The 115343-nt window shown below is 59.7% G+C and carries 99 protein-coding genes and 2 pseudogenes (1 of these 101 running past the window's edge); 41 read left to right on the top strand and 60 right to left on the bottom strand.

The annotated features are described in order from the left end of the window. The 15 genes and pseudogenes from urtB to cbiE form a co-directional block, all read right to left on the bottom strand. On the bottom strand, positions 1-573 hold the 5' portion of the coding sequence (urtB, locus tag AC1RKH_RS05365) for an urea ABC transporter permease subunit UrtB (RefSeq protein ID WP_493062164.1). The gene continues 930 nt to the left of window position 1, outside the view; 573 of the gene's 1503 nt are visible here — the first part of the coding sequence; its start codon is at positions 571-573; the stop codon falls past the left edge of the window. Between the two features lie 161 nt (positions 574-734). Continuing rightward, complete coding sequence (gene urtA / locus AC1RKH_RS05360) at positions 735-2000, bottom strand: urea ABC transporter substrate-binding protein (RefSeq protein ID WP_493062165.1); 1266 nt, start codon at positions 1998-2000, stop codon at positions 735-737. 328 nt (positions 2001-2328) lie between these two features. Beyond that, positions 2329-3339: a FecCD family ABC transporter permease gene (locus AC1RKH_RS05355; protein ID WP_493062166.1), complete on the bottom strand. Its 1011-nt coding sequence runs from the start codon at positions 3337-3339 to the stop codon at positions 2329-2331. Further along, positions 3336-4295, bottom strand: coding sequence for an ABC transporter substrate-binding protein (locus AC1RKH_RS05350; protein WP_493062167.1), 960 nt, complete (start codon positions 4293-4295; stop codon positions 3336-3338). Before AC1RKH_RS05350 ends, AC1RKH_RS05355 begins: the two co-directional genes overlap by 4 nt. A gap of 1 nt (position 4296) precedes the next feature. Then, positions 4297-5079: pseudogene (locus AC1RKH_RS05345) on the bottom strand (ABC transporter ATP-binding protein); the annotation flags it as partial. A 78-nt stretch (positions 5080-5157) separates the two neighbouring features. Then, positions 5158-6540: a PepSY-associated TM helix domain-containing protein gene (locus AC1RKH_RS05340; protein WP_493062168.1), complete on the bottom strand. Its 1383-nt coding sequence runs from the start codon at positions 6538-6540 to the stop codon at positions 5158-5160. A 124-nt stretch (positions 6541-6664) separates the two neighbouring features. Further along, on the bottom strand, positions 6665-8782 hold the full coding sequence (locus AC1RKH_RS05335) for a TonB-dependent copper receptor (RefSeq protein ID WP_493062169.1): 2118 nt from the start codon (positions 8780-8782) through the stop codon (positions 6665-6667). Between the two features lie 91 nt (positions 8783-8873). Further along, entirely contained in the window at positions 8874-9293 is a 420-nt protein-coding gene (locus AC1RKH_RS05330) for a DUF2946 domain-containing protein (protein WP_493062170.1), read from the bottom strand. Between the two features lie 54 nt (positions 9294-9347). Continuing rightward, entirely contained in the window at positions 9348-9827 is a 480-nt protein-coding gene (locus tag AC1RKH_RS05325) for a copper chaperone PCu(A)C (RefSeq protein ID WP_493062171.1), read from the bottom strand. 47 nt (positions 9828-9874) lie between these two features. Continuing rightward, entirely contained in the window at positions 9875-10276 is a 402-nt protein-coding gene (locus AC1RKH_RS05320; protein ID WP_493062172.1) for a DUF2946 domain-containing protein, read from the bottom strand. A gap of 112 nt (positions 10277-10388) precedes the next feature. Then, the gene (locus AC1RKH_RS05315; protein WP_123423706.1) at positions 10389-10712 is read right to left on the bottom strand and encodes a helix-turn-helix domain-containing transcriptional regulator; all 324 of its coding nucleotides are present in this window, start codon (positions 10710-10712) and stop codon (positions 10389-10391) included. Positions 10713-10716: 4 nt separating this feature from the next. Beyond that, positions 10717-11052 carry a type II toxin-antitoxin system RelE/ParE family toxin gene (locus AC1RKH_RS05310; protein ID WP_123423705.1) on the bottom strand — a complete coding sequence of 112 codons (336 nt, stop codon included), beginning with the start codon at positions 11050-11052 and terminating at the stop codon, positions 10717-10719. A gap of 56 nt (positions 11053-11108) precedes the next feature. Then, entirely contained in the window at positions 11109-11834 is a 726-nt protein-coding gene (locus AC1RKH_RS05305; protein WP_493062173.1) for a cobalt-precorrin-6A reductase, read from the bottom strand. Then, positions 11831-12928, bottom strand: a complete 1098-nt coding sequence (locus AC1RKH_RS05300; protein ID WP_493062174.1) for a cobalt-precorrin-5B (C(1))-methyltransferase — start codon at positions 12926-12928, stop codon at positions 11831-11833. The genes AC1RKH_RS05305 and AC1RKH_RS05300 overlap by 4 nt, the downstream gene beginning before the upstream one ends. Further along, entirely contained in the window at positions 12921-14132 is a 1212-nt protein-coding gene (cbiE, locus tag AC1RKH_RS05295; RefSeq protein ID WP_493062175.1) for a precorrin-6y C5,15-methyltransferase (decarboxylating) subunit CbiE, read from the bottom strand. Before cbiE ends, AC1RKH_RS05300 begins: the two co-directional genes overlap by 8 nt. A 274-nt stretch (positions 14133-14406) precedes the next feature. Between cbiE and AC1RKH_RS05290 the strand changes: the two genes are divergently transcribed. The 7 genes from AC1RKH_RS05290 (at position 14407) to AC1RKH_RS05260 (ending at position 21577) form a co-directional block, all read left to right on the top strand. After that, positions 14407-15060 carry a hypothetical protein gene (locus AC1RKH_RS05290; protein ID WP_493062176.1) on the top strand — a complete coding sequence of 218 codons (654 nt, stop codon included), beginning with the start codon at positions 14407-14409 and terminating at the stop codon, positions 15058-15060. A 60-nt stretch (positions 15061-15120) separates the two neighbouring features. Next, the gene (gene cobG, locus AC1RKH_RS05285; RefSeq protein WP_493062177.1) at positions 15121-16500 is read left to right on the top strand and encodes a precorrin-3B synthase; all 1380 of its coding nucleotides are present in this window, start codon (positions 15121-15123) and stop codon (positions 16498-16500) included. Next, entirely contained in the window at positions 16493-17119 is a 627-nt protein-coding gene (locus AC1RKH_RS05280; RefSeq protein WP_123423700.1) for a precorrin-8X methylmutase, read from the top strand. The genes cobG and AC1RKH_RS05280 overlap by 8 nt, the downstream gene beginning before the upstream one ends. Continuing rightward, positions 17119-17850, top strand: a complete 732-nt coding sequence (locus AC1RKH_RS05275; RefSeq protein WP_145017347.1) for a precorrin-2 C(20)-methyltransferase — start codon at positions 17119-17121, stop codon at positions 17848-17850. Before AC1RKH_RS05280 ends, AC1RKH_RS05275 begins: the two co-directional genes overlap by 1 nt. Further along, positions 17850-19550, top strand: coding sequence for a precorrin-3B C(17)-methyltransferase (gene cobJ / locus AC1RKH_RS05270; RefSeq protein ID WP_493062178.1), 1701 nt, complete (start codon positions 17850-17852; stop codon positions 19548-19550). Before AC1RKH_RS05275 ends, cobJ begins: the two co-directional genes overlap by 1 nt. A 437-nt stretch (positions 19551-19987) precedes the next feature. Continuing rightward, positions 19988-20800 (top strand): hypothetical protein, encoded by an 813-nt coding sequence (locus tag AC1RKH_RS05265; protein WP_493062179.1) that lies wholly within the window; start codon positions 19988-19990, stop codon positions 20798-20800. A gap of 63 nt (positions 20801-20863) precedes the next feature. Continuing rightward, positions 20864-21577 (top strand): hypothetical protein, encoded by a 714-nt coding sequence (locus AC1RKH_RS05260; RefSeq protein ID WP_493062180.1) that lies wholly within the window; start codon positions 20864-20866, stop codon positions 21575-21577. Positions 21578-21632: 55 nt separating this feature from the next. On the opposite strand, the gene AC1RKH_RS05255 is transcribed toward AC1RKH_RS05260, so the two are convergent. The 15 genes from AC1RKH_RS05255 to gcbA all read right to left on the bottom strand — a co-directional run bounded on the left by AC1RKH_RS05255 (position 21633) and on the right by gcbA (position 42251). Beyond that, complete coding sequence (locus AC1RKH_RS05255) at positions 21633-22229, bottom strand: MarC family protein (RefSeq protein ID WP_123423697.1); 597 nt, start codon at positions 22227-22229, stop codon at positions 21633-21635. 64 nt (positions 22230-22293) lie between these two features. After that, positions 22294-25071: a hybrid sensor histidine kinase/response regulator gene (locus tag AC1RKH_RS05250; protein ID WP_493062181.1), complete on the bottom strand. Its 2778-nt coding sequence runs from the start codon at positions 25069-25071 to the stop codon at positions 22294-22296. 99 nt (positions 25072-25170) lie between these two features. Beyond that, a complete protein-coding gene (gene purD / locus AC1RKH_RS05245) occupies positions 25171-26466 on the bottom strand; it encodes a phosphoribosylamine--glycine ligase (protein WP_493062182.1) in 1296 nt (431 codons plus the stop codon). Positions 26467-26655: 189 nt separating this feature from the next. Further along, the gene (purH, locus tag AC1RKH_RS05240) at positions 26656-28263 is read right to left on the bottom strand and encodes a bifunctional phosphoribosylaminoimidazolecarboxamide formyltransferase/IMP cyclohydrolase (RefSeq protein WP_493062183.1); all 1608 of its coding nucleotides are present in this window, start codon (positions 28261-28263) and stop codon (positions 26656-26658) included. Positions 28264-28345: 82 nt separating this feature from the next. Continuing rightward, positions 28346-28666 carry a DNA-binding transcriptional regulator Fis gene (gene fis / locus AC1RKH_RS05235; protein ID WP_007921650.1) on the bottom strand — a complete coding sequence of 107 codons (321 nt, stop codon included), beginning with the start codon at positions 28664-28666 and terminating at the stop codon, positions 28346-28348. Continuing rightward, positions 28663-29673: a tRNA dihydrouridine synthase DusB gene (gene dusB, locus AC1RKH_RS05230; RefSeq protein WP_493062184.1), complete on the bottom strand. Its 1011-nt coding sequence runs from the start codon at positions 29671-29673 to the stop codon at positions 28663-28665. The genes fis and dusB overlap by 4 nt, the downstream gene beginning before the upstream one ends. 197 nt (positions 29674-29870) lie before the next feature. Beyond that, entirely contained in the window at positions 29871-31130 is a 1260-nt protein-coding gene (locus AC1RKH_RS05225; RefSeq protein ID WP_493062185.1) for a DUF3426 domain-containing protein, read from the bottom strand. Positions 31131-31160: 30 nt separating this feature from the next. Beyond that, entirely contained in the window at positions 31161-32039 is an 879-nt protein-coding gene (gene prmA / locus AC1RKH_RS05220; protein ID WP_493062186.1) for a 50S ribosomal protein L11 methyltransferase, read from the bottom strand. 237 nt (positions 32040-32276) lie between these two features. Then, on the bottom strand, positions 32277-33827 hold the full coding sequence (locus tag AC1RKH_RS05215) for an RNA/DNA-binding domain-containing protein (RefSeq protein ID WP_493062187.1): 1551 nt from the start codon (positions 33825-33827) through the stop codon (positions 32277-32279). Between the two features lie 336 nt (positions 33828-34163). Then, positions 34164-35528: an acetyl-CoA carboxylase biotin carboxylase subunit gene (gene accC / locus AC1RKH_RS05210; RefSeq protein ID WP_123423689.1), complete on the bottom strand. Its 1365-nt coding sequence runs from the start codon at positions 35526-35528 to the stop codon at positions 34164-34166. Positions 35529-35545: 17 nt separating this feature from the next. Further along, complete coding sequence (gene accB / locus AC1RKH_RS05205) at positions 35546-36010, bottom strand: acetyl-CoA carboxylase biotin carboxyl carrier protein (protein ID WP_123423688.1); 465 nt, start codon at positions 36008-36010, stop codon at positions 35546-35548. A 24-nt stretch (positions 36011-36034) separates the two neighbouring features. After that, a complete protein-coding gene (gene aroQ, locus AC1RKH_RS05200; RefSeq protein WP_401120647.1) occupies positions 36035-36490 on the bottom strand; it encodes a type II 3-dehydroquinate dehydratase in 456 nt (151 codons plus the stop codon). Between the two features lie 131 nt (positions 36491-36621). Then, positions 36622-38385: a protein-disulfide reductase DsbD gene (locus tag AC1RKH_RS05195; protein WP_493062188.1), complete on the bottom strand. Its 1764-nt coding sequence runs from the start codon at positions 38383-38385 to the stop codon at positions 36622-36624. Positions 38386-38566: 181 nt separating this feature from the next. Further along, on the bottom strand, positions 38567-39610 hold the full coding sequence (locus AC1RKH_RS05190) for a methyl-accepting chemotaxis protein (protein WP_404942508.1): 1044 nt from the start codon (positions 39608-39610) through the stop codon (positions 38567-38569). A gap of 970 nt (positions 39611-40580) precedes the next feature. Next, positions 40581-42251 (bottom strand): diguanylate cyclase GcbA, encoded by a 1671-nt coding sequence (gene gcbA / locus AC1RKH_RS05185; protein WP_493062190.1) that lies wholly within the window; start codon positions 42249-42251, stop codon positions 40581-40583. A 290-nt stretch (positions 42252-42541) separates the two neighbouring features. Here gcbA and AC1RKH_RS05180 point away from each other — a divergent pair, with 290 nt between their 5' ends. The 6 genes from AC1RKH_RS05180 to AC1RKH_RS05155 all read left to right on the top strand — a co-directional run bounded on the left by AC1RKH_RS05180 (position 42542) and on the right by AC1RKH_RS05155 (position 49322). After that, positions 42542-43609, top strand: coding sequence for a DUF2333 family protein (locus AC1RKH_RS05180; protein ID WP_493062191.1), 1068 nt, complete (start codon positions 42542-42544; stop codon positions 43607-43609). A 3-nt stretch (positions 43610-43612) separates the two neighbouring features. Further along, a complete protein-coding gene (locus tag AC1RKH_RS05175) occupies positions 43613-44182 on the top strand; it encodes an NUDIX hydrolase (protein ID WP_493062192.1) in 570 nt (189 codons plus the stop codon). Between the two features lie 178 nt (positions 44183-44360). Beyond that, positions 44361-44732 (top strand): translation initiation factor Sui1, encoded by a 372-nt coding sequence (locus tag AC1RKH_RS05170; protein WP_493062193.1) that lies wholly within the window; start codon positions 44361-44363, stop codon positions 44730-44732. Between the two features lie 221 nt (positions 44733-44953). After that, complete coding sequence (gene speA, locus AC1RKH_RS05165) at positions 44954-46867, top strand: arginine decarboxylase (protein ID WP_493062194.1); 1914 nt, start codon at positions 44954-44956, stop codon at positions 46865-46867. Between the two features lie 233 nt (positions 46868-47100). Then, on the top strand, positions 47101-48540 hold the full coding sequence (locus tag AC1RKH_RS05160) for a contractile injection system protein, VgrG/Pvc8 family (protein WP_493062195.1): 1440 nt from the start codon (positions 47101-47103) through the stop codon (positions 48538-48540). After that, positions 48537-49322, top strand: a complete 786-nt coding sequence (locus AC1RKH_RS05155) for a DUF4123 domain-containing protein (RefSeq protein WP_493062196.1) — start codon at positions 48537-48539, stop codon at positions 49320-49322. Before AC1RKH_RS05160 ends, AC1RKH_RS05155 begins: the two co-directional genes overlap by 4 nt. A gap of 19 nt (positions 49323-49341) precedes the next feature. Here the strand turns inward: AC1RKH_RS05155 and AC1RKH_RS05150 are convergent, their stop codons facing one another. Further along, complete coding sequence (locus tag AC1RKH_RS05150; protein WP_493062197.1) at positions 49342-50682, bottom strand: MATE family efflux transporter; 1341 nt, start codon at positions 50680-50682, stop codon at positions 49342-49344. Positions 50683-50878: 196 nt separating this feature from the next. Beyond that, positions 50879-51757, bottom strand: coding sequence for a hypothetical protein (locus AC1RKH_RS05145; protein WP_493062198.1), 879 nt, complete (start codon positions 51755-51757; stop codon positions 50879-50881). Between the two features lie 251 nt (positions 51758-52008). Here AC1RKH_RS05145 and AC1RKH_RS05140 point away from each other — a divergent pair, with 251 nt between their 5' ends. Next, positions 52009-56907 carry an alpha-2-macroglobulin family protein gene (locus AC1RKH_RS05140; protein ID WP_493062199.1) on the top strand — a complete coding sequence of 1633 codons (4899 nt, stop codon included), beginning with the start codon at positions 52009-52011 and terminating at the stop codon, positions 56905-56907. 137 nt (positions 56908-57044) lie between these two features. Here AC1RKH_RS05140 and AC1RKH_RS05135 read toward each other — a convergent pair whose 3' ends face one another. After that, positions 57045-57338, bottom strand: coding sequence for a hypothetical protein (locus AC1RKH_RS05135; RefSeq protein WP_123423674.1), 294 nt, complete (start codon positions 57336-57338; stop codon positions 57045-57047). 142 nt (positions 57339-57480) lie between these two features. Between AC1RKH_RS05135 and pbpC the strand changes: the two genes are divergently transcribed. From pbpC to AC1RKH_RS05105, 6 genes are all read left to right on the top strand, one after another. Then, positions 57481-59793, top strand: coding sequence for a peptidoglycan glycosyltransferase PbpC (gene pbpC, locus AC1RKH_RS05130; protein WP_493062254.1), 2313 nt, complete (start codon positions 57481-57483; stop codon positions 59791-59793). Positions 59794-59961: 168 nt separating this feature from the next. Further along, positions 59962-60264, top strand: a complete 303-nt coding sequence (locus AC1RKH_RS05125) for a MazG-like family protein (RefSeq protein ID WP_477770257.1) — start codon at positions 59962-59964, stop codon at positions 60262-60264. Next, positions 60264-61013: a methyltransferase domain-containing protein gene (locus AC1RKH_RS05120; protein ID WP_493062200.1), complete on the top strand. Its 750-nt coding sequence runs from the start codon at positions 60264-60266 to the stop codon at positions 61011-61013. Before AC1RKH_RS05125 ends, AC1RKH_RS05120 begins: the two co-directional genes overlap by 1 nt. A gap of 24 nt (positions 61014-61037) precedes the next feature. Further along, entirely contained in the window at positions 61038-61646 is a 609-nt protein-coding gene (locus tag AC1RKH_RS05115; RefSeq protein WP_123423671.1) for a DUF4136 domain-containing protein, read from the top strand. A gap of 28 nt (positions 61647-61674) precedes the next feature. Next, complete coding sequence (locus tag AC1RKH_RS05110) at positions 61675-62232, top strand: DUF4136 domain-containing protein (RefSeq protein ID WP_493062201.1); 558 nt, start codon at positions 61675-61677, stop codon at positions 62230-62232. Positions 62233-62344: 112 nt separating this feature from the next. After that, positions 62345-64273, top strand: a complete 1929-nt coding sequence (locus AC1RKH_RS05105; RefSeq protein ID WP_493062202.1) for a pilus assembly protein TadG-related protein — start codon at positions 62345-62347, stop codon at positions 64271-64273. On the opposite strand, the gene AC1RKH_RS05100 is transcribed toward AC1RKH_RS05105, so the two are convergent. Both AC1RKH_RS05100 and AC1RKH_RS05095 read right to left on the bottom strand, forming a co-directional pair. Continuing rightward, a complete protein-coding gene (locus AC1RKH_RS05100; protein WP_493062203.1) occupies positions 64270-67023 on the bottom strand; it encodes a PAS domain-containing sensor histidine kinase in 2754 nt (917 codons plus the stop codon). The two genes, AC1RKH_RS05105 and AC1RKH_RS05100, sit on opposite strands and share 4 nt — an antisense overlap. Beyond that, positions 67020-67469, bottom strand: a complete 450-nt coding sequence (locus AC1RKH_RS05095) for a TadE/TadG family type IV pilus assembly protein (RefSeq protein ID WP_493062204.1) — start codon at positions 67467-67469, stop codon at positions 67020-67022. The genes AC1RKH_RS05100 and AC1RKH_RS05095 overlap by 4 nt, the downstream gene beginning before the upstream one ends. A gap of 75 nt (positions 67470-67544) precedes the next feature. Here AC1RKH_RS05095 and AC1RKH_RS05090 point away from each other — a divergent pair, with 75 nt between their 5' ends. The 4 genes from AC1RKH_RS05090 to AC1RKH_RS05075 all read left to right on the top strand — a co-directional run bounded on the left by AC1RKH_RS05090 (position 67545) and on the right by AC1RKH_RS05075 (position 70723). After that, a complete protein-coding gene (locus AC1RKH_RS05090; protein WP_493062205.1) occupies positions 67545-68015 on the top strand; it encodes a prepilin peptidase in 471 nt (156 codons plus the stop codon). Positions 68016-68140: 125 nt separating this feature from the next. Continuing rightward, complete coding sequence (locus tag AC1RKH_RS05085; RefSeq protein ID WP_493062206.1) at positions 68141-68920, top strand: response regulator transcription factor; 780 nt, start codon at positions 68141-68143, stop codon at positions 68918-68920. 612 nt (positions 68921-69532) lie between these two features. Next, positions 69533-69922 (top strand): DUF6124 family protein, encoded by a 390-nt coding sequence (locus AC1RKH_RS05080; protein ID WP_493062207.1) that lies wholly within the window; start codon positions 69533-69535, stop codon positions 69920-69922. A 474-nt stretch (positions 69923-70396) separates the two neighbouring features. Further along, on the top strand, positions 70397-70723 hold the full coding sequence (locus AC1RKH_RS05075) for a hypothetical protein (RefSeq protein WP_493062208.1): 327 nt from the start codon (positions 70397-70399) through the stop codon (positions 70721-70723). Between the two features lie 237 nt (positions 70724-70960). Here the strand turns inward: AC1RKH_RS05075 and AC1RKH_RS05070 are convergent, their stop codons facing one another. From AC1RKH_RS05070 to cpaB, 5 genes are read right to left on the bottom strand one after another with little or no spacing between them, the layout of a single operon-like run. Beyond that, complete coding sequence (locus tag AC1RKH_RS05070) at positions 70961-71845, bottom strand: type II secretion system F family protein (protein ID WP_493062209.1); 885 nt, start codon at positions 71843-71845, stop codon at positions 70961-70963. 1 nt (position 71846) lies between these two features. Further along, a complete protein-coding gene (locus AC1RKH_RS05065) occupies positions 71847-72731 on the bottom strand; it encodes a type II secretion system F family protein (RefSeq protein WP_493062210.1) in 885 nt (294 codons plus the stop codon). Positions 72732-72749: 18 nt separating this feature from the next. Next, positions 72750-74024, bottom strand: coding sequence for a TadA family conjugal transfer-associated ATPase (locus AC1RKH_RS05060; RefSeq protein WP_493062211.1), 1275 nt, complete (start codon positions 74022-74024; stop codon positions 72750-72752). Then, positions 74021-75211, bottom strand: coding sequence for a CpaE/TadZ family protein (locus tag AC1RKH_RS05055; RefSeq protein ID WP_493062212.1), 1191 nt, complete (start codon positions 75209-75211; stop codon positions 74021-74023). The genes AC1RKH_RS05060 and AC1RKH_RS05055 overlap by 4 nt, the downstream gene beginning before the upstream one ends. Positions 75212-75271: 60 nt before the next feature. Continuing rightward, positions 75272-76216, bottom strand: coding sequence for a Flp pilus assembly protein CpaB (gene cpaB, locus AC1RKH_RS05050; protein ID WP_493062213.1), 945 nt, complete (start codon positions 76214-76216; stop codon positions 75272-75274). Positions 76217-76548: 332 nt separating this feature from the next. On the opposite strand from cpaB, the gene AC1RKH_RS05045 reads away from it, so the two are divergent. The 4 genes from AC1RKH_RS05045 to AC1RKH_RS05030 all read left to right on the top strand — a co-directional run bounded on the left by AC1RKH_RS05045 (position 76549) and on the right by AC1RKH_RS05030 (position 79712). After that, positions 76549-76752: a Flp family type IVb pilin gene (locus tag AC1RKH_RS05045; RefSeq protein ID WP_493062214.1), complete on the top strand. Its 204-nt coding sequence runs from the start codon at positions 76549-76551 to the stop codon at positions 76750-76752. A 51-nt stretch (positions 76753-76803) separates the two neighbouring features. Beyond that, complete coding sequence (locus tag AC1RKH_RS05040) at positions 76804-77217, top strand: response regulator (protein WP_493062215.1); 414 nt, start codon at positions 76804-76806, stop codon at positions 77215-77217. Between the two features lie 38 nt (positions 77218-77255). Beyond that, a complete protein-coding gene (locus AC1RKH_RS05035; protein WP_493062216.1) occupies positions 77256-77459 on the top strand; it encodes a Flp family type IVb pilin in 204 nt (67 codons plus the stop codon). A gap of 177 nt (positions 77460-77636) precedes the next feature. After that, the gene (locus AC1RKH_RS05030; protein ID WP_493062217.1) at positions 77637-79712 is read left to right on the top strand and encodes an autotransporter family protein; all 2076 of its coding nucleotides are present in this window, start codon (positions 77637-77639) and stop codon (positions 79710-79712) included. A gap of 84 nt (positions 79713-79796) precedes the next feature. On the opposite strand, the gene AC1RKH_RS05025 is transcribed toward AC1RKH_RS05030, so the two are convergent. The 4 genes from AC1RKH_RS05025 to AC1RKH_RS05010 all read right to left on the bottom strand — a co-directional run bounded on the left by AC1RKH_RS05025 (position 79797) and on the right by AC1RKH_RS05010 (position 83643). Beyond that, complete coding sequence (locus AC1RKH_RS05025; protein ID WP_493062218.1) at positions 79797-80567, bottom strand: SDR family NAD(P)-dependent oxidoreductase; 771 nt, start codon at positions 80565-80567, stop codon at positions 79797-79799. 11 nt (positions 80568-80578) lie between these two features. Then, entirely contained in the window at positions 80579-81727 is a 1149-nt protein-coding gene (locus tag AC1RKH_RS05020; protein WP_493062219.1) for an oxidoreductase, read from the bottom strand. Beyond that, the gene (locus AC1RKH_RS05015; protein ID WP_493062220.1) at positions 81724-82971 is read right to left on the bottom strand and encodes an AfsA-related hotdog domain-containing protein; all 1248 of its coding nucleotides are present in this window, start codon (positions 82969-82971) and stop codon (positions 81724-81726) included. The genes AC1RKH_RS05020 and AC1RKH_RS05015 overlap by 4 nt, the downstream gene beginning before the upstream one ends. A gap of 120 nt (positions 82972-83091) precedes the next feature. Then, a complete protein-coding gene (locus tag AC1RKH_RS05010; RefSeq protein ID WP_493062221.1) occupies positions 83092-83643 on the bottom strand; it encodes an acyl-homoserine-lactone synthase in 552 nt (183 codons plus the stop codon). Between the two features lie 154 nt (positions 83644-83797). Here AC1RKH_RS05010 and AC1RKH_RS05005 point away from each other — a divergent pair, with 154 nt between their 5' ends. Then, positions 83798-84517, top strand: coding sequence for an autoinducer binding domain-containing protein (locus AC1RKH_RS05005; RefSeq protein ID WP_493062222.1), 720 nt, complete (start codon positions 83798-83800; stop codon positions 84515-84517). A gap of 364 nt (positions 84518-84881) precedes the next feature. Beyond that, positions 84882-85331: a DMT family transporter gene (locus tag AC1RKH_RS05000; protein WP_123427567.1), complete on the top strand. Its 450-nt coding sequence runs from the start codon at positions 84882-84884 to the stop codon at positions 85329-85331. A gap of 5 nt (positions 85332-85336) precedes the next feature. On the opposite strand, the gene AC1RKH_RS04995 is transcribed toward AC1RKH_RS05000, so the two are convergent. After that, a complete protein-coding gene (locus AC1RKH_RS04995; protein WP_493062223.1) occupies positions 85337-86191 on the bottom strand; it encodes a MaoC family dehydratase in 855 nt (284 codons plus the stop codon). Between the two features lie 2 nt (positions 86192-86193). Beyond that, entirely contained in the window at positions 86194-87546 is a 1353-nt protein-coding gene (locus AC1RKH_RS04990; RefSeq protein WP_493062224.1) for a 3-oxoacyl-ACP reductase, read from the bottom strand. A gap of 293 nt (positions 87547-87839) precedes the next feature. Here AC1RKH_RS04990 and AC1RKH_RS04985 point away from each other — a divergent pair, with 293 nt between their 5' ends. Continuing rightward, positions 87840-89117 (top strand): acetyl-CoA C-acetyltransferase, encoded by a 1278-nt coding sequence (locus AC1RKH_RS04985; RefSeq protein ID WP_493062225.1) that lies wholly within the window; start codon positions 87840-87842, stop codon positions 89115-89117. On the opposite strand, the gene AC1RKH_RS04980 is transcribed toward AC1RKH_RS04985, so the two are convergent. Next, positions 89104-90132 carry a bile acid:sodium symporter family protein gene (locus tag AC1RKH_RS04980; protein ID WP_493062226.1) on the bottom strand — a complete coding sequence of 343 codons (1029 nt, stop codon included), beginning with the start codon at positions 90130-90132 and terminating at the stop codon, positions 89104-89106. The two genes, AC1RKH_RS04985 and AC1RKH_RS04980, sit on opposite strands and share 14 nt — an antisense overlap. Before the next feature lie 83 nt (positions 90133-90215). Here AC1RKH_RS04980 and AC1RKH_RS04975 point away from each other — a divergent pair, with 83 nt between their 5' ends. Continuing rightward, complete coding sequence (locus AC1RKH_RS04975) at positions 90216-91007, top strand: AraC family transcriptional regulator (RefSeq protein WP_493062227.1); 792 nt, start codon at positions 90216-90218, stop codon at positions 91005-91007. A gap of 103 nt (positions 91008-91110) precedes the next feature. On the opposite strand, the gene AC1RKH_RS04970 is transcribed toward AC1RKH_RS04975, so the two are convergent. Then, positions 91111-91839 carry a methyl-accepting chemotaxis protein gene (locus AC1RKH_RS04970; RefSeq protein ID WP_401124617.1) on the bottom strand — a complete coding sequence of 243 codons (729 nt, stop codon included), beginning with the start codon at positions 91837-91839 and terminating at the stop codon, positions 91111-91113. A 129-nt stretch (positions 91840-91968) separates the two neighbouring features. Then, positions 91969-92901: pseudogene (locus AC1RKH_RS04965) on the bottom strand (cache domain-containing protein); the annotation flags it as partial. Positions 92902-93424: 523 nt separating this feature from the next. On the opposite strand from AC1RKH_RS04965, the gene AC1RKH_RS04960 reads away from it, so the two are divergent. Continuing rightward, complete coding sequence (locus AC1RKH_RS04960) at positions 93425-94318, top strand: PA4780 family RIO1-like protein kinase (protein ID WP_123427552.1); 894 nt, start codon at positions 93425-93427, stop codon at positions 94316-94318. 238 nt (positions 94319-94556) lie between these two features. Beyond that, positions 94557-95792: an MFS transporter gene (locus tag AC1RKH_RS04955; protein WP_493062228.1), complete on the top strand. Its 1236-nt coding sequence runs from the start codon at positions 94557-94559 to the stop codon at positions 95790-95792. Here the strand turns inward: AC1RKH_RS04955 and cueR are convergent. The 3 genes from cueR to AC1RKH_RS04940 form a co-directional block, all read right to left on the bottom strand. Then, on the bottom strand, positions 95746-96159 hold the full coding sequence (gene cueR / locus AC1RKH_RS04950) for a Cu(I)-responsive transcriptional regulator (protein ID WP_123427548.1): 414 nt from the start codon (positions 96157-96159) through the stop codon (positions 95746-95748). The two genes, AC1RKH_RS04955 and cueR, sit on opposite strands and share 47 nt — an antisense overlap. After that, complete coding sequence (locus tag AC1RKH_RS04945) at positions 96156-98552, bottom strand: heavy metal translocating P-type ATPase (RefSeq protein ID WP_493062229.1); 2397 nt, start codon at positions 98550-98552, stop codon at positions 96156-96158. Before AC1RKH_RS04945 ends, cueR begins: the two co-directional genes overlap by 4 nt. Before the next feature lie 141 nt (positions 98553-98693). Beyond that, positions 98694-99071: a hypothetical protein gene (locus AC1RKH_RS04940; RefSeq protein WP_493062230.1), complete on the bottom strand. Its 378-nt coding sequence runs from the start codon at positions 99069-99071 to the stop codon at positions 98694-98696. A gap of 146 nt (positions 99072-99217) precedes the next feature. On the opposite strand from AC1RKH_RS04940, the gene AC1RKH_RS04935 reads away from it, so the two are divergent. Continuing rightward, a complete protein-coding gene (locus tag AC1RKH_RS04935) occupies positions 99218-99418 on the top strand; it encodes a heavy-metal-associated domain-containing protein (protein WP_493062231.1) in 201 nt (66 codons plus the stop codon). Positions 99419-99512: 94 nt separating this feature from the next. Next, positions 99513-100706 carry a multidrug effflux MFS transporter gene (locus AC1RKH_RS04930; RefSeq protein ID WP_493062232.1) on the top strand — a complete coding sequence of 398 codons (1194 nt, stop codon included), beginning with the start codon at positions 99513-99515 and terminating at the stop codon, positions 100704-100706. Between the two features lies 1 nt (position 100707). Here the strand turns inward: AC1RKH_RS04930 and AC1RKH_RS04925 are convergent, their stop codons facing one another. After that, a complete protein-coding gene (locus AC1RKH_RS04925) occupies positions 100708-100878 on the bottom strand; it encodes a hypothetical protein (protein ID WP_185015458.1) in 171 nt (56 codons plus the stop codon). A gap of 146 nt (positions 100879-101024) precedes the next feature. Continuing rightward, positions 101025-102038 (bottom strand): zinc-binding alcohol dehydrogenase family protein, encoded by a 1014-nt coding sequence (locus AC1RKH_RS04920; protein WP_493062233.1) that lies wholly within the window; start codon positions 102036-102038, stop codon positions 101025-101027. A gap of 116 nt (positions 102039-102154) precedes the next feature. On the opposite strand from AC1RKH_RS04920, the gene vimR reads away from it, so the two are divergent. The 3 genes from vimR to AC1RKH_RS04905 all read left to right on the top strand — a co-directional run bounded on the left by vimR (position 102155) and on the right by AC1RKH_RS04905 (position 105652). Beyond that, entirely contained in the window at positions 102155-103084 is a 930-nt protein-coding gene (gene vimR, locus AC1RKH_RS04915; RefSeq protein ID WP_493062234.1) for a transcription regulator VimR, read from the top strand. Between the two features lie 316 nt (positions 103085-103400). After that, positions 103401-104135 (top strand): ArsR/SmtB family transcription factor, encoded by a 735-nt coding sequence (locus tag AC1RKH_RS04910; protein ID WP_493062235.1) that lies wholly within the window; start codon positions 103401-103403, stop codon positions 104133-104135. A gap of 134 nt (positions 104136-104269) precedes the next feature. Next, positions 104270-105652, top strand: a complete 1383-nt coding sequence (locus AC1RKH_RS04905; RefSeq protein ID WP_493062236.1) for an MFS transporter — start codon at positions 104270-104272, stop codon at positions 105650-105652. 134 nt (positions 105653-105786) lie between these two features. On the opposite strand, the gene AC1RKH_RS04900 is transcribed toward AC1RKH_RS04905, so the two are convergent. The 6 genes from AC1RKH_RS04900 to AC1RKH_RS04875 all read right to left on the bottom strand — a co-directional run bounded on the left by AC1RKH_RS04900 (position 105787) and on the right by AC1RKH_RS04875 (position 112089). Then, positions 105787-106740, bottom strand: coding sequence for an adenosine deaminase (locus tag AC1RKH_RS04900; protein ID WP_493062237.1), 954 nt, complete (start codon positions 106738-106740; stop codon positions 105787-105789). A 169-nt stretch (positions 106741-106909) separates the two neighbouring features. Next, positions 106910-108268: an 8-oxoguanine deaminase gene (locus AC1RKH_RS04895; protein ID WP_493062238.1), complete on the bottom strand. Its 1359-nt coding sequence runs from the start codon at positions 108266-108268 to the stop codon at positions 106910-106912. A 248-nt stretch (positions 108269-108516) separates the two neighbouring features. Then, positions 108517-109203 carry an SDR family oxidoreductase gene (locus tag AC1RKH_RS04890; RefSeq protein ID WP_493062239.1) on the bottom strand — a complete coding sequence of 229 codons (687 nt, stop codon included), beginning with the start codon at positions 109201-109203 and terminating at the stop codon, positions 108517-108519. 612 nt (positions 109204-109815) lie between these two features. Then, a complete protein-coding gene (locus AC1RKH_RS04885) occupies positions 109816-110397 on the bottom strand; it encodes an IMPACT family protein (RefSeq protein ID WP_493062240.1) in 582 nt (193 codons plus the stop codon). An 11-nt stretch (positions 110398-110408) separates the two neighbouring features. After that, positions 110409-111059, bottom strand: a complete 651-nt coding sequence (locus tag AC1RKH_RS04880; protein ID WP_493062241.1) for a TetR/AcrR family transcriptional regulator — start codon at positions 111057-111059, stop codon at positions 110409-110411. A 109-nt stretch (positions 111060-111168) separates the two neighbouring features. After that, positions 111169-112089, bottom strand: coding sequence for a LysR family transcriptional regulator (locus AC1RKH_RS04875; protein WP_019693711.1), 921 nt, complete (start codon positions 112087-112089; stop codon positions 111169-111171). 138 nt (positions 112090-112227) lie between these two features. On the opposite strand from AC1RKH_RS04875, the gene aptA reads away from it, so the two are divergent. Together aptA and AC1RKH_RS04865 are read left to right on the top strand one after the other, a co-directional pair. Then, positions 112228-113577: an omega-aminotransferase AptA gene (gene aptA / locus AC1RKH_RS04870; RefSeq protein ID WP_493062242.1), complete on the top strand. Its 1350-nt coding sequence runs from the start codon at positions 112228-112230 to the stop codon at positions 113575-113577. Positions 113578-113652: 75 nt separating this feature from the next. Further along, on the top strand, positions 113653-115146 hold the full coding sequence (locus AC1RKH_RS04865) for a CoA-acylating methylmalonate-semialdehyde dehydrogenase (RefSeq protein ID WP_129438724.1): 1494 nt from the start codon (positions 113653-113655) through the stop codon (positions 115144-115146). Positions 115147-115343: the final 197 nt, after the last annotated feature.

Below are 115343 nucleotides of genomic sequence, written 5' to 3'. Positions count from 1 at the left end.
ACTGGTTTCAGCCGCTGTGCGCACCGTGGTATCGGCTTCGCCGCCGGGTTGGAGCAAGCCTTCGAGGCGGGTGCGGGCCAGTGGGTCGCCGGTTTCGCCGAGCAAGCGCACGGCCGCCAGGCGTACGGCCGGGTCACTGTCGACCAGTTGCAGGTTGGCCAGCGCCAAGCTCAGGGCGTCGTGAACGCTTGGGTCTTTTTCGCCCGCCAGTTGCTTATCGAGGAATGCAAGCTGCGCCGGTTTGGCGCTTTTTTGCAGTTGCTGCGTGGCGCTCAAGCGCACTTTGGCGTCAGCGGCGAGCAGTTGGTGGCTGGCCAGCGCGGTATCGATCAAGCCCCGCAGGCGGTTGTTCAGGCGCAGGGTTTTGGCTTCGCCGTCGACGGTCAATTGGCCCTGCTGCAAGGCGTTGATCAGTTCGATGCGCGCCGGATCGGGCTGCGCGGCCCAGGCTTCCAACAGCTTGGCTTGCTGCAGGGGATTGGCCGCGACGAAATCTTCGGCGTCCCCGGCGTGGGCGGCCATCGGCAACAGCAGTGCGATGGCGAGGATGAAGCGGTAAAGGGCAGTGGGCATGTCATTGGCCTTGCGCGGACAATGTGGGAGCGAGCTTGCTCGCGATAGCGGTGGGTCAGGCAACATTGATGTTGATTGATAAACCGTAATCGCGAGCAAGCTCGCTCCCACAGGAGTTGTGTCGGGCCCGGGCGTGGTGCTCGGGCCTGGCATCCAGTGGCTCAGTTGCTCTTCACCGCATACTCCGGCTTCTTGTCGTTACCCGGTATGAACGGGCTCCATGGCTGAGCGCGGATCGGCCCTTCGGTCTGCCATACCACATTGAACTGACCGTCGGCCTGGATCTCGCCGATCATCACTGGCTTGTGCAGGTGGTGGTTGGTCTTGTCCATGGTCAGCGTGTAGCCGGACGGCGCAGCGAAGGTCTGGCCAGCCAAGGCTTCGCGGACCTTGTCGACATCGGTGGATTTGGCTTTTTCTGCAGCCTGCGCCCACATGTGGATGCCGACGTAAGTGGCTTCCATCGGGTCGTTGGTCACGGCTTTATCGGCGCCCGGCAGGTTGTGTTTCTTGGCGTAGGCTTTCCAGTCGGCGACGAACTTCTGGTTCACCGGGTTCTCCACCGATTCGAAGTAGTTCCACGCGGCCAGGTTGCCCACCAGCGGTTTGGTGTCGATGCCGCGCAGTTCCTCTTCGCCCACCGAGAAGGCCACGACCGGTACGTCGGTGGCTTTCAGGCCCTGGTTGGCCAATTCTTTATAGAACGGCACGTTGGAGTCGCCGTTGACTGTGGAAATGACCGCCGTCTTGCCGCCGGCCGAGAATTTTTTGATGTTGGCGACGATGGTTTGATAGTCGCTGTGACCGAACGGCGTGTAGACCTCTTCGATGTCCTTGTCGGCCACGCCTTTGGAGTGCAGGAATGAGCGCAGGATCTTGTTGGTGGTGCGCGGATAGACATAGTCGGTGCCGAGCAGGAAGTAACGCTTGGCGCTGCCGCCTTCTTCACTCATCAGGTATTCCACCGCCGGGATCGCCTGTTGGTTCGGCGCAGCGCCGGTGTAGAAGACGTTCGGCGACATCTCTTCGCCTTCATACTGCACCGGATAGAACAGCAGGCCGTTGAGCTCTTCGAACACCGGCAATACCGATTTACGCGACACCGAGGTCCAGCAGCCGAACACTACCGCGACTTTGTCCTGGGTCAGCAACTGTCGGCCCTTTTCCGCGAACAGCGGCCAGTTCGACGCCGGGTCGACCACCACCGGTTCGAGCATCTTGCCGTTGACCCCGCCCTTGGCGTTGATCTCGTCGATGGTCATCAGCGCCATGTCTTTAAGCGAGGTTTCGGAGATCGCCATGGTCCCGGACAACGAATGCAGGATCCCGACCTTGATGGTCTCGGCGGCCTGGATACTCCAGGTCATGCCCATCGCGGCAATCGATGCCGATAGTGTGAAAGCCTTGATCAAACTGCGACGCTTCATTGTGCGATCTCCATGAACTTATGAGTTTTCTTGGTTGGCAGATGCGGACTACTGAAGGGTCTTTAGCAAGGGCTGTGCCCGGTCGGGGAAAGGTAAGGAAATGTCGTGTTAGAGCGGTTGCGCCGTTTGGTGGCGCACCATGAAGGGACGTGTCTGGCGTGCTGGTGCGAGGAGGTGCGCCACATTAGGGCGCTGAGTAGTTCGGGGTTACCCCAATCAACTGTGGGAGCGAGCTTGCTCGCGATAGCGGCGGTACATTCAACATCGATGTTGCCTGCCCCACCGTCATCGCGAGCAAGCTCGCTCCCACATTTGATAGTGGTGGGTTTTAGCGGCGGCGCATCAGGCCGATGAAGAACAATCCACCGATGGCGGCGGTGGCGACTCCGATTGGCAAGTCCTCCGGGGCGATCAAGGTTCGTGCTGCTACGTCGACCCAAACGAGGAAAACACTGCCCAGTAACACGCACACTGGCAGCAGTCTTCGGTGTTCGGCCCCGACTAACCTACGCGCGATGTGCGGCACCATCAGCCCGACAAAACCGATCGATCCGCTGATGGACACCAAAACCCCGGTCATCAGCGAGGCAATCAAAAACACCCGCAGCCGCACCGTTCGGGCGTTCAGCCCCAGCGTCACGGCAGTCTGCTCGCCAGCCATCAACGCATTCAGCGGCCGGGCCATGCCCAGCAGCAACACCAGCCCGAGCAGTACGCTGATAGCGGGAATCGCCAGCAGTTCCCAGCGCGCCAGACCGAGGCCGCCGAGCATCCAGAACATCACCGCGGAACTGGCGCGGTGATCGCCAAGAAACAGCAGCAGGTTGGCGATCGCCATCATCACGAAGGACACCGCCACGCCGCACAGCAGCAGCCGATCACTGTCCAGCCGACCGTTGCGGTTGGCGATCGCCAGGACGATCAGCATGCTCAGCAACGCACCGATAAACGCGGCGATGGGCAGGGTCAGCAGGCCGACGATTTCACCGACATGCAACACCACGATCACCGCGCCAAGGGTCGCGCCAGAGGTGACGCCCAGCAGATGGGGATCGGCCAGCGGGTTGCGCGTCACCGCTTGCAGTACTGCACCTATCAGCGCCAGCCCCGCACCGACCAAAGCGCCGAGCAACATGCGCGGTACGCGGATCAGCCAGACGATATGTTCCTGTCCGGCGCTCCAGTTCACTTCGCCAGCACCGAATGCCTTGTGCAGCAGAATCCGCCAGACCACGTCCACCGGCACCCGTGCCGAGCCAAAGCCCAGCGATACCACACACGACACCAGCAGCAGCGCGCCGAGGGCAATCAGCAACAAGGCATAGCGACGATTGATCATTCGCCGTGGAAACCCTTGGCCAGGGTTTCAACCGCCAGCACGTTGTCGATCCCTGGCGTGGCTTGCACGTAAGGGATGACGATGAAGCGCTGGTTCTTGATCGCGTCCACCGATTGCAGGGCCTTGTTGTTCAGCAGAAATTGCTCCTTTTGCTCGGCGCTGACTTCGCCGTAGTCGACGATCACGATCACCTGCGGGTTGCGCTCGACGACGTTCTCCCAGTTGACCCGGGTCCAGCTCGCCTCGACATCGTCGAGAATATTGCGCCCGCCGGCGGCATCGATCAGTGCTTGCGGCATACCCAGGCGACCCGAAGTCATGGCCCGGTCTTCGCCGCTGTCGTAGAGGAACACGCGCGGTTTTTCCGTTGGCAGGTCTTTGCGAACTTCGGCCACTTGCGCCTGCATGTCGCCGATCAACCGGTTGGCGCGATCCTGCACGTCGAAGATCTTGCCGAGGTTGCGCAGGTCGTTGTAGGTGTCATCGAGGCTGGCCGCCGGGCGCTTCATCACGAAGGCGCACGACTCGCTCAGTTCATAGACGTTGATCCCCAGTGGCCCGAGAGTTTGTGGCGTCAGGTCGCCGCCAATGCGCATACCGTAATCCCAACCGGCGAAGAAAAAATCGACGTTGGCGTTGAGCAAGGTTTCCACCGACGGGTACTTGGCTGCGAGTTCCGGCAGGCCGTCGAGAATGCTCCGCATCTCGGGAGTCACGGCTTTCCAGCCACTGATGCCGCTGTAGCCGACCATCCGTGGTTTGAGGCCGAGGGCGAGCATCATCTGGGTCATGTTGATGTCGTGACTGAGGGCGTGTTTCGGCGCCTCCTTGAAGGTCACTTCACGGTTGCAGCTCTGAATCTTCAACGGGTAACGGGTCGCTTCGGCGAAGGCCTCGGCGCTGCCCAGCAGCAGGGCGATGGACAGGCTGGAGCGGAGCAGGGTGCGCAAGGTCATGTTGGGTTATCCAGGTAATTCGGGGGTAGCCGGACAGCGGGTGTTCATCGATCAGCGCTTCGACGCCGAACACTTCACGCAGCAGCGTGGTGGTCAGCACTTCTTTTGGCGTGCCGCTGGCGACGATGCGTCCGTGGTTGATCACGTACAGCCGATCGCAGAACGCAGCGGCCAGGTTGAGGTCGTGGATGCTTGCCAGGGTACCGATCTGCAAGCGCTTGACCAATTGCAGCAGTTCAAGCTGATAGCGTGGGTCGAGGTGGTTGGTCGGCTCATCGAGGATCAGCAATTGCGGTTGCTGAGTCAGGGCTCGGGCGAGAATGACGCGTTGTTTTTCGCCGCCCGACAACGTCGCAAAGGCGTGATTTTCAAAGCCTTTGAGGCCCACCGATTCCAGTGCCTGCCCGGCGATCCGACGGTCTTCCAGGGTATCGCCATCGAACAGGCCTTTGTGCGGAGTGCGGCCCATGGCGACCACTTCGTCGACCGTCAGGCCGAAGGCGTCGGGAAACTCCTGCAGCACCACCGCAATGCGTTGCGCACACCAGCGCGACGACTGCTTCCAGACGTTGTGATGGGCAAGATGCACCTCGCCGGATTCCGGTTTGCTGAACCGATAGGCACAGCGCAGCAGGCTGGTCTTGCCGCTGCCGTTGGGCCCGATCAAACCGACGAACTCACCGGCCGCCACGTGCAGACTGGCCTCACGCAGTTGGAACTGATGATGACAGTGGCCATGGCCCAGTGGTGTCCAGGCGAGATGAGTGAGGTTCAGCGAGGTCATTGCGTGCTCGTTCGACGGGTGTTTGCAGCGGGCCGACATTGTAAGGTCAACCGCGCTGCCGTAGGCATCTCGCTGTATTCAGGATGAAGATGAGGCCGATTCAGGCTGGCGGTTCAAGCGCGACAGCAGCACGCGGTCCAGCAGCCACACCGCGATCAGCGAAGCACCCACCAACGGGAATACCACCGCCAAAGCGAGGATGATCACCACCCCGGTTTTCCAGGTCGGCAGGTCGTGACGCAATGGCGGAACACCGAGCTTGCCTTGCGGGCGGCGCTTCCACCAGATCACCACACCACTGACGGCGCTGAGCAGGATCATCAGGCAGATCAGCAACACGACGATCTGGTTGAACGGCCCGAACAACTTGCCTTCGTGCAGCATCACCCCCATTTCCGTGGCGCGGGCGACGTTGCCGTAATGCTGCCAGCGCACGTCGGCCAGCACTTCGCCGCTGTACTGGTCGACATGCAGGGTGGCGTCGTTGCGCGGATCGTCGGCGAACACGGCGATGGTGAACACGCCGCTGGCGGTGGTCGGAAAGGTGATGCTGTAACCCGGTTTGACCTTGTGTTGAACGGCGATGTCCTGCACGTCTTGCAGGCTAATGGTCGGCGCGGCCGGGGCGCTGCTGCCGCCGTTGTGAGCCATGTGTTCGGCGTGGTCACCGGACATTGGCATCGGGGTGTTTTCCATAGCCCAGGGCACGGTCTGATGGGTAGCGGTGTTGAGGCTGCGGGCTTGCTGATCGGATGTGGGCACGTTGTCCCACATGGCCGCTGGGAAGCGGTTCCAGACTTCAGCGTATTGCTTACCCCAGAAACCGGTCCAGGTCATGCCGCTGAGCAGCATCACCAGCAGAAACGCCGCGCCCCAGAACCCGGTCACCGCGTGCAGATCACGCCAGAGCACACGTCCGCGACTGCTGAATCGTGGCCACACGATCCCCGCGCCGGTTCGCCCGCGTGGCCACCAGAGAAATACTCCGGAAACCACCAGCACGATGCCCCAGCCGGCAGCCAGTTCCACCAATCGATCACCGACGGTGCCGATCATCAACTCGCCGTGAATCGCCCGGGCGATGGCTTGCAGGTTGTTCTTCGCGTCCTGCTCGCCGAGGATGTCGGCGTGATACGGGTCGATGAAGACGTTGAGCTCGCTGCCGGCATTTTTAACGACAAACTGCGCACTGCGCTCGGCATTGACCGGTGGCAGGTACTGCTTGATCTGGCCCTGTGGATAAGCCTCTTTGACACGCCGCAGCAACTCGTCGGCACTGACGGGGTGATGGCCGGCCGGCACATTGAGCAGGCTGCCGTACATCAGCGGATCGAGTTGCGGTTTGAACAGGTAAACGATGCCGGTCAAGGCCAGCATCACCATGAACGGCGCAACGAACAGCCCGGCATAAAAATGCCAGCGCCAGGCCAGGTTGTAGAAATTCGGTTTGGGTTGTTTCATCAGGTGCTCCGCTTGGCGTGGATCTTTGTTGTTTGTTTGCGGTCGCTGCGCAACCGATCGCGAGCAGGCTCGCTCCCACAGGTTCAGCACCGATCCTGTGGGAGCGAGCCTGCTCGCGATGTCTTTAGAAGCTCATATCGACCTTGGTCCAGAACGTGCGCCCTGGTTCGTTGATCGCTTGCGGGTCATTGGCCGGGTAGCCGAACCCGGCGTTGCCGGCCAGGTTCAAGTGCTCGGCGTAAGCCTTGCCAAACAGGTTGTCGACGCCCGTGCTGACCTTCCAGTGCTTGTCGATGCGGTAGGCGCCGTTCAGTGAGAACACACCAAAACCAGGGCTCGTGCCGTAGTCCTTGCCGACCACGTTGCCCTTGTTCTGCTCGATGCGGTTCTGCGCCGCGACCACTCGCCACAAGGCGCCTGCGCTCCAGTTGTCTTCGCTGTAGGTCAGGCCGAAACGTGCCTCCAGCGGTGGCATTTGCGGCAGTGCCGTGTCGTGGGTGGTGTCTTTGCCCCAGGCGTAGGCCAGGGTCGCATCGGCTTTCCAGTTGGAGGTGAGGTTGTAGGCTGCGCCGAGTTCGCCACCCATGATTCGCGCATTGATGTTCTCGGCCCGTGAGGTCATGCCCATCATGCCGGGGGTGTAATCGAACAGGATGTAGTCGTGCACTTCGCCGACATAACCCGAGACCCAGGCTTCGAGGTCCTGGGTTTTGTATTGCAGGCCGACATCGAGCTGAGTGGTTTTCTCAGGCTTGATCGAATCGAAGGCGTTGAGCGAACCGGCAGGGCCGGATTTCGGCGAGAACAGCTCCCAGTAATCCGGGAAGCGTTCAGCGTGGCCGAGACCTGCGTAGAGCGTGGTCGGGCTGTCCGCCAGGTCATGCTCGTAGCGCACGAAACCGCTTGGCAAGGTATCGGCACGGGTCTCGTCGGCAGTCGGGTTCTTCCCGGAGCCGATAGTCTGGCGAAAATCCCTGGCCGAGGCGCGGTCCAGTCGCGCTCCGCTGATCAGGCGATCACGGTCGGCGGCGTACCAGGTCAGCTCACCGAAAACTCCGTAATTGTGGAAGTCCGCATCCTTTTCGCGTGGCACGTCCTTGTAAGTATCGATGCCCATGGCGGCACGCTTACGGTGTTCGTTGGTTTGCGCATCGATGCCGCTGATCAACTGCACATCGGCCCAGCGCCAGGTGGCCTTGATCCGCGCACCGAGGGTGCGGCGGTCGACGTTGGAGGCCATCGGGCCGGACATCATCCCGGTGCCGGACGGCGTGCGCAGGGTGAAGTTGTCCATCACGTGGTCGGCGTAGTTGTAGTAGACCTGCGCTTCGAGCTTATCCAGCACCTCGCCGAGGTTCGACTTCTCGAAACGCAGGCCCAGGCTTTCGCGCTTGAACTGCGAACCGTCCATGCCGCGACCGGCAGAACGTGCCTCGCCGTCGCCCTTGCCGGCAGTCAGTTCCAGCAGTGTATCGGCGTCGGGCGTCCAGCCCAGGGCGACATCGCCGTTCCATTTGTCGTAGCGCGACGGCACGGTGTCGTTGTTGCCGTCACGGTAATCGTCGGCGTGAGCGGTGTTACCAATCACCCGTATGTAGCCCTGTGGGCCACCGGCAGCGGCGTCGACGAGTTTGTCGAAACGCCCGTTGGAGCCGGCCAGCAGGCTGGCGTTCACCCGAGTGCCCAGCTCGCCGAAGCTTTCCGGCTCGCGGTCGAACAGGATGGTGCCGGCAGAAGCTCCAGGTCCCCAGAGTACGGTTTGCGGGCCTTTGATGACGGTCAGCTTGTCGTAGGTTTCCGGTGAGATGTAGGAGGTCGGGGCGTCCATGCGGCCAGGGCAGGCACCGAGGATCATGCCGCCGTTGGTGAGGATGTTCAGCCTTGAGCCAAACATGCCGCGCAGCACGGGATCGCCGTTGGTGCCGCCATTGCGAACCAGCGCGAAGCCGGGAATGGTCTTCAGATAGTCGCCACCGTCGCTGGCCGGCACCGGTTGGCGCGGATCTTTGGGGTTGGTGACGATGGTCAGCGGTGAGCTTGGGGCTATGGCAGTGATGACCGTCGGGCTCAGCTCTTCGGTGTGCTGGCTGTGGTCTATCGGTTGTTCGGCCGCGCTGGCCAACGGGGAAAGCAGGGCACCGCACAGAACGGCAGTGGCCTGTTTGAAATGGGCGCGCGGCGCGTTCGGGGCGAAAAATGCCTGAGCAGCGCTCAAGCGTGTGTCAGCAGAAAACCTGGACATAAAAGTTCCATCAAACAATCGTCAACAACACGGCCAGCAGCCTGCGGCTGTCGTTCTCTACAGTCGGCCGTATGAGTAGTGGTGTGGGTGTTTACGAGAGGATGGGCGGGGCACGGGTACGGGCGCCGGGGAAGACCGTTTGCCGGGCATGGCCCAGGCGGGGGGAGGGACTGATGAAGTTGTTGGCGGAAGGTGTGTCGAAGACAGCGAACGACAGGCTGCCGGGCAGCGCGGGGCAGTTGAAGAGCAGGCTGCAATAGCCGCATTTCTCCCAGAGCGCGTGGTGATCGGGTTTTGGTGCGCAGTGTTCGGCAGCCGCTTGCGCGCCATGCTCGGCATGAGCGTTCGCCGACATGTCCATGTCCATCGACATGCTCATGTTTACAGGCATCGGCATGCGTTGATCCATCGGCATCGACTGAGAGATCAGTGGGCCGATAAAGATCATCAACATGGCGAACAGGCTGATCCAGCTACCGCGCGCAACCTTCAACGAGGTATTACGCAGCACTGGTCGCCTGACGCTGAGCGAGCGCCGTGTATTCACAGGTTTTTCAGGCTGTGATTACTGGGCGTGCATGTGCGCTTCGGTGCCAGCGGGCGGTTGTTTCTGTACCGCGACCTCAACGGTCACGTCGCCGGATTTTTCGAAATGCAGGGTCAGCGGGAAGCGCTTGCCGTCGTGGAGCAGGCTGCGGTCTTTGAGCTCCAGCAGCATCACGTGATAAGCCATCGGCGCGAACGAGATGTCGCCGCCCGCCGGAATCTCGACGCTTGGCACTTGCTGCATCTTCATCAGATCATTTTGCTTCACATGCTCGTGCAACTCGGCAATGCCTGCAATCGGTGAGGCGACACTGAGCAAGCGGTCAGCGGTTTTACCGTTGTTGTGAATCACGAAATAGGCTGCAACCGTTGGCGCGTTGGGCGGTAGCTCTTGCGACCAAGGGTGGGCGATTTCCAGTTCGCCGGCTTTGTATTCGTGGGCATTGGCAAAGCACGCGGGCAGCAACAAGGCGGCCAGAACGATGAGTTTCTTCAACATGGCAGTTCTCCAGAACGATTAAACACGCAGATCAATTGCGACGGTAATCAGACTAGAGGAGACGCTCGGGGATTGAGGCTGGGCCATTGCTGGCGTGGTGTGGGCAGGTCAAGGGTCGGCGCAGGTCGGTTTCGATTGGCCTCGAAACGCGCAAAATACAGCTGCGGAACATGGCCTGGCAACGCCACCAGAGGCGCCGAGCCTGAGCAGCACCAGCAATGCTGCATGTTCGAGTGATCGTCGCTCGAAGGGGCTTTTTGCTCAAGCTTGCCCAGAGAAATCGCCACCAGCTTCGTCCCGCTGGACGAGCAGAAACTGCCCCACAACAATTGCTCGGCCGGCGACTGACTGGCTGCCTTGGCCATCGCGCCGGACATCGGCATGGCAAGCATGTTGAACAGCACTGCGAAGCAGGCGATCCAGGCAAATGCTAGCCGTTGTCGGGACATGGGTCATATCCGGTTGGGTGGGTGATCAAGCCGGGTATTTAGCCTGATCGGGGGCGATAAGTAAAAAACCGCCGTGCGGTGTGGTGTCGCAGCGGCCTTCGATTCATTCCTGTCAGTGAGCAGGTACGGCATGCACTTGTATATCTACGCCGAGTGTCGTTCGAATGACTGCAAATATCGCCGCCAGGTTATCCATGCTTGGGTTGCCCTTGGCAGACAACATTCTATGTAAGCTCTTGCTGGGTTTTGACGTTTCCTTTGCCAACTCTTCGAAACCTACGGTGGCATTGACCAGGTCGCGAAGAATGATCCGGGCGATTTCCGGTTCTCCATTGAGGAACAGAGTAGCAGCCTCATCCAATAACGCCTGGGCGAACTCAGGGTCACGCTGGGCGCGTTCGGCAATCGTATGTTTGTAACTTCGGGTGAGAGCCATTGCGTTACCTCATGTTCCTTTCAGCTTTTTTCCGGGTCCGAAATTCGGCAACGAGTGTTTTTGCCTGTTTGATATCCTTTTTCTGGGTGGACTTATCGCCTCCTCCAAACAGGATGATGAGACGCTTACCCTCTTGCACCAAATAGATTCTGTATCCCGGACCCCAATTGATGCGGTATTCGCCGAGACCGTCGAACCATTTGATGTTGGATGTATTGCCGATTTCCAGTCGCACCAGAGCGTTGGACACCTTGCGTGCCGCCTGCGCGTCCAAGGTGGAGAACCAGCGCCCGAACGGGCTTGTATCGTTGTCCTGAAGGTATTCTTCGAGTGTGATCACAGGCGGCCCTGAAGGTAACAAATAGGTTACTGTTCATGCAAGCAAGTGATCCTGCCTCATCGACTGAAGGCTGCCAACGCCTCAAGTGTTTCCTCGAGCGTCAAGAACTCCCGCTCAACCCCCGGCAACACCGGCCGCTTGAGGATCAACACCGGCACCCCGCGTTCGCGGGCCACTTCAAGCTTGGGTTCGGTGGCGCTGCTGCCGCTGTTTTTGCTGATCAACACATCGATCTGCCGACGTTCGAACAGCGCACGTTCGTCTTCGATGAAAAACGGTCCGCGTGCACCGATCACTTCACAACGCTCGTTGCCGGGATAAACCTCCAGCGCGCGCAAGGTCCAGAACTGCTCGGGCGGGATTTCATCCAGGTGCTGCAACGGCTCGCGGCCCAAGGTAAACAGTGGACGCTTGAACGGTTTCAGCATTTTGATCAGTTCGGCCCAGTCGCTGACTTCGCGCCAGTCATCTCCAGCCTGCGCTTGCCACGCCGGGCGACGCAGCGCCCAGCACGGGATGCCGCTTTGTCGCGCGGCGATGGCGGCGTTCTGGCTGATTTGCGCGGCGTAGGGGTGGGTGGCGTCGAGCAACAGCTCAATGCCTTGATCCTTGATGAACTGCGTCAGGCCTTCAGCGCCGCCATAGCCACCGACGCGCACCTGGCAGTTCAGATCGGTCGGCACCCGACCCACGCCCGCCAGGCTATAGAAATGTTGCGGACCGAGGGTTCGAGCAATCGCCAGGGCTTCGGTGACGCCGCCGAGCAGCAGCAGACGTTTCATTGAAATCCCCCGGCGTGGCCGACGATGCCGCCCTGGCGATCGATGGCAAATACCTCGACCTGAACCTGCTTGGGCACCACGCTACGGGCGAAATCCAGCGCGTGCCGGCACACCGCATCACCGAGGGCGATACCGGCGGCGCTGGCCATCGCCAGGGCTTGCTGGCTGGTATTGGCCTCGCGAATGCCTTGCTGCAATGTCGGGGCTGCGCCAACGTCCGCCGCCCATTCGGCCAGTTGCGGCAGGTCGATGCTGGAGTGGCGACTGTGCAGGTCCATATGTCCGGCGGCGAGTTTGCTGATCTTGCCGAAGCCGCCGCAAATGCTCAGTTTATCCACAGGCACTTTGCGTAGATGTTTGAGCACCGCACCGACGAAGTCGCCCATTTCGATCAGGGCGATTTCCGGCAGGTCGTAGACCCGGCGCATGGTGTCTTCGCTGGCGTTGCCGGTACAGGCGGCGATGTGCAGGTAACCGTTGGTTTTGGCGACGTCGATGCCCTGGTGGATTGAGGCGATATACGCCGCGCAGGAAAATGGCCGGACGATGCCGCTGGTGCCGAGGATCGACAGCCCGCCAAGAATGCCCAATCGCGGGTTCATGGTTTTCAGCGCCAGGGCCTCGCCGTCCTCGACGTTGACCGTTACTTCAAAACCGCCGTCGTAGCTGAACTCTTGCGCGAGCAGTAGCAGGTGGTCGGTGATCATCTTGCGCGGCACCGGATTGATCGCCGGTTCGCCGACACTCAATACCAGCCCTGGGCGCGTGACAGTGCCAACCCCTTTGCCGGCACTGAAGCGAATGCCGGGTTCGCTGGTCAAACGCACCTGACTGTAGAGCAATGCACCGTGGGTCACGTCCGGGTCGTCGCCGGCATCCTTGAGGGTGCCGGCTTCGGCACCATCACCCGTGAGGCGACAAAACTCCAGGCGCATCTGCACCTGTTTGCCTTTGGGCAGGATGATTTCTACCGCATCGCTAGTCACCGCACCGAGCAGCAGGCGTGCGGCGGCGAGGCTGGTCGCGGTGGCGCAGCTGCCGGTGGTCAGGCCACTGCGCAGGGGCGCGGGTTGTTCGGCGGTTTCGTCACGCATCAAAGGGTTTAACCACGTCCAGCAAGGTAATCGGCAACGCCTGACGCCAGGTGTCGAACTCTCCCAGCGGCTGCGCCTGGGCGATATGAATCCGCGTCAGCTCGCCACCGTGTTGTTCGCGCCAGGCCATCAAGGTCATTTCGCTTTGCAGGGTGACTGCGTTGGCGATCAACCGGCCACCGGGTTTGAGCTGCGCCCAACAGGTATCGAGCACACCGTCACGGGTCACGCCGCCACCGATGAAGATCGCATCGGGCCGCTCAAGGCCGGCCAGCGCTTGCGGTGCACTGCCACGAATCAGTTGCAGGCCGGGCACGCCGAGGGCGTCGCGATTGTGTTCGATCAACTGCTGGCGGCCAGCATCGGCCTCGATCGCCTGCGTGCGGCAACTCGGATGAGCACGCATCCACTCGATACCAATCGAGCCGCTGCCGGCGCCGACGTCCCACAACAGTTCACCAGGCACCGGCGCCAGGCGGGCAAGAGTGATGGCGCGCACGTCGCGCTTGGTTAGTTGACCGTCGTGCTTGAAGGCTGCGTCTGGCAGGCCGGCCAGTCGCGACAGGCGCGGCGTGTCGGGTTCGGCAATGCATTCAATGGCGATCAGGTTCAAGTCGGCGATAGCCGGGTCGGTCCAGTCGCTGGCGATGCCATCGACACGTCGTTCGCTCTCGCTGCCCAGGTGTTCCAGCACGCTCATCCGGCTCGGCCCGAAACCGCGCTCGCGCAACAGCGCGGCAATTGCGGCAGGGCTGTGTCCGTCGTTGCTGAGTACCAGCAGACGAACACCGCTGAACAACTGAGCGTTCAGCGCTGCAATTGGCCGGGCAACCACCGACAGCGTAACGACTTCTTGCAGCGGCCAGCCCATTCGCGCGGCCGCCAATGAACAAGAAGAGGGGGCCGGGATAATCAGCATCTCGTTGCTCGGCACTTGCCGTGTCAGGCTGGCGCCCACACCGAACAGCATCGGATCGCCGCTGGCCAGTACACAGATCGGCTCACCGCGTTGCGCCAGTACCGGCTCAAGGGAAAATGGACTCGGCCAGAGCTGCCGTTCGCCACGGATGCACACGGGCAGCAGGTCCAGTTGCCGTTGGCCACCGACAATCCGCGAAGCACCCAGCAGCGCGCGTCGAGCGTTCTTGCCCAGGCCTTTGAAGCCGTCTTCACCGATGCCTACCACTGTCAGCCAGGGGGTCATGCCGTTCCTCTGCTCAAAAAAGCGGTCAATAAGGGCGAGATGATAACGCAGTGAGGTGAGGCGGGTCAGTTCGTCCTGTACATCCAGTGATGTCTATGGGCGTACCGATAATAGAAGTAGTGCGTTGTTTGGAGGATGTCGCGTTGATATATATTGTTGAAATTGCAGGGTGGCGTGGAGGGTGGAGGTCGTTTAGTTTTGAAAGTTCAAATAAGGTCTGTGTTTGTAATTCAGATGGTCGAATAGATATTTAATAACTCAAGGATGAATTTAAATGAATGAGTTGGACAATAAAGAACCCGGTGCGGCGATTGTTGGCAACGGTCTGATTACCTGCGTGGCAGGGTTGTCCCGGGAGGAAAAGCGCGATGTCAGATATAGCGTACGACTGGCACGCTGGGCTGCTGACGATAAGTACGACAGCGTCACCCAGCTTGACGCCTGGTTTTTACACTTTGCCGCCACCCTGAAGTTTCTGGGATGGGTCCCCGCCGGCGACGCCATTACCGAAATACATCACCCGAATTTTTACGGCAGTGTTGCTCAAGTCTATTTGACTTCCCTTATCATGGAGGGCAACGCGGCGCAGGCCAATGTTACAGGTGCAGCCTTCGATGCATTGAGTGCAGACAAATCGGCCAGCAAGGTGTTTTACTCGGCCAGTTCCGAGGCGGGTGACTTTCAAATACTCCCGGTAGAGCGCGATAGCCAGCAACGTTTGAAAATGACCGTCAACAATTTCAGCTTGCGTTCGCGTTCAGTGCCTGAGGAATTTCTTTTCTTTAAATGGTCGGAGCAGACGACGAAGTTGTTGCAGCATTATGGCCGCTTTCTTCTTGATCGTTCGGTGTTCGAACAACACAGGGCGTTCCTGGAAAGACGGATCAAGGAAATAGCCATCTCGGAATTCGAACTCAAACTCCAGTAGATCAATCGTCATAGGCGTCAGGGGGGCGTTCATTCGTCGACTCCGTGGGCAGGCATTTTCATGCCTTCGAACAAAGCAGGCATAATACCGCGCCTCTACCTAGCCGCCGGTCGCCCAGTGACACAATCCCCGACTCCCATTGCCATACGCCCCTCGGCCTGCCCGGGGTTGCTGCGTATTGTCCAGGCATCGGACGGCGGGATCTGCCGGATCAAGTTGAATGGCGGGTCGATCAGCACTGCCCAGGCGGTGGCCGTGGCCGAGGCCGCCGAGCGTTATGCCGGCGGAGTGATCGAAGCGACCAACCGCGCCAATCTGCAGATTCGCGGGATCGGCAGCGAACACCGGCTATTGATCGACAGCCTGCTGGCGGCCGGGTTGGGACCAAAGACTGCGGCCGGTGATGATGTACGCAACCTGATGCTCAGCCCTGGTGCCGGCATCGATCGGCATATGCTGTTCGACACTCGCCCGCTGGCCGAGCAGATACTCGCCACCTTGCAAAACCATGAGCGTTTTCACCAGCTGTCGGCCAAGTTTGCCGTGCAGCTGGACGGCGGCGAGGCGCTGGCGATGCTCGAACATCCTCACGACCTTTGGTTGAGCGCCGTTGAATGCAACGGTGAGCCAGTGCTGGCCTTCGGACTGGCGGGTTGCCCCACGGACACGCCGACAGGGGCGGTGTTGCGTAATGACGGTCATGCCTTGGTTGTGGCGGTGCTGGAGCTGTTTCTCGATCTGGCACGGCCGGATCAGACCCGCATGCGGCATGTGCTGGCCGAGCGTTCGCTGGAGTCGGTGGTGCAGACCTTGGCCGAGCGCGTGCCGTTGGCCCCGATCAGTGGCTGGCAACGTCCCGGGTCGCGGCCAGGGTTGCACATAGGCACTTATCCACAGCGCCAGGAAGGCCGGGTCTATGTCGGCGCCGTCCCGCCCCTGGGGCGACTGGATTCTTCGATGCTTAAAGGCGCGGCGCGTCTGGCCGAGGCGTTCGGTGACGGCAGCCTGCGTCTGACGCCTTGGCAAAGCCTGTTGCTGCCGAACATTCGCCATCAGGATGCCCCGGCGCTCAGTGAGCGATTGCAGGCCCTGGGTTTTCTGCTGGGTGCCGATCAAACATTGGCCCATCTGGTGGCCTGCACCGGTTCCGCCGGGTGCGGCAAAGGTCTGGCAGATACAAAGAGTGATGCCTTGCAACTGTCCACACAGCTGCAAGGTCATGGCGACCGGGTTCAAGTTCACCTGTCCGGCTGCTCGCGATCCTGCGCTGCCGCGCACGTCGCACCGGTCACTTTGCTGGCGGTCAGCCCCGGTCATTACGACCTCTATTTTCGCGATGCGGGGCAGCCGGGTTTCGGCGCCCTGCAAGCACGCAACCTCACTATTGAAGCGGCCGGCGCATTGCTCGATGCCCGCCCACGGAGCCCCCTTGATGCTTGATTACATCCGCGACGGTCAGGAGATCTATCGCAACTCCTTCGCGATCATTCGTGCCGAGGCCAACCTCGACCGGATCCCGGCTGATCTGGAAAAACTCGCAGTGCGGGTGATCCACGCCTGCGGCATGGTCGATGCCATCGATGGCCTGCAATTTTCCGAAGGCGCGGGCAAGGCCGGGCGCGATGCGCTGGCTGCCGGTGCAGCGATTCTGTGTGATGCGCGAATGGTCTCCGAAGGCGTGACCCGCGCGCGCTTGCCGGCGAACAATCCGGTGATTTGCACCTTGCGCGACGAGAGCGTTCCGGACCTGGCCCGTGAACTGGGCAACACCCGTTCGGCCGCTGCGCTGGAGCTTTGGCGTCCACACCTGGAAGGCAGCGTGGTGGTGATCGGCAACGCCCCGACCGCACTGTTCTACTTGCTGGAAATGCTCGATGCCGGTGCGCCAAAACCGGCGCTGATTCTCGGCTTTCCGGTGGGCTTCGTCGGTGCCGCCGAATCCAAGGCGATGCTTGCGGCGGACAGCCGTGGCGTGCCGTTTGTGATCATGCAAGGTCGGCTGGGCGGCAGCGCCATGGCTGCCGCAGCGGTCAATGCCCTCGCCACGGAGATTGAATGATGCAGCAGCCTGGACGTTTGATCGGCCTCGGCGTTGGTCCTGGTGATCCTGAACTGATCACCGTCAAAGCCTTGCGCCTGTTGCGTGAGTCTCCGGTGGTGGCGTACTTCGTCGCCAAGGGTAAAAAGGGCAACGCGTTCGGCATCATCGAAGCGCATTTGCAGGACGCGCAGACTCTGCTGCCGCTGGTTTACCCGGTGACCACCGAGGCCTTGGCGCCGCCGCTGTCCTACGAGCAAGTGATCAGCGACTTCTATGATGCTGCTGGCGAGCAGCTCGCCGCGCATCTGGATGCCGGCCGCGATGTGGCGGTGATCTGCGAAGGTGATCCGTTCTTCTACGGTTCCTACATGTATTTACATGATCGCCTCGCTGAGCGCTACGAGGCTGAAGTGGTGCCGGGCGTCTGCTCGATGCTCGGCGGCGCCTCGGTGCTCGGTGCGCCACTGGTGTATCGCAATCAAAGCCTGTCGGTGCTGTCCGGCGTGTTGCCCCACGAAGAACTCAAACGTCGTTTGGCCGATGCCGACGCGGCGGTGGTGATGAAGCTGGGGCGTAACTTTCCCAAGGTCCGTCAGGTGCTGGAAGAACTCGGTCTGGCCGAGCGCGCGCTGTACGTTGAGCGCGCAACCATGGCCAATCAGAAAATCGTGCCGCTGGATCAGGTCGAGCCGATGTCCTCGCCGTACTTTTCGTTGATCATCGTTCCCGGCGAAAGGTGGCAAGGCTGATGACCCGTCCAGTTCCGGCGATTGTCATTCTTGGCAATGGCGGCCTCGCCACCGCGCGCAAGATCCAACAGCTGTACCCGGGCGCCTTGATCCACGGTCTGGCCGAGCGGGTCGACGGGGCGGATCACGTTTATCACGAGTTCGGCACGACCCTGCGTCAGCTCTATCAACACGACACGCCGATCATTGCCTTGTGCGCCGCTGGCATTGTCATTCGTACCCTGGCGCCATTGCTCCTGGAAAAAGGCGCAGAACCGCCGGTGCTGGCCGTCGCTGAAGATGGCAGCGCGGTCGTGCCGTTGCTCGGTGGTCTGGGCGGAGTGAATGTGCTGGCCCGCGAGATTGCGGATGGGCTGGGTGCGGCGGCTGCCATTACCACCAGCGGTGAGTTGCGCTTTGGCACATGCTTGCTCAGCCCGCCGAGTGGCTATGCGCTGGGTGATCTGGAACTGGGCAAGCGCTTTGTTTCGGACTTGCTGGCTGGTGAGAGCGTGCGTATCGAAGGCGCCGCCCCATGGTTGGATCAAGCGCAGTTGCCGCAGGATCCACAGGCGCATTTGGCTATTCATGTCGGCAATTCCGAACGTGAGCCGGCGGCCAATGAATTGCTGATTTATCCGCAAAACGTTCTGGTCGCGGTGAGCGCCGACGTTGCAGAGTTGCCAAACGCGATACGCGATGCCTTGCACCAGGCAAAAATCGCCGTGCAATCGCTGGCATGCCTGTTGGCCAGTGATCAGCAAATGGCCAGTCCAGCACTGCGCGAAGCGGCGCTGGAATTGGGTGTGCCGCTGCGTTTTGCGACGGCTGGCTCCGTGGCTGAACTGGCGGAAAACGCTGTTGGGCAATCCGTGTCTATCCATGCAAACAACGGGATTGCCATCGTCGTTGCCAACCGGCCGCTGGACCCATTACTGATCGGTCGCCCTCGTGGGCGCTTGGCAGTGATCGGTCTGGGCCCCGGTGCTGCGGAACTGATGGTACCGGCGGTCAAGGCGGAACTGGCTCGTGCCAACGACGTACTCGGCTATGAAACCTACGTGCGCATGGCCGGCCCATTCCGCGCTGATCAGGTGCTGCACTGCACCGATAACCGCGAAGAAATGCAGCGCGCGCGTCACGCGTTCGAACTGGCGGCCCAAGGGCGTTCGGTGGTGGTGGTGTCATCCGGAGACCCAGGCGTGTTCGCCATGGCGGCGGCGGTGCTCGAAGCGCTGCACGAATCCAGCGATGCGAACTGGCACAACGTTGATCTGGAAATCCTTCCCGGCGTTTCCGCATCTCTGGCCACTGCCGCTCAGGCCGGTGCGCCGCTGGGGCACGACTTCTGTGTGATGTCTCTGTCGGACAACCTCAAGCCTTGGGCAATTATCGAGAAGCGTCTGGATCTGGCGGCAGAGGCCGATCTCGCTCTGGCCTTTTACAACCCGATCTCGCGATCACGGCCATGGCAATTGGGTCGTGCGCTGGAAATCGTTGCTCAGCACCGCACGCCGGAAACGCCTGTGGTGCTGGGGCGGGATATTGGGCGTCCGGGACAGACGCTGCGGGTCACGACCCTCGGCGCATTAACGCCTGATCAGGTGGACATGCGCACCATGGTGCTGATTGGCTCGTCCACCACCTGCGTATTCCCGCGCGCTGAAGGTGGGGACTGGGTGTATACGCCGCGCTGGTACGGCGAAAAACCGGCCAGTTGAGCAACGGAGGTCGGATCTGCTGGCCGCCATTCTTCCCCTGACCGCACTTGCTTGGCAGTCAGGGTGTTGAGTTGTCTGGCAATCGTGCGCTCTTAGCTCCCTTGAGTGCGTAAGATTTTTCACTGGAAAGTACCGGAAACGAGATCAAACGGTAGTTGTAAATCGACGCAACACTCTTCGAATAGCTGCGCCATCATGTAGTCCCGTTGGCTCGGTTGTTTTCACAATTAGAAAAAGTGATCTAGGGAGCTTGTGTTTGTTGGAGAAGTGCAAGTAATAAGTATGTGTTGGGGGTTGCTGTAAAAGGTTGCATTGGTTTGTTTGAATTAAGTGTAATTAATTAATGGGTCGAGTGCGTGCTTGAAAGTGCAGTTCTCATCCTTTAAGGTTTTTCAAGCCCTGTGAGGGCCTGCCACTAACTTAAAAGGATTTGAATAATGATTGAGCAAGTACTTCCAAAAATTACCACCGCCGAGCGTATTGCTTTTATTGAAGCATTGAATCGGGATGTTCCCGTTGTTCATCCAACAGCGCGTGCGGCATTGGTCTCTTTCGCCAGCACACCCGTGGATACCGACGAACTGAATGCTGCCATTATGGGGTCGGGTATTGCTGGCTTTCTCGACGGGATGTCCAAGCGCAACAAGCGCATTGTGAAAAATACTTTCATGTACGCCGATATCAAGGCGTTACTGAAGTATCCGGGGGAAAGTCAAAAAGAGGAGCGTTACAAACTCTTTATGCAAACCATGCGTCATATCGGCTGGATGGTCAGTAAAGATGCGTATACCCGCCATGTGTCGAGCGAGATGCGACTGACGATGGCAAACATTGCTGCGCAAATCATTGGTACGGTTGTTTCCGGAACGATCGGTGGTACTCCGATTGGCGCTGCCCTGACCGCAATGACCGGTTCCACCCTTGAGGCTCTGAAAAAAGAGCCGGAAGCCTTGAAGCTGTTCGAGAAAAACGCAAAAAAACCCGAGGGTGGTTCCTTTGCGCTGGCGTCCTGCACTCAGGATGCAGATGGCGAAATTCTGATGGCCATCGGTGCTATCCAGTACCACGCCATTCAACAAGCCACCAGTGTGCTGTTTGGTGAGTGGTTCACCACTGATGTCAGCATCTACAAAGGCATGTCGATCATGATGATGGACGAAGAGGACTACGTAATGACCGAAGCGCTGGTCGTCAAGGAACTTGCCAACCTGCGCGAAATGGCGCTTACCCTGGAATTCGGCGTCAAGTAATTGCTGGAAGGCTGAAGACCTGGGTCTTCAGCCTTTTCTGTTGTCTGGATGCAGGGAGTACACGTGGAAAATCATCATTTGATTACCTGTGTTTGCGCGGGAAATGTGCTGTTGTTTTCAGGCGCAATGTCAGCAGTTGAACGTCAGGATGTCCTGGATTCATCGCTTTACACCCAAGTTGTAACATCGCGAAAATTTCCTGCCATGAGCGATTTTGATCAGTGGCAGGGTGCCTGGCGTATCGCTGTACGGTTGTCCGGCTGGATGGTTTCGAAGGACAGCGACGAAGCTTTTTCAGCGTTCGAGCAGGAACGGTTCTCGGTCAAGGAATTGATTGAGACGGGTCTGGCAAAACACCTGGGGCCTCTGCCAGAGCATGACATCACGGCAAGCCTGGACGCGGTTTCATTGTCGCCACAGGCAATGGATCTGTGGCGCGTGCACACGCTGGGTCATGGCGTCATCACGCCGGAGGGAGAAGAACTCCACGACGCTGATAGTCGCAGCCCAACAGATCAGACGACCTGGGTTCGGGTTCAGGTGGGTGTAGTGAATCCCGGCGCATTATTGACACAAGTCACCGTGTGTTTTGAAACCCACGAAACGGTGGATGCTGACTTCCTGCGACAAGCGTTCAGCGTTCATGAGGTTGTCGGGAAAGTAAGAGTCAATTGCAGCGTCGCGTTGCTGGAAGAGGCGGATCATGAGCCACTTCGTGAGCTTTTCATCTCCCGGTTGGGAGGACTGAGAGAGGAAAAGATCTTGATGTTGAGCTGAATTCAATTCGGACTGCGGTGCCATCGCTGGATGGTTTTGGCACCGTCACCAGGCTTTACGGCACCAAATACCCTTTCACCCCGGTAAAGATAATCTGCGCCGCCAACGCACACACGAACAACCCCATCAACCGGCTGACAATCTGCAAACCCTGGTCGCCGAGGATCCGTTCGATGCGGTTGGACAGGTACAGCACCACGCCGACGGTCAGGCTGGCCATGGCAATACTGAGGATGGCGGTGAGTTTGTCGTCCCAGTGCGGCTGGCTGACGCCCATCACCAGCAAGGCCCCGATGGTGCCGGGGCCGACCGTGAGCGGAATGGTCAGCGGGACGATGGTCACGTCCTGCTGCACGTTGTCGGTCTGGATCGCCGACTTGCCCTGCGCCATGCCCAATGCCGAGATGAACAGCACGCTGCCGGCGCCAATGCGGAAGGCGTCTACGGTAATGCCGAACACGCTGAAAATCACTCGCCCGAACAAATACAAGAGGACGCTGGAGACCAGGGTCGCGAGGGCGACATTCCAGGCCAGTCGTCGCCGTTCCTTGTTGGAGTAGCCACGGGTCAGGCTGATGAAGCAGGACAACACGAAGAATGGGCTGTAGAGCACCAGCATCTTCAGGTAAACACTGAACAACACGTGGAGCATGGTGCAAGCTCACTGGCGAGGGAAGTCGACGGGGAGTCTATCAGGGGTTGCGCGGTCTGTCGGCTCAGGAAGGTTGAGCCGTTGTCCGATTGAGTTGATCACGCTGGTCGACCCAATGCTCAATCAGTTCACGCAGTTGCGACAGTTCGACGGGCTTGGCCATGTGCCCATCCATGCCGGCCTGGCGCGCGCGCTCTTTGTGTTCGGCGAGGATGTGTGCGGTGAGTGCCACTACCGGTGTGCGAATTCGCTGATTGCCGACTTCCCAGGCACGCAATTGCTGGGTGGCGGAGAAACCATCGAGGATGGGCATTTCGCAGTCCATCAACACCAGGTCGTAGCGCTGGGCCTTCATCGCTTTCAAGGCTTCTTCGCCGTTGCTGGCGGTGTCGGGTTCCAGGTTGAGCTTGCCGAGCATGCCGCGAATCACTTTGGTCGAAATGCTGTTGTCTTCGGCCACCAGAATGCGGAAATCGCTCGGCACCTTGACCACCGCAGGTATGCCGGTTGGCAGCAGCTGCGAGACAGCCAGGCCTTTGTTGCGCTGGCTCAGTTCGTCCGCCAGCGTGGTCTTGAGGGTGTAGCCGGCCACGGGTTTGGCCAGGATGCGTTTGATCCCGGCATTGCGTGCGATGACCTTGCTCGGTGCGTTGCTGATGCCGGTGAGCATGATCAGCAGAATGTCGTGATTCAGGCTCGGGTCTTCCTTGATCTTCGCCGCCAGCTGCATGCCGGTCATGCCGGGCATGTTCTGGTCGAGCAGGACCACGTCGAAGTAATCACGCAGGTGCGCCTTGGTGCGCAGCAGGGCGAGGGCTTCCTTGCCGGAAGGTACGGCGCTGACGTTCAGACCCCAGGCGCTGCATTGCTGCACCAGGACTTTGCGGCAGGTGTCGTTGTCGTCGACCACCAACACGCGGGCACCTTGCAGCGGGCCATCGAGATCGCAGGTCGGGTGTTCGAGGCGCTCAGGGTCCAGCGGCAAGGTCAGCCACAGTGTGCTGCCCTGATTGCTGCCGCTCTTGATGCCGAACTCGCCGTGCATCAGCAGAATCAATTGGCGGGCGATCACCAGCCCCAGGTTGCCGCCCAGGCGTGTGGCGGAAAGGAAGTTCTTGCTGTGCAGTTCGGCGTGCAGCAGGGCTTCTCGTTCTTCGGCATCCATGGGTTGCCCGCTGTCTTGCACGGCAATGCGCAGACGCGGTTTGTGGCTGCGCTCGTCGAGTGCGACGACGATCAGGATCTCGCCTTCGTCGGTTTTCTTCAGGGCGTTTTCCAGCAGGCTCAGCAGCGTCTGGCGCAGACGTGTCGGGTCACCGCTGATGACCCGGGGCACTTGTGGCTGGATGAAGCTGATCAGCTCGACGTTCTGCTGTTCGGCCTTGGCGCGGAAGATGCTCAGGCAGTCTTCGATCAGTGCGTTGAGGTCGAACTGCACGTCATCGAGTTCGATTTGTCCGGACTCGAGCTTGGAGATGTCGAGGATTTCATTGATCAACGTCAGCAGTTCATTGCCGGCGCTGTGGATGGTTTGCACGTAGTCGCGCTGTTTGACCGACAGCGGGGTGCCCAGCAACAGTTCGGTCATGCCCAGCACGCCATTCATCGGAGTACGGATTTCGTGGCTGATTTTTGCCAGGAACTCGGCCTTGGCATTGATCTCGGCGTTGCTCGCCGCCAGGTCGCGGCTGACGCTGAAGCGGTCTTCGGTGATGCTGCGCTGGCGTTCGCTCAGGGCGACGCTCATCAGCACGCCGCTGATGCAGATGAAGGCCATCAAGGTCATGATCAGGCCTTGCGGCGCAACCAGGGTCAGCCCCAGCAGCGCTGGCAGGATGATCAGCGTGCCGACGTTGAACACCACCATCGCTGACACGAACAAGCGTGCCGGTCGGTAACCCTTTTGCCAGTGGTAGGCGCTGACGAAGAGCATGCTCAGGCCCGCCAGGGCCACCAGCGCATAGGTGATGATGTTCAGCGGCAAGGTGTCGACGAACAGCAACAGCAGGCTGCACAGGACAATGAACAGGATGTCCCCCAGCAGCAGCTTGTTCAGTGGATGCGGGCCAAGCGGGGCGAAGAAGCGGTAGGCGAACATCAGGCCGCAAGGGGCCGTCAGCAGCAGCGACAGGTAGGCGCCGGGTGTTTGCGCGGCATGCCAGTCAGGTAGCCATGGGCCTGCCAGGTTCAGCAGCAGCACCAGGCTCAGCAGCAACAAGCCCTCGCACGCGGCCAGCCAGAGACTGCTTCGCGAGCGGCTATAGCCGTAGCGCGTGAGGTTATACAGGATCAGCATCGCGATGCAGCCAAAAAACAGGCCGTAGATCAGCGTCTGGTTCTGGTTCGCCGCCACCGTCACCGCTGATTGCAGGGTGATATAGGGCCGCAACTCGTGTTCGGAAACCAGTCGCAGATAGACGTCGAGGGGTTTGTCGCTTTGTGGCAGCGGCAACATGAAGTCGCTGCTGGGGAGCGGTCGTTCGCTCTGGGGCTGCTCATTGCCGCTGGTCCGTTGCTCGATCAGCGTGTCGCCGTCCAGAACGTAGAGGTTCAGGTGCGACAAATCGGGGGCGAAGATGCGCAGCAGTTGTTCGTGTTTGCCGGGACTGAGTTTGAAACGCAGCCACAATGCGCCACTGGGTTCGGCGGCGGTGATCCGGTCGAGTTCAATCGGGCTGAATTGATTGGTGTAGCGAGCCGAGCGGATGTCGCTCAGTTCCAGGATGCCCTGTTCGTCGAGCAATACCGCCCAGCCACTGCCTTGCGCGGCCTGGGCCGGGAGCATGCAGAGCAGGGTCAGCAGAGTGACGGTGAAGCCTATGGCAATCCTGAGCCAGCGCACGGCGAAATCCCTTCGTAGGTTGATGCCAGATTATAACTATGCGCGGCGCCGGAATAGTACGGCAAGGGCCATAGGCCCCTGCCTAGCCGAATGGATAGCTTATTCCTGATTTTCGCCACGCTCACGGGCAATGGCGCGGTAGCCAATGTCCTTGCGGTAGAAGCAGCCTTCCCAGTTGATTTTGGCGGCCAGCTTGTAAGCCTGCTGCTGGGCGGCATCGACGCTCGCGCCCATGGCGGTGGCGCAGAGCACCCGACCACCGGCGGTCACAACCTTGCCGTCCTTGAGCGCGGTACCGGCGTGGAAGACTTTGCCCTCCAGCGCAGCGGCGGCATCCAGACCTTCGATGGCCGCGCCCTTGGCGTAATCACCCGGGTAGCCGCCAGCAGCCAGTACGATACCGACGCTTGGGCGCGGGTCCCACTGAGCTTCGACCTTGTCCAGCGCCTGTGCCAGCGCCGCTTCAACCAGCAATACCAGGCTCGACTGCAGGCGCAGCATCACCGGTTGGGTCTCGGGGTCGCCGAAACGGCAGTTGAATTCGATGACTTTCGGGTTGCCGGCTTTGTCGATCATCAGGCCTGCATAGAGGAAGCCGGTGTAGACGTTGCCTTCTTCGGCCATGCCACGCACGGTTGGCCAGATCACCAGATCCATGACGCGCTGGTGCACTTCGCTGGTGACCACCGGGGCAGGGGAGTAGGCACCCATGCCACCCGTGTTCGGGCCGGTGTCGGCGTCGCCAACGCGTTTGTGGTCCTGGCTGGTAGCCATCGGCAGCACGTTCTTGCCGTCGACCATGACGATGAAGCTGGCTTCTTCGCCATCGAGGAACTCTTCGATGACCACGCGCGAGCCGGCGTCGCCGAATGCATTGCCGGCGAGCATGTCGCGTACGGCGTCTTCGGCTTCGGTCAGGGTCATGGCGACGATCACGCCTTTACCGGCAGCCAGGCCGTCGGCCTTGATCACGATCGGCGCACCTTTTTCACGCAGATAAGCCAGGGCTGGCTCGATCTCGGTGAAGTTCTGGTAGTCGGCAGTCGGGATCTTGTGGCGAGCCAGGAAATCCTTGGTGAATGCCTTGGAGCCTTCCAGCTGAGCAGCGCCAGCGGTTGGGCCGAAGCAGTCCAGGCCGCGTTTGCGGAACAGATCGACCACGCCCGCCACCAGCGGAACTTCCGGACCGACGATGGTCAGGGAGACATTTTTCTCGGCAAAATCTGCCAGTTGCTCAAGGGCCAGCACGTCGATAGCGACGTTCTCGCACTTGGCTTCAATGGCAGTGCCGGCGTTGCCCGGAGCAACGAAGACTTTCTGTACGCGCGGATCCTGAGCGACTTTCCAGGCCAGGGCGTGTTCACGGCCACCGCTGCCAATGATCAAAACATTCATTTCAAAAACCTCGGATGACGCTAATTCTGTTTTAGAACCTAAAGCGTTTCACGCCGTAGGAGGTTGCAATGACGTCGGTAGATGCAAGGCGGAGCCCACCTCGATGAGCGGAGTTGCCTCTAGGCAATGAGCATCATCGAGGTGGGCTCCAACGCAGCAGATGCCGGCGTCAGTGCGACCGTTGTCGTATTAGTGACGGAAGTGGCGCATGCCGGTGAATACCATGGCAATGCCGGCTTCGTCGGCAGCAGCAATCACTTCGTTGTCACGCATCGAGCCACCCGGTTGAATCACCGCAGTGATGCCGACCTTGGCGGCGTTGTCGATGCCGTCACGGAACGGGAAGAACGCGTCCGAGGCCATGACCGCGCCCTGCACTTGCAGGCCAGCGTGTTCAGCTTTGATGGCGGCGATGCGCGCAGAGTTCACGCGGCTCATCTGGCCAGCGCCGACACCGATGGTCTGGCGGTTCTTGGCGTAGACGATAGCGTTGGATTTGACGTACTTGGCGACTTTCCAGGCGAAGATCAAATCGTTGATCTCTTGCTCGGTCGGTGCGCGCTTGGTCACCACTTTCAGGTCTTCGCTGCCGATCATGCCGATGTCGCGGCTCTGTACCAGCAAACCGCCATTGACGCGTTTGTAGTCCCAGGCAGCGGCACGATCCGCCGACCATTGGCCGCAGGCCAGCAGGCGAACGTTGGCCTTGGCGGCGACAATGGCGCGGGCTTCGTCGCTGACCGATGGGGCGATGATCACTTCGACGAACTGACGCTCGACGATGGCTTTGGCGGTTTCAGCGTCCAGTTCGCGGTTGAACGCGATGATGCCGCCGAAGGCCGACTCGGTGTCGGTGGCGTAAGCCAGTTCGTACGCCTGGCGGATGCCGCCTTCAGCGTCCGGGCTCACGGCAACGCCGCACGGGTTGGCGTGCTTGACGATCACGCAGGCTGGCTTGACGAAGCTCTTCACGCATTCCAGCGCGGCGTCGGTGTCGGCCACGTTGTTGTACGACAGTTCTTTGCCTTGCAGCTGGGTCGCGGTGGCGATGCCAACTTCGGCGGGTTTGGCTTCAACGTAGAACGCCGCGCTCTGGTGCGGGTTCTCGCCGTAGCGCATTTCCTGGGCCTTGATGAACTGGCTGTTGAAGGTGCGCGGGAATTCGCTGCGACCTTCGGTGGTGAGGGTTTCAGCGGCCTGGTTCACGGTGCCCATGTAGTTGGCGATCATGCCGTCGTAGGCGGCGGTGTGTTCGAAAGCCTTGAGCATCAGGTCGAAACGCTGAGCGTAGGTCAGGCCACCGGCCTTGAGGTTTTCCAGTACGCTGGCGTAATCGCTGGCGTTGACCACGATGGCCACGTCTTTGTGGTTCTTGGCGGCCGAGCGAACCATGGTCGGGCCGCCGATATCGATGTTCTCGATGGCGGTCGGCAGGTCGCAGCCTGGCTTGTTGATGGTGGCTTCGAACGGGTAGAGGTTAACGGCGACCAGATCGATCGGCTTGATGCCGTGCTCGTTCATGATGGCGTCGTCGATGCCGCGACGACCGAGGATCCCGCCGTGGATTTTCGGGTGCAGGGTTTTCACCCGACCGTCCATCATTTCTGCGAAACCGGTGTAATCCGCGACTTCCACAGCGGCTACGCCATTGTCCTGCAGCAACTTGAACGTCCCGCCGGTGGAGAGGATCTCAACGCCGAGCGCTTCGAGCTCCTTGGCGAATTCGAGGATCCCGGTCTTGTCGGAAACGCTGATCAAGGCGCGGCGGATCGGCAGGCGGGTGGTCTGGTCGGTCATCTCAATTTCCATCAAAAGCAAAGGAAGTCAGCAAAAAAGGCGACCGGTTTTAAGCGGGCGCCTTTCTGGTTTGATTGAATGCTTACAGCAAATCGTACTGCTTGAGTTTCTTGCGCAAGGTGCCGCGGTTCAGTCCCAGCAGCTCACTGGCCTTGGTCTGATTGCCCTTGACGTAGTTCATCACGCTTTCGAGCAGGGGAGCCTCGACTTCGGAGAGCACCAGGTTGTACACATCCGTGACGGCAGCGCCTTCAAGGTGGGCGAAATAATTGTGCAGCGCCTTCTCGACACTCCCGCGAAGGGTCTGGCCTTCTTCGCTCGGTGTATTGAGGTGCTGTTTCAAATTTACGTTGTCGCTCACGGGTGCTGTTCCACTCACTAAAGTCTCGGTCATCATCGTCATGCGGCCACCCCTTCTCCGTCCCCTGTCAGGCTCTTGTAGCGCTCGGCAAAAAACTCCCGAACGTTGGCGCATTGTGTTTCCGTACCATCCAAACGATTGAAGTGGGCGCGAAACTCCCTGGCGCCCGGCAGGGTTGCGAGATACCAGCCCACATGCTTGCGAGCGATGCGTACGCCCATGACATCTCCATAGAAGGCATGTAGCGCGGCCAGATGCTCAAGCAGAATACGTTCCACCTCGATCAACTCTGGTGCCGGGAGTTTTTCGCCGGTACGCAGAAAATGCTCGATCTCACGAAAAATCCATGGCCGCCCTTGGGCAGCCCGGCCTATCAGCAGGCCATCGGCACCGGTCGCGTCAAGCACGTACCGGGCCTTCTCGGGCGAGTCGATATCGCCATTGGCGAAGACCGGAATCGACACTGCCTGCTTGATCGCGGCAATGGTGTCGTACTCGGCTTCGCCGGTGTACAGATCGGCACGGGTCCGGCCATGCACCGCCAGCGCCGTGATACCTGCCTGTTCGGCGATCTTCGCCACCGTCAGGCCGTTCTTGTTCGCCCGGTCCCAGCCCGTGCGGATCTTCAGGGTGACCGGCACATCAACCGCCGCCACGACGGCGTGCAGGATCTCGGTCACCAGGTCTTCATCTTTCAGTAACGCGGAGCCGGCGGCCTTGTTGCAGACCTTCTTTGCCGGACAACCCATGTTGATATCAATAATCTGCGCACCCAGCTCGACGTTGGCGCGTGCGGCCTCCGCCAGCATCTGTGCATCACCACCAGCGATCTGTACCGAGCGTGGCTCGGGATCACCTTCGTGGACCATGCGCAGACGCGATTTGCGGGTGTTCCACAAACTCATGTCGCTGGTGACCATTTCCGAGACTACAAGCCCTGCGCCCAATCGTTTGCACAGCTGACGAAAGGGTTGGTCGGTGACCCCCGCCATCGGGGCGAGAATCAAGCCGTTGTGCAATGTATATGGGCCGATGCGTACCGCCGACATAGGACTTCCCTGTTGTGGGGTCGGATCATGAGAGTTCGAAAAAGGGTTGGCATGATACCCGCTCTCGATGACTGGATAAAGGCTGAATTGGATAAAATCTGAACAGTTATTCTGTTATTGCCAGCAGTTTGGTTCGCTGCGCCGGGAGTCAGAAAATTGCCGTCAATTGCGCGAGACTCAGCGCCGAGTGAGGTAATTCACTCGGGCGAGTGGAAGCTCAGGCTGTAATTCACGGCTTTTGGGCCAGGATCGAGGATGTCCAGGGCAATATGAATGGGCGTTTGTGGTGGCATTTCTGCGAGGTCCGCAAGGTCGCCATTGAGGTATTCGCCCGGTTTGAAGCGGCGGCTGGCGATCAGGTGGCCGTTGAGGTCGGCAAAGCGCAGTTCCAGCAACGGGAACGGCTGTGAGAACGGTGCGCGGTTGTAGATGATCGCGTCGACCACCAGTGCGCCGCTGAAGTCCGGGTGGCTACGCACCACCAGGTTGCTGCTTTTGATTTTCGCGATATCGACCTTGGACGGCACGCTGCAGCCAATCTGCGGGCACAATCGCTGGAACCACGGGCGGTACTGGTCCTGGCGGGCCAATTCGTCGAAGTGATAGGTAATGTACTGGCCGGCAAGGGCGGCGGCGCCCAGCAGAACCATCAGGCCCCAGAAGAGCCGGCGGCCCCAGGGTGAACGGCGTTTTTGCCAGTCGAGCTGCAGCGGGTCGTCGACCAGGTCCTGAAGCACCTCGTCATGCACGGCCGGCTCGTTGCGCGTGCGCTTTTTGCGTACAGGCTCGGGCTCATGGGCTTCGTCGTCGATATCCTCATCGGTCGCGGACAGGCGTTCGTGTTGCGTTGGATGCACCGGTGTTTCGAGTGGCTGGTCGAAGCGCAGTTGCGGTGCCTCGGGTTCATCGTCGAGGTCGAGCGGTTCGAGCGACAGCGAGGGTTCGGTACGCGAGGGTTTTTCCGGCTCGTCGGCGAGGCCTGCCGATCGGTGGCTCTCGGTCGGTGTGCGTGCGTTTTCGCTGGCCAGCGCGCGCTCGGCGGCTGAATCGCTGAACAGGCTGTCGGACCAAGGCTCTTCGCCTTCGGGCGTATCCCGACGGGCGCTCAGTGAGTCTTCCTTGTGCTCGCGTTCCTGGCCGAACTCTTTGGTGGGCTGGATTTCCCGTTGTTCGAGCTTGGCGAGTTCTTCGTCGAGGTCGAGGCTGTCCAGATCCAGTTCGGCGGCTGTCCACTGCTTCTGGCTGATGGCCCGTTGCGTGGGAGGCTCAACCGGAGGCGGGGTCGTGAGGGCGATAGCTTCCTTGCCCATGCGTTGCTCGAGCAACTGCCGCGCAGCATTGAACACTTGCAGGCAGGAGCCGCAGCGAACCACTCCACGGGCCACGCTCAATTGGGCGTGGCTGACGCGGAAACTGGTCTGGCAATGCGGGCACTGGGTGACGAAGCTATCGGTCATGCGGCCATCCGGAGTATGCAGGCGCTCATTTTAGCGCCGACGGCCAGTGATGCGCACCCAGCCATCGCGATTGGCAATCGGGTCCAGATCAAAGTCCTCGGCATAAGCCTCTGCGACTTCTGCGCCTTGCTCGGCGAGGATGCCCGACAGCGCCAGGCGACCGCCGGGCTTGACCAGGCTGGACAATTGCGGGGCCAGGGAAACCAGCGGGCCGGCGAGGATGTTGGCCACCAGCACGTCAGCCTGCACCTGTGGCAGATCTTCTGGCAGGTACAGCGGGAACAGCGCTTCGTCGATGTTGTTGCGCCCGGCGTTGTCACGGGAGGCTTCCAGCGCCTGCACGTCGATGTCGGTGCCGACCGCTTCCTTGGCGCCCAGCAGCAGTGCAGCGATCGCGAGGATCCCCGAGCCACAGCCGAAGTCCAGTACGTGGCAGTCTTTCAGGTCCTGGCCATCGAGCCATTCCAGGCACAAGGCGGTGGTCGGGTGGGTGCCGGTGCCGAACGCCAGGCCCGGATCGAGCAACAGGTTGACCGCATCAGGCTCGGGCGCGGCGTGCCAGCTCGGGACGATCCACAGGCGCCGACCGAAGCGCATTGGCTGGAAGTTGTCCATCCAGCTGCGTTCCCAGTCCTGGTCTTCGATGACTTCGCTGTGATGCTCGGGCAGCGGGCTGCCGGTCAGCAACTCAAGGTGGGCCAGTACGCTGGAGGCTTCGGTGCCGCCTTCGAACAGGGCCAGCAGGTGAGTGTGCGACCACAGTGGGGTGGTATTCAGTTCCGGCTCGAAGATCGGCTGATCTTCGGCGTCCATGAAGGTCACCGATACGGCGCCCACTTCAAGGAAAGCGTCTTCGTAGGTTTCGGCTTGTTCTGGGCTGATGGCGAGACGGACTTGCAGCCAAGGCATGGCGGGCACCTTTGGAAAGTGTAATGTGCAGCCTAGCGGGCTGCGAGAAGCGCGCAAGTTTACGCGAGAGCGATGCTTTTGTGGGAGCGAGCTTGTTCGCGAAGCTTTTTGGTGGTGATGATGCCTTCCAGGGTATTGAGGGGAGAGGGTGAGCATCGTCAGTGAGGTTGTTCGCCCGCACAGCATGATCGACTACCTTAGGCGGCAAGCACTGGCGAAAGTTGCCGGGTAAAACGGTCACGCAGGTTTTGCGCCATGGGTTTGCAGCCATTGTTGGCCTTTGGAGGTCAGGCGGTAGCGTTGCAGTCGGCTGTTGGGCTGGTCAGGCAATGTCATTTCCAGGTAACCGCTGGCGATGGTAGGTAATACATAGGCCTTGCGAAAGTGCTCGGCGTTCTTCAAACCCATGGCGGCCTGAAGCTCTTGCCGGCGCATTTCGCCATTCACGACCCTGAGCAGGGACGCGACTTCCATGGTGACTTCCATGGTGACTTCCATGGTGACTTCCCTGTTCGTGGTGTCCGTCCCTTGTGTCAGAGGGTGCGCTGGCAGGCGTACGACATAGGAAATCCGATCATCATCGGTTTCAAACAGCGGCGCAGGCGAGCCGTTGGCCGCCATGACCTTGAGAATCTTGGGGATGCCGGTCGAGCGGCCCTCGGTCAAGTCCAGCTCTTTGAGAAACTCGCCAATGCGCCGGTTACGGTAGCGACGACTCACCGCGCGGCCTGCTCGCAGGTCCTCCATTCGGATCGAGCGGTCTGGCCCTGGAAAGCTCAAAATCACCAGTTCTTCACGGCTGATGCGCACTTCAATTGGTTCGCGTTCTTCATAGGAGCGGTGATAGACAGCGTTGACCAGTGCCTCTTCTACCGCCGCAAAAGGGAAGTTCCAGACGCGCGTGGCTTCGGCCTGATCAGGATGCTTGATGACCGTCTCGTGTAAAAAATTGCGCTGGATATAACCCAGGGCCTCGCGGGTCATGGTGGCCAGAGGCCCCTTGAAGATCTTTTCGTCAAAGACATCGCCGCCGGCGCCATCGGGGAACCACAGCAGATCAATTTGCGTATGTGGGAAAAACTGCTCGGGTGCGTCGTTGAAAAACATCAGCCCCACATTCTTTGGCCAGGGCGACTCGATCGGACCGCCCACCACGTTCATCTGCCGCCCCAAGGCTTCAATAGATAACGCCTCTGCATCTTCGGCCAATGCACTGCCTACTTCCTGCAAGAAGCGCTGCATCAGTGGTTTGGACAGGTCACTGACACGGGCGCCCAGATGAAAACGGTCATCGAACGGCACTTTGGCGGCAAGGCTCAAGAGTTCTTGCTCGGTTTCGCCTTTGGCTTCCACTGTGCTGCTGTAGCGACGGATGTAGTAATGCCAACTCTTTTGCCTGGCAGTCACGGCCGCAGGCGCCTTGTAAGGCCGGTTTTGCCCGCCCGGTGCCCATAGCACAATCAACTTGCGACCCTCGACCTCTTCAATGCTCAGCACTGGAAAGTAAGCGGGTTGAATAGATTGGCAAGCCGCCAGTAATTCGAGCTGAATCTTGTCCAGCACCTGATCGCCAAGGCCTGTCGGTGGGAAAATCGGTAGGCCGTTGGCATCGCAATTCTGCCCAATCACCACATAACCACCGCCCAGATTTTCGAAGTCGTTGGCGAAGGCGCAGAGCGTGCGAATGATCGGGTCAGGATTCCAACCCGTTTTGTACTCGATTCGCTCGCTCTCTACTGTCCGCTGGCGCAGCAGGTCGTTGAGGTTGATGGGCAATTTTTCAGGCATGGGCGGGCTCTGGTTCGTCAACTTTGACGGGGACTTTACCGGTTAGGAGGTCTCGCATCAGGTCGCGTTTTTGAATGAGTGGTTTTTCTAGAGTGGCTCGCTCAGTAGGTCGCTTGTTTGCAACTGCGCTGAGGGGATGATGCCCTCTTCAGAGAAGACTGTCTTGGGGGGCGTGCGGCCTAATCAAAGGCAACATCCTGCCAGACTTCGCTGGTGCGGGCGATTGGGGCTGTCTTTACTGGGGAGGGATGCAGCGTGTCGGATTAATCGTGCTGGACTGTTTCGCAGAAACAACAAAGCCGCCCGAAGGCGGCTTTGTTGTATACCGGCTCAAGCTTAGTGCTTGTCGCCAGCCAGCTTGTGTTCCAGGTAGTGGATGTTCACTCCACCTTTGCAGAAGCCTTCGTCGCGGGTCAGATCGCGGTGCAGCGGGATGTTGGTCTTGATCCCGTCGACAACGATTTCGTCCAGCGCATTGCGCATGCGCGCCATGGCTTCTTCACGGGTTGCCCCGTAAGTGATCAGTTTGCCGATCAACGAATCGTAGTTCGGCGGAACTGCGTAGCCGCTGTACAGGTGCGAGTCGACCCGTACGCCGTTGCCGCCCGGTGCATGGAAATGCTTGACCGTGCCTGGGCTTGGCATGAAGGTTTTCGGGTCTTCGGCGTTGATCCGGCATTCCAGTGCGTGACCGCGGATGACGACGTCTTCCTGGGTGAACGACAGTGGGTTGCCGGCGGCGATGCTGAGCATCTCCTTGACGATGTCGATGCCGGTGACCATTTCCGAAACCGGGTGTTCTACCTGGACACGAGTGTTCATCTCGATGAAGTAGAAGTTGCCGTTCTCGTACAGGAACTCGAAAGTGCCTGCGCCACGGTAACCGATGTCGATGCACGCCTTGACGCAGCGAGCGAAGACTTCCTGGCGAGCCTTCTCGTCGATGCCCGGTGCCGGCGCTTCTTCGAGAACCTTCTGGTGGCGACGTTGCAGCGAGCAATCGCGGTCACCCAGATGGATGGCATGGCCCTGGCCATCGGAAAGTACCTGAACTTCCACGTGACGTGGGTTGGTCAGGAATTTTTCCAGATAGACCATCGGGTTGCCGAACGCCGCGCCAGCTTCGGAGCGGGTCAGTTTGGCCGAGGAGATCAGGTCTTCTTCTTTATGCACAACGCGCATGCCGCGACCACCACCGCCGCCAGCGGCTTTGATGATCACCGGGTAACCGACTTCGCGACCAATGCGCAGAGCGGTTTCTTCGTCTTCCGGCAGCGGGCCGTCGGAACCTGGAACGGTTGGAACGCCGGCAGCGATCATGGCGTGCTTGGCCGAAACCTTGTCGCCCATCAGGCGGATGGTTTCAGCTTTCGGGCCGATGAAGGCGAAGCCGGAGTTTTCCACCTGTTCGGCGAAGTCGGCGTTTTCCGCGAGGAAGCCGTAGCCTGGGTGAATGGCGGTAGCGCCGGTCACTTCAGCCGCGGCGATGATCGCCGGAATGTGCAGGTAAGAGTGCGCGGCCGATGCCGGACCGATGCAAACGGATTCGTCTGCCAGGCCCAGGTGCATCAGCTCCTTGTCGGCCTTGGAGTAAACGGCGACGGTCTTGATGCCCATCTCTTTGCAGGCACGCAGGATCCGCAGGGCGATTTCACCGCGGTTGGCGATCAGAACTTTTTCCAACTTCGCAGGTTTCAACATCGTTGGCTCTCCGCGGTTCAAACGATGGTGAACAGCGGTTGGTCGTACTCAACCGGCTGGCCGTCTTCGACGAGGATGGATTCGATCACACCGCTGGATTCAGCTTCGATGTGGTTCATCATCTTCATGGCTTCGACGATGCACAGGGTGTCGCCTTTCTTCACGCTCTGGCCAACTTCAACGAAGGACGGCGAGGACGGCGAAGATTTGCGATAGAAGGTGCCAACCATTGGCGAACGGGCAACGTTGCCGTTCAGCACTGGCGCTGCAGGAGCGGCTGGTGCAGCGGCGACAGCAGGTGCAGCAGCAGCGACAGGTGCCGGAGCCGGAGCGTGCATTGGCGCAGGAGCGTAGTACTGCTGAGCCGGGGTTTTGCTATGGCGGCTGATGCGAACAGACTCTTCGCCTTCCTTGATCTCGAGCTCGTCGATGCCGGACTCTTCCAGCAGTTCGATCAGTTTCTTAACTTTACGGATATCCATGAATCATCAACTCCCAAGGGTCGGTCAGGGGCGTTTAGCTTGTTGTTCAAGCTGTTCCAGGGCGGCCTCCAGGGCCAGTCGATAACCGCTGGCGCCAAGGCCGCAGATCACTCCCACCGCAACATCGGAGAAGTAAGAGTGATGGCGGAAAGGTTCGCGTTTGTGCACGTTAGACAAATGCACTTCGATGAATGGGATGCTCACCGCCAGCAGCGCGTCACGTAATGCGACACTTGTATGTGTAAAAGCTGCTGGATTGATCAAAATGAAGTCCACACCCTCGCCGCGAGCGGCGTGAATGCGGTCGATCAATTCATACTCGGCGTTGCTTTGCAGGTAGAGCAAATGGTGGCCGGCATTGCGCGCGCGTTGTTCCAGATCCTGATTGATCTCGGCCAGGGTCACAGCCCCGTAGACGCCCGGTTCGCGGGTGCCGAGCAGGTTCAGGTTGGGTCCGTGCAAAACCAGTAGGGTCGCCATCTGCTGTTCCTTGTTATCCGCGTGCAGTTATCAGAACCCGGCGACTATGCCGCAAAGCGTTTGTGACTGTCCAGTTCTCTGCAATAGCCAGCACAATGACCGATGATTGCGCGATTTATGTGACCAACTGATTAAATCTGGTCATTCGCTTTAGCGACACGTTCGGCGAAGTCCTTTGCGTTGATCTCGCCGATCACCCGCACATCGCCACGTTCCTTGCCATCCTTGCCAAAAAACATCAGCGCTGGCGGCCCGAACAGTTTGTAACGGTCGAGCAAGGCGCGTTGTTCGGCGTTGCTGGCGGTGATGTCGAAGCGAATCAGTCGATAGCCTTTGAGTCGTTCGACGACGTTGGCATCGTTGAGCACCTCGTGTTCGATGACTTTGCAGCTGATGCACCAGTCGGCGTACCAGTCGAGCAGCAACGGAGTGTTGGCGGATTTCGTTTCGGCGAGGACGCGATCGAGTTCTACCGGGGTGCTGATGGTCTGCCATTCGCTGGTTTTTTGCGCTTGAGGGCTGCCCGCGAGGTTGACGACCGCAGGTTGGCCAATCGGACTGAACGGATTGCTCTGGCCACTGAAGGCGCCGTACCAGCAGGCCAGCGCATAAAACACCAGGAACATGCCGAGCAGTTGGCCCAGGCGCTTTCGCGGTGGTTTGTAGACGAACTCCAGCGCACCCAGGAACAAGCCGACCCCGGCCGCCAGCAAGCCGATCAGCAGCAAGGTGAATGGCCCCGGCAGTACCCGGCTGAGCAAACCGACCGCCAGCCCCAGTAGCAGCACGCCAATCGCGTTTTTCACGTAGACCAGCCAGGGGCCGCTTTTCGGCAACCAGGCCGCGCCGCCGGTGGCCACCAGCAACAACGGCGCGCCCATCCCCAGGCCCAGAACGAATAACTTCAGCGCGCCACCCAGCGCATCGCCGCTGGCGCTGATATACAGCAGCGCACCGGCCAACGGTGCGGACACGCACGGCGAAACCAGCAGGCTCGACACCACGCCCAGTACCGCCGCGCCCCACAGCGAACCGCCTTCGGTGCGACCGGCAATGCGGTCCAGACGGCTGCTGACGGCGTGGGGCAGTTTCAGTTCGAAAACCCCGAACATCGCCAAGGCAAATACCGCGAAGAACAGGGCGAACGGCACCAGCACCCACGCAGATTGCAGGCGTGCCTGAAGGTTCAGCTGGGCGCCGAACATCCCCATCAATGCGCCCAGTGCGGCGAAGCAGGCAGCCATTGGCAAGACGTAGGCCAGCGACAGATTAAAACCGCGTAGCCCGCCGACCTGACCACGCAACACTACGCCGGAGAGGATCGGCAGCATTGGCAGCACGCAAGGCGTAAAGGTCAGGCCAAGGCCTGCGAGGAAAAACAACGCCAGTTCACGCCAGCTCCAGGTGCTGGCGCTGGCCGTAGTCGTGGCGGCTGCGCCGTCGATCTTCAGGCGTTCGGTTTCCGGTGGATAACACAGGCCTTTATCGGCGCAGCCCTGGTAGGTGACGGCCAGCGTGAAAGCCCGTTGATCGGCGCTGTTGCGTGGCAGGTCTACGTCGAGGATGCCGTGGTAGACCTCGACATCGCCGAAGTACTCGTCGTGCTTTTTTTCGCCCGAAGGCAGTTGCGCGGCGCCCAGACCGATGTCGGCGGGCTCGCTGCGAAACTGGAAGCGATGACGATAGAGGTAGTAACCCTCGGTGGCGACGAAACGCAGCTTGATCGATTGCGGTGTGCTCTCTACCAGACTCAGCTGAAAGGCTTCGCGCACGGGCAGGAAGTCGGCGCTGTTGTTGATCGAGCCCAGGGTCGAACTGGGGCGACTGTCCAAAAGGCCAGCGGCATTCACCGGCAGGACCAGCACTAACAGCATCAGGTAGAGCAGACGGCGCATGAGAGTCTCGCGTATCGGAGGTGAGCGCATGATAGCGGACGGCGGATGGGTGTGCAGGGCCGGAAGTTCTGCGGTGGCTGTTCTGGCGCCATTGCGAGCAGGCTCGCTCCCACAGGTGACCGAGTTCGCCCAAGGGAATGCGGTCGAATGTGGGAGCGAGCCTGCTCGCGATGGCGATCTATCAGACGCGGAAGGCTTGAACGGCGGTATGCAGCTGGCCGCCCAGCACCAGCAGATTCTCGCCCTGGCTGCGACCTTCGCCGATGCGCACCAGGTTGTCCCCACCCAACTGATGAATCCGCTCGCTGTGATCACGGATCTCACTGACCGCGCCACTTTGCTGCGCCGTCACATCGGCGATGCGCACGGCGGTGTCGGCAATGGTCTGGATCGCCCCGACGATTTTGTCCAGCGCACCATCGGCTGCTTGTGCCTGGTTGGCGGTGGCTTCGGCGTGTTCGACCTGGGCGCGCATGCCTTCCACCGATTGCCGTGCGGCCGATTGCAGGCCGGCAATCAAGGTCTGGATTTCAGCGGTGGCGCCGGCAGTGCGTTGCGCCAGCGAGCGAACTTCCTCGGCGACCACCGCAAAACCACGGCCCATTTCCCCGGCGCGGGCGGCTTCGATCGCCGCGTTCAGGGCAAGGAGGTTGGTCTGATCGGCAATCGATCGAATCACCGTCAGTACGCCGCCGATGGTCGCCGACTCTTCGGCCAGATGCTCGATCATTTGGGCATTGCCCTGGACTTCGCCGACCAACGCGTGCAGTCCGGTCAGGCTCAAGCCAATGACCTTTTGCCCGTGCTCGACCGCAAGTCCGGCGTGACGGCTGGCTTCGGCGGCCTGGCTCGCATCGCCGGCCACCTGTTGGATAGTGGCTTCCAGCTCGCCAAGGGAATCGCGGATCAGCGCGGTGTCGCCGGCCTGATGTTCGGCACCGCTGTGCAAATCGCTGCTCAACTCGGCCAGCACCCGGCTGCTGCCGGCCACCTGTTCGGCGTTCAGGCGGATCGTCCCGACCAGATCCACCAGATAGGCGCGCAGGCGATTCAGCGACTCTTGAATGTCGTGAAGCTCACGATTGGTTGCGCCGAGCTGGATGTCCCGACTGAAGTCGCCTTCGGCCCAGGTCGACAGCGCTGGCGCAAGGTTGGTCAATACTCGGGCGAGGCGTCGTTGCAAGGTGTCGATCAGCAGTGCGATCAGCAGGATAAGGCCGATCATCACGCCCTGCATGAGCCGCACTTCACCCTGGATTTGCCCATGTTGAGCGCGAACGGCCGGTTCCAGCCCGGCGATGGCTTGCTGCACGGCGGAAATTTTCAGGTGGGTGGCGGCGCTGAGGTCGGCGCGTTTCTGAATCTGATCGCGGGTGCGGCCGAGTTCGGCAGGGTAGCGGGTGAGCAGGCTGGCGAGTTCACGTTTGAAGCCGATACCGGCATCTTCGGCGACGGTTTTTTCGGTGTTCTCCAGACCCATCATCGCCGAGAAATCGTCGGTGTTCGATTCTTTGCTGGCGGTCACGCCAAGCAGCGGCAGCGCTTCGATCAGCTCGGCCTGGGTGCGGATGCTGCTGACTTCACGCTCGACATCGGCCGCCAGTTCACTGCGGCCACTGCTGACCAGTTTGTCCCGGGCCAGTGAGAGCTTGCCCACGTGCTGCGAGGCTGCCAGCAGGGGTGGAAGATAGGCAGCAGCGGCTGGCGTGTTGGTGCCAGTGGCGTATTGGCTGAGTTGCTCCAGGCTGGCGCCAAGCTCGCGCTCGGCCTGGAGCAGCAAGGCTTGCGGATCACCCGCCAGTTTGCCGGCGGCCAGCAAGTCGGTTTTGCTGAATTCATCGAGGCTGGCAAGGCTTGGGCGCAAGCTTTCAGCCAGGTCGGGCGGCAGCTCGGTGAGTTCTTTTTGCAGGGTCTCGATGGCTTGGCTGGCGCTGCTCAGGCGCAGGGCATCGCCGCTGGCCAGGTAATCTTCGACGTTGCGCGCCACTTGATTTTGAAATTGCTGCGACAGCCCCAGGTAGCGCTCCATCAACAGATAAGGGCGCTCCAGAGCTTTTTGCGACCACCAGAGCGTGGCGCCGAGTGCGAGGCACACCGCGACTAAAAGCAGGGTATTGAGATTGGTCAGCAACTTCAGGCGCATCGCGGTTCTACCAACGACAGAATGGTAAGTGCCTGAAGTTATTGCGTTTGTGTTACAGGGTTATGACTGAATCAGTGGATTCAGATGAAAAAGTGGCACTTTGATTCGACTGTCGCGCCGCTTGAACGCGATTGCGTCCGGCATCCTTGGCGCGGTACAACGCCTCGTCCGCCTGGCTGGCCATCATCAGGCTGTCGGAGTCTTCGTGCAGGTCCACCACCCCGGCGCTGAAGGTGCACCAAAGGTCCTGCGGTTGGGCCGGGTAGTGAATCTCGGCAAAGCGCTGACGGATTTCATCGAGCACTTTGTAGGCGGACTCTATATCAGTGTCCGGCATGACGATGGCGAACTCTTCGCCGCCGTATCGGCCGATGAAGTCGGTCTTGCGCAGGCGTTGCTTGAGAAACAGCGCCAGGCTCTTGATCACCCGGTCGCCCATCGGGTGGCCGTGGCTGTCGTTGACCCGCTTGAAGTGGTCGATGTCGAGCATCGCAAAGCTCAGCGGCTTGTTTTCGCGGCGGGCGCGGAAGCTGCAGTCTTCGAGCAATTGCAGAATGTGGGTGTGGTTATAGAGACCGGTCAGGCTGTCACGGACCATTCGCGCCTTGAGGTTGCGCGCCCGGGCTGCGCGGTTGCGCACGGTGGTGATCAGGTGCCGTGGCTTGATCGGCTTGGTCAGGAAGTCGTCGCCGCCCTCGCTCATGGCGTCGAGTTGCTTGTCCAGGTCGTCTTCGGCCGACAGGTAAATGATCGGCACGCTGACGTAACGGTCGTTGTGGCGGATCACCTTGGCCAGCTCGGTGCCGGTGCAGGCGGGCATGTACATGTCGAGGATGATCAGGTCCGGCTGGAAGTCCGCCAGTTCGGCCATCGCCTGGATCGGTTCGATCAAGGTGCGGGTGACGATCCCGGCGCTGTTGAGCAGGCGCTCGGTGTGCAGGGCCTGGGCGCGGGAGTCGTCGATGATCAGCACTTTATACGGTTCGTACTGCGCGACGCAGGTCAGCACTTCGATCTTTTCCAGCAGGCTCGACGCTTCGAGGGTGCCGGTCAGAAACTCCTGGCCACCGGCGCGGACGGCCGCGAGGCGAGTCGGGGTATCGGTTTCCAGCAGGCTGAAAAACAGCAGCGGCAGTGGGTGCTCCAGCCCTGTTTGAGCTTCGGCCGCCAGTTGCAGGCCCATGCCCGGACCGCTGAAGTCGACGTCCATGACAATTGCTGCCGGCAGCCGCTCGACCATTGAGGAGCGAAACGCCGCCACGCTGTCCAGCGATTGTGCGCTGAGACCGAAAAATTCGAGTTGCTTGGCCAGTCGCTCGGCGCGGTCGTGATCTTGCAACATCACGTAGATCGGTTTGCGCAGAGGCGGTAGAAAGGTTTGTTCGAGCTGATCGCCGTGCCGCAGGCCGGTGCGCGACAGACGCTGCATCAGGCGATTGAGATCGGTGATCAGCCCGCTGCTCAGGCGCCCGCGGTTGGCGTCGACGGCTGCAAGCGACTGGCTGATGCCGTGCGCCAGGTGGCTGTGTTCGGGTTGTTCGAAGCGTTCGGCGAAACGCAGCAGGCGCAGGTTCGCTTCACTCAGCTCCGCGAGGTCGGTGCCAGACCATTCACTGCGTTGCAGGCGCTGCCATATCTCAAGAATTTGACGTGCTTGATGAATTACCCGCTGGGCAAAGTGGTGCTTGAGGCGCTCACGGCTGGGGTCTTCTGGCTCGGTCATATCCTGACTACTAGTTAGGGTGCATGCTGAGATCGACTGGTGGCTCTATGCTAGCACCTCTTTTAAGTTGCATGAGTGTCGTGCGTCAATAATCTGCAAAGCGACGTTATTCAGTTCCTGACCGACGGGTCTCATAGGATCAAAGCTGTGCTTCATTTATAGTGGCTGCTCGATTCATGACCGATGTGCGATCCATGGTCTGCCGGGCGATTTAATCCGCTCGCAGCTAAGCACGATGGAGTAGGGTTGTGGTCGAACCGATGAACTCAAGTGATTGAAAGGATATCGCCATGCTGGACTGGAAGAACCGCACAGGCAGCGCGCCTGAACGTGCCGCCGAACCCAAGTCGGCAACCCGCAGCTATTTCGGTGGCCTGCTGTTCAGCCGTGCATTGGCCACGTTGATCGGCCTGTATTTACTGGTGATCCTCGCCGTGGGCTGGTACTGGAGCCATGAACCTGCGCTGTTCCCGGTTCAGCAGAACGCGCAACTGGCCGCCGAGAAGGAAGGCAAGCAGATGGTCGTCGGCTACACCACGGTGGAAACCCTCAAGACTGTCGCCGGTACCTTGCTGAACAAGCCGGGTGGCTATATTTCCAACGACCGTTTTCCGCCGGGCTTGTGGCTGGATGACATGCCAAATTGGGAATACGGCGTGCTGGTACAAGTGCGCGATCTGACCCGCGCCTTGCGTAAAGACTTCGCCCGTTCGCAATCGCAATCGGCTGAAGACGCCGATCTGGCCAAGGCCGAGCCGCGCTTCAACTTCGACAACAAGAGCTGGATGCTGCCGTCCAGCGAGTCGGAGTACCAGGAAGGCATCAACTCCCTGAGCCGCTACCAGGCTCGTCTGTCCGATCCAACGCAAAAAAGTGCCCAGTTCTATGCGCGTGCCGACAACCTGAACAACTGGCTGGGTGATGTCGCGACCCGTTTGGGTTCACTGTCGCAACGGCTGTCGGCCAGCGTTGGCCGGGTCAAGCTGAACACCGCGCTGAAAACTGAAACCCTGGCGCCGGGTCAGGTGCCGCAGGTGGATGAAGAGCGAGTGGAGACCCCTTGGCTGCAGATCGACGACGTATTCTACGAAGCGCGCGGTCAGGCCTGGGCGCTGTCGCATTTGCTGCGCGCCATCGAAGTCGACTTCGCCGATGTGCTGGCGAAGAAGAACGCCACGGTCAGCGTGCGTCAGATCATTCGTGAGCTGGAGGCTTCGCAGGAGCCGGTCTGGAGCCCGATGATCCTCAACGGTAGCGGTTTCGGGATACTGGCTAACCACTCGCTGGTCATGGCCAACTACATCTCGCGGGCCAACGCCGCGGTTATCGACTTGCGTCAACTGCTTAACCAGGGCTGAGTCATGGTCGCCACCTCCAATGAGGCTGCGCACCGCGCGGCCTCTGACGCCGAACAGATCGCCTGGGTCGACGAGCAGGACAACCTGCTCGGCTCCCTGGTGCGCTCGGATTTACGCGTGCGCGGGCTGATCGGGCGCGGCACTTACATCATGCTGTTCAACTCTGCGGGTGAACTGTGCGTGCATCAGCGCACGTTCAGCAAAGCCATCTATCCGGGATACTGGGATGTAGCGGCGGGCGGGATGGTGCTGGCGACCGAAACCTACGCCGAGTCGGCGGCCCGTGAGCTGGAAGAAGAGTTGGGTGTCAGTGGGGTCGAGCTGACCGCCCATGATCATTTTTTCTTCGAGGACACCGGCAACCGCCTGTGGTGTTCGGCGTTCTCGGCGGTCTGGGACGGTCCGTTGAACCTGCAGCCGGAAGAAGTGCTCCAGGCACGCTTTATTCCCATCGAACAAGTGATGCAGGAAATACAGCAAAAGCCTTATTGCCCGGACTCTCTGGCGGCGTTGAAGCGCTATCTGCGCTCAAGAGGGGGGGACGCTGTAAAGGGCGTCGCAAAAGATCTATAAATTGGCGCCGATTGGCTCTTAGCAAGTGCGCTTTTTGCCGTTACACTGCGCGACCTTTTCAAGCTGAACCGGCGTTGCCTGGTCCAGTAGCGCTGCCCCTGCCTGAGTGGGGCTTCGCGGTCGATAGCACGTGCCAACGTTGCTGCGACCAGTCTTTGTCCTCCCAAGAGGATTGCCGGTGGCCAAAAAAGCCGCATCCTTCGCCGCCCTTGGTGGCCTGGTATTCTCCACCGACGCAGGTCGACATTGCCCGGACTGTAGCCAGCCGGTGGCAGCCTGCATCTGCAAACAAACCGTTATCCCTGCCGGCGACGGCATCGCGCGCGTGCGTCGCGAAAGCAAGGGCCGTGGCGGCAAGACGGTGACCACCATCAGCGGCGTACCGCTGGCGGAAGACGCACTCAAGGATCTGGCCACGACGTTGAAGAAACGTTGCGGCACGGGGGGGGCGTTGAAGGACGGGATCATCGAAATCCAGGGTGATCATGTCGAGCTACTCTTGGCAGAGCTGATCAAACTTGGTTTCAAAGCGAAGAAATCCGGCGGCTAGCAGCCTCTGTGAAAACCACCCCGACTTGATGCAGTCCTGATCCGATTCAGGTTTAACGTCGTCTCCATGGTTTTCACAGAGCCTGTTCTGACCGGTTTCTAAACTCAGCGCTGATAACGAGGTCTACAAGCCCGTTGCAGGCTAATCGTCATTTTCATTCTTTAGACTGCGCCAGCCCTCAACCCGGGTGGCGCTCTTTGACTTCTTTATAGGGGACTTCGATGTCCGTACGACGCACACGCAAAGACGATGGCAGCCAATGGACAGTTGCGGACAGCCGCAGTGTTTACGGGATTCGCCATTGGGGGGCCGGGTATTTCGCGATCAGTGACGCCGGTCGCGTAGAAGTTCGTCCGAACGGCCCGAGCAGCGCACCTATCGATCTGTTCGAACAAGTCGCACAGCTGCGCAAAAGCGGCCTGTCCTTGCCACTGCTGGTGCGTTTTCCCGATATTCTGCAAGACCGCGTTCGTCAGCTGACCGGTGCTTTTGACGCGAACATCGAGCGTCTGGAATACCAGAGCAAATACACCGCGCTGTACCCGATCAAGGTTAACCAGCAAGAAGCGGTGATCGAGAACATCATCGCCACCCAGAACGTTTCGATCGGTCTGGAAGCCGGCTCCAAGCCGGAGCTGCTGGCCGTGCTGGCCCTGGCGCCAAAGGGCGGCACCATTGTCTGCAACGGTTACAAGGACCGTGAGTTCATCCGTCTGGCACTGATGGGCCAGAAGCTGGGCCACAATGTGTTCATCGTGATCGAGAAAGAATCCGAAGTCGGGCTGGTGATCGAAGAGGCCGCCTCGCTGAAGGTCAAGCCTCAAGTCGGTCTGCGGGTTCGCCTGTCGTCCCTGGCATCGAGCAAATGGGCTGACACGGGCGGCGAAAAATCCAAGTTCGGTCTGTCTGCCGCGCAACTGTTGTCGGTGGTTGAACGCTTCCGCGCGGCGGGCCTGGATCAGGGCATTCGCTTGCTGCACTTCCACATGGGCTCGCAGATTGCCAACCTGGCGGACTACCAGCACGGCTTCAAGGAAGCGATCCGTTACTACGGCGAGCTGCGCAACCTTGGCCTGCCGGTGGATCACATCGACGTTGGCGGTGGCCTGGGTGTCGACTACGACGGTACCCACTCGCGTAACGCCAGCTCGATCAACTACGACATGGACGATTACGCCGGTGTCGTGGTCGGCATGCTCAAGGAATTCTGCGACGCGCAGAACCTGCCGCACCCGAACATTTTCTCCGAGAGTGGCCGTTCGCTGACCGCTCACCACGCCATGCTGGTGGTACAGGTCACCGACGTCGAGAAACACAACGACGACGTGCCGATGATCGAGAACAAGGAAGAGCTGCCGGAAACCGTGCAGTGGCTGGTAGACCTGCTCGGTCCGACCGACATCGAAATGGTCACCGAAACCTACTGGCGCGCCACTCACTACATGAGCGACGTGGCCACCCAGTACGCCGATGGCAAGCTGACCCTGGCCGAGAAAGCCCTGGCCGAGCAATGCTACTTCGCTGTTTGCCGTCGCCTGCACAACTCGTTGAAAGCCCGTCAGCGCTCGCACCGTCAGGTGCTCGACGAACTCAACGACAAGCTGGCCGACAAATACATCTGCAACTTCTCGGTATTCCAGAGCCTGCCGGACACCTGGGCCATCGGCCAGGTACTGCCGATCCTGCCGCTGCACCGTCTTGATGAAGAGCCGATGCGCCGTGCCGTGCTGCAAGACCTGACCTGCGACTCCGACGGCAAGATCAAGCAGTACGTCGACGAGCAGAGCATCGAAACCAGCCTGCCGGTACACGGGTTGAACGATGGCGAAGATTACCTGCTGGGGATCTTCCTGGTGGGTGCTTACCAGGAAATTCTCGGTGACATGCACAACCTGTTTGGTGACACCGATTCGGTGAACATCTACCAGAATGCCGACGGCAGCGTTTACCACGCCGGTATCGAAACCCACGACACCATCGAAGACATGCTGCGTTACGTGCACTTGTCGCCAGAAGAGCTGATGACACATTACCGTGACAAGGTTGCCAGCGCCCGTATCAGTGCCACCGAGCGTACCCAGTACCTCGATGCGTTGCGTCTGGGTCTGACTCGCTCGTCTTACCTGTCTTCTTGAGGTAACGAGCGGCTGTGACCAGGTTGTCTGAAAATACTCCGCGTAATGTGGAATTTTCGGAGGACCTGGTACGGCATTTCTTTATTTTTGCAGTGATTTGCCGCGCTCCCGCACTATCAACGCTGCGTGGTCTCTATTTCATGTAGGTCATTTCCTAAGTTGTATTTCGGCACTCTACTCGGCCATGTCTCTCAGCGAGAATCCCCGGCCGCCCCTCCTGTAGAGAAACGCCGATGTTCGATTCCGTCAACGAGCCGTCATTTCGTCTGGAGATAGCGGGTCAGCCCCAACCCTTTGCCGTTGTAGCCTTTATCGGTAGCGAGTCCATCAGCCAGCCCTTTGCCTTCGAGCTGGATCTGCAGCTCGATGAGCGGCGACTGGACATCGCCAGCCTGATGTTCCGTTCAGCCTATCTGGGGTTCGGGGGGGCGGACGCCGGTATCCATGGACAGATTCATGACCTCACTCCGCTTCACGACAGCGTGGTGCCTGCGCTTTGGCGTCTGTGCCTTGGGCCGAAACTGGCCTGCCTGGCGCAACGCTTCAACCAGCGGATTTTTACCGGGCTGTCCGTCCCGCAGATTCTGGTTCAGGTGCTGAGGGAGCACGGCATAAACGAAAAGGCCTGTCGATTTGAGCTCAGGGACGACTACCCCGTGCGGGACTTTTGCACCCAGTACCGCGAATCGGATTTGGCGTTTGTGCAGCGCCTGTGCGAAGAAGAACGGATTCACTACCACTTCCAGCACTGCAAAGGTGGTCATCGCCTGATCTTTGCCGACTCTCAACGAAGCTTTCGTCCGGGCGACAGCGCGGCTTTTGACGAGCTGGGCACTGCACCTGCGGTCAGGCGGTTCAAGGTTCATGCTCACGCCGATATGCCCGGTCAGGATGGAGCGCTGAAACCTGTCGCCGAAGGCGAAACGGACCTGCCGAACGTGCGTAGCGGCGTGTTGATGCCGTTGTCGGGGCATCCCTGTGCCGACTGGAATCACTTGTGGTTGCTGACTCGAGTCGAGCATTCGGGCAGCCAGGTGCAGATGCCGTACTACCGGAATCGTATTGGTGCGATTCCTTGGGAGACGCCGTTTGCAGCGTCCTGCCCAAGCGCGAAGCCACGGATGAATAGCGTGCAACGTGGCTGGGTGGTCGAGGTGGACGAAGTGCGCAGCGACTGCGCGCAACGCATCGCCGTACAGTTCGATTGGCTTTATCAGGGCGAGGGCGCACGGCCCAGCCATTGCTGGCTACCGGTTTCGCCCCGACTGTGTGCCGAAACGGTTGCCGATTTAACGACGGGGGTTGAGGTCTGTGTGAGCTTTATCGAGGGCGATCCGGACCAGCCATTGATCACCGGTGTATTTCGCGGGCCGACGTTTATCGCCGACACGCTGCTGCCTCCCGAGGAGGCTCCCCCAGCCACGGCAAACGAGGTGCTGTTGCCACTCCCGGTCAGCCTCAAGACCGTGGAGCAAGTACCGGTCGGGGAGCAGACCCCGACGCTTGCGGATTTGCCGCCGGCTGGCCGCCATGACTTGTTGACGTTGGTCCAGAGCAGTCAGCCCTTGGTGTTGCTGTGTTTGATACCCGGCGGGGGGAGCTTGATGTATTGCCGGCAAGCGATCTGTGTCTGCCGCACGGTGGCAGGGCTTGGCCAAAGTGGTGCGGCATGATCGCTGTCCAGTCGGCGCAATGGCTTTTGCTGGATGTACCGGGTTCGCCGGACGCCGGGTGGAACCTGCAGCAGCGTTTTGCCGATGCACCGCGTTACGCGCTGTTCGAGAACACCGACCTGCATGCGTTGCGCGACCAGGGACCACAGCTGATCGAACTCTCGGCGCAATCGTCTCTGGCGCAATGTTGCCACGGCGAGCCAGCGGACTGGCCGGGGTTGCTGCTGGTCAGTTCCGTGCGATCGGAGCAGTTGCTCGGGCACCTTCGCCGCATGCTCACGGTCACCTTCGGGCTTCATTACAAGGGCCTGCTGAGCTACTACAACCCGTTTATCGCCAGTTACTTTTTTGATGCCTGTGATGCCCGCGAGTTGAGCCGCTGGCTGGGGCCGATCGATAAAGTGTACTGGTATGGCGGCACCTGGGCAGACCGGGCGATCGGCAGTCTGGGTTGGCAACATTTGGTCAACCCCCGGGTGGCCGTCAGCGAACTGGCCATCGAAGACAACCTCAGTCTTCACCAGAAGGGCAAGTTGCAGGTGTGCCTGCTGGAGCGACATGCCTGGCACTGGAGTCGTTCGACGGGCCACGACTTTGACGCGATCTGGTCCTGTGTGCAGGAAGGACTCGAGCAGGGTTTCAGCGAAAGCGCCGTACTCGATGGCTGGTTGCGGCTGCGCTTGCAGTACCCGTCAGCCACGCCTGAAGAACACCTGCCGGGGCGGACTCAGCAAGAGCGACTCGACAGCTTGCGCAACCGCTGGCAGAGCCATCGTTGGTAGAACCGGAACAGCACGATATTCAGACTGCGAACCAGCCATCGTTCTTGCGCAGGTTCCAGGCGAAAGTCCCAAGCGTCAGGCTGCGCAATAACATGAACAGCAGAAAGGTCAACCACAGTCCGTGGTTGCCGAAATCTCGCAACGCCCAGGCAAATGGCAGCAGCACAAGTACTGTCAGCAGCATGCCGTTGCGCATTTCCCGGGCACGGGTGGCGCCGATGAACAGACCATCGAGCAAGTAGCTCCAAACGGCGATCAGCGGCAGAGCTGCGAGGTACGGTAAATAGATGAATGCGGTGTCGCGCACGCTTTGGATGCTGGTTTGCATCTCGATGAACAGATGCCCGGCGCACAGGAACAACAGCGCAAAACCCAGGCTGGCAATCAGTGACCAGCCGCAGGCCACCACCAAGGACCGACGCAAGGCCTGACGGTCGCGGGCGCCGATGGCGTGGCCGCAAAGAGCTTCCACCGCATGGGCTAGGCCATCCAGGGCATGAGCCGTCAACAGCAAGCCATTCAACAGCAGGGCATTCGCCGCCACCGTCGCATCGCCGAGCCGTGCGCCTTGCACGGTGACCATGAAAAACACCGATTGCAGCGCCAGGCTGCGAATGAAGATGTCGCGGTTGACCGCCAGCAACGGCCGCCAGCTCTGCCACAACGCCAGCGCCGCCCAGGCGATATGCCCGGGGTAGGCGCGCAGGGCGTTACGGGTCATGGCCAGGCCGAGCAGGGCGCCGGTCCATTCGGCGATCACTGACGCGCGGGCCGCCCCGACGACACCCCATTCCAGACCCAGGACGAACCACAGGTTGAGGGCGATGTTCACCAGATTGGTGGTCAACAGAATCGCCAGCGGCGCGCGGGCGTTCTGGGTGCCGAGGAACCAGCCGACCAGGGCATAACTGGCCAGCGCCGCCGGTAAGCCAAACAGCCGGGTGTGGAAAAACTCGCGGGTCAGTTGATCGAGCTCGGCAGACGGTTGCATGAAGTGCAGCGCCACACCGCTCAGCGGTACGCCAAGCATTCCGAGCAGCAGCGACAAGCCCATCGCCAATAGCAAGCCTTGCAGCAGGATCTGCCGCAGCGCTGCGCCGTCACCGCGTCCGGCCGCCTGCGCGGCAAACCCGGTGGAGCCCATGCGCAGGAAACCCATGGCCCAGGCCAGAAACGTGTACAGGCTAGCGCCCACTGCGACAGCGCCGAGCTGATGCGCGTGAGGCAGGTGGCCGATCACCGTGCTGTCGACCAGCGCCACCAGCGGCACGGAAATGTTCGAAAGAATCATCGGCGCGGCAAGCGCCCAGACGCGGCGATGAGTCGGGCGATCGCGCCAGTCGGTAATCAGTGTAGACATGCAGGCTCCTTGAGGGAGCAGTATTGTAGCCATTTACTCGCAATGATACTGATCCATTGGGGGGCGGAGTATCAGTCGCGTATTATCAAGCAAGTAAGGCTATGAGCAGTTTCCTAGCCTTGTCCTGTTAGATGTGGATAGGTAATTTCCCAAGTCTGCTTGGGAAATTACCATGGTTTAACAGCGCAAGCTGAGCTTACAAGGCAAAGCAAATTGTATTTGGAAAGCCGTACCCTACCTCCCTTAAGTCTCGGATGTCACATATTTTGCTAGTGTGTCTTGTCACTGTTATTGTCACTGTTTTGTTTGATGTGTTGTGATCAAATGTAATGTTTGCGATGCTCTCTGATAATCCATCTAATACTGTTAGTTTTGAGATGCCTTCAGGGTAAAGTCTGCTTTCGTTGTCGGTGAGTGCGTAGAATCCTCCGAAAGTCGCGTAGCCGCCAAGTAATGAGTGATCTATTTTGGTTAGCTTTCCACTTATCCGCTGGTAGATGCCACCTGTAAAGTAGATGTTGATGTTCTGCAGAAATGAAAACGTTTCTGTATCTGCTATCGTTTTAGTGCTTGAAGCTGTAGTGGTTACGAGGGTGCTGAACTTGTAGTTGTTGTCTGTCAGGTCATATTGGTTGTACTGATTTTTTTCAGGCTTCTTATCTGCGTGGTTATCAGCTCTGGTTTTCTGTCCCTTGACCTTTAATATTACGCCCCAGGTGATATCACTATAAAAATGTGACCGATATTCGACTGCTCCGTCTGGGAGTGAAGAACTGAAGGTAATATAGCTTGATTTTCTCTCAAGGTTGAATAAGCAATTAGTTGTTGTGCCGGTAAGTGATAGTGGTTGGGAACTTGGGATATAGCCTGTCTTTAAATTGTGTGCGTTCAGGCGCGTTTCAGTTGAGAGGTACCTTCCACCAACTCCTGCTCCCCAAGTGTCAATTGTGTGGAAGTCGTTGTTGGTTGTTTTGTAATATACTGGAGGTCTTATTGCTAACTGCTCTTCCGACCACCAATTCTCAATAGAGAAGGAGATTTGGTCGGAATTTGTGAATTCTATTTTTTCATTCATTTTATTACTAGCCTATATCTGATTTATGGAGGCTGGGGGAAATATAAGGAGGGTTGATACTTGAGCCTTAAGATCCTTCTCCAGCTTCCAAAGCATGGGTACTAATGCTGTTGTCTATCTACTGTCATTTCTGACAGTTCGGACAAGCGGTAAAAATCCCGCTCCCGCCGGTCAATGTGACCAACGCCACAGCCGCTGTGCCTGCGCTGATATATAGTTCACCGCTCGAATCCCCTGTCGACGAGTGCCCCATGCTTAACAAAGGATTGTTTCTGGCCTGCGCGCTGATGCTGCTCAGCGCCTGCGATTCATCGACCTCGACCAAAGCGCCGGCCAGTCCTGCGCCAGCGGCGCCAGTTACGACACCCAAGGCCAAGGTCGTGCAGGATGTCGCTACGCTGAAGCAGCGTTACGCCGGTCGAGAACTGAGCGTGGTGGATGTCTCGGAAATCCAGCTCGACGGTGCCAGCACACTGTCGGTGAGTTTCTCGGTGCCGCTGGACCCGGAGCAGAAGTTCGCCGACAAACTGCATCTGGTGGACAGCAAGACTGGCAAGGTCGATGGCGCCTGGGAGCTTTCGGACAACCTGATGGAGCTGCGCCTGCGCCACCTTGAACCACAGCGCAAACTGGTGCTGACCATCGACGCCGGACTGTTGGGGGTAAACGACGCCAAACTGGCCACCGAATACAGCAGTCGTCTGGAAACCCGCGACCTGCAACCGACTGTGGGTTTCGCCAGCCGTGGTACCTTGCTGCCGACTCGCCTGGCGGAAGGTCTGCCGGTAATCGCCTTGAACGTCGCCAGGATCGATGTCGAATTCTTCCGCATCAAGCCCGAATCGCTGCCGGCGTTCCTCACCCAATGGGGCCGCAACAGCAGCCTGCAAAGCTATGAATCGCGTGAGCTGCTGCCGATGGCCGATCTGGTCTACGGCGGCCGTTTCGACCTGAACCCGGCGCGCAACACCCGTGAAACCCTGCTGCTGCCAATTGCCGGCCTCAAGCCGTTGCAACAGCCGGGTGTCTACCTGGCGGTGATGCGCGCCTCCGGCACCTACAGTTACTCGCAACCGGCGACCCTGTTCACCCTCAGCGACATCGGCCTGTCGGTGCACCGTTACCAGAACCGTCTGGACGTGTTTACCCAAGCGCTGGAAGGCGGCAAAGCGCTGGACGACGTCAGCCTCGAACTGCTCGACGCCAATGGCCGAGTGGTCGGTCAGGGCAAAACCGAGAAGGGTGGCCACGCCGAGTTGCCGCTGGCGAAAAAGGCTGAAGTGCTACTGGCCCATCAGGGCGAACAGACCAGCATGCTGCGCCTCAACAGCGCGGCGCTGGATCTGGCCGAGTTCAATATCGGTGGGCCACAAGCCCATCCGCTGCAATTCTTTGTGTTTGGCCCGCGTGACCTCTATCGCCCCGGCGAAACCGTGCTGCTCAACGCACTGTTGCGGGACAAGGATGGCAACGCGGTCAAACCGCAGCCCGTCAGCGTCGAAGTGCGTCGGCCGGATGCGCAGGTCAGTCGCAAGTTCGTCTGGGACGCCGATGCCTCGGGCCTCTATCAATATCAACTGCAACTGGCCGGCGAAGCGCCGACCGGGCGTTGGCAACTGGTGTTCGATCTGGGCGACGGCAAGCCGCAGCTCTACGAGTTTCTGGTCGAAGACTTCCTGCCTGAGCGTCTGGCACTGGAGCTCAAGGGCAGCGATACGCCGATCAAACCCGCCGACACTGCGGAAATCAGCGTCAACGGTCGCTACCTCTACGGCGCGCCGGCGTCAGGCAATCGCTTGAGTGGTCAGGTTTACGTACGGCCATTGCGTGAGGCGGTCAAAGGTTTACCGGGCTATCAATTCGGCTCGGTCACCGAAGAGGAACTGAGCCAGGACCTGGAACTGGATGAAACTGCACTGGACGCCGACGGCAAGGCGGTGATTTCGCTTGAGAGCAAATGGGCCGGGGCCAAGTCGCCGCTGCAACTGATCGTCCAGGCCAGCCTGCACGAGTCCGGTGGCCGGCCGATTACCCGGCGCGTGGTGCAACCGGTCTGGCCGGCGGATCGCTTGCCGGGTCTGCGCGCATTGTTCAATGGCCAGGAAATCAACGGCGATGGCCCGGTCGAATTCGAACTGTTGATGGCCAACAATGAAGGCCAGAAACTGGCCGCCGACAACCTCAAGGTGCGGCTGGTCCGTGAGCGCCGCGACTACTACTGGAACTACTCGGAGAGCGATGGCTGGAGCTATCACTTCAACGAAAAATTCCTCAACCTCGACGAAGAAACCGTCAGCATCAAGGCCGGCGACACGGCGAAGATCAGCTTCCCGGTGGAGTGGGGCCCGTATCGCGTCGAAGTCGAAGACCCGCAAACCGGCATCGTCAGCAGTCTGCGCTTCTGGGCCGGCTACCGTGCCCAAGACAACGCCCAAGGCGGCGCGGTGCGTCCGGACCAGGTCAAACTGGCGCTGGATAAGCCCGCCTATGGCGATGACGATACCGCCAACGTCACCGTGACCCCACCGGCTGCCGGCAATGGCTATTTGCTGGTGGAATCGGCCGATGGCCCGTTGTGGTGGCAGGAAATCGATGTGCCGGCCGAGGGCAAAAGCTTCGCAGTGAAGCTTGATCCGAAGTGGGCGCGCCACGATCTGTACGTCAGTGCGCTGGTGATTCGTCCCGGCGAGCGCAAAGCCAACGTCACCCCGAAACGTGCGGTCGGGGTGCTGCACCTGCCGCTGGACCGGACTCAGCGCAAACTTGGCTTGAGCCTGACGGCGCCGGAAAAAATGCGTCCGAAACAACCGCTGAGCGTGAAGATTCAAGCAAAAAACGCCGATGGCAGCGTGCCGAAACAGGTGCATGTGCTGCTGGCGGCAGTGGACGTCGGCATCCTCAATATCACCGAGTACCCGACGCCGGATCCGTACTCCAGCCTGTTTGGTCGCAAGGCTTATAGCGCCGACCAACTCGACGTTTACGGGCAACTGATCGAAGCTGGTCAGGGCCGTTTGGCCAGTCTGGCCTTCGGTGGTGACGCGGCGCTGGCCAAGGGCGGCAAACGTCCGGACACCAGCGTGACCATCGTCGCCTTGCAAAGCGCACCGGTGACGTTGAACGAGCAGGGTGAAGGTGAGGTCAGCGTCAACATCCCGGACTTCAACGGTGAACTGCGGTTGATGGCCCAGGCCTGGACCGATGATCGCTATGGCATGGCCGAAGGCAAAACCGTGATCGCCGCGCCGCTGATTGCCGAACTGTCGGCGCCGCGCTTCCTCGCGGGTGGCGACCAGACGACGTTGGCGCTGGACCTGTCGAACCTCTCGGGTAAGGCACAGACGTTGGAGGTGCAACTGAGCACCCAAGGCCCGTTGGACCTGATCAACGAGGAGGTGCACCGCGTGCAGCTGACTCAGGGCCAGCGCACTACGCTGCGGATCCCGGTGCGCGCACAGGGCGGTTTCGGTCAGGGCAAGGTCAAGGTGCTGGTCAATGGGCTCGACCTGCCGGGCGAGAACCTGCCGCCATTCACCCGCGAGTGGACCTTGGGCGTGCGTCCGGCGTATCCGGCGTTGCTCAAGCACTATCGTGCGGTGCTCAAGGATCAGCCGTGGAGTTTGCCAGAGGGTGAATTGTCGCTGTTCGACGCGTCCGGGCGTGAGGCCTTGCTCAGCCTGTCGAGCCGGCCGCCGCTGAACCTTGGCGAGCAGATTCGCGCCCTCAAGGCTTACCCTTACGGTTGCCTGGAACAAACCACCAGCGGGCTCTACCCATCGCTCTATGCCGATGCCGCGAGCCTGAAACGGCTTGGTCTGGAAGGCGAGCCGGACGCCGACCGCAAACGCAAGATCGAACTCGGTATCGAGCGCTTGCTGGGCATGCAGCGCTACAACGGCAGCTTTGGTCTGTGGGGCGCCGAGGGTGAAGAAGAATACTGGTTGACCGCCTATGTCACCGACTTCCTGTTGCGTGCTCGCGACCAGGGTTTTGGTGTGCCGCCCGAGGCGCTGAAAAAAGCCAGCGAGCGACTGTTGCGTTACCTGCAAGAACGCAACCTGATCGAAGTGAACTACAGCGAAAATGCCGAGCACACCCGTTTTGCGGTGCAGGCCTACGCCGGTCTGGTGTTGGCCCGTAGCCAGCAGGCACCGTTGGGCGCGCTGCGCAGCCTGTTCGATCGTCGCACCGATGCCCGTTCCGGTTTGCCGCTGGTGCAGCTGTCGATCGCCCTGCAGAAGATGGGCGATCAGCCGCGTGCCGATCAGGCCTTGCTCGCGGGGCTTGCGGCCTCACGCAAACCGAATGACTGGTTGGCCGATTACGGCAGCCCATTGCGCGATCAGGCGCTGATTCTGGCGTTGCTGGAAGAAAACGATTTGGGCAAAGGCAAGCTCGAAGAGCGGTTGTTCGAACTGTCCGATCAACTGGCCGCCAGCCCGTACCTGTCGACCCAGGAACGTAACTCGCTGTTTCTTGCCGGTCGCGGCTTGATCGGTAAACCGGAAGCCAGCTGGAAGGTTCTGGTGAGTGGCAAGGCTGAAGTCGAACTGAACAATGATCGGCCAGCTCTGGGACTGGAAGGCAAGCTGTTGTCATCGGCATTGACCTTGAAAAATGAGGGCAGCGAACCGGTCTATCAGCAACTGACCATTTCCGGGTATCCGGTTCAGGCTCCGGTTCCCGGTGGCGAAAACCTGAGCATTCGCCGCGAGTACCTGGGCATGAACGGCCAGCCGTTGAACCTCCAGGCTTTGGCCAGCGGCGATCTGGTGCTGGTGCACATTGCGGTCGCCGCCAAGCAGCGGGTACCGGATGCGTTAGTGGTGGACTTGCTGCCGGCCGGTCTGGAACTGGAAAACCAGAACCTGGCGCAAAGCGCCGCGAGCCTGGAAAACGCCAGCAGCAAGGTCAAGGAATGGCGCGGTTCGATGCAGAACGCCAGCCTCAAGCATCAGGAATTTCGCGATGACCGTTACGTTGCGGCGCTGAACCTGGACAGCTACGGCACCACGCATTTGCTGTACCTGGCGCGGGCCGTCACCCCCGGCACCTATCGCGTACCGCCACCGCAAGTGGAATCGATGTACCGGCCGAACTGGCAAGCCGTGGGCGAAACCGTGCCGGAGATGGTGATCAAGGGGCGTTAACCGAAAGAGATGATGCATCAGTACATTGTGGGAGCGAGCTTGCTCGCGATAGCGGTCTGGCAGGCAACATATTTGTTGAATGTGAAGCCATCATCGCGAGCAAGCTCGCTCCCACAAGGACGTGGCACTGATTTGGGTTAGTGAACCACCCAGCTCAGCACCCACAACCCCAGTACCAGCCAGATAACCCCAGCGATGATCGACGCACGCATGAAGGCGCGGATCGCCGAGTACAACAGCATCAAACCGATGATCAGCACGAGAATGCTGATGATCGAGGGCTCCATGCCGAGTGCCCGCGACAGCCCGTCGACAAAGTTGCCGCTGGCGTGAGTCAAGGCATTGAACAACCCACTGAGCGTATCGACGATGAACCGGATGACCGAACCCAGCGCCTGGCCGAGCCATTCGAAAAAGCTATCTACCTGCATGTGTGCGTCCTGATGAAAGAGTGGGTGCCAGAGCTGGGCTCTTTGGCCATTGTCAGGGCTGGCGAGCGCCCTTGAAGCATAGAGGTTTGGTGGTTTGAATTTGCGAATAGTAACTGAACGTCTGCGCCCACTGGGCAAGCTTCTGCGTTGGGCTTCAGGTAGCTTGCTGCTTCTGGTCGCGCTGCTGTGGCTGGCTGACCGGATCTGGCCGTTGCCCTTGCCCAAGGACGACCTGGCAAGGGTGGTGCTGGCCGAAGACGGCACGCCGCTGTGGCGGTTCGCCGATGCCAATGGCGTGTGGCGCTATCCGGTGGAAACGTCGCAGGTATCGCCCTACTACCTTGACGCGCTGCTGACCTATGAAGACCGCTGGTTCTATCGGCATCCCGGCGTGAACCCGTTGGCGCTCGGTCGGGCGACGTGGCAAAACCTCACCGGCGGACGGGTGTTGTCCGGCGGCAGCACTTTGTCGATGCAGGTCGCGCGGCTGCTCGATCCGCATTCGCGAACGCTGTTCGGCAAGCTGCGCCAATTGTGGCGTACCGCACAACTGGAATGGCACCTGTCCAAGGATCAGATTCTCAGCCTTTACCTCAACCGCGCACCGTTCGGCGGCACGCTACAAGGCGTGGCGGCGGCGAGTTGGGCTTACCTGGGCAAGTCGCCGAAACACCTGACCCACGCTGAAGCCGCGTTGCTGGCGGTATTGCCGCAAGCTCCGAGCCGCTTGCGTCCGGATCGACACGCGGCGCGCGCGCAAGTGGCGCGGGACAAAGTGCTGCGGCGGCTGGCGCAATTTCAGGTGTGGCCGCAATCGGCGGTCGATGAAGCACTGGAAGAACCGTTGCTGCTGGCGCCCCGTCTGGAACCGAGCCTCGCGCCGCTATTGGCGCGGCGCTTGAACCGTCCGGACAGCCCGCCACTGATTCGCACCACCCTCGACGCCAACCTGCAACGGCGTCTCGAAGACTTGCTGCTGGGCTGGCGCGCACGCCTGCCGGAGTACACCTCGGCGGCGATTCTGGTGGTCGAGGAAGAAAGCATGGCGGTGCGCGCCTATCTCGGTTCGGTGGATATCAATGACGACCGGCGATTTGGCCATGTGGACATGATCAGTGCGATGCGTTCGCCCGGTTCCACCCTCAAACCCTTTCTTTACGGCATGGCCATGGACGCCGGTCTGATTCATTCCGAATCGCTGCTGCAGGACGTACCTCGGCGTTACGGCGATTATCGGCCGGGCAACTTTTCCATGGGCTTCAGCGGCCCGGTGCCGGCCAGCAGCGCGCTGTCGACCTCATTGAATCTGCCGGCGGTGCAGTTGCTCGAAGCCTACGGGCCGAAACGCTTTGCCGCCGAAATGCGTATCGGCGGCATGCCGTTGACCTTGCCGCCACTGGCCGAGCCGAACCTGGCGTTGATCCTTGGCGGTGCTGGTAGTCGTCTGGAGGATCTGGTCAGCGGTTACAGCGCGTTCGCCCGTGGCGGCAAGAGCGCCAACCTCCGTTTGCAGCCCGACGATGAGCTGCGTGAGCGGCCGCTGCTGTCACCGGGTTCGGCGTGGATCGTGCGGCGAATTCTCAGTGGGCAGGCGCGTCCCGACCGCGATCCGCGCGCCGAGTTGGTGCAGCGCCCGGTGCTGGCCTGGAAAACCGGCACCAGCTATGGCTTTCGCGATGCCTGGGCGATTGGCGTCGGGCCGCGTTACCTGATCGGTATCTGGATCGGTCGCCCGGACGGCACGCCGGTGCCGGGGCAATTTGGCCTGGCGTCGGCGGCACCGTTGATGCTGCAAGTCCACGACGTGTTGATCAACCGCGACAGCCAGCGTGGCATCAGCGCGCCGGTAGAACCGGTGCCGTTGAACGTCGGGGTGGCGGCGATCTGTTGGCCACTGGGTCAGCCGATGAGCCGCAATGACCCGAACTGCCGTCGCCAGCGCTTCGCCTGGACGTTGGACGGCACTACGCCGCCGACGCTTCAGGCCATGGATCAGCCGCTGAGCGTGGGACTGCTGGAGAAGGTCTGGGTCAACGCCAAAGGTCTGCGGGTCGACGCCAAATGCCCAGGCGCCGTGGCTCGGGATATTGCCTTGTGGCCGGCACCGCTGGAGCCTTGGCTGCCACGGGTCGAACGCCGTGAAGCGCGCTTGCCGGCCAATGACCCGGATTGCCCAGGGCCAGTGCTGGCGGCGTCTTCGCCGCTGTCGATTGTTGGCGTACGTGAAGGTGATCAACTGCGCCGGCCAGCGGCCAGTCAGGAACTGCTGCGACTGAAGCTGTCGGCACTCGGCGGCAGTGGACGGCGCTGGTGGTTCGTCAACGGCACGCCGCTGGGCGACAGCGCTAATCAAGAGAGCATCAACGCCACCTTTGAGCAGCTTGGGCGCGTTGAGTTGAGTGTGCTCGATGAGGGCGGGCAGACGGCACGGGTCGAGTTCAACGTCGTCGATTAGTCCGCCATCGCGAGCAAGCTCGCTCCCACACTGGATTCGCGTAAGACACACTTTTTAGTTGTCAGTGCAAAACTAATGTGGGAGCGAGCCTGCTCGCGATCTGTCGCGCAGCGACAGCTTGCTTCCTGAGAAAATCGGCCTGAAGCTATACGCCTTCAGGAGAGCCCGATGAACCTTGTTGAACTGACCGAACGCCTACACTGCATCCGTGACCGCAACGACTGGCGGCAATTTCACAGCCCGAAAAACCTGGCCATGGCCGCCAGCGTCGAAATGGCCGAGCTGGTGGAAATTTTCCAGTGGCTGAGCGAAGACCAGTCGCGCCAGTTGTCGGCGGACAAACTTGCCCATGCCGGTCAGGAAGTCGGTGACATCGTGCTCTATCTACTGCTGCTGTGCAGCGAGTTGGGGTTGGACATGGAACAGGTAGTACGCAGCAAGCTGGCTGACAGCGAACGGCGGTTCAGCTGATGAACGACCGTCATTTCGATCAGTTGGCGACCCGTTTCGCCGAAAAAATCTACGGCGGTGCCAAAGGCGCGATCCGTCTGGCGGTGCTTCAGGCCGATCTGGCTGAAGCCCTGCCGGATCGACCATTACGGGTGCTGGATATCGGCGCCGGTCTGGGACACATGTCGTTATGGCTGGCCCAGCGCGGCCATCAAGTAACCCTGGCCGAGCCTGCCGAACCAATGCTCGAAGGCGCCCGCCAGCGCTTCGCCGACGCAGGGCAAACGGCAACGTTTATCCAGGCGCCGTGGCAAGAGCTGCTGGGTCAGCTCACCGAACCTTATGATCTGGTGCTGTGCCACGCGGTGCTGGAATGGCTGGCCGAGCCTCACGCGATTCTGCCGGTGCTGCATCAACTGACGACTAAAGACGGCTGGCTGTCGCTGGCGTTCTATAACCGTGATGCGCTGATTTACCGCAACTTGCTCAAGGGCCATTTCCGCAAGATGCGCAAGAACGACATGGCGGGCGAGAAGCAGAGCCTGACCCCGCAAATGCCGCTGGATCCGCGCGAACTGGCGACGCAACTGGAAGGCTTGTGGCAGGTCGAAACCCAGAGCGGAGTGCGGGTTTTTCACGACTACATGCCGTTGGAATTCCAGGCCCGTGCCGAACTCATCGACTTGCTGGAAATGGAACTGGCCCACCGTCGTCACCCGAGCTTTGCGGGTCTGGGGCGTTACCTGCACTGGATCTGCCGCCCGGTCTGAACCATGGTTCCTGTGGAGAGCATCATGAAACGCCGTTTGGGATTGATCATGCTGTGTCTGGGGCTCGGTGCCTGCCAGGGCAGCAATCCGTATATCGCCAGCTCCAACCCGCTACCGCCGGCCCCACCGCAAGCTGCCAAGACATTTGATCGCAGCGCCTACCCGGCGCCACCGCGTGATTATGCTCGCTACCACAGCTGGGCCTGGCTCAACGGCCGGTTGCCCAACGGCTCGGCCTGGGCCGACTCGGCGCAGATCGCCGAAGCGGTCAGCAATGCGCTGGATCAACGGGGATTGCGTCCGCTGCACGACAATCGTCCGGCCGACCTGTGGGTCAGCGCCGACCTGCACCAGGAAACCCGCCTGAAACAGGTTCAGGACGATTACGGCTATGGCGGCTACGGTGGTTATAACCGTTACGGCAACGGCTACGGCATGTACAACACGGTGCCGATCGTCCGTACCTATCAGGTGCAAGTGCTGGTGATTCGGGTGGACTTGTTCGACGCCGGTACCGGGCAACCGGTCTGGAGTGCCAGCGCTGAAACCGGCCTTCAGGGCAACGAAATCGAGCGCGGTGATGCGTTACGAACAGCTGTGGAAAAGGCGGTAGCGGCGTATCCTCCCAGTTAGGTTCCCTGACTCGAACCGGAGAAAAATCATGTCCCGCCGTCTCTCATTACTGGCGTGCGCTGTGTTGCTCAGCGCTTGCCAATCGACCCAGGTCAATCACGATTTTGATGCCAGCCGCGACTTCGCCGCCTATCGCAGTTGGGCCTGGAAAGAGCCTGCCTTGCAATACCGTCCCGACGATCCCCGGATCAAGAGCGACCTCACCGAACAACGCATTCGCCAGGCGGTTGCCGACCAACTCGACCAGCGTGGTCTGCGCCCGGCAGCTACCGGTGCCAAGGCTGACGTCAATGTGCGGACCTACCTGATCGTCGAGGATCGCCAGCAACAGATCACCACTAATTACGGTGGTGGTTGGGGTGGCCCCTGGAACGGTTACTGGGGCGCGCCGATGTACAACGAAACCCGCAACGTCTCTTACAAGGTCGCCACGCTTCAGATCGACCTGTTCGATGGCAAGGATGGCAAGCTGGTCTGGCGTGGCAGCGATGAGCAGTTGCTCAGCCGATCGCCTCAGCCCGCCGACCGCAGCGCCGCGATTCGCGAGACAGTAGGGCGGATATTGAGCAACTACCCACCGAGATAAAGCGCTTCAATCACCTGCGATAGCAGTTTGCCAGCGCAGTGCCCGAGCCTTGACTACACTGCTTGCACCCCCGGAGGTAGCGCTCGGCAGTGCGCCGGCAAAGGAGTGCTCGATGTCTCCTCGTTTGCAGTTTCGCGGCCCGGCCCGACAACGTGGCGCTATCGGTTTGCTCGCGGCAATGACCTTCGGCCTCGCGCTATTGTTTGCTTTGTTGGTGGTCGACAGCGGCCGGCTCTATCTGGAACAGCGCAAGTTGCAACGGGTGGCGGACAACGCCGCGCTGGAAGCGGTCAGCCGCGGTGGCAACTGCCTGCCGGGCCTGACAGCGGCCAGTTACGCCGGGCAGAGCGCGGCGCGGAATGGGTTCATCGTCAGCAGCACCAGCACCCTGAGCACCACCTGCGGCTCGCTGGTGACGCCGGCGACCAACCTGCGCACCTTCGTCGCCAATGCTGCGAACTCGACGGCCATTCAGGTAGTTGCCACCAATGTGGTGCCGACCAGTGCGGTGGGTGCTCTTCAAGCGTTGTTCAGTGGGGCTTCGGCCAGTGCCAATACCCTGTTGACGGCCACTGCGGTGGCAGCGGCGCCCAAGCCGACGCTGGCGCAGTTGAGTATTCGCAGCTCACTCGTAAGCGTCGACACCGCCAGGTCGAACCTTTTGAATCCACTGTTCTCGAGCCTTCTGGGCGGCAACGTGAACCTGACAGCGCTGGGCTGGGATGGCTTGGTCAATACCGATATCAACCTGCTCAGTTTCATGGACCAGTTAGCCATCGAGCTGGGGGTAACCGCAGGTGATTACACGGCATTGCTCAGCGCGCAAGGAACGGTGACTCAGTTCATCCACGCTGCTGCAACGGTTGCGGGTCAGAATGGTGCCTCGGCCGATGTAACGACGGCTTTGACCAGTTTGCAGCTGGGGACCACCAATGCACCGTCGATCAAACTCGGCGATGTACTTCAACTTCAGGCGGGCAGCTCGGCGGCAAGTCTGGACGCCACGGTGCAACTGTTCCAACTGGTTCAGGGCTTTGTCCAGCTGGCGAATAAAAACGCTGCAGTGACCGCGGTTCTACCGGTGAACGTATTGGGTCTGCTGGGTGTGACGACGCGTATACGAGTGATTGAGCCGCCGCAGTTTTCTGCCATCGGCGATCCGGAGCTGGCCAAGGCTGACCCGTTGGGCGTGAACCGAATCTATGTGAAAACGGCGCAGGTAAGAGTTCTCACAACGGTCGACCTTTCCCTGATCAACGCTGTGTTGCAGCTGGTTAATACGCTGCTGAGCCCGATCATCGTTTCCATTAACACGCTGCTGGCACCGGAGTGTCTGTTGGCAACCTGCACTCAAACAGATCTGCAAATAGCGCCTGAGGGTCTCAATCTGGACGTGGGGCTGGAAGCCGGTGTGGGTAGTAGTTATGTCACCGACTACTCATGTGTCAGTCCGACCAGTAAAAGTCTCACCGCCACCACGGACATTACCGCGCTCAAAGTCAAAGTCGGCAGAATAGACCCCGCGATTTGGCTTTCCTCGTCACCGTTGTCAGCTCTTTCGCCGTTAACCCTGGTCGATATCGGCAGCAAGACTTGCCACGGATTGACCTTTATCTGTGGTCCGCGCACGCCGTTTGCCGGCGGTGGCAGTGAAATCATGATCGATAGCCCGATCGCCGGGACCAGTGACCCGAATTACACCTACAACAACCCCAAGGAAATCAATGTCCCGCCACTGCCGACTCACACCGTTTCGGTATCGGGTGTCGTAGGCAGTTTGAGCGGGACGTTAGGAGGCGTAACGCTCATTCAGCACACGCCGACGATTGGCGGTCTGACGGCTTTCCTGCTCAACACGTTGTCATCGCTGCTGGCAAATGCAACAACGCTGCTGATCGGAGCAATCGATGGTTTGCTCGCGCCATTGGTCGACCCGTTGGTCAACGACCTGCTGCTCAATCTGGGGATCGACGTCAACAAGGTCGATGTGGGTTTCAATTTGACCTGTGGGCAGAAAGGCAAAGCCTATCTGGCGATCTAATCGCTCAGCGCAATCGGCAGTTCGATACAGAACCGCGCGCCCTGGACCGAGTTGCGCACGCTCAGCCGTCCGCCCATGTTCTCGACGATGCCATAGCTCACCGACAGCCCCAGCCCAGTGCCGACACCCACCGGTTTGGTGGTGAAGAACGGCTCGAAGATTCGCTCCAGCAAACGTGGATCGATGCCACCACCGTTGTCTTCCACCCACAGCCGCAGCGAGTTGTGGTCGCGTTCGGCATACAGAGAAATCCACGGCTTGAACGCTGAATCTCCTTCGCGCTTGCTCAGCAGCGCGTCGCGCGCGTTGACCATCAGGTTGATCAGCACCTGTTCCAGCTGATCAACGTAACCGCGTACGTTGGCCTCGAAACCGAACTCGCTGATCCGCAAGTCGACGCCTTTGCCACGCATGCCTTCGGCCAGCAACGCCAGTGTGCCTTCCACCGCTTGTGCCGGGTTGAACAACTGTTGCTCGATCTCCGAGCGCCGGCCGAACACCCGCATGTGATCGACCACCCGTGCCGCGCGCTGGACCTGGGCGTCGATGCGCTTGAGTTTGTCTTGCAGGTAATCGATCTGCACATCGCCGCTGCTCAAGCGCTTGAGCACGTTGACGATGGCCATGCGCATCACGTTCAGCGGCTGGTTGATTTCATGCGCCAGCCCGGTGGCCATCTCTCCAAGGGTGGCCATTTTTGCGCTTTGCGTGAGCTGTTGCTGTGAGCGGCGGACCTCAGTGTTATCGCGGCCCACGGCCTGGATTTCCACCAGACGACCCTGCTCATCGAACACCCCGCGATCCGACCAGACCCACCAGGCGTGTTCGCGTCCGGGAAGTTGCAGGCTGATCTCGGCAGTGCTCACCGGAAATTCCGGCGTCAGTTGGCGCAATCGCTGTACAAAGGCTTCACGCTGTTCGGCCGACAACCAACTGCCCAGATCGACACCGGGCAGTTGTTCGGGAGCGCATTCCAGGTACGTCGCCAACGGACGATTGCCAAACGTCAGCGTCAAGTCGGGACGGTAGCGGCAGATCATCGCGGGCGAATCTTCCACCAGCATCCGGTAACGCTCCTCGCTTTGCTTGACCTGTTCGCCAGCCTGGGTCGCTTCGGTGACATCCAGCCACAAGCCGACCACCTCCACCGGCAGCCCGAGATCATCGCGCAGCAACTTCGCTTCATCGAGCAGCCAGTGGTAGTCGCCACGCTGATCGCGCAGACGGTAACGCGCGCGTACGGATCCCTCGCGCAGCAACTGGCGGGTGCGCTCGAAATACAGATCGCGGTCTTCAGGATGAACCCGCTCGATCATCGCGTTGTCAGCAAAATCGTTCAGGTTCCAGCCGAGCAACGGCAGCAGGCTGTCGCTGAAAAAACTCGGTTGCAGCGCGCCTTCGACATAGCGCTGCACGTAGATCACCGCCGGCGAACTGGCGATCAGGTTGTCCAGCCGGGCATGGGCAGCGGCGGCTTGCTGTTGTTGATTTTTGATGTCGCTGATGTCGAGCATGAAACCCACCAGCCGCCGCTGCTCACCCACGCCCAGCGCCTGACCTTGCAAGCGATACCAGATCGGTGTGTGGGCGTCGTCGGGTCGGTGCGGGCGCACGCACAGCAGTAAGGTTTTGCCGTGTAGTTGCAGGTCTTGCACGCGGCTGGCCAGCTCTTGGCGGTCGGCCGGATGGATCAGCGTCAACCACTCAGCCAGCGGTAACCGGGCGCTCTCCAGACGCAGAGTGAGGGCCAATTGCGGCGCCAGTTGAACCTCGTCAGTGTGGCCGAACAGCTCCCACCAACCGGTGCCGAGCAAGCCTTGCAGGGCTTCGAGTCGTTCCAGTTGCTGATGTTGATGCTGCTCGCGCAAACGCCCCAGTAGCGGCCCGGCCAACGCTGCGGCCAGCAGCAACCAGTCACGCTCGCTGAGCTCCGGAGCGCGCTGTTGCACCGGGTAAAAGCCACAGAGCAACCAGGCCGCGACACCGTGATCATCGCGATAAGGCACCAGAAACCCATCGGCATTACCGAAAGTCCCCTGCAACCGCGGATGCTCGCTGAGGCCGTGAACAACACTCAAACGCAGCGGGGTGTTACCGCTCAAACTGTCCAGGCTGGTGCCCAGCGATTGACCGGTTTGCCACAGCTCGGGCGCATCGTGTGCGCTGTACTGACTGTAGATCAGCCAGCTTTGTTCTTGCTCATCGAGCAGGGCGATGGCGACACAAGGGATGTGCCAGCGCTGAGCCAATCCCTGTAGCTGCTCGGTCAGAACGTCCGGCAGGCGCATCAGGCTGCACAGGCGAAGCTGTTCGCTCATGTGTCCCTCGAACACCTGACACTCCTCGCGACTGTGGGCCTGTTGACGTTCGTGGAGCAGATCGCCAATGTCGAGCAACTGCAGCAGCCAGCCATCAGGCGCCGGCTGAACCCAGCCGCGCAGGTGCAAGGTTTGTCCGCCGATGCCGCAGAAGTCCAGGTCCAGACTTTGGCCTTGCCAGTCAGCGGGTGTGCCTTCGACGGCCAGGTGGCTGTGGGGGAGCAGGTAGTTGATCAGCAGCGGGGACTGGTCGGCGGGCGGATGCTGCGCCAGCGCATGGCGCAACGGTCCACTCATTTGCAGTACCCGGCCCGCCGCGTTCAATTGCAGGTGCAACCCGATGGGCTGCGCGGCCAGGCTGTGGGGCGTGTCGGGCTCCTGGAACGGCGGACGATTGAGCAGCCGGCCGAAGAGCTTTTCCCCAGGCGTCAAAATTGAAGACTCGATTGTGCAGTCAGATTCGTCGGCAGATTGGGCACGGTGCCGACACCTGGCAGGACGAGGAACGGGATGACTTGATTGAGCTTGCTAGTGGGGTAGTTCACGCTGACCGTCAGCAATCCGCCTGCGCTATAGGTCACCGAGGCGTCCGCGCCCGCACCATAAGTGATGTTGAAAGCGCTCGGCACCCAAGACAGTTGTAGCTGTAGTGCCTGGGTTGCCATGTCCACTATGGCCGTTTGGTAGCCTGGCGTGTTCGGGTCTAGCGAGACGCTGCGCCGGACCGCCTCGGCGGTGGCCTCGTGGAACGATTGCATCAGCAACAGCGGCACGCTGTAGCTGACGATTCCGTAAAACACCGCGAAAAAGATCACGAATACCAAGGCGAACTCAATCGCCACAGCGCCTTTTTGCTTTCTAGGGAGGCCTGATTTCATGAGTGCGTCTACCCTGACAACGACTACGTGGTATCAGCATAGAATCATTCAGCCAAAGCGGACGATTTTTACCAGATGCAGAGTTTTGTCCTACTGATCTGGCTGGCGCTCTGCGCGGCGCAGGATGTTCAGCAACGGCATATCGCCAACAGCCTGACGTTGGGAGCAGGGTTGTTGGCGCTGATTTATTTGCTCTGGACCGGCACCACCTGGCTGGGCGCGCCGGCAGCCCAGGGTGGTTGGGCACTGTTGCTGGCGCTGCTGTTTACCGTGCCCGGTTATGTGTTGGGGCGGATGGGGGCCGCTGATGTGAAGCTGATGGCGACGATCGGTCTGGCGACCGACAACCTGCATTTACTCGGCAGTTTTATCGGCGCCGGGGTAGCCAGCTTACTGTGGTTATTGATCGCTCCAAAAATCTGGCCGCATATGAGTCAAGGACTTAGAGATCGTCTTCAGTACCTGGCGCCAGAACTGTCAAAAAATCCACCCTTCGCGCCTTTCGTGCTGATCGGCATGCTGCTGACGCTGCCTTGGATCCACTAGTCGCGTGGCGCGACTAGCGCTATGTACATAGTAGGAAAGTAGGTCTACTTTCAACTCGGAGCCTGTACAACCTGCCGTTGTCGGTACAGGAACTGACAGTCTTCGGACAGGGCATGGAGTTGCAAGTGAACAAGCCTACCTCTGCAGTAAAAGTGCTGGTGGTCGATGATCAACCGTTGATAGTGGAAGAGCTTTGCGAGTTTCTTGAAAGCAGCGGCTACCGTTGCGTCCCGTGTGAGTCCAGCCAGCAAGCCATCGCGCGCTTCGGCGAAGACGTCGACATCGGCCTGGTGCTTTGTGATTTGCACATGCCCGGGCTCGACGGTATTCAACTGGTTCAGGAGCTGCAACGCATCGCCGGCAAGCACCGGACATTCGAAGCCATCATGCTGACCGGCCGTGCCGACAAACAGGATGTGATCAAGGCATTGCGCGCCGGGATCGCGGACTACTATCAGAAGCCGATTGACCTGCAAGAGCTGCTCGAAGGGGTGCAGCGCCAGGAAGTCGCGCTCCAGGAGCGGCAAAGAAGTCTCCAATTAGGGTATTTGAATCAGAAGTTGCAATGCCTTTCGGAATCCATCGATGACCTTTATCAGGACCTCGATAAAGTTCGCCGTGCTCCGCTTGTGTCGCCATCCGGGAGTTCAGGCGGTGAGGTGGATCGTGAGGGGATGCCGGCGATTTTCAATCAGCTGTCGCCTCGGCAGCTTGATGTGGCCCGATTGGTGGGCAAGGGGCAGACCAATTACCAGATTGCCTGTGAGTTGGGGATTACCGAGAACACGGTGAAGTTGTATGTGTCGCAGGTGCTGCGGTTGACGCATATGCATAATCGGACGCAGTTGGCGTTGGCTCTGTCGCCGAGTGGTTCTGGGGGGCGGGCGCGGGTGACGGCGCACTAGGCTTTGGGGTACATATCCGTTGCTGCGGTAACGGCCACTTAGGGTTTCGCCTGACGGCGACTCACTTTTTTTACAAGCGCCTAAAAAAAGTAAGCAAAAAAACGCTCGCCCCAAGCGTCCGGCACCTCGCCTAGGCTCGGCGTTCCCTCGCTCCGGTGTCCATCAGGGGGCATCGCCTACGGTCTGCTTCGCGACGACCTCCTCTCGATGTGTCCGGCTGCGCCGTACGGCGCTGTGCGCCAACCCCCTGATGAACACCTCCACTCGGCCTCCCGAAAGGGGCGGGTGGATCACAAGCAAAGCACGGCGGCCTGACAGCCGGCCTGAGTGGTAAAGGCGCGCCACTGGTGATGATCTTCGTAGGAGCTGCCGCAGGCTGCGATCTTTTGATCTTGCTCGATTGTTTCTACGTTATTGGGGGTTGTGTAATGCCCGTAGGAAGCGGCTTGAACTCGATGACAGCATCACGAGCAACGTAGAAATCTCCGACATGTCTTTCAGGTTGCCGCTCGGAAGCGCCACCTCTAGCCTTTGAACGTCGCTGCCAATTCAGCGTCCGGGCGTCGCGGCCCGAATAACTTGGTATATCCATTTCATATTCGGAGTACCGACATGCATCCATCCATCCCCAATCCCCCCGAAACCGACGACGTTTCCCCCTACGATTCTCCCGACTCGAAAAAACTCCACGACGCTGCCCACCGTGCCCTCGATCATTACCTGAAACCGACCCTTGTGAAGCTACGCTTCAGCGATCTGCATTCGGACAGGTTGTTTGCCGTCAACCCGGATATCGACACCGAAAGTCTGTTGGCGAACGCTTCCGAAGACCTGGCCTCCGTCAAAGCTATGGCCGCCGATCTGGCATTCGAAATCGAAGGCTCGCGACGCAATGTGGCATTAGGCATTTGCAGGATGCTTGATGGAATCCGGCTGCTGGTAGACCGAGCGCTGGACAATCTGGATCCTGAAGAACCAGCGGAATATGTCGTCAAACCTTAACCGCTTGGGACGGCACCCGTAGCAGCTGTCGAGCCCGCGAGGCTGCGTTCGAGGACGCAGTCCTCGTAAATCCTATACACGCGGACTGCCTGATAGAACGCGTTGCCCGATTTTACGACCGCTTCGCGGCCGAACGCAGCCTCGCGGGCTCGGCAGCTGCTACGAGCGGCTACTCCGCCTGATGATGCGGCTCTAAGGCGCAAACGCCCGGGCAATGGCGGTGAAGCCTGGGCTAGCCAAAACGATCAATAACATAAAAATAATTTTCTCCCCTTTGTCTCCTGAAGACAGGCCGGAACACATGTTCAAGTGTGTCAACTGCGACCTTGGTCAGCAAACGTCCTGCATGCATCAGATATGGCAAATCAGCACCGCTTGTCGGAACTGTCAGTTCTTACAGGGTGTAAATGCCCTTGATTTACGCTTTTATTGGCTTGGTTCTAACATTGTATAAACTTTGGCGGAGACAAAAACATGTCAATTCAACAACGTGAAAATTCCCCTGACACCCAGGATAGACAGTTATCTTCCCCCACTACAGGCAGAGAAGTGTCGCGTAAAAATCTTGAATTCATAGGGCCAGTAGGACAGAGTCACGAAGATACACTTATTGAGTTGGCGTTTTATGGCCCGGGAGGCGACTATGTTCATCGAATGGCGCCAATAGTTTATAATCCTTGGAGATATAAAGCAGACTTTGAACTAAAGATCGGAAATTACTACATTCACTACCGCTATCACCTGAGGAATGGCACTCCTTCATACTGGTACAACTCTGGAGTTTTCACTGTAACAGCGTAAACCTCATCACGAATTATGGGGGATAAACACTTTTGATCCTGCCTGGTCTCGGAGTAGGTTGATACCTGTTTCACCCTAATGCCTGATGCACCGCATCGGGCGTTTTGTATTTCAGCGATGGGTGAGGCTGCTCGCTGTTATAGATTGATCATTTCGTGGTTGGGCGTAAGTATTTACACATCTTTTCGTTCTAACACCCGTAGCAACTGCCGGGTGTCGTGCTCATCGCTTGCGATTCTAAGGCGCAAACGCCCTGGCAATGGCAGTAAAGCCCGGCCCCGCCAATACGATCAATAAGGCTGGAAACAGAAACAGCATCATCACCACGGACATCTTGGCGGACATTTTCGAGATGTATTCCTGCAAGCGCGTCAGGCGTCGGTCGTCGAGTAACTGCTTGAGCGTGAGCAGCGATTTCATGGCGCCGCCGCCTTGATGGATCAGTTGCTGGAGGATCACGCAGGTGTCGGTGAACTCGTCCACGGCCAGCAGTGTCGCGGTCTTGTGCAGCTCCTCGCCGAGCTCCAGACCGGAGTCGACCCGAGTCAGGATCAGCCGTAGTTCACTGGTCAGTTCCGGCAGCAGTTTGTGCGCCTCGGTGCTGAGCACACGCAAAGCCTGCTCTATGGCCATCCCCGATTCGAACAGAATCCGTAGCAGTGGAATGAAGGTCGAAATCTCGATGGCAATATTTTTTTGCCGACGGTTTACGGCGTAGGCCAATAGCCGTTTGGGCAAGAGATAACCCAATCCGGCTCCCAGCAACGGAGCGAGCCATTGGTTTTGCGCGTTGGGGTAGAACACCTGTTCAAAGAATACCGCCAGCCCGAGCACCAACAGGGGCGTGCCGATCTGGCAGGCGGCGAACAACGAGCGCTCGCTGGATTTGCGCCAACCCAGGCGCGTGAGCAGGGTTTGGGTCTCGCGGTCGATGCTGACCGACCGCTGGCCGAACTTGCTGTCCCCGAGCGCCCGCAACCAGCTGCTGAATTTGCTTTCCTGCACCGCATGCCCTTGCAGGCGTTGGGCGACGTGCCGCTCACGCCGTCGCTGTTCCAGCAGATTGCCAAGCACCAGCACCACGGCCCCCAGGAACAGCAATGCGCTCACCACTAAGGCCATCTCAGATACTCCGCAACATGCGCCACAGCGCCAGGCACCCGACGATCTGCAAACCCACCGCGGCGATCAGCATGTGTTGGCCGGCGGGGTCGTGCCACATGCCCAGCATGTAACCGGGGTTGGTCAGCATGAAGTAGCTCGCGATGAGAATGGGCAGCGACGCCAGAACCCAGGACGTCATTCGGGTTTCACCAGTCATGGCCCGGAGCTGACGGGCGCCTTGCTCGCGTTCACGAATCAGTTTCATCAGGTTCTCCAGCAGCTCGCTGGCGTTGCCGCCGTAGCGATGATTGACCTTCAATCCCAAGGCAAACATGCGCAGCTCATCCTGATCAAAGAGCTCGGCAAAATCGTGCACCGCGTCGGGCAGGCTGACGCCTAATTGCACGTTGCGCTGAATCCGCCCCATCGATTTTTTAAGCGGGTCGGCGCTGGCGTCGATGCCTCCCATCACTGCGTCGGCCAGGGTGCGGCCGGATTTGAGACTGCGCACGCTGTGATCGAGCAACTGCGGCAACTGTTCGATCATTCGCCTTAAGCGACGTCGGTAACGCCAGGCAATGTACAAACGCAATGCCAAGGGCGGCGCCACCAACAGCATCAGTAGACCAAGCCAGCTCTGTGCAATAAATCCGATCAGGCACAGGGTGGCCCAGAGCACCAGCCACAGCGCCAGACGCTCGGTCGGGCGGCCAAGGCCCGCGCGCAAAAAGGCCCGTTCAAGGCCAGCCCACGCGGGTTTCTTGATGATCAACTGCGGTTGCCCCTGGGCCAGTCGATTCAACACGCGTTCGGTGCTGGTCTTGCGCAGGCCCTGATAGAACAGCCGAATCGACAGTCCCAGGAACACCACGCACATCAGGCTGAGCAGTATCGGGCCGATCATCACACAAGCCTCGTCAAGTCAGTTGAGGGGCAGAGACAACTCATGGCGCAGCTTGTCGCCCGCGGGGTTGGCCGCTTCGCGCAGAAAGCCGAAGCCGGTTCGTCGGTCGAAACGAAACAGCGTGTTGGTGACGTAGATGTCCTCGCGGATACCCACCACTTCCACCACCTCGCTGACGCAACGCCGGCCATCCGGCAGGCGCGTCAGTTGAATCACCACATCGAGTGCCGCGCAGACCATCTGTCGCAGCGTGCGTTCGGCGATCTGACGCCCGGTCAGGCCGACCAGGGTCTCCAGGCGTAACAGCGCATCCTGGGCGTTGTTGGCGTGCACGGTGCTCATCGAACCGTCGTGACCGGTGTTCATCGCGGTCAGTACGTCGAGCACTTCAACGCCACGGATTTCGCCAAGGATGATTCGGTCCGGGCGCATCCGCAGGGCGTTGCGGATCAGGTCGCTGGCTTTCACCTCGCCATGGCCCTCGGCGTTGGGTGGACGGGTTTCCAGGCGTACGACGTGAGGGTGGCCCAGTTGCAGTTCGGCGACGTCTTCGATGGTCACCAGACGTTCGTGAGTGTCGATCAGCTGGCTGAGAATGTTCAGCAGCGTGGTTTTGCCGGTGCCGGTACCACCGCTGATGAGGATGTTGCAGCGTTTGCCCACCGCTTCTTGAATGAAGTCGAAGATCGCCTGATCGATGGTTTGCATCGCCATCAGGTCGCTGCTTTTAAGCATGTCCTTGCGAAATTTGCGAATCGACAGACACGGTCCGTCCAGCGCGATGGGCGGGATGATTGCATTGACCCGGCTACCGTCGGGCATGCGCGCATCGACCATCGGCGAGGATTCATCCAGACGCCGCCCCAGTGGCGCGAGGATGCGTTGCATGACCCGCTCGACGTGATGAGCGTCGATGAAGCGCAGATCACTTTGGTGCAATACACCGTCACGCTCGATGAACACCCGGTGCGGACCGTTGACCAGGATTTCGGTCACGGCCGGGTCGCGCAACAGCACTTCCAGCGGACCGAAACCGGTGAGTTCGTCGACGAGTTCTTCCGCCAGGCGCTCCATTTCATAACGCGAAATAGCCAGGTGCAGACGGGCGATGTATTCGGCGACTTTATCGGTGACGAATTGCGAAAGAATCTGACGCGAGCCTTCCAGCAGGTTTTTTCCGGACTCTTCGATGGCATCGATGATGTAGCGATGCAGCACCAGTTTCAGGCCTTCATGATCGGTGTTGCCGATCGGGCTCTGAGTCTGTGCGCCGAAGAGTTTTTCACCGCTCATTTGTTGCCCCGCAAGCGATTCAGCCAACTGACTTTTGGGGTGGCCAGGCTTTCAGAGCGCTTGGCCAGACGTTCACCGAGGGTGCGCAAACTTTGGGTCAGCACCTCGCGCGGGGCCAGCTCGAACAGGGACACGCCCTGGTTTTTTGCGTTGAGCCGAACCTCGGGGCTGTAGGCCAGGACGGCGATCACTTCCAGGCCAAAGGTCTTGCCTAGGGTGTCGGAATCCGGGGCCGCGTGGCGCAGGTAGCGGTCGACCAGCAATTGCGCGTGTTCAAGCTTCATGCCTTTTTCGCGCCAGAGGTTGAGCACCGTCAGGTTGCGCCGGCAATCGAGCACGCTCTGGTCGGTGTACCACAGCAGCTTGTCGCAATGGCTGACAAACGTGCGCAGGGCTTCGCTGTCGGGTTGACCGGTGAGGTTCACCACGATGTGCTGAAAGTGTTGGCGCAGGGCGCTGAGCAACATGTACAGCTCGGCGGCGCTGGTGCGCTCCAGCGGTTCGTCGTTGTTGGCGTAGGCGAGGATTCGCAACCCGGCTTCGGCGCTGGTGAAGGCGCTGTCGATCAGCGTCGCATCGAGGCGCCGAAGATGCCGCAGTGCATCGCCAAAATGAAATGAACTCTCCAGCCCCAGCAGCGCCAGGCTGTCACCACGAGGCAGGCCAAGGTCCAGCAGCAAGGTTTGCTGGCCGCTCTTCTGGATCACCAGGGCCAGGTGTCCGGCGAGCAGGGCACCGTCGGCGTTGCTTTGGGTACCAAACAGCACCGTCAGGCCACCCAGTTGGGTGTTGGGGGCGACCGGCGGCAGACGTTTACTCAGGCGTCGCACCAGACCTGAGACTTCGCTGGCGCGTGAGCCGTAGGCAACGAAGTCCCGAGCCCCGGCGCGCATGGCGTTAAGCACCAGCTGATTGTCCATGCCGTCGCCCAGCGCGACGATCGCCAGCATCGGTTTGGCTTCCAGTGCGCCTTCGATCAACGCACTCTGGGCCACTACATGCTCGCGGTCGAGGCCGACGAACACCAGGCTGGCAAAGGTTACGTCCACCAGCGCCAGCAGTTCATCGAGGCTGCCGCCACCGGCGCTGACCACTTGGCCCAAGGGCGCGAGTGCGCCTTGCAACCACTCAAGGTCAGTGCTGTTGCGGGTAATCGCAAGGAACGTCTGGCTCAGGTTCTGGATCATTGTGAGGGTCCACTGCGTTTATCGAAGTTGCGGTTTTTGAGGACCTGCATCCTTGCTCGATCAAGGGGTTTGTTGGGTCACCTGAATGCCGCGTATGACCTCAATGCTGCGCCGTGACACCGCCACCGGACTTGCACTGACGATGTTTTTTGGGGTACTGCCCAAGGCCAGTTGGGTGAACTGGAACAGCTGAGTGTTGGTGGCATTCAGGAGGGAGGATGAATCGCTTTCACCTGCCCAGTATTTGGCCAGGAGCTGCTCTTCGCTGCTACGCACGGCCAGGCGTAAGGTGCCGACCTGAGTCGCCAGCATCATTCGACTGAGCAATTGTTCGGGCACCGCCAACACTACGCTGCGGGCCGCGATACGACGTTGGTCCTGTTTGAGTTTTTCATCGGAGCTGGTGGCAGGGGAGGCGGGTTTGCCGTCGTTGGTCAATCCGAATTGCTCGCCCACACCCAGTACCCGCATGGCCGGTATGACGATTTGCGCCGATTGCTGCGCGTTGGTGGTGTCCTGACGCAGGAACAGCAGAACATCGACGTAGTCGCCCGGGATCAGTTGTCCGGCAGCGCCGATTACTTCGTCCACCGCCACCGCGAGCGCACGTTCATCACTGTGGATCATCCGTGCCAACGCTCCGCCGGCCTCGAAGCTGTCGTTGCTCAGCCAGGTGCCCGCGCTCAGGCGTCGCCAAGGGATACGGCCAACGGCCTGGTCTAGCCTGCTCAAGCTGCCAACGGGGGCGTTACGGAGTTTTTCCAGGGTCAGGTCAGCGGCGGTGAGGGGGGTAAAAGGCAAGACATCATGCACCAGCACGACGACGGGTTGGCGGGTCTGGTCTTCTGCGCTTGTCAGCGTTTTTTCCACCGCGACGGTGACAGGGGCGGCGACGGGGTCGGTAACGGCTGCGGGTTGTCGGCTTAGCACCAATCCCCAGTACCCGACAATGACGGCGCCGAACAACAGCAGTCCAGCCAGACTCATGGTGACACGACTGTTCATGACGGCTCTCCCTTTCCTGCTGCATCACTGGCTCGTGAACTTCAACGAGATCATTTCGCAATCAGGCAGCTATGAACATGTAACTGTTTGGCTATTTGAAAGTAGCGCAGCAAAGTCAAAACGCCATCACCGGTCAAAAAATAACTCACGAACCGATGAGACGCCCTTGTTTGTGTGCCGGTTTTTGGGCGCCAACATTCCGATTAATACTTTGTGATTAACCGCTTATTACACTTGCTGGAGTGGGGTTTGTTGACAATGCTCCGATGGCATAGAGCAATCATGTTGTGCCCCCGTTACATCGGCGCCCTCTGGCGCAAAGGAGAAGTTGTATGTTCCTTAACGTCATGCGGTATCTGTACATCCGCTTCCAGCTGTTCATGACCCGGACCGAGGGCGCTTCAGCCATTGAATATGCGCTGATCGTCGCGATGGTGGCGTTGGTTGTGATTGCCTTTGTCGGACCGATGGGCAACTCGGTGAAAGGCACCTTCAACAAGGTCATCACTTCACTGGGTGGGACGGTTGTGCCCTGATCGATTGTTCGTGCTCCCATCCGATTGCTTGCTCAGTGAAAGGAGTTGCACATGAACGCTTCTTCGCTCCCGCGCCAACAGTTGCTTCTGGTGGACGATGAAGAAGACGCCCTGTTGGAACTTGCGGAGTTGCTGGAGGGCGAGGGCTTTTGTTGCTTCACTGCAACGTCGGTCAAACTCGCGTTGCAGCACCTGACCCGTCACCCCGATATTGCGTTGGTTATCACCGATCTGCGCATGCCGGAAGAAAGCGGCATGTCACTCATCCACCGTCTGCGCGAGCACACCTCCCGCCAGCACTTGCCCGTGATCGTGACTTCCGGTCATGCCGACATGGACGATGTCAGCGACATGCTGCGCTTGCAGGTACTGGACCTGTTCCGTAAACCGATCTATCACGTGCGCTTGTTGGAAACCCTGGACAACCTGTTCCCGCAACCGAAGTTGTACCAGGTCAGTCCTTAGCGCCATTGGAGTGTTCTACTCCTTGCAGGAGAAGTCGTATGTTCCTTCAATTGGTGCGGTACCTGTTCATTCGATTCCAGTTGTTCATGAGCCGGACCGGGGGCGCTTCGGCGATTGAATATGCACTGATCGTCGCGATGGTCGGCCTGGTCGTTGTGGCCTTTGTCAGTCCGTTGGGAGATTCGGTGAAAGCCACCTTCAACAAGGTCGTCGGTGCATTGGGCGGGACCCCCGTGGCCTGATTTATTGAGAAATTGACGTCATCCATTTGGCATATTTTGATGGTGTCTAAATGATGGCACCTGTATATTGCCCGCGCCTGAACCAGCCCCCGCTGGTTGGCCGGTATGGATGCCTGAAGGAAGCTGGGCGCGCCTACTGAAAACGCGTCCTCTATATGCTTCTGAAGGGAATCTGCATTGAACACCTCTTGCCTGCGCCGCTCAGTTCTGGCGCTTTCTGTGGCTGCTGCCGCCATTCACACCCCTGCCATTGCCGCACCTCTCAACTTGATCAACGACGGCCCGATCACCATCAACGGTGACGATTCTTATGGCATCAAGGATCAAGGCAGCGTTGTTACCAACAACTTCCTGAACTCGGGCAATATCGCTGTCAGCGGGAAGAACGCGACCGGGGTGGCACTGATCGGCACCCAAATAGGTAACAGTGTGATCAACGAAGGCACGATCAAGGCCACAGGCGCCAATGCTGTGGCGTTGCGACTGGATGGCGCTACGTTCGGGTTTGCATCCAGGAACGACTCCTCGAGTATTAACAATACCGGCCTTATCTCCGGCGAAAGGTTCGGCATTCAAGTTCGTAATCAACAGACCACTTACCCTCTCCTGTCGATCGGCCAATCCCGTGGCTCGATCGAAGGCGGTGATGCGGCCATTCAGATCGATGACGGGAAAGCTTATTTCTACTGGGATGGCGGTAACGTCAAAGGCAACCTGATGGGCCTTTCCGGAGTGTTGATCAATGGTGATGTGAACTTCGACGGTTCGACCATCAAAGCGGATTACGTCACGGTGGAAAAGGGCGAGCTGACGCTGCAACAGGCCCACACCACGATCATCGGCGAATTTGACATGGAAGAGCCGACTTCGGTGCTGCATATGTTCCTGGGCAACGACACCAACCCCAATCTTCCGGTGCTCAAGGTCACCGGCCTGGCGGATATCGGCCCAGGTGCTCGTCTTGAGTTGAAGGCGCGCTCCGAAGACTTCCGTACGGCCAATGGCGGTACCCGCTACACCTTGATCAGCTCTGGCAAACTGGTTGGCGGTGAGAACCTGACGGTGGTGTCTTCTTCGGCGTTGCTGGAAGTGAAGAACTACGGCGTCGAGGGCAACGACGTGAAGGCGCTGGTCAATGCCAAAGGTGATGCCGTCGTGGGGCAAAACGTTCTGAATGCCGGTGGTTCATCGAACGCCGCCAGCGCGGCTGAGCGTGTCTCGAATGGCTTGATGGCCAAGCTCGATGAACGCGATCCGGTGTTCCAGGCCTTCGCCAACGCCAGTAGCGATGCCGAACTGGCCAAACTGGCTGAAAAACTCACTCCGGACGTCAGTGGCGGCGCGACCCATGCTGCAGTCAGCGGTCAGTCGTTGATCAATAGCGTGATCAACACTCGCTCCAGCAGTGCGCGCAGCGGTTTGTCCTCGGGTGACGTACTGGCCGAAAAAGGTGTGTGGCTGCAAGCTCTGAGCAGCGACGCCGATCAAGGTTCGCGCAGCGGCGTCGACGGTTACAGCGCCAACAGCCACGGTGTCGCAGTGGGCGCCGATGGCCAGTTGAATGCCGACACCACGCTGGGCATTGCGTACAGCTACCTGAGCAGCAACGTGAAGTCCGACGCCGGGAGCAAGACCGACGTTATCGGTAACGCGCTGACGCTGTACGGCAACTGGACCCACGACAACTTCTTCGTCGACACCTCGCTGACCTATGGCTGGAACAGCAACGAGTCCAAACGCTATATCGCCGGCACCCGTGCCGAAGGCGATTACGACAGTGACATCTTCGGCGTGAACGCGTTGGCCGGTTACACCTTGCGCTTCAATCAGCAGGTGTTGCTGGAGCCGCAGATCGGTGCGCGCTACGCGAATGTGGCGATCGATTCGTACCGTGAAAAAGGCAGCTCGGCCTCGCTGAACGTCGGCAGCCAGCGTTATGAGGTCGGTGAAATGGGCCTCGGCGCACGCCTGGCCGCGGCCTTCGATGTCGGTGCCGGCAGCCTCGAACCCGAAGCCAAGGCCATGGCGTGGCACGACTTCATCGGTGACCAGGCCAACACCACCTCGACCTTTGTGCTCGGCGGCACGCCGTTCACCACCAGCGGGGCCAAACCTGCGCGTGACAGCTATGAACTGGGTCTGGGCGCAACCTACCGGATCGGTGCCTGGAGCGTGGGCGGGTCGTATGATTACCTGACCAAAGCCGACTTCAACGCAGACACCTTCACCGCCAAGGTTCGCTACGATTTCTGATGCTTCGCCGCACACAAAACGACCCGCCATGAGCGGGTCGTTTTGTGTGTGCTGTCTGGTCTTTTGAAGCGTGCGGTTTTGATATCAGAACTTGCCGCTCGCGTAGCCGCCATCGATGGGCATGACCACACCCGTGACGTAGGACGACTGATCGCTGAGTAGCCAGAGTACGGCGTTTGCCACTTCATCCGCCGTACCGAAGCGTTTCATGGAGGTGACGTTGATTTTTCTTTGGGTGTTTTCCGGTGCTGCCTTCAAGCGTGCTTCGCTGTTCATGCCGCCCAGAATAGGGCCAGGGGCAACCGCGTTAACGCGAATGCATCCGCCATCTTCCAGCCTGGCGTTTTCGATTGACGCCACTTGGGTCATGCCGTTGATCGCCTGTTTGCTGGCGACATAGGCCACCTGACCGCCAATAGGGACCACGCCGGCACAGGACGATGTGTTGACGATGGCGCCTGTTCCCCGGCCGAGCATGATTTGCAGTTCATGCCTCATGCAGTGGTAGGTGCCGTTGACATTGATGTTCATCACCTTCATCCAGTCATCCGGGCACGAGTCCGCCAGCGCGCCATAGCGGGCGGTCACTCCGGCATTGTTAAAGGCGCAATCGAGCCTGCCGTAGACGGATCGAATGGTGTCGAATGCCTGTTCTACCTGAGCCGGATCGGCTACATCGCAGGCAATGAACCGGCAACGTTCGCCCAGCCGGTCTGCCAGCTGCGCACCTTTTTCTGCGTCTCTGCCGAACACAATCACATCGGCTCCCGCCTCGATCAGGCGTTCGCTGACGCCCTCGCCAATCCCGCTGGTTCCGCCTGTTACCAGGCACACTTTTCCTGTGAAGTCGTACATGTGTCGCATCCTTATGCCAACGAGGGTCTCAAGTATTTCGGGTTCACGCAGCAATACACCCGGTCCAGGCGCGGATTACTTTTGTCGCTGAAGCATTTACTGTCCCACTGGCATTTATGGATGTCGCTGGAGCGGCCCTGAAGCGTTTTGTTAATCAGGTCGTTGTCGGCGAACAGAGCCCTGGACATCCCCACCCAGTCGCAGACGCCATCGGCCAGCAAGTGTTCGGCTTTCTCCAATCCGTCGACGAAGCCGGCATACCCCACCGGTACCGTCGACACCGCTTTGATGGCCCTGACACCGGCTTGCAGGTACTCGTCCATCGTGGAGGAGTGGACGATGAGTTTGCCGAAGGTCGCGCCTATGCACATCGAACATTCCAGTGCTGCCACGCCGGCCAGGCAGAGAGCCTGGACTGTTTCTTTCATATCGGTGAATTGCAGCCCCTGCTCACCCAGACCATCGTCGATACCCAGCCTGATGGTGACGATCAGGGCACCATGGGTTCGTTCGCGGATGGCCTGGATCACTTCGAGCAGCAGACGGGCACGGTTCTCTTCGCTGCCCCCATAACGGTCCGTACGCTTATTGGTGTGTGGGGACAGAAAGCTGCTCAGCAGATAACCGTTGGACGCCTGCAATTGCACCAGTCGGGCACCGTTGATCCAGGCCAGCCAGGCGGAATGGGCGAACTGTTCGATGACCAGGGCAATGTCTGCTTCGTCCATGATCCGAACCCGATAGTCCGGATCAAGTTTGGACACGCGCGGGCACGGCACGCCACTGGGGGTCAGCACGGCAACGCCGGTGTGCGTCGTGGTGCCCTGACCACCGTAATGTTGCAACTGCACGGCCACGGGCGTGTTGATGCGCTCGGACATCTCGAACATGGATTTGAGCGATTCGCCCTGGTGTTGCTCGAACAGTCCAAGCCCGGTGCTCTGCAATCGGGACTGCGGCGACACCGTGGCGTTGCACAGAAACGCCATGGAGCAGCCGCCCTCCATGATGCCCTGATAGAACTCGATCATGGCGGGCGTCACGCACCCGCTGTGATCGGCCAGATCCACGCCCATCGAAGCGAAAAACAGACGATTGCGCAGCTCCAGCCCGCCTGCCAGTCGAAGCGGCTCAAGCACATGGGGATAACGGTTCATCATGCCTCAGCTCTCTGATCAGGCATTGACGACGCCTGGTTAGGCGTCATCCAGACCGGCTGCTCGAGAGCGGGGGCGGGGACTGTTTCCTGATGGGAGAAGTAAGTGAACTGCTTGAGCACTTCTCGCCATTTGAATCGCAGCTGCGAATCCAGGTCCGCCAGTTGCAGTTTGAGCAGGCGGCCCTTTGGCGCATCACTCTCGTGTACCGATTGCACCGGCAGGCTGATCATTCCCTCGTTTTCCAGATACAGATAGACATGCCCCCGCGCGGGTGTGTCGAGCGGGCTGACCGAGCTATCGCACTGGACTTGCAGTCCGGCCATTGAAAGCAACTCCAACTGGCCGGCCAGATGACGACCGGATTCAAGGCGTACCAGCACTTCATGCCGTATACCTTTGAGCGGCCGGAACCAGTGGGCCGGATCGATATTGATATTTCGCATGCGCTTGAAGACGGGCATTTTGATGACTTCACCGAGTAGCCGGATATCGGCCACCAGTTCGCCCCTCTGGAAGAAACGCGCACGCTTGTCGACTTTGCGTGCCCGAGGTTGCGCCGGTTCGTCGTAATCGCTGACGAGTACGTCGACCTGAAAGGACGACTCGGTATAACGGGGGAAGCTCGACAGCAGGTCAACAATGGAAATCGACACCTCACCGCGTGCGTACCCACTGTGTTCGTAGAATTGCGCGTACATGGCCTGGCGAGCGGCTTCGATCAACATCAGGCCAGGAACGTGTTCGTGATGCTTGCGGTAAAAGAAGTAATTGGAGGTGTCGTTGAACAGGGTGAAGTACAGCAAGCCTTGCTGCGGGCAACCGTCCAGAGTCTTGAGTACGTCATGCACCCGCCGCCGTTGCCCGACGTCGAGAATGTCGTCGTAACCCAGCAGTTGCGCCAGTTTGGCTTCGGTACTTTCCAGCACCCAGACACCTGTCAGTATCAGGTGATCGGTGGCTTTTTCGTAGCAGGCCAGAAGCTCTGGCAGACAGGCCGACATGCCCGCCTGTTCAAGTTCGTCCAGGCCGATAATCGTCGGTAACGAGCGCAGCACCAGTCGATTGCCGTCCTGTCGATAGGCCTGGTTTACGATGTCGAGGGCCACCGGATCAAGGTTTGCCTGTTGAACGATGTCGGCGGATAGCCAGGCAGGTAGCTGGTGGCGAGCGTCGTAAATCAATACATCGTCATCGTGGCCTTTGTGGACGATGTCTTTTCCGACTTTCCTTTCCATGTCGATCATGATCTTCCCTCTGTGTTGAACGTTGGTTTTCCAGCAATAACTATCCATGTCTCGAGATCGACCCACGCCGATATGAGCCGGTCGACTCATGTCGGCAGCTTCATCATCTTTTTCAAAGGCTTACTGTACGGTGATGTAACACGCCCCCAGGGCCCGGTTGTCCAGCACTTGAGGAGGTGCCAGCCATTTGAAATCTATGCCGCCTCGCTTCAACAGACGACCGATAGCCACCGGGGAAACCGACACCAGATGCGAAACACCGCAGGTTTTGGCGTAATCCAGGGTGGCCATGAACAGGCCCACGGTGTTTTCGTCGGACATCTGATCGAATTTACTGGTCTGGGCATCAAGGTCCAGAGAGGTAAAGCGCGACAGCTCCCAAATGTCATCCTGGCAAGGGGCAGGAGCGCCGCCCAGCAATGAGGTGAACACTTCACTCAACAGGTACGGTTGGGTTGTGGGCAAAAGGCGCGCGCAGCCTTTTATACTTCCATCGTCCTGTTCAGCGACGATGTAATGAGTGCCGCTATGGTCGAACTGGTCGAACTCGAAATCGGCAGGGGTCGACAATTCCCAGCCGAGGCGTTCAACGAATACCTGATACCGATACTGTGCCAACCGCTGACGTTCGACCGACGTTAGCTCGTCATAACGTCCTGACATGTAATCCATCACATCTTCCTTTTAGTGACTTGTTGGGTTCCGATTAGAGCGCACGGCGAGATTGCGCACTACCTGTCACCCTTGACAGCTATCGGAAACATTTGGAAATATGCTAGGCATGTTGGCACGACGCCGATAGCAATAAATAAGAGAAGGAATCTCTATGTCGCACTGGCAGGCTGAACTGTTGGAAAATGCTGTGTCCGCGACGGACGTCGAATTATTGTTCGACAATATCAAAACCGTTGCCCGACAGTTGGAGTTCGACTATGTGGCTTATGGATCAAGAAGACTTTTCCCTCTCACCAAGCCTTGCTTGTTCCTCATAAATAATTACTCGCCTGCCTGGCAAACGGCCTACGCGACCAATCGCTACCTGGAAATCGATCCCTACGTTGCCCGAGCGCTGAGAAGCGTAAAACCCGTGCTGTGGGACGCCGAACTCAAGGCCCAGGCTCCTGATTTCTGGCAGGAGGCGCAATGTCATGGACTCTCGGAGGGATGGGGGCAAACGCTGCTCAATAGCGAAGCGCAGGGGCTGGTGACGTTCGCCCGCGGCAGCGACCCGATCACTGCCCTGGAACTCAAGACCAAACAGGCTGAGCTCTCCTGGCTTGCACAGATCACCCATTTGGGCATGACTCGGTTACAGCAGCTGGGGGTAGGATCTGTTCTGCCTGTGCCGATTGAGCTGTCTCAACGGGAAAAGGAAATTCTGCAATGGACCGCTGACGGAAAAACATCGGACGATGTTTCGGTCATCCTGGGAATTACCAAGAGAACGGTCAATTTCCATATAAACCATTGCCTCAAGAAACTGGGTTGTCAGAACAAGATCGCCGCTGCGGTCAAGGCTTCCCTCATGGGCCTGCTCTGGAAATAAACACTGTTGGTGATCAAACCCGAGGTCGGGATTTTGCGATTAACAACTAGCGCCTGCCCAACAGAGGGTGCGCCCAAGGACTAATGTCAAGGGTTTTTTTGCGATTGGTTATTCATTTATTAAATAACGATGTAACTAAATGGGTGATGTTTTTTTGGTCCATAAATTCTTCATAAAACTTAAGTTATATAGACACAGTTAACCGTATTCGACTGGGGCATGATTGTTTGCGATGTCCCGTAGCAACTGCCGAAGGTTCCAATCTTCTACTGCAATTTTAAAAGTTCGCAGCGTTGGGTAGTGCCTGCGATTGAGCGAGGGGACGGCGTATACTGCGCGCCTCATTCACTCATTGGAGAACAGCATGCCGGCCCCCGTCTGGTGGTTGCTTTGCCTGCCTTTTGTCGCGGGTGCATTTTTGCCGCTGCAAGCCGGTATCAATGGCCAGTTGGCCAAACAAGTGTCGAGCGTCCTGAGCGCCGCGCTGATTTCGTTTTTTGTCGGCACCATGGCGTTGTTGCTGTTGGTGCTGTTCCAGCGTGAAACGCCGACGTTGGCAGCCCTCAAAAGCCTGACCTGGTGGCACTGGAGCGGTGGCCTGCTCGGCGCATTTTTCATTACCACGGCAGCCTTCGCGGGGCCGCGCATCGGCGCCATGCTGTTCATGGCGCTGGTGCTGGCGGGGCAACTGGGGATGGCAATGACCCTGGATCATTTCGGCTGGGCCGGGTTTCGCGAAGCACCCGTCAGCACCGGCAAGATTGCCGGGCTGGTGTTGATTATGGCGGGGGTATTTTTTATTCGGCGTGGCTGATTGCCTCAGGAGAGCGGTCGCCACGTGCCGAGCATGTGTTCCAGATCCCCGGCGCCGACCAGTTTCAAATCGCCGCTTGAGCCGGCAGCGCTGGCCAGCAAGATCACTTCGCTGGGCAAGCGCACCGGCTTCTTGAACTGCACGGCAATCTCGATATTTGAAGTCGGCAGACGCCCGCTCAGTGCCGAAAGGGTACGTGCCTTGATCCACAAACCGTGGGCGATGGCCCGGGGGAAACCGAAGAGTCTGGCGCTAGCGGCACTCAGGTGGATCGGGTTGTAGTCACCGGAAACTCTGGCGTAGCGCCGGCCAATCTCGCTCGGTGCCCACCAGCGGGTGACCTCGTTCATGCTCAGAACCGGGTCCGACGACGGCTCAATGGTTTCGCCGGCAAGCTTCACGCCTTTGCAGAGCATCTGGCTTTCGGCCTCCCAAAGTGGCCCGAGTGCATCATCAATGCGAGTGACCAACTCAAACACCGCGCCCTTGGTATGAGGTTGCAGGTTCTGCACCCGCACGCTCACCTGCACTCGAGCGACTGCGCCCAAGGGCCGCAGAATACGGATGCGATTGGCCAGGTGAACCAGCCCCAGCAGCGGAAACGGAAACGCCTTGGCAGTGAGCAATTGCATCTGCAAGGCGAACGCCAGCACATGGGGATACGTCGGTGGCAGCAAACCGTCATCGGTAAATCCGCAGACCTTGCGATAGGCCTCCAGGCGCTTGGGGTCAACGTTGACCCAGCAACGAAAGCCATCCTCAGGCAGGGTGGTGCCGGTGATCTTGCGCCGCGTTGCCGCGCGCCAATACAACTCGGGCAGGTACGGTGTACTGCTCTGTGAATGCCAATCGGTCGCCATGTTCAAGCTCCCAATACACTTTGCCCACACACTCGCAATGCTTGTCCGCTGACCGCGCCACTGCCGGGTTGGGCAAGCCAGGCCACGGCTTCGGCGACGTCTTGCGGCAATCCGCCTTGCCCCAGTGAACTCATGCGTCGCCCGGCTTCACGCAGGGCGAACGGAATGTGTGCGGTCATTTGGGTTTCGATAAAACCTGGGGCTACCGCATTGATGCTGATCCCGCGTTCACCCAACAGCGGCGCCCAGGCCTGTGCCAGGCCAATCAGCCCGGCCTTGCTCGCGGCGTAATTGGTTTGCCCGCGATTGCCGGCGATGCCGCTGATCGAGGCCAGCAGAATCACCCGACCGTTATCGTGCAGGGTGCCGCTGTCGAGCAGCGCTTTGGTCAGCACTTGCGGTGCATTCAGGTTTACTGCGAGCACCGCATCCCAGTATTCCGGAGTCATGTTGGCCAGGGTTTTGTCGCGGGTGATGCCTGCGTTGTGGACCACAATGTCGATGCCGTTCGGCAACTGTTGGACCAACTGTTCAGTTGCGTCTTCGGCGCAGATATCGAGGGTGATGCTATGGCCGCCGAGGCGGGCGGCGAGGGCATCGAGATCGGTCTTGGCCGGTGGCACATCCAGCAGCACCACCTGCGCACCGTCGCGTGCCAGGGTTTCGGCGATCGATGCGCCGATGCCGCGAGCCGCGCCAGTGACCAGCGCCGTGCGTCCGGCCAACGGGCGGGTCCAGTCATGGACTTGAGTGTCGCAAGCATTCAGCCGCACGACCTGCCCCGAGACATAAGCACTTTTTGGCGAGAGGAAAAACCGCAGTGCACCTTCTAGCTGTCCTTCGGCCCCGGCCCCGACATACAGCAACTGCAAGGTGCCGCCGCTGCGCAGCTCCTTGGCCAGCGAGCGGCTGAAGCCTTCGAGTGCGCGTTGGGCACTGGCGGCGAACGGGTCACTCAAGGTCTCCGGTGCGCGCCCGAAAATCACCAGATGAGCGCTGCGGTCGAGATTTTTCATCAGCGGCTGGAAGAACTCGCGCAGTTGCTTGAGCTGATCGGTCTGCAGCAGATCGCTGGCATCGAACACTACCGCTTTGAGCTTGGGCCCGTGACCTGGAATCCACGCCTGGGCCACCAACGGTTCCGGCCCGTAGCTGTAAATCTGCTCGGTGAGTTTGTTGGCGAACGCGCTGACGTTCTGCGTCAACGGGCCGCCACCGATCAGCAGCGCACCCTCGACGGGCCGCAGGCGACCGGCCTCCCAGCGCTCCAGACGAACCGGCGACGGCAGGCCAAGGGCTCCAACCACGCGGTGGCCGAGGGCCGAATTGGCGAAGTCGATATAACGGTCTGACATGGAATGTTCTCCGGCAACTGGGGTTCAAAGTGTGGACCACGAATCGCGATCAGTCGTTCGATCCGCGAGATAAGGCCTACGCTTGATCACAGCAGATTAGTTTGAATCCGGGTTTTTTGTTGGTTGGCAGGGAATACAGAACTTGAAGCGCAATGCAGTACCTGTGGGAGCGAGCTTGCTCGCGATTGCGGTGTGTCAGCCGGCAAAAGCTTTGAATGTGCCGGCCTCATCGCGAGCAAGCTCGCTCCCACAGGACGGTGTTTGCAATTTTAAAATTTCAGAAGGAGCTTTACATGACTCAGCTGCGCCGCGTCGCGATCATCGGCGGTAATCGCATTCCTTTCGCTCGTTCCAACGGGCCGTATGCCACCGCCAGCAACCAGGCAATGCTGACGGCGGCGCTCGAAGGCTTGATCGAGCGCTACAACCTGCACGGCCTGCGCGTGGGCGAAGTGGCGGCGGGGGCGGTACTCAAGCTTTCCCGGGACCTCAACTTGACCCGTGAATGCGTGCTCGGTTCGCGGCTGTCACCGAGTACCCCGGCCTATGACATTCAGCAGGCCTGCGGCACCGGTCTGGAAGCAGCGTTGTTGGTGGCGAACAAGATTGCCCTGGGGCAGATCGACTGCGGCATTGCCGGTGGTGTCGATACCACCTCGGATGCGCCGATCAGTGTCAGCGAAGGCCTGCGCAAGATTCTGCTGCAAGCCAACCGCGCCAAGAGCACCGGCGACAAGCTCAAAACTTTCCTGCAATTGCGTCCCCGGCATTTGATCCCCGAGTTTCCGCGCAACGGCGAACCGCGCACCGGGCTGTCCATGGGACAGCATTGCGAGTTGATGGCGCAGACCTGGAACATTCCCCGTGCCGAGCAGGATCAGTTGACCCTGGAAAGCCACCAGAAAATGGCCGCGTCCTACGCCGAAGGCTGGCAGAACGATCTGATGACGCCGTTCCTGGGGTTGACCCGCGACAACAACCTGCGCCCGGACCTGACGCTGGAAAAGCTTGCGTCGTTGAAACCGGTCTTCGAAAAAAGCGACAAAGGCACGCTCACCGCTGGCAACTCGACACCTCTGACCGATGGCGCGGCGTTGGTGCTGTTGGGCAGTGAGGCGTGGGCGAAAGAACGTGGTTTGCCGATCCTCGCTTATCTGCGCGACGGTGAAGCGGCAGCGGTGGATTTCGTCAACGGCGCCGAAGGGCTGTTGATGGCGCCGGTCTACGCGGTGCCGCGTTTACTGGCGCGCAACGGCCTGACCTTGCAGGACTTCGACTATTACGAAATCCACGAAGCCTTCGCCGCGCAAGTGCTTTGCACGTTGAAGGCCTGGGAAGATCCGGAGTACTGCAAAACCCGGCTCGGTCTCGACGTACCGTTGGGTTCGATCGACCGCAGTCGGCTCAACGTCAAAGGCAGTTCACTGGCGGCCGGACATCCGTTTGCCGCGACCGGTGGGCGAATCGTCGCCAACCTCGCCAAGCTGCTGGACGCCGCCGGGAAGGGGCGCGGATTGATCTCGATCTGCGCCGCCGGCGGTCAAGGTGTGACGGCCATTATTGAGCGCTGAGGGCAGCGCCGCGTTGCTGCTCGGCGAGTAGCCGATTGCGGTTGGCATAACTCTCGGCCATCACCGAGCAGACGATCAGCTGCAACGGGTGATAGATCATGATCGGCAACAGGATCAGCCCCAGGCCCGGGTTGGCGCCGAAAATCAGTGCGGCCATCGGTGCACCGGCCGCTAGGGATTTTTTACTGGCGCAGAACACTGCGGCGATTTCATCGGCCGGGCTGAATTTCAGGGCGCGGGCAGTGCGGGTGGTCATCCACAGAATGATTGCCAGCAGCACGGCACTGCCGACCAGTGCGCTGAGAATCACCGTGTTGCCCTGTTGCTGCCACATCCCGGAGACCATCGAGTTGCAAAACGCTGCGTAGACCAGCAGCAGGATCACCAGTTTGTCGACGATGTTGGTGTAGCGCTTGTGGCGACTGAAAAACTTGCCAAACAGCGGCCGCAGCAACTGACCCAGTACCAGCGGCAGCAGCAACATGGCGCAGAGGTCGAGCAGGGTTGAACCCAGGTCAATGCCGCCAGCACCGCTGCCCACCACGAAACTCACCAGTAACGGCGTGAGGAAAATCCCCAGCACGCTGGACAGGCTGGCATTGAGAATCGCCGCCGGTACGTTGCCACCCGCGCTACCGGTCAAGGCCACGGAAGAGGAAATGGTCGAGGGCAGGGCGCACAAGTATAAGAAACCGAGCATCAGTAGCGACGGAATGTGCGAGCCCAGCAGCTTGTCGCTCACCAGCCAGATCAGCGGGAATACCAGGAAGGTGAAAGTCTGGACCATGAAGTGCAGGCGCCAGTTTTTCAAACCGTGACGGATCTGCTCGCTCGACAGGTTGACCCCGTGCAGGAAGAACACCAGGAACACGCCGATGTTGATCACCCACTCGGCGTGCATCGCACCACCCGTGGCGCCGAATGTCGGGAAGGCCCAGGACAGCAGCGTGGCGATCAGCATCCCGCACAGGAACCAGTCGGTGACCACGCGTTTGAGGTGTTTGAAGGCATGCATAGCGGGCACCGAAGACATTGTAAGAATGGATGACCTAGCCTAAGGTCATGACTTCCGCCCGTCTTGCGACATAAGGCCAATCAATGCCGGCTAACGGACAACTTTCTCTTGAACGGACCATCCCGACCCTGACGGCGTTGCCGCGTCCGCTGTATGCCCGCGCGGAAAGCCTCAGCGCCGGCTCGTGGACGCCACCTCATCGTCACGATTGGGTGCAGTTTTCCTACGCGATCAGCGGAGTCCTCGGCGTGCACACCGCCGAGGGCAGTTTCTTTGCGCCGCCGCAGTGGGGTATCTGGATTCCGGCTGACCTGGAGCACCAGGTGGTGACCTCGATGCGTGCAGAGATGCGCAGTCTGTATGTGCGGCGCGAGGAGTGCGCCTGGGCGGACGAGCGTTGTCGGGTGCTGGAAGTTACGCCCTTGGCGCGTGAACTGATCAAGAGCTTCTGCCAACTGCCGGTGGATTATCCCGAGGGCGACAGCCGCGAGGCGCGCTTGGTCGAGGTGCTGCTGGATCAGTTGGCGAGCCTGCCGGAAGTCGGGTTTTCTCTGCCGTTGCCACGTCACCCGCGTTTGCTTGGGTTGTGCAACGAGCTGATCGAGAGCCCTGAGCAGAACATAACGTTGCATGAGTGGGCGGAGCGATTGGGCACGTCAGAGAAAACCTTGATGCGCTTGTTCCAGCGTGAAACCGGATTGAGTTTTCGCAGCTGGCGCCAGCGCATGCGGTTGTTGTCTTCGTTGAGTTTGCTGGAGGATGGCAACAGTGTGACCACGGCGGCGCTGTCCAGCGGCTATGACTCGACGTCGGCGTTTATTGCCGCGTTCAAAAGCCTGTTCGGGTTTACCCCGGGGGAGCTTTTCAGGCAGTGATGGCCTCATCGCGAGCAAGCTCGCTCCCACAGGGTTTTGCAGTGTCCTTGTGGGAGCGAGCTTGCTCGCGATTGGCCGCGAAGCGGCCACCCTGGTTCTATGATCAGGTGCGGAACCGTCGCACCAACCCATCCAGCTCATTCGACAACCCCGCCAGACTCTGGGAGTCGAGCCGTGCCGAGTTGGCCAGTTCGGCCACCAACTGCGCATCGCCATGGATCTGGCTGATGTGGCGGTTGATGTCTTCGGCGACCTGATGCTGTTCTTCGGCGGCCGTGGCGATCTGGGTGTTCATGTCGCGGATCACGTCCACCGATTCGCGAATCTGCCCAAAGCTGTTGCGCGCTTCGCCGATCCGGCTGACCGACTGTTGCGACACCTCAAGGCTGGCGTGCATTTGCTGGGTGACCTGACTGGTGCGCTTGGCCAGGTTGCCGAGCAGTCCGTCGATTTCCGCCGTAGAGTCTGCGGTGCGTTTGGCCAATGCGCGCACCTCATCGGCCACCACTGCAAAGCCGCGACCCTGCTCGCCGGCGCGGGCCGCTTCGATCGCTGCGTTCAGTGCCAGCAGGTTGGTTTGCTCGGCGATGGAACGAATGGTGCCGAGGATCGACTGAATGTCATTGCTGTCGCGTTCCAGCTGCTGCATCGACTGCGCCGATTGTTCGATTTCCTGGCTCAACTTGTCGACGCTGTTCACCGCGGCATCGATTTGTTGCTGACCTTCGCGGGCCTGACGCTGACCGCTGTCGGCCGACTCGGCGGCCTGGCTGCAGGAGCGCGCGACTTCGTTGGCGGTGGCGACCATTTCGTGGAACGCCGTGGACACCATGTCCACGGCTTCACGTTGGCGCCCTGCGGCTTCGGCCATGTCGCTGGAGACCTGGGTCGCGCTGTGGGAGTTGGCGAGGATCTTGGTCGCGGCGCCGCCGATGTGCTGGATCAGCGCGCGAATCGCGGCGAGGAACTGGTTGAACCAGTTGGCCAGTTGCGCCGTTTCGTCGTTGCCACGGATCTGCAGGTTCTGGGTCAGGTCACCTTCACCCTGGGCGATGCCTTCCAGACCGCTGGCAACGCTGCGGATCGGCCGCACGATGAGGCTGGCGAAACTCGCGCCCACTATGGCAAAGACCACGGCCAATACGGCGGCGATGATCGCGATCAACCAGGTCAGTTGAGTGGCGGAGCTCATTACGTCGGTTTGCTTGATCAGGCCGACGAAGGTCCAGCCCAGTTGCTCCGACGGCCAGACGTTGGCCATGTAGCGCTCGCCGTTCAACTCGACTTCGACCAGACCTTTACCGGCCTTGGCCAGTTGTGCATAACCGTCGCCCAGGCTGCTCAGGGGTTTGAAGTTATGCTCCGGCTGTTTCGGATCGACCAGCACCGTGCCGTTGTTTTCCATCAGCATCAGGTAGCCGGTTTCACCGAGCTTGATCTGCTTGACGATCTCGGTGAGCTGCTTGAGCGTCACGTCGATACTGACTACACCGCCGTTGGTGCCCAGCTTGTTGTCGAGGGTACGCACGGTGCTGACGTAAGTCGCGTCATCGTCTGCCCAGTAATAGGCGTCGGTGCGCAGTGGCTTGCCTGGTTTGGCTTGGGCCGCTTTGTACCAGGGACGCTGGCGCGGGTCGTAATTGCTCAGCTTCGGATCATCGGGCCACGACACGTAACCACCGGCGCTGGTGCCGATGATGGCGTACGCGTAGGCCGGGTGACTGGCGCCCAGGTCTTGCAGCAAGGCGAACACCTGCTTGTCCATCTCGCCTTGCGGGATCTCGGTCGCGTTGGCGCTCATGTAAGTCTTGAGGCTGGCGTCGGTGTTTTTGATCAGCGGCTGGGAGGCCAGGTAGTTGACGTTCTGGCTGATGCTGTCGAAGAACAGTTGCATGGCGTTGCTGACCTGACGGATCTCTCGACCGCTGCTGTCGACAAAGTTTTCTTTGGCATCGCTGCGCAGGTTCATGACCACCAGGGTGGCAACCAGCACAACCGGCAAGCAGGCGATGATTGCAAACGCCCACGTCAGTTTTTGTTTAATGTTCATCCGCGCTCCAGATTTTTTCTTATAAGCCCACGCAGTGCTGACGACTCGCGGATTGTCGGACAAATCCCGTTCTCTTTGATGACTTCGGCCGCCAGCAGCGGAAATTGAGGGCTATTGAAAAAAATCCTACGAAGAGTGGGTTGGCTAATCGCAAACTCTGTCGCAATTGCCTTCTGATCTGGTTAGCAACGTGCGGCTGACTCTCAGCTATGATCTTCGTCGGCCGACAGGGTTTGCCTGATTAATCTGGCACATTGGGTGCATCTGCAACGTTCATAGGTCGGCAACCCCTCCCCGCCGGGAGTGGATTGCCGTATAACGAGTGACATTCGCGTGTTTGGTAATAAAGGACCCACAATAAAAGCTGATGAAGACTCCAAAACGCATTGAACCGCTGATCGAGGACGGTCTGGTTGACGAGGTGCTGCGCCCACTCATGAGTGGTAAAGAAGCAGCTGTTTATGTGGTGCGCTGCGGCAACGAGTTACGTTGCGCCAAGGTTTACAAGGAGGCGAATAAACGAAGTTTTCGTCAGGCGGCCGAGTATCAGGAAGGCCGCAAGGTACGTAACAGCCGTCAGGCTCGCGCGATGGCCAAGGGTTCCAAGTTCGGTCGTAAAGAAACCGAAGACGCCTGGCAGAACGCCGAGGTTGCGGCGTTGTTCCGTCTGGCCAGTGCCGGGGTGCGAGTCCCCAAGCCGTTCGACTTCCTGGAAGGCGTGCTGCTGATGGAACTGGTGGCGGACGAGTACGGCGATGCCGCACCGCGTCTCAATGACGTGGTGCTGGAAGCGGATCAGGCGCGCGAATACCACGCCTTCCTGATTTCGCAGATCGTGCTGATGCTGTGTACCGGTCTGGTGCACGGTGACCTGTCCGAGTTCAACGTATTGCTGACCCCGGACGGCCCGGTGATCATCGACCTGCCCCAGGCGGTGGACGCTGCGGGCAACAACCACGCGTTCAGCATGCTGGAGCGCGATGTGGGCAACATGGCCTCGTACTTCGGGCGCTTTGCCCCGGAGTTGAAGCGGACCAAGTACGCCAAGGAAATGTGGGCCCTGTATGAAGCCGGCACCCTGCACCCGGCCAGCGTCCTGACCGGTGAGTTCGACGAGCCGGAAGAGCTGGCGGACGTTGGTGGCATCATGCGTGAGATCGAGGCTGCGCGCCTTGATGAGGAACGTCGGCAAGCGGTTCGCGCCGCAGACGATGCCCCTCCAAGCAAAACCGAAGAACCGCCTCCGCCGTGGATGCAGTGATCGGTTGACGAAAAACCCGGCTTTGGCCGGGTTTTTTATGGGTGTCCTGCCCGAAAATTGAATTCAACACAGAACCACTGTGGGAGCGAGCTTGCTCGCGATGAGGCCATTACTTTCAACATCATTGTTGACTGTCAGTCCGCTATCGTGAGCAAGCTCGCTCCCACATGAGTATCCGTAGGTTGTTAAATCGAGTTAACTGCACGACACCCAAGGCAACGCTCGATCAAGGACGATTGTGAACACCGACCCCACACCCCACCAATCCACCCGCAATGCCCGACTGATCATCGCTGCGCGCCTGGTCTCGGACTTCGGCGCCTTCCTCAATATGGTGGCGCTGGCCACTTATGTTTACCTGCTCAGCAACAGCGCCATGAGCGTCGGGATCTTTCTTGCCAGCCGCGTGGCCGGGGGGATTTTTGCCAGTTTGATCGGCACGACGTTTTATCGTCGTTGGGGCGGGCGCTTACCGCTGATAGCCTTCGATCTGCTGCGTGCCGGGCTGTTAGGCCTGTTGCTGGTGCTGCCGGTGTCGCAGCAAGCGTTGCTGTTACCGGTGATCGCTTTCGGCCTGGGGTTTGGCAACTCGATGTTCGCCATTGGTCTCAACAGCCAGTTGCCGCACATGATCGCTGGGGAGCAACTGCTTAAGACCAATGCCTGGATCACTTCGGCGTCGTCCGCGGCGATGGTCGGCGGGAGTCTGGTTGCCGGGCTGTTGGTGGCAGGTTTCGGCTTTGAAACGGTGTTTGCGCTGAACGTGGTCACCTATCTGTTGGCCGCGCTATTCATTGTGCCGTTGCGGTTTTCCAGATCTGCACCGAGTGCCGAGCCAACCCACCCGCGTGGCGAATGGAGTGCACTGCGCCAAGGTTTGCGCAGTTCGCCGGTCATCGCCGCGATGCTGGCGCTGGCGATGGCCGACACCCTCGGCAGTGCCGCGCACAACGTGGGGTTCCCGATCATTTCCAAACTGCTCACGCCTGAGTCGGCCAGCACTACGCTGGGTTTGATGCTGGCAGTGTGGGCGTGCGGGAAATTCATCGGCGCACGGATCGCCAGTCGTTTGCCAGGCTCGGAAAACTCAAACCTGGAGCGGCGGTTTTTCTTCGGTGTGTTGCTGATGTCCAGCGGCTTCATTCTGATGTTCCAGCAACAGAGCCTGTACGGCTTGCTGCTGTTCGCGTTGCCGGCGGGTTTGGGCGACGGCTTTTCCGAGGTCGGACTGATGTCGCGCTTGCAGCGTGAACCGGACAGCCTGCGCCTGCCGATTTTCAGTTTTCTGACCTTACTGCAGATGACCGGGTTCGGCGTCGGCATGTTGATTGCCGCGCCGTTCTATAACGTGTGGGCGCCCGGCGCGGTGGTGCTGCTGTTTCATGGGATTCCCCTCAGCACCCTGTTGGTGCTGAAGGTTTTGGCGATCAGGGGCGAGCGGGCTCGGCGCAGCAGCCCGACGCCAGCTCCTTGAGAATCGGGCAGTCCGGACGATGATCGCCCTGACAATGCTCCACCAGATCCTCCAGGGTGTCGCGCAACTGGCCGAGCTCGCGGATTTTCTGGTTCAGCTCATCGATGTGCTGGCGGGCCAGTGCCTTGACGTCGGCGCTGGCCCGTTGGCGGTCCTGCCAGAGGGTCAGCAGTTTGCCAACCTCTTCCAGAGAAAAACCGAGATCGCGTGAACGCTTGATGAACGCCAGGCTGTGCAGGTCGTCATCGCCATAGACGCGGTAGCCGCTGTCGGTGCGATGCGCTGCCTTGAGCAGGCCGATCGATTCGTAATAGCGAATCATCTTGGCGCTCAGGCCGCTGTGTCTGGCTGCTTGGCCGATGTTCATTCAACGTCCTCCAGGTCTTTCGGCTTCCAGGTTTTGAGCAGTAAAGCATTACTTACCACGCTGACACTGGACGCGGCCATCGCCGCGCCGGCCAGAACCGGATTGAGCAAGCCGAACGCTGCCAGCGGAATCCCGATCAGGTTGTAGACGAAGGCCCAGAACAGATTCTGGCGGATCTTCGCGTAGGTCTTGCGGCTGATCTCCAGCGCCGCCGGCACCAAGCGAGGATCGCCGCGCATCAAGGTGATCCCGGCCGCGTGCATCGCAACGTCGGTGCCGCCGCCCATGGCGATGCCGATATCTGCCGCCGCCAGCGCTGGAGCGTCGTTGATGCCGTCGCCGACCATCGCCACCACACCGGTCTTTTTCAGCTCAGTGACGGTCGAGGCCTTTTCCGCCGGTAATACTTCGGCGTGAACGTTGCTGATACCCAGCGCTTCGGCGACCACCCGGGCGCTGCCACGGTTGTCGCCGGTCAGCAGGTGACTGCCGATGTGTTGCGTGTTCAATGCCTCAATCGCTTGCAGCGCTCCAGGCTTGAGGGTGTCGCCAAAGGCGAACAGGCCGAGCACCCGCGGCTCGGGACTTTGTTCGATCAGCCACGACAAGGTCCGGCCCTCGGCTTCCCAGGCCTTGGCGGATTCGGCCAAGGGGCCGGCGTTCAAGCCGGTTTCTTCCAGCAGACGGCGATTGCCCAGCGCCAACCGGCGACCCTCCAGCGTGCCGGCAGTGCCACGACCGGTCAGTGATTGGCTGGCGCTGACATCGGCCACCGACAAGTCACGCTCGGCACAGGCGTCCAGCACGGCCTTGGCCAACGGATGTTCGCTGCCGCGTTGCAGGGCGCCGGCCTGTTGCAGCAGGGTTGCTTCGTTGCCGTCGATGGCGCTGAAGTGAGCGATGCGTGGCGTGCCGGAAGTCAGTGTGCCGGTCTTGTCGAACACCACCACACTGACTTCATGGGCGCGCTCCAGCGCTTGCGCGTCCTTGATCAGAATGCCGTGGCGTGCGGCCACGCCGGTGCCGGCCATGATCGCGGTCGGTGTGGCCAGGCCGAGGGCGCAAGGACAGGCGATCACCAGCACCGCGACCGCGTTGATCACCGCCGTTTCCAGCGGTGCGCCATACAGCCACCAGCCGATCACGGTTGCCAGCGCTAAAAGCAGCACGACGGGTACGAACACCTGGCTGACTTTATCCACAAGTTTTTGAATCGGTGCCTTGCCGGCCTGGGCGTCTTCCACCAGACGGATGATTCGCGCCAACACGGTTTCCGCGCCAAGGGCCTGGGTTCGAACCAGCAGCCGACCTTCGCCGTTGATCGCACCGCCGGTAACCTTGTCGCCGGGTTGTTTCGGCACCGGCAGGCTTTCGCCGCTGATCAATGCTTCGTCGGCATGGCTCTGGCCTTCGAGCACTTCACCGTCCACCGGGAAACGTTCACCGGGTTTGACCAGCACCAGATCGCCAAGGCGCAATGCGCTGATGGCGACGTCCTGTTCGCGGCCATCGATTACCTGAATCGCCCGTTCAGGACGCAAGGCTTCGAGGGCACGAATGGCGCTGGCGGTCTGGCGTTTGGCGCGGCTCTCAAGGTATTTACCGAGCAACACCAGCGCGATCACCACCGCCGAGGCTTCGAAATACAGATGCGGCATGCTGCCGGCACTGGCGGTGGCCCACAGGTAAATGCTCAAGCCATAACCGGCGCTGGTGCCCAGCGCCACCAGCAGGTCCATGTTGCCCGCGCCAGCCCGCACGGCTTTCCATGCGGCGACATAAAAGCGTGCACCGAAAATGAATTGCACCGGGGTCGCCAAGGCAAACTGTGCCCAGGCCGGGAGCATCCAGTGCAGGCCGAACGGCTGCACCAGCATCGGCAGCACCAGTGGCAAGGCCAGAATGATTGTCAGCAGCAAGCTCCAGCGTTCGTGGCGCAGACGTTGTTGCTGATCGTTGTCAGTGGACTGCTCGGCTTGCCAAACGCTGGCGGTATAACCGGCCTTGCTGACCGCGCCGATCAATATCTGTGGGTCGATTTGGCCGAGTAGTTCGAGGTGTGCGCGTTCATTGGCCAGATTGACGCTGACGCTTTTCACCCCGGCGACTTTATTCAGGGCACGTTCGACCCGACCGGCACACGACGCACAGGTCATACCGCCGATGCTCAATTCCAGGTTGTGTGCCGGCACGTTGTATCCGGCTTGCTGCACCGCTTCCATCAGCGCCGGCAAGCTGTCGCGAGGAGCCTGGACGCGAGCTTGCTCGGTGGCCAGGTTAACGCTGACGCTGCTTGCACCAACAACTTTACTCAACGCACGCTCGACACGCCCGGCGCAGCTGGCGCAGGTCATGCCGGAGATCGGCAGATCGAAGGTGGTGGAATGGGACATCGGTCTTACTCCCTGTAGAAATGACCTACAGGATCAACCTTGCCATGCTGGCAAGGTCAAGTCTCTTCTAAAAGATCGCAGCCTGCGGATTGAGGTGATCCCTGTAGGAGCTGCCGCAGGCTGCGATCTTTTCGGGGTGGATCAATACCCCAGCGTGGCGGGCTTGAGGTAGATACCTTGCTGGTTCATGGCGATACGGAATTTCTGGATGGCACCGGCCCGCAACGTGATGTTCTGCGAGCCGGGGGCCAGCATCCCGGCGTTGCAGCCTGGCGCCTGGCCGGGCAGCAGTTTGAGCCGCAAGGAGTAGTTACCCGGCGGCAAGTTGAACGAGGTGCTCTGCTCCTGGAACAGCCGCGCCGACAACTGATCCTGGATGTACACGCCAATCTCGCACGAGGTCGCGACTTCCAGGCGCTCGCGAGAAATGATCAGCACACCGTAGTCTTCGGCGCTGGCCGAGGGCGCGGCGGCGAAAAGACTGAGCATGCCGAATAGGCTGAAAGCTGACCAGCGCATGGCTGCATCTCCTGCTTTTGAGTCATTGATGGCGAAGCTTGGCCGAGCGCGACGATGATTGCCAGCCCGGCAGATCACTGCAGAACTTGACCTTGCCACCGTGGCAAGCTCAAGACTGGCTTCAACCACATCAAAGGAGCTGTCTCATGCAGGTATTCAACGTTCAAGGAATGTCGTGCGGTCACTGTGTTCGGGCCATTACCGAGGCGCTGCAAGCCAAGGATCCGGCAGCCAGTATTCGGGTCGACCTCGCGGCGAAGGAAGTCGGCGTCGAGAGCGGTGAGCTGTCGGCGGATCAAGTCATCAACCTGATCAGCGAAGAAGGGTATGAAGTGACGCTGGCCTGAACCTTTTTAATAGTTAGCGACCTATCGGAATGTTCAAGGCGTCCAGGCGCGGCTAGACTGTCGGGCTGCCGACTGACGCATAACTGGACGCCTGATGAACCTCCGTACCATTCTGATTCTTGGCGCCCTGAGCGCTTTCGGGCCGCTGGCCATCGATTTCTATCTGCCAGCCTTCCCGGCCATGGCGGCGGCTTTCGGTACCGATGAAAAACACGTCCAGCTGACCCTCGCGGCCTATTTCCTGGGCCTGTCGATTGGCCAGTTGGCTTACGGCCCGGTGGCCGATCGCTTCGGCAGGCGCATTCCTTTGCTGGTGGGCGTCGGCCTGTTCACCCTGGCCTCGCTGGTGTGCGCGTTTGCGCCGAGCCTTGAGTGGTTGATCGCTGCACGTTTCGTTCAGGCGCTGGGCGGCTGCGCCGGGATGGTGATTTCCCGTGCGGTGGTCAGTGACAAGTGCGACGCGGTGGGTTCGGCGAAAGTCTTTTCGCAGCTGATGCTGGTCATGGGCCTGGCACCGATTCTTGCACCGATGCTCGGCGGTCTGCTGGTCAACCTGCACGGCTGGCAGTCGATCTTTATCGCCTTGACGCTGTTCAGTGCAGTGTCGGGCCTGGCAGTTGCGGTGGGCCTGCCGGAAAGCTTGCCGGCCAACCAGCCGCGTCAACCATTGTCGGGTTCTCTGCGCCAGTACGGTCGACTGCTCTCTGACAGGATTTTCCTCGGCCATGCCTTGACCGGAGGCATCGCCATTGCCGGGATGTTTGCCTACATCGCCGGTTCGCCTTTCGTCTTCATCAAACTTTACGGTGTTCCGGCCGAGCACTTCGGCTGGCTGTTCGGCACCAATGCGGCGGGCTTTATTCTGGTGGCTCAGCTCAACGCGCGACTGCTTTCCAAACGCGGCCCGGCCTTTTTGCTGGCGCGTACCGTATGGATTTATCTGGCGGCGGGCCTGAGCTTGCTGGCGGTCAGTTCACTGCATACCGAGCATTTGTGGCCATTGTTGATTCCACTGTTTATCTGCATCGCGAGCCTGGGTTGCATCATTCCCAATGCGTCGGCGTGCGCCATGAGCGGTCAGGGCGCGCGCGCAGGCAGCGCTTCGGCAATGCTCGGTTGCTTGCAGTTCAGTGTTGCCGCAGGGGCGGCAGCGTTGGTGGGCGTGTTGCACGACGGCACAGCGATGCCGATGGCGATGGTCATCAGCCTGTGCGGAATTTTGGTGGTGAGCGTCGCGATGCTCACCCGTCGGTTGCAAATTGCCCGGGCAGCGCAAGCCGTGGCTTGAGTCAGCCGGTTGCTCGTTGCAGGCGTTCGGGGAGTTGATGAGGAGCTTGCAATCGGGCCTCGAGGGTCGAGGTAAAAGCACGGGCTTCGGCTTCACTGCGGAAGTTCACCGCGTGGTTGTCCAGGCGGACTTGCCACTGGGATTTTGCCAATTCTTTTATCAGGATCTTCATTGCTGACTTCCTCACCTAAAAGATTGCACTGCGGGAAGCTCGATTGTAGACCTGAATCAAATCGGTTTTGTGACGTGGATCAATTCCTCAGACTGACGGTTTAAAAGCAAAAAATCGCAGCCTGCGATCTTTTGCTCTATAGAACGTTAAAACCCTTCCAGTACGATCTTGCCCTTGGATTTTCCGCTTTCCAGCAGTTCATGGGCACGGCGCAAGTTGGCCGCGTTGATCGTGCCGAAGTGTTCACCGACCGTGGTTTTCAACGTGCCCGCGTCGATCAGCTCGGCCACCCGGTTCAGCAGCTTGTGCTGTTCGAGCATGTCGGCGGTTTCGAATAACGAGCGGGTGTACATGAATTCCCAGTGCAGCGACAAGCTCTTGCGTTTGAGCCTGGTGACGTCCAGCGCCTTGGGATCATCGATCAGCGCGAGCTTGCCTTGGGGCGCGAGGGCTTCGACCAGTTGTTCGAAGTGCTGATCGGTTTCGGTCAGGCTGGCAACGTGTGTCACCTGAGTGTGGCCTGCACGCTTGAGTTCTTCGCTCAGCGGCTGGCTGTGATCGATCACCAGGTCTGCGCCCAGTTCGCGTACCCAGCGTTGAGTCTGCGGGCGGGAGGCGGTGCCTATGACTTTCAGTGCGGTGAGCTGGCTGGCCAACTGAGTCAGGATCGAGCCCACCCCACCGGCGGCGCCGACGATCAGCAGGCTTTGACCTTGATCGGTTTTTCCTTCGCGCACTTGCAGGCGCTCGAACAACAGTTCCCAGGCGGTGATCGCGGTCAGCGGCAGCGCGGCGGCTTCGGCGAAGCTCAGGGATTTTGGCATATGGCCGACAATGCGCTCGTCCACCACATGCAGTTCGCTGTTGCCGCCTGCGCGGGCAATCGAGCCTGCGTAGTAAACCTTGTCACCGACCTTGAACAGGCTGACGTCGCTGCCGACCGCTTTGACCACACCGGCCACATCCCAGCCCAGGACTTTGGCCGCGCCATCTTCAGGCGAGACATTCTGGCGAACCTTGGTGTCCACCGGGTTGACCGAGATGGCTTTGACTTCAACCAGCAAATCCCGTTTGCCTGCCACCGGCTCGGGCAGTTCGATGTCTTTCAGAGATTCTGGATCGTTGATGGGCAGCGAGTGGTAGTAGGCAATGGCTTTCATGAGGGGGCTCCTTAAGTGTCATGAGATGGCGCAGATGATTGGTTATTTATCTGCAAGATAAAACCCGCTAAAAGAGCAGTCTCTTTCAATATTTTTTTGATAATGCGGGTGGGATGATGCTGCGTTTCGATGACTTGCAGTTGTTCGTGCGTGCCGCGGACCTGGGCAGTCTGTCTGCGGCGGCGCGGGTCATGGACATGTCGGCGGCGGTGGCGAGTGCCGCGTTGAAGCGGATCGAACAGCAATTGGGTGCGCGGTTGCTGGCGCGTTCGACACGTAGTCTGCGTCTGACCGCTGAGGGTGAAGGCTTCCTGGAATATGCCCGTGCAGCGCTGAGCAATCTTGATGAAGGACGACGTTTGCTGACCAGCGGACAGGATCAGGTCAGCGGAGTGTTGCAGCTGTCAGCGCCGTCGGACTTCGGCCGCAATTTGCTGCTGCCGTGGCTGGATGAGTTCCAGCGCGAGCATCCGAAACTCACGGTGCGCCTGTTGTTGGGGGACCGGATTGCCGACCTGTTTCGCCAGCCCGTGGACATTGCCCTGCGTTACGGGGAGCCAGAAGACTCAAGCCTGGTGGCGCTGCCGATCGCTGCGGACAACCGCCGTGTGTTGTGTGCCGCACCGGAATATCTCGCACGGCATGGCGAGCCGCGCCAACTGGAACAACTGGCCCAGCACAATTGCCTGTTGTTCATGCTGGGCAGCCGGGTTCACGACCACTGGAGTTTTCATGACGGCAAACGGGAGGTGAGCCTGACCGTCAGCGGTGACCGTTTCAGTGATGATGCCGACGTGGTGCGTCTGTGGGCGGTGGCAGGCGCCGGCATTGCCTACAAGTCCTGGCTGGACGTGGCCGGCGATGTCTTGGCCGGGCGCTTGAAAGTGTTGATGCCGGAGCTGCTCTGCGAGCGTGCACCGCTGAATTTGCTGTGCGCCCATCGCGCTCAATTGAGTAAGCCGGTGAACCTGCTGCGTGAACTGCTCAAGTCGCGATGTGCCGAATTGTCGGGACAATTACCGACAATGTTTGTTGCAGGCGAGTAGTCGCACGCAAATAGGGAAAATTCTGGCAGGAACTATCACCTCAAAATGCTTCCTGCGGGCAGGAACCGAAGATCATCGCGCTTATACTAACGCTGCCTAGTGTCGCACCGTTGTCAGCGAAGTTGCGAAACCTCGTTCAAACCGGTTGGACGCTGCGCTGATCGCCGTTGAACGCGGTCGGGATTTTCGAGGAGGTTTGTCGCATCCGTTGGTTACACCGCCCGGCGTTTGGCGGTTTTCACGCCTTGGCCGGCAGCACATTACTGGTCAAGATGTCCCAGAGCAGTAGACAAATGATTCAACAGGGAGTGAATACATGGAACATGCACCTTGCATCAGCCAGATAGCCACGTTGCTGGCAGACCCGAAGCGTAGCGCGATGATGTGGGCCTTGATGGACGGTTCTGCACGGCAATCCGAGGAGTTGGCGTTGCTGGCTGGCTTGTCGCCGTCTTCGGCCAATGCGCACCTGGGGCGTTTGTCCAGCGGTGGACTGTTGAAAGTCGAGGAGCGTGGGCGCAAGCGGTTTTTCCGGCTTGCGGCTCCCGAAATCGGTGCGGCGGTTGAAGCGCTGGCAAGCGCCACCCTGGCCAGTTTGCCAGGCAAGGTTCCAGAATTGCTCAAGCGCACCGGCCCATCGACGAAAGCGCGAACAGCGCCATCGTCATTGCTTCGGGCCAGGCTCTGTGAAGACCATCTGGGGGGAAGCCTGGCGGCTGATCTGTATCAGCGGATGCTGGATGCCGGCTGGATCGAACAGTTGGACAAGCGCGTCATCGTGACTCACAAAGGTGCCAACCAGTTGGCGACCCACGGCGTGTTCATTCAGGCGTTGGCCCACAGCACTTCCCGCGTAGCCTGCGCCTGCCCTGACTGGAGCGAGCACCGACCGCATCTGGGCGGCACGCTGGGGGCGGCGGTATTGCAGCTGTTCATGCAGTCCGGCTGGTTGCATCTGCCCAGCGACACGCGTGTTCTGCAGATCACGGCGGCCGGCCAACGTGAAATCGATCTGTTCGCCAAAGAGGTCGAGTTGGAAATGGCGCTCTAGCGGCACTTGAAATCGGCGTCTGTGGCCAGAGGTTTCAGACGTCGCTCAGAGCTGTGGCCAGGTCGTATCCAGCAATAGCCACCCCAGGCGATCCCGCACACTCGATTCGGGGACTATCGATTGGGGCATACGGCATGGAAACGCAAGGCTATAGCGCGGCAGAACGTCTGGAACGACTACCCATCAGCGGTTATCACCGGATCATTTTCATCATCATTGCCCTGGCGTTTTTCTTCGACTCCATGGACCTTGCAATGATGACGTTCCTCCTGGGCTCGATCAAAGCCGAGTTTGGTTTGAGCACGGCGCAGGCCGGGTTGCTGGCCAGCTCGAGTTTCTTCGGTATGGTGCTCGGCGCGTCATTGTCCGGAATGCTCGCTGACCGCTTCGGGCGCAAACCGGTGTTCCAGTGGAGCATCGTACTGTGGGGTATCGCCAGTTACCTCTGTTCTACGGCGCAAACCGTCGAGATGCTGACGCTGTTTCGAGTTCTCCTGGGGATCGGCATGGGCATGGAATTTCCGATCGCCCAATCGATGTTGTCCGAACTGATCCCGGCCAAACGGCGCGGGCGTTATATCGCGTTGATGGACGGCTTCTGGCCGCTGGGATTTGTCGCGGCGGGTGTGCTGTCCTACTTCCTGTTACCGCTGGTTGGCTGGCGCGACATCTTCCTGGTGTTGGCGGTGCCGGCAGTGTTTGTCCTGGCGATCCGCTTCTTCATTCCCGAGTCACCGCGCTGGCTGGAGCAGGCCGGGCATCACGCTGCAGCGGCCAAGGTCTTGCAACGCATTGAAGACAAGGTGCGTGGCTCGCTGGGGCGCGCCGACCTGCCTGAGCCGATTCGTTTACCGAGGATCGAGAGTCGCCCGGGCCACTTCCTTTCGGCCTTGAATGAAATCTGGTCACCGTTGTATCGCCAACGCACGATGATGATCTGGAGCGTCTGGTTTTTCGCCTTGCTTGGCTTCTATGGCCTGACGTCCTGGCTCAGCGCGTTGCTGCAACAGTCGGGGTTTGCCGTAACCCAGTCGGTGTATTACACGGTGCTGATTTCCCTCGGCGGGATTCCCGGGTTTCTCATGGCGGCCTGGTTGGTGGAGCGCTGGGGACGCAAGCCGGTGTGCATCATCACCTTGCTCGGTGGTGGGATGATGGCATTTCTGTATGGGCAGAGCGCGGTGTTTGGCGGCAACGTCAGCCTGTTGATCAGTTCGGGCCTGCTGATGCAGTTCTTTCTGTTCGGCATGTGGGCCGTGCTCTACACCTACACTCCGGAGCTCTATCCCACGTCGGCACGCGCCACCGGTTCCGGGTTTGCCTCGGCGATTGGCCGGATCGGTTCATTGCTCGGGCCATTGGTCACCGGGCTGGTGTTCCCGATAACCGGGCAGGGCGGGGTGTTCGCCTTGGGGGCGATGTGTTTCGCGATTGCCGCGGGAGTGGTCTGGCTGTTCGGGATGGAGACGCGGGGCAAGACGCTGGAAGAGTTGAGCGAGGTCGCGCAAGTCGGTTAAACACCGATTAAATGTGGGAGCGAGCTTGCTCGCGATGGCGGACTGACATTCAGCATTGATATTGAATGTTATGGCCTCATCGCGAGCAAACGGAACGCCGCCCGGCTGCTCCCACATTGGTTTTGCAGTGAAGCTTATGGTTTGACCAGTCTGGCATCCAGGCTGTTCTGCGCCAGGCGCTTGGCCTGATCCTGGGTCATGCCCAAATGGGTATACAGCGCATGAAAGTTCTCGGTGACATAACCGCCGAAGTACGCCGGGTCATCGGAGTTCACCGTGACCTTCACCCCACGCTCTAGCATCTCGAGAATGTTGTGCTGGGACATGTGATCGAACACGCAAAGCTTGGTGTTGGACAGCGGGCAAACGGTCAGCGGAATCTGTTCGTCGATGATCCGCTGCATCAGGCGTTCGTCTTCGATGGCGCGCACGCCATGGTCGATACGCTGGATTTTCAGCAGGTCGAGGGCTTCCCAGATGTACTCCGGCGGACCTTCTTCACCGGCGTGAGCAACGGTCAGGAAACCTTCGTGACGGGCGCGATCGAACACGCGCTGGAACTTGCTTGGCGGGTGACCCATCTCTGAGCTGTCCAGGCCGACGGCGACAAACGCATCGCGGAACGGCAGCGCCTGGTCGAGGGTTTTCTGGGCTTCGTCTTCGCTCAAGTGGCGCAGGAAGCTGAGGATCAAACCGCTGGTGATGCCCAGTTGCTGCTCACCATCTTTCAACGCGCTGGCGATGCCGTTAAGCACCACTTCGAACGGGATGCCTCGGTCGGTGTGGGTTTGCGGATCGAAGAACGGTTCGGTGTGAATCACGTTCTGCGCCTTGCAACGCAACAGGTAGGCCCAGGTCAGGTCGTAGAAATCCTGAGAGGTGCGCAACACATCGGCGCCCTGGTAATACAGATCCAGAAACTCTTGCAGGTTGTTGAAGGCATACGCCTTGCGCAGGGTTTCGACATCGCTCCACGGCAGGGCGATCTTGTTGCGTTCGGCCAGGGCGAACAGCAACTCAGGCTCCAGCGAGCCCTCCAGGTGCAGGTGCAGTTCTGCCTTGGGCAGGGCGTTCAGCCAGTCGTACATATTCTTTTCTCATCAGGTGCAGATGGTGAGCATTCTACAGATGCCTGTAGAAACAATTAGCAAAACCTGACCAGCCGGTTCATCAAACCACTTCCTGTTTCCGACGATAAGCATAGGTGTCGGCAAACGTGGGCAAGGGCTCCTGGCTCTTGCCCACGATGACATCAGGTTAGACGCCGGCGATCAAATGCCGCGCCGCTTGGCTGTGATCGGCAATCAATCCCTTCAGGTCCAAGCCCTCAACCTGCCCATCGATCACTCGCCATTTGCCGCCGACCATCACCCGGTCCGCGCGGTCTGCACCGCAGAGCAGCAATGCCGAGATCGGGTCATGGCTGCCGGAGAAGCGCAGCTCATCGAGTTTGAACAACGCCAGGTCCGCTTGCTTGCCCACCGCCAGTTCGCCGATATCGCTACGGCCGAGCAATTTCGCCGAACCCAGGGTGGCCCAGCCCAGCACCCGTTCCGGGGTGATTTTCTCCGCGCCGTAACGTAGCCGTTGCAGGTACAGCGCCTGACGGGTTTCGAGGATCATGTTCGAGGCATCGTTGGACGCCGAACCGTCGACACCCAGCCCCAGCGGTGCACCGGCGGCGGTCAGCTCCAGGGTTGGGCAAATGCCTGATGCCAGGCGCATGTTCGAACTTGGGCAATGGCAAATGCCGGTGCCTGCCGCGCCGAGGCGGGCGATTTCGTCGGGGTTGAAGTGAATGCCATGCGCGAGCCAGGTGCGTGGGCCGAGCCAGCCGACGCTGTCCAGATAGTCCACGGTGCGCAGGCCGAAGCGTTGCAGGCAGAAGTCTTCTTCGTCGAGAGTTTCGGCCAGATGCGTGTGCAGGCGCACGTCAAGCGTGTTCGCCAGTTCGGCGCTGGCCGACATGATTTCCGGTGTGACCGAGAACGGTGAGCAGGGCGCCAGGGCGATCTGGATTTGCGCACCGTCGCCACGTTCGTGGTACTCGGCAATCAGGCGCTGGCTGTCGGCGAGAATCACTTCGCCTTGCTGCACGGTTTGCTGGGGCGGTAGACCACCGTCTTTTTCGCCGAGGCTCATCGAGCCACGGGTCAACATGGCGCGCATGCCGAGCTCGCGAACGCTGTCGACCTGCACGTCGATGGCGTTTTCCAGCCCCTCGGGAAACAGGTAATGGTGGTCGGCGGCAGTGGTGCAACCCGACAGCAGCAATTCAGCCAAGGCCACCTTGGTCGCCAGCGCCAGTTTTTCCGGGGTCAGTCGGGCCCAGACCGGGTACAGGGTTTTCAGCCAGGGGAACAGCGGCTGATTGACCACCGGTGCCCAGGCTCGGGTCAGGGTTTGATAGAAGTGATGGTGGGTGTTGATCAGCCCCGGCAGGATCACATGCTCGCGGGCATCGAACACTTGTCCACAGGGCGTCGCGGGTTGTTGGCCTTGCTTGAGCACTTCGACGATCAAACCGTCTTGCAGCACCAGGCCGCCACGGGCATCGAGGCCGTTGGCAGTGAAGATCGCGAGGGGATTTTTTAACCAGATACGGGTCGCAGGCATTTGCCGGCTCCTCTGAAAGTTGGGTTCAGGTTCGCCAGCTCAGTGTTGCCCTGTCTGCTGATCCAGGGTCGCCGCGGGGGCGAAGTGCGAAGTTTCGGACAAAAGCGCTTTGTGGGCAAGCCTGGTCCGACAAGACGACGAATATCCTGTGGGAGCGGGCTTGCTCGCGAAAGCGGTGTGTCATGCGCCATTGATGTCGACTGACACGCCGTCTTCGCGAGCAAGCTCGCTCCCACATGGGGTTGGTGTTACCAGGGAATGGTTTCGCCTTTGTAATTGATGAAGTGATGCCCGCCCTTGCCGGCGTAAGCGGTCACCTGATCGACCAGCCCACGGGTGCTGGTGTCGACATCGATGTCCGCGCCTTCACCGCCCATGTCGGTTTTCACCCAACCCGGATGCAGCGACAGCACGGTGAGTGTCTGTTCGCCCAACTGCGTGACGAAGCTGTTGGTCATCGAATTCAGCGCCGCTTTGCTGGCCTTGTACAGCGCCAATTCAGGGGCGTCGGGCATGGTCACGCTGCCGAGCACCGAGCTCATGAACGCCAATACGCCGCTGCCTTCGCGGATCTGTCCGATGAAGCGCTGGGCCAGATTGATCGGCGCCACGGCGTTGGTGAAGAACAACTGGCCAACCTCGGCCAGCGTTGCGCCGCCAGGTGTCTGCACCTCCGGGCCTTTGACTCCGGCGTTGACGAACAACAGGTCGAACATCTGGCCTTTGAGTCGTTGGCTGAGGGCGATCACTGCTTGTTGATCATCCATGTCGAGTTTCTCAATCTGCACCTTGCCCAGTGCCTGCAACGCCTCGGCGTTCTGCGGGTTTCGCACCGTGGCGGTGACTTGCCAGCCGTCGGCCAGCAGGGTTTTCACCAGCCCCAGGCCCAAGCCGCGAGAGGCGCCGATGATCAGTGCGGTTTTTACCGTAGACATGAGTGGCTTCCTTGAAAAAAGAGGGTCATGGGTTCAATGGACAACGTTGTCCAAGCCGTTGTTGCAACTCGTGGCGTAACTCGCCCAGCGTAAAGCCGAGGCGTTGCGCTGTACATGTCCTGCTGGGTGGTAATCCAGGATCAGGCACCACTTCAGGGCGAGGTGCAGGATTGGGGGCCGATTCGGCTCCGGGTGATCTGGTTAAAAAATGATCATCAGGCTGCGGACTGTGCCGGCTATGCAACTGCGCCAGCCATGAACGGGTTATCCACAGGTTGCTCCACAGTATTTGTGTGCAAGCCCAAAGCCCGGGCATAAGCACTGAGAGGCTTTGTTCTAATGGTGCTAAACCGCTCTAACTGTTTGTTTTACGGTGGAATTGGACGTGTGGACGGCCAATTGAACGAAAAGTGATCAACGACCGCAAAGCCACGTTGCGCAAGGGCTACAGCGCTATGTACTCAGGTTATCCACAGTCGGGTGCACAGCGGTTGTGGGCAAGTGCAGGCAATGTTGGCATGGCGCCCATGCCCCAAAAGATCGCAGCGCTACGGGCGCAACAGGATTCCTCGTAGGAGCTGCCGCAGGCTGCGATCTATTGATCTTGCCTTCTTACCGCCGTAACAAAATCCGCCCACGACTCAAATCTGCCAATTGGCTCTGCAAGGTATCAATCTGCGTCTCACCGACCGCCAGTTGCAGTTCCACACCGTTGGCCGTGAACGTTTCTTCCACCACCAACCCGCCCAGTTCCGCGACGCGCAATTTGACCAGCGCCAATTCGCTGAAACCACAGGCACAACTGACCGGCACACGGCTGATCAATGCGATTCGTTCGGCGCCTTGCAGGCATTTATTGGCGCTGCCGCCATAGGCCCGTGCGAGGCCGCCGGTACCCAGTTGAATGCCGCCGTACCAGCGGATCACCACGACCGCGACCTGATCGCAATCCTGCGCTTCGATCGCCGCGAGTATCGGTCGGCCAGCAGTGCCGCCCGGTTCGCCGTCGTCACTGCTGCGGTACTGATCGGCGAGTTTCCAGGCCCAGCAATTGTGTGACGCGTTCAGGTCGCTGTGCTGCTCGATAAACGCCTGCGCTTCGGCAGCACTGGTGATCGGTGCCGCGAGGGCGATAAAGCGGCTTTTGCGAATTTCTTCGCGGTATTCGCAAAGGCCTGCAAGGGTAAAAGGCATGGCTGAACGTCTTAAATGACTGGAGTGAGGCCGCAGCCTTTAAGAATGATACGGATCAGGTTATCGCCGGCGTCTTCCATGTCTTGCTTGGTCAGTTTGGTTCGACCGGTGACGCGGCAGATTTGCGTGGCGAAATCGGCGTAATGCTGGGTGCTGCCCCACAACAGGAAGATCAGGTTCACCGGGTCTACAGCGTCCATCTTGCCGGCGTCGATCCAGGCTTGAAACACGTTCGCCCGGCCTTGGAACCAGGCGCGGTAATCCTGATTGAAGTACTCGGTCAGGCATTCACCGCCGCTGATCACTTCCATGGCGAACACCCGCGAGGCTTGCGGCTGGCGACGGGAAAACTCCATCTTGGCGCGTATGTAGCGGGTCAGCGCTTCGGTCGGATCGTCGTCAGCCGTCAGCGTGTTGAAGGTGCTGTCCCACAACTGGATGATGTTGCTCAACACCCCGATGTACAGCCCGAGCTTGTTGGTGAAGTAGTAATGCAGATTGGCTTTGGGCAGCCCGGCGTTTTGCGCGATGGTATTCATGCTGGTGCCCTTGAAGCCGTGACGAGCGAATTCGATTTCGGCGGCTTTGAGGATCGCCTCTTCGTTCTTTTGACGAATGCGGCTGGCAGGCTTACCTGCGTGGGCTGGGACTTCAAAGGTCATGGGCGGTTCCGAGCTGGTCAGTGGGTGCACCGTGCGTTGATAGCGCACCCACAGGAATCCGACAAGCCTTGTTGCGATAAAAGCGTCAACGCTGGGCCTTTCATGCGGTTTATCGAGTCGCAGCAAGGCTTTCCAGAAAGCTTTCCAGTACCAAATGCGGGCGCCGCCCCTTGCGTGTGACCGATGCCAGGCTCAGGTCATAAAAACGGGCGTCGGGTTTGAGCGCGCGCAAGCGACCTTGCTGCACCCACAGGCTGGCGTAGTGGTCTGGCAGGTAACCGATGTAGCGCCCGGTCAGAATCAGAAACGCCATGCCCTCGCGGTCCGACGCGCTGGCGGTGCAATTGAGTGCCTGGTAATGCGCCTGGATCTCGGCCGGTAAACGGAAGGTCGGAGCTATCGCGTCCTGACTATTCAGGCGTTCATCGTCCAGCTGTTTATCGTCGACATAAAACAGCGGATGGCCGACCGCGCAGTAGAGCAGCGAACGCTCGCTGTACAGCGGCTGATACTCAAGACCTGACAAGGCGCTGGCCTGCGGTACCACGCCGACATGCAAGCGTCCGTCGAGCACGCCTTGTTCGACTTCATTGGGCGCGATCATACGGATCTGAATCTGCACGTCCGGCCCGCGCTCTTTCAACTGGGCCAGGGCGTGGGTGATACGCATGTGGGGCAGGGTGACCAGGTTGTCGGTCAGGCCGATGGTCAACTCGCCGCGCAAGTGCTGGTGCAGTCCGTTGACCTCGGTGCGGAAACTTTCCAGCGCACTTAAGAGCTGTAACGCCGATTGATAAACTTCGCGGCCCTCTTCGGTCAGCGAGAACCCGGCTCGGCCACGTTGGCACAGGCGCAGACCGAGCCGTTGTTCAAGATCGCTCATCTGCTGGCTGATGGCCGAGCGTCCAATCCCGAGCACGCTTTCCGCCGCAGAGAAGCCACCGCATTCGACCACGCTGCGAAATATGCGCAGCAGGCGGATATCAAAGTCGCTGACTTGCGCCAGTGGATCGGGTCGACGGCTGCTCATGCTTCTTACTCAAAAGTTTAGTGGGGAACTGACTGAAGGTTAGAAGAGTTGGATTTCACCGACTTTATCCTCGTGGCAACTTAGCTGCAAGAACGCTTTTGATCCCCACGCCGCTTATTGCCCTGCGAGGTTTTGCTCATGAACTTGTCTGAAAACGCTCCGGTCTCCCTGGCCAGCCAACTCAAGCTCGATGCTCACTGGATGCCGTACACCGCCAACCGCAACTTCCAGCGTGACCCGCGCCTGATCGTTGCTGCCGAAGGCAGTTACCTGATCGACGACAAGGGCCGCAAAGTCTATGACTCGTTGTCCGGTTTGTGGACCTGCGGCGCCGGGCATACCCGCAAGGAAATCCAGGAGGCGGTGGCCAAACAGTTGGGCACCCTCGATTACTCGCCGGGCTTCCAGTATGGTCACCCGTTGTCGTTCCAGCTCGCCGAGAAAATCACCGAGCTGACCCCGGGTAATCTGAATCATGTGTTCTTCACCGACTCAGGTTCCGAGTGCGCCGATACCGCAGTGAAGATGGTCCGCGCTTACTGGCGTCTGAAGGGCCAGTCGACCAAGACTAAAATGATCGGCCGCGCCCGTGGCTACCATGGCGTGAACATCGCCGGTACCAGCCTGGGTGGTGTTAACGGCAACCGTAAGCTTTTTGGTCAGGCGATGATGGACGTCGACCACCTGCCGCACACCCTGCTGGCCAGCAACGCTTATTCTCGTGGCATGCCGAAAGAGGGCGGTATCGCCCTGGCCGATGAGCTGCTCAAGCTGATCGAACTGCACGATGCATCGAACATCGCGGCGGTATTCGTTGAACCAATGGCCGGTTCTGCCGGTGTGCTGGTGCCGCCGCAGGGTTACCTCAAGCGTCTGCGCGAAATCTGCGATCAGCACAACATCCTGCTGGTATTCGATGAAGTCATCACCGGCTTCGGTCGTACCGGTTCGATGTTCGGTGCCGACAGCTTCGGCGTGACCCCGGACCTGATGTGCATCGCCAAGCAAGTCACCAACGGTGCCATTCCGATGGGCGCGGTGATTGCCAGCTCCGAGATCTATCAGACCTTCATGAACCAGGCGACGCCGGAATACGCGGTGGAATTCCCGCACGGTTACACCTATTCCGCGCACCCGGTGGCCTGCGCTGCTGGCCTGGCGGCACTCGACCTGCTGCAAAAGGAAAACCTGGTGCAGAGCGTGGCCGAAGTCGCGCCGCATTTCGAGAATGCCCTGCACGGCCTGAAAGGTTCGAAGAGCGTCATCGACATTCGTAACTACGGCCTGGCCGGTGCGATCCAGATCGCTGCGCGCGACGGTGATGCCATCGTCCGTCCGTTCGAAGCGGGCATGGCGCTGTGGAAGGCGGGCTTCTATGTGCGCTTCGGCGGCGACACCCTGCAGTTCGGCCCAACCTTCAACAGCAAGCCGCAGGATCTCGATCGTCTGTTCGATGCTGTTGGCGAAGTGCTGAACAAGATCGACTGATTCTTCCCTCTATATAAGAACAAACAATGGACGCGCAGCGATGCGCGTCTGTGGACAACTTTTCAGGAGCCCCGCATGAGCCTCATCCCGCATTTGATCAATGGTGAACTGGTGACCGAAGACGGTCGCACTGCCGACGTGTTTAACCCGTCCACTGGCCAGGCGATCCACAAGTTGCCACTGGCCAGCCGTGAAACCATTCAAAAAGCCATCGATTCGGCCAAGGCTGCATTTCCGGCCTGGCGCAACACGCCACCGGCCAAACGCGCTCAGGTGATGTTCCGCTTCAAGCAATTGCTGGAGCAGAACGAAGCGCGTATCGCTCAATTGATCAGCGAAGAACACGGCAAGACGTTGGAAGACGCGGCAGGTGAATTGAAGCGCGGTATCGAGAACGTCGAGTTTGCCTGTGCGGCACCAGAAATCCTCAAGGGCGAGTACAGCCGCAACGTCGGCCCGAACATCGATGCCTGGTCGGACTTCCAGCCGTTGGGCGTAGTGGCCGGTATCACGCCGTTCAACTTCCCGGCGATGGTGCCGCTGTGGATGTATCCGCTGGCGATCGTCTGCGGCAACTGCTTCATCCTCAAACCCTCCGAGCGTGATCCAAGTTCGACGCTGCTGATCGCTCAGCTCCTGCTGGAAGCAGGCCTGCCGAAAGGCGTATTGAGCGTGGTTCACGGTGACAAGGCAGCAGTCGACGCGTTGATCGAAGCACCTGAAGTCAAAGCACTGAGTTTTGTTGGCTCGACGCCGATTGCCGAATACATCTACGCCGAAGGCACCAAGCGTGGCAAACGCGTCCAGGCATTGGGCGGGGCGAAGAACCACGCAGTGCTGATGCCGGACGCCGATCTGGATAACGCAGTCAGCGCACTGATGGGCGCGGCTTACGGTTCCTGTGGCGAGCGTTGCATGGCGATCTCGGTGGCCGTGTGTGTCGGCGATCAGGTGGCGGATGCGCTGGTGGCCAAACTGGTTCCGCAAATCAAGGCGCTGAAAATCGGTGCAGGCACTTCCTGTGGCCTGGACATGGGGCCACTGGTTTCCGGTCAGGCTCGCGACAAAGTCAGCGGCTATATAGAAGACGGCGTTTCTGCCGGTGCTTCCCTGGTAGTCGACGGTCGTGGTCTGAGCGTGGCCGGTCATGAGGAAGGCTTCTTCCTGGGTGGCTGCCTGTTCGATAACGTCACGCCAGAGATGCGCATCTATAAAGAAGAGATCTTCGGGCCGGTGCTGTGCGTCGTTCGGGTCAACAGCCTGGAAGAGGCGATGCAGCTGATCAACGATCACGAGTATGGCAACGGCACCTGCATCTTTACCCGTGATGGGGAAGCGGCGCGGTTGTTCTGCGATGAGATCGAAGTCGGCATGGTCGGGGTCAACGTTCCGCTGCCGGTTCCAGTGGCATATCACAGCTTTGGCGGCTGGAAGCGTTCGCTGTTCGGCGACCTGCATGCGTATGGCCCGGATGGTGTGCGTTTCTACACCCGTCGCAAGGCCATTACTCAGCGTTGGCCACAGCGTGCAAGCCATGAAGCCTCGCAATTCGCATTCCCTAGCTTGTAAGTAGAAGGGCAGAAGGCCGGTCCCCCTTTTGATAAGAGGGGGACCGGCCTTCGTGTTTTCGGGGCTTTTTGATCGATATGACAGATTTGTGAAAATAGGTGTTGACGGCAGATTCTGGACGTCTATAATTCGCCCCACTTCCGGCGCAGTCGAAACGGAAAACTCCTTGGTAAACAAAGAGTTACGCAGTTTTCGAC

This window comes from Pseudomonas sp. GW822-FHT06B12, assembly GCF_058799675.1.
The sequence above is the reverse complement of the archived record's forward strand: the minus strand, read 5'-3'. Positions and strand labels throughout refer to the sequence as shown.

Bases quoted from the DNA above. Each gene is read 5' to 3' on its own strand.
- urtA (WP_493062165.1), bottom strand. From the start codon at position 2,000: ATGAAGCGTCGCAGTTTGATCAAGGCTTTCACACTATCGGCATCGATT.
- AC1RKH_RS05040 (WP_493062215.1), top strand. From the start codon at position 76,804: ATGAACGCTTCTTCGCTCCCGCGCCAACAGTTGCTTCTGGTGGACGAT.
- AC1RKH_RS05300 (WP_493062174.1), bottom strand. From the start codon at position 12,928: ATGCGTGACGAAACCGCCGAACAACCCGCGCCCCTGCGCAGTGGCCTG.
- AC1RKH_RS05135 (WP_123423674.1), bottom strand. From the start codon at position 57,338: ATGCAGGTAGATAGCTTTTTCGAATGGCTCGGCCAGGCGCTGGGTTCG.
- AC1RKH_RS05045 (WP_493062214.1), top strand. From the start codon at position 76,549: ATGTTCCTTAACGTCATGCGGTATCTGTACATCCGCTTCCAGCTGTTC.
- AC1RKH_RS05150 (WP_493062197.1), bottom strand. From the start codon at position 50,682: ATGTCTACACTGATTACCGACTGGCGCGATCGCCCGACTCATCGCCGC.
- AC1RKH_RS05280 (WP_123423700.1), top strand. From the start codon at position 16,493: ATGCTTGATTACATCCGCGACGGTCAGGAGATCTATCGCAACTCCTTC.
- AC1RKH_RS05335 (WP_493062169.1), bottom strand. From the start codon at position 8,782: ATGTCCAGGTTTTCTGCTGACACACGCTTGAGCGCTGCTCAGGCATTT.
- AC1RKH_RS05355 (WP_493062166.1), bottom strand. From the start codon at position 3,339: ATGATCAATCGTCGCTATGCCTTGTTGCTGATTGCCCTCGGCGCGCTG.
- cueR (WP_123427548.1), bottom strand. From the start codon at position 96,159: ATGAACATCGGCCAAGCAGCCAGACACAGCGGCCTGAGCGCCAAGATG.
- AC1RKH_RS04970 (WP_401124617.1), bottom strand. From the start codon at position 91,839: ATGGTGTCCACGGCGTTCCACGAAATGGTCGCCACCGCCAACGAAGTC.
- dusB (WP_493062184.1), bottom strand. From the start codon at position 29,673: ATGTCGGCGGTACGCATCGGCCCATATACATTGCACAACGGCTTGATT.
- cobG (WP_493062177.1), top strand. From the start codon at position 15,121: ATGCCTTCGAACAAAGCAGGCATAATACCGCGCCTCTACCTAGCCGCC.
- purH (WP_493062183.1), bottom strand. From the start codon at position 28,263: ATGACCGACCAGACCACCCGCCTGCCGATCCGCCGCGCCTTGATCAGC.
- AC1RKH_RS04885 (WP_493062240.1), bottom strand. From the start codon at position 110,397: ATGCCTTTTACCCTTGCAGGCCTTTGCGAATACCGCGAAGAAATTCGC.
- AC1RKH_RS04975 (WP_493062227.1), top strand. From the start codon at position 90,216: ATGCCGGCTAACGGACAACTTTCTCTTGAACGGACCATCCCGACCCTG.
- gcbA (WP_493062190.1), bottom strand. From the start codon at position 42,251: ATGACCGAGCCAGAAGACCCCAGCCGTGAGCGCCTCAAGCACCACTTT.
- AC1RKH_RS05265 (WP_493062179.1), top strand. From the start codon at position 19,988: ATGATTGAGCAAGTACTTCCAAAAATTACCACCGCCGAGCGTATTGCT.
- AC1RKH_RS04960 (WP_123427552.1), top strand. From the start codon at position 93,425: ATGAAGACTCCAAAACGCATTGAACCGCTGATCGAGGACGGTCTGGTT.
- AC1RKH_RS04990 (WP_493062224.1), bottom strand. From the start codon at position 87,546: ATGTCAGACCGTTATATCGACTTCGCCAATTCGGCCCTCGGCCACCGC.
- AC1RKH_RS05340 (WP_493062168.1), bottom strand. From the start codon at position 6,540: ATGAAACAACCCAAACCGAATTTCTACAACCTGGCCTGGCGCTGGCAT.
- AC1RKH_RS05225 (WP_493062185.1), bottom strand. From the start codon at position 31,130: ATGACCGATAGCTTCGTCACCCAGTGCCCGCATTGCCAGACCAGTTTC.
- AC1RKH_RS04935 (WP_493062231.1), top strand. From the start codon at position 99,218: ATGCAGGTATTCAACGTTCAAGGAATGTCGTGCGGTCACTGTGTTCGG.
- AC1RKH_RS05000 (WP_123427567.1), top strand. From the start codon at position 84,882: ATGCCGGCCCCCGTCTGGTGGTTGCTTTGCCTGCCTTTTGTCGCGGGT.
- AC1RKH_RS05005 (WP_493062222.1), top strand. From the start codon at position 83,798: ATGTCGCACTGGCAGGCTGAACTGTTGGAAAATGCTGTGTCCGCGACG.
- AC1RKH_RS05020 (WP_493062219.1), bottom strand. From the start codon at position 81,727: ATGATGAACCGTTATCCCCATGTGCTTGAGCCGCTTCGACTGGCAGGC.
- AC1RKH_RS05155 (WP_493062196.1), top strand. From the start codon at position 48,537: ATGATCGCTGTCCAGTCGGCGCAATGGCTTTTGCTGGATGTACCGGGT.
- AC1RKH_RS05070 (WP_493062209.1), bottom strand. From the start codon at position 71,845: ATGGCCTTAGTGGTGAGCGCATTGCTGTTCCTGGGGGCCGTGGTGCTG.
- cobJ (WP_493062178.1), top strand. From the start codon at position 17,850: ATGACCCGTCCAGTTCCGGCGATTGTCATTCTTGGCAATGGCGGCCTC.
- AC1RKH_RS05055 (WP_493062212.1), bottom strand. From the start codon at position 75,211: ATGATCCAGAACCTGAGCCAGACGTTCCTTGCGATTACCCGCAACAGC.
- AC1RKH_RS05080 (WP_493062207.1), top strand. From the start codon at position 69,533: ATGCATCCATCCATCCCCAATCCCCCCGAAACCGACGACGTTTCCCCC.
- AC1RKH_RS04930 (WP_493062232.1), top strand. From the start codon at position 99,513: ATGAACCTCCGTACCATTCTGATTCTTGGCGCCCTGAGCGCTTTCGGG.
- aroQ (WP_401120647.1), bottom strand. From the start codon at position 36,490: ATGGCGACCCTACTGGTTTTGCACGGACCCAACCTGAACCTGCTCGGC.
- AC1RKH_RS05125 (WP_477770257.1), top strand. From the start codon at position 59,962: ATGAACCTTGTTGAACTGACCGAACGCCTACACTGCATCCGTGACCGC.
- AC1RKH_RS05035 (WP_493062216.1), top strand. From the start codon at position 77,256: ATGTTCCTTCAATTGGTGCGGTACCTGTTCATTCGATTCCAGTTGTTC.
- AC1RKH_RS05075 (WP_493062208.1), top strand. From the start codon at position 70,397: ATGTCAATTCAACAACGTGAAAATTCCCCTGACACCCAGGATAGACAG.
- AC1RKH_RS04980 (WP_493062226.1), bottom strand. From the start codon at position 90,132: ATGCATGCCTTCAAACACCTCAAACGCGTGGTCACCGACTGGTTCCTG.
- speA (WP_493062194.1), top strand. From the start codon at position 44,954: ATGTCCGTACGACGCACACGCAAAGACGATGGCAGCCAATGGACAGTT.
- cpaB (WP_493062213.1), bottom strand. From the start codon at position 76,216: ATGAACAGTCGTGTCACCATGAGTCTGGCTGGACTGCTGTTGTTCGGC.
- AC1RKH_RS05180 (WP_493062191.1), top strand. From the start codon at position 42,542: ATGCTGGACTGGAAGAACCGCACAGGCAGCGCGCCTGAACGTGCCGCC.
- AC1RKH_RS04900 (WP_493062237.1), bottom strand. From the start codon at position 106,740: ATGTACGACTGGCTGAACGCCCTGCCCAAGGCAGAACTGCACCTGCAC.
- cbiE (WP_493062175.1), bottom strand. From the start codon at position 14,132: ATGACCCCCTGGCTGACAGTGGTAGGCATCGGTGAAGACGGCTTCAAA.
- AC1RKH_RS05195 (WP_493062188.1), bottom strand. From the start codon at position 38,385: ATGCGCCGTCTGCTCTACCTGATGCTGTTAGTGCTGGTCCTGCCGGTG.
- AC1RKH_RS05215 (WP_493062187.1), bottom strand. From the start codon at position 33,827: ATGCCTGAAAAATTGCCCATCAACCTCAACGACCTGCTGCGCCAGCGG.
- AC1RKH_RS05305 (WP_493062173.1), bottom strand. From the start codon at position 11,834: ATGAAACGTCTGCTGCTGCTCGGCGGCGTCACCGAAGCCCTGGCGATT.
- AC1RKH_RS05350 (WP_493062167.1), bottom strand. From the start codon at position 4,295: ATGACCTTGCGCACCCTGCTCCGCTCCAGCCTGTCCATCGCCCTGCTG.
- AC1RKH_RS04905 (WP_493062236.1), top strand. From the start codon at position 104,270: ATGGAAACGCAAGGCTATAGCGCGGCAGAACGTCTGGAACGACTACCC.
- AC1RKH_RS04910 (WP_493062235.1), top strand. From the start codon at position 103,401: ATGGAACATGCACCTTGCATCAGCCAGATAGCCACGTTGCTGGCAGAC.
- AC1RKH_RS05145 (WP_493062198.1), bottom strand. From the start codon at position 51,757: ATGAATGAAAAAATAGAATTCACAAATTCCGACCAAATCTCCTTCTCT.
- AC1RKH_RS04925 (WP_185015458.1), bottom strand. From the start codon at position 100,878: ATGAAGATCCTGATAAAAGAATTGGCAAAATCCCAGTGGCAAGTCCGC.
- AC1RKH_RS04875 (WP_019693711.1), bottom strand. From the start codon at position 112,089: ATGAGCAGCCGTCGACCCGATCCACTGGCGCAAGTCAGCGACTTTGAT.
- AC1RKH_RS05060 (WP_493062211.1), bottom strand. From the start codon at position 74,024: ATGAGCGGTGAAAAACTCTTCGGCGCACAGACTCAGAGCCCGATCGGC.
- AC1RKH_RS04945 (WP_493062229.1), bottom strand. From the start codon at position 98,552: ATGTCCCATTCCACCACCTTCGATCTGCCGATCTCCGGCATGACCTGC.
- AC1RKH_RS05090 (WP_493062205.1), top strand. From the start codon at position 67,545: ATGCAGAGTTTTGTCCTACTGATCTGGCTGGCGCTCTGCGCGGCGCAG.
- AC1RKH_RS05315 (WP_123423706.1), bottom strand. From the start codon at position 10,712: ATGGCTCTCACCCGAAGTTACAAACATACGATTGCCGAACGCGCCCAG.
- AC1RKH_RS05190 (WP_404942508.1), bottom strand. From the start codon at position 39,610: ATGATCGGCCTTATCCTGCTGATCGCACTGCTGATCGACACCTTGCAA.
- AC1RKH_RS05025 (WP_493062218.1), bottom strand. From the start codon at position 80,567: ATGTACGACTTCACAGGAAAAGTGTGCCTGGTAACAGGCGGAACCAGC.
- purD (WP_493062182.1), bottom strand. From the start codon at position 26,466: ATGAATGTTTTGATCATTGGCAGCGGTGGCCGTGAACACGCCCTGGCC.
- AC1RKH_RS05160 (WP_493062195.1), top strand. From the start codon at position 47,101: ATGTTCGATTCCGTCAACGAGCCGTCATTTCGTCTGGAGATAGCGGGT.
- fis (WP_007921650.1), bottom strand. From the start codon at position 28,666: ATGACGATGATGACCGAGACTTTAGTGAGTGGAACAGCACCCGTGAGC.
- AC1RKH_RS05115 (WP_123423671.1), top strand. From the start codon at position 61,038: ATGAAACGCCGTTTGGGATTGATCATGCTGTGTCTGGGGCTCGGTGCC.
- AC1RKH_RS05110 (WP_493062201.1), top strand. From the start codon at position 61,675: ATGTCCCGCCGTCTCTCATTACTGGCGTGCGCTGTGTTGCTCAGCGCT.
- AC1RKH_RS04940 (WP_493062230.1), bottom strand. From the start codon at position 99,071: ATGCGCTGGTCAGCTTTCAGCCTATTCGGCATGCTCAGTCTTTTCGCC.
- accB (WP_123423688.1), bottom strand. From the start codon at position 36,010: ATGGATATCCGTAAAGTTAAGAAACTGATCGAACTGCTGGAAGAGTCC.
- AC1RKH_RS04985 (WP_493062225.1), top strand. From the start codon at position 87,840: ATGACTCAGCTGCGCCGCGTCGCGATCATCGGCGGTAATCGCATTCCT.
- AC1RKH_RS05105 (WP_493062202.1), top strand. From the start codon at position 62,345: ATGTCTCCTCGTTTGCAGTTTCGCGGCCCGGCCCGACAACGTGGCGCT.
- AC1RKH_RS05140 (WP_493062199.1), top strand. From the start codon at position 52,009: ATGCTTAACAAAGGATTGTTTCTGGCCTGCGCGCTGATGCTGCTCAGC.
- AC1RKH_RS04865 (WP_129438724.1), top strand. From the start codon at position 113,653: ATGAGCCTCATCCCGCATTTGATCAATGGTGAACTGGTGACCGAAGAC.
- AC1RKH_RS04895 (WP_493062238.1), bottom strand. From the start codon at position 108,268: ATGCCTGCGACCCGTATCTGGTTAAAAAATCCCCTCGCGATCTTCACT.
- AC1RKH_RS04890 (WP_493062239.1), bottom strand. From the start codon at position 109,203: ATGTCTACGGTAAAAACCGCACTGATCATCGGCGCCTCTCGCGGCTTG.
- AC1RKH_RS04995 (WP_493062223.1), bottom strand. From the start codon at position 86,191: ATGGCGACCGATTGGCATTCACAGAGCAGTACACCGTACCTGCCCGAG.
- vimR (WP_493062234.1), top strand. From the start codon at position 102,155: ATGCTGCGTTTCGATGACTTGCAGTTGTTCGTGCGTGCCGCGGACCTG.
- AC1RKH_RS05175 (WP_493062192.1), top strand. From the start codon at position 43,613: ATGGTCGCCACCTCCAATGAGGCTGCGCACCGCGCGGCCTCTGACGCC.
- AC1RKH_RS05320 (WP_493062172.1), bottom strand. From the start codon at position 10,276: ATGTCCCGACAACGGCTAGCATTTGCCTGGATCGCCTGCTTCGCAGTG.
- accC (WP_123423689.1), bottom strand. From the start codon at position 35,528: ATGTTGAAACCTGCGAAGTTGGAAAAAGTTCTGATCGCCAACCGCGGT.
- AC1RKH_RS04880 (WP_493062241.1), bottom strand. From the start codon at position 111,059: ATGACCTTTGAAGTCCCAGCCCACGCAGGTAAGCCTGCCAGCCGCATT.
- AC1RKH_RS05325 (WP_493062171.1), bottom strand. From the start codon at position 9,827: ATGTTGAAGAAACTCATCGTTCTGGCCGCCTTGTTGCTGCCCGCGTGC.
- AC1RKH_RS04920 (WP_493062233.1), bottom strand. From the start codon at position 102,038: ATGAAAGCCATTGCCTACTACCACTCGCTGCCCATCAACGATCCAGAA.
- AC1RKH_RS05015 (WP_493062220.1), bottom strand. From the start codon at position 82,971: ATGATCGACATGGAAAGGAAAGTCGGAAAAGACATCGTCCACAAAGGC.
- AC1RKH_RS05065 (WP_493062210.1), bottom strand. From the start codon at position 72,731: ATGATCGGCCCGATACTGCTCAGCCTGATGTGCGTGGTGTTCCTGGGA.
- AC1RKH_RS05255 (WP_123423697.1), bottom strand. From the start codon at position 22,229: ATGCTCCACGTGTTGTTCAGTGTTTACCTGAAGATGCTGGTGCTCTAC.
- AC1RKH_RS05275 (WP_145017347.1), top strand. From the start codon at position 17,119: ATGCAGCAGCCTGGACGTTTGATCGGCCTCGGCGTTGGTCCTGGTGAT.
- aptA (WP_493062242.1), top strand. From the start codon at position 112,228: ATGAACTTGTCTGAAAACGCTCCGGTCTCCCTGGCCAGCCAACTCAAG.
- AC1RKH_RS05095 (WP_493062204.1), bottom strand. From the start codon at position 67,469: ATGAAATCAGGCCTCCCTAGAAAGCAAAAAGGCGCTGTGGCGATTGAG.
- AC1RKH_RS05010 (WP_493062221.1), bottom strand. From the start codon at position 83,643: ATGGATTACATGTCAGGACGTTATGACGAGCTAACGTCGGTCGAACGT.
- AC1RKH_RS05120 (WP_493062200.1), top strand. From the start codon at position 60,264: ATGAACGACCGTCATTTCGATCAGTTGGCGACCCGTTTCGCCGAAAAA.
- prmA (WP_493062186.1), bottom strand. From the start codon at position 32,039: ATGCCTTGGCTGCAAGTCCGTCTCGCCATCAGCCCAGAACAAGCCGAA.
- AC1RKH_RS05290 (WP_493062176.1), top strand. From the start codon at position 14,407: ATGAATGAGTTGGACAATAAAGAACCCGGTGCGGCGATTGTTGGCAAC.